Annotated in this window: 99 protein-coding genes, 1 rRNA gene and 1 other annotated feature; of the genes, 91 read left to right on the top strand and 9 right to left on the bottom strand. The window is 49.5% G+C overall.

Annotation, left to right across the window (positions count from 1 at the left end):
* A 5S ribosomal RNA gene (gene rrf, locus AC1DF0_RS28785) occupies positions 1–77 on the top strand; the annotation flags it as partial.
* An 866-nt stretch (positions 78–943) separates the two neighbouring features.
* Here the strand turns inward: rrf and AC1DF0_RS28780 are convergent.
* Complete coding sequence (locus tag AC1DF0_RS28780; protein ID WP_442050248.1) at positions 944–1,564, bottom strand: GbsR/MarR family transcriptional regulator; 621 nt, start codon at positions 1,562–1,564, stop codon at positions 944–946.
* A 208-nt stretch (positions 1,565–1,772) separates the two neighbouring features.
* On the opposite strand from AC1DF0_RS28780, the gene AC1DF0_RS28775 reads away from it, so the two are divergent.
* The 6 genes from AC1DF0_RS28775 (at position 1,773) to AC1DF0_RS28750 (ending at position 7,079) form a co-directional block, all read left to right on the top strand.
* A complete protein-coding gene (locus tag AC1DF0_RS28775; protein ID WP_442050249.1) occupies positions 1,773–2,651 on the top strand; it encodes a carbohydrate ABC transporter permease in 879 nt (292 codons plus the stop codon).
* Between the two features lie 71 nt (positions 2,652–2,722).
* Positions 2,723–3,532 (top strand): carbohydrate ABC transporter permease, encoded by an 810-nt coding sequence (locus tag AC1DF0_RS28770; protein WP_442050305.1) that lies wholly within the window; start codon positions 2,723–2,725, stop codon positions 3,530–3,532.
* A 45-nt stretch (positions 3,533–3,577) separates the two neighbouring features.
* Positions 3,578–4,939 carry an ABC transporter substrate-binding protein gene (locus AC1DF0_RS28765; RefSeq protein WP_442050250.1) on the top strand — a complete coding sequence of 454 codons (1,362 nt, stop codon included), beginning with the start codon at positions 3,578–3,580 and terminating at the stop codon, positions 4,937–4,939.
* A gap of 97 nt (positions 4,940–5,036) precedes the next feature.
* Positions 5,037–5,801 (top strand): HAD family hydrolase, encoded by a 765-nt coding sequence (locus AC1DF0_RS28760; protein ID WP_442050251.1) that lies wholly within the window; start codon positions 5,037–5,039, stop codon positions 5,799–5,801.
* Between the two features lie 38 nt (positions 5,802–5,839).
* Positions 5,840–6,157: a DMT family transporter gene (locus AC1DF0_RS28755; RefSeq protein WP_442050306.1), complete on the top strand. Its 318-nt coding sequence runs from the start codon at positions 5,840–5,842 to the stop codon at positions 6,155–6,157.
* Between the two features lie 58 nt (positions 6,158–6,215).
* The gene (locus AC1DF0_RS28750) at positions 6,216–7,079 is read left to right on the top strand and encodes a metallophosphoesterase family protein (RefSeq protein ID WP_477576817.1); all 864 of its coding nucleotides are present in this window, start codon (positions 6,216–6,218) and stop codon (positions 7,077–7,079) included.
* An 84-nt stretch (positions 7,080–7,163) separates the two neighbouring features.
* Here AC1DF0_RS28750 and AC1DF0_RS28745 read toward each other — a convergent pair whose 3' ends face one another.
* The 3 genes from AC1DF0_RS28745 to AC1DF0_RS28735 all read right to left on the bottom strand — a co-directional run bounded on the left by AC1DF0_RS28745 (position 7,164) and on the right by AC1DF0_RS28735 (position 13,226).
* Positions 7,164–8,897: an S-layer homology domain-containing protein gene (locus tag AC1DF0_RS28745; protein WP_477576815.1), complete on the bottom strand. Its 1,734-nt coding sequence runs from the start codon at positions 8,895–8,897 to the stop codon at positions 7,164–7,166.
* A 319-nt stretch (positions 8,898–9,216) separates the two neighbouring features.
* Positions 9,217–12,624, bottom strand: a complete 3,408-nt coding sequence (locus AC1DF0_RS28740) for an NEAT domain-containing protein (protein WP_477576813.1) — start codon at positions 12,622–12,624, stop codon at positions 9,217–9,219.
* A gap of 182 nt (positions 12,625–12,806) precedes the next feature.
* The gene (locus AC1DF0_RS28735) at positions 12,807–13,226 is read right to left on the bottom strand and encodes a hypothetical protein (RefSeq protein ID WP_477576811.1); all 420 of its coding nucleotides are present in this window, start codon (positions 13,224–13,226) and stop codon (positions 12,807–12,809) included.
* Between the two features lie 538 nt (positions 13,227–13,764).
* Between AC1DF0_RS28735 and AC1DF0_RS28730 the strand changes: the two genes are divergently transcribed.
* From AC1DF0_RS28730 to clpC, 12 genes are all read left to right on the top strand, one after another.
* On the top strand, positions 13,765–14,697 hold the full coding sequence (locus AC1DF0_RS28730; protein ID WP_442050256.1) for an ABC transporter substrate-binding protein: 933 nt from the start codon (positions 13,765–13,767) through the stop codon (positions 14,695–14,697).
* The gene (locus AC1DF0_RS28725) at positions 14,694–15,692 is read left to right on the top strand and encodes a FecCD family ABC transporter permease (RefSeq protein WP_442050257.1); all 999 of its coding nucleotides are present in this window, start codon (positions 14,694–14,696) and stop codon (positions 15,690–15,692) included. Before AC1DF0_RS28730 ends, AC1DF0_RS28725 begins: the two co-directional genes overlap by 4 nt.
* The gene (gene isdG, locus AC1DF0_RS28720) at positions 15,693–16,823 is read left to right on the top strand and encodes a heme oxygenase (protein ID WP_477576808.1); all 1,131 of its coding nucleotides are present in this window, start codon (positions 15,693–15,695) and stop codon (positions 16,821–16,823) included.
* A gap of 219 nt (positions 16,824–17,042) precedes the next feature.
* Positions 17,043–18,095: a heme uptake protein IsdC gene (isdC, locus tag AC1DF0_RS28715; protein WP_477576806.1), complete on the top strand. Its 1,053-nt coding sequence runs from the start codon at positions 17,043–17,045 to the stop codon at positions 18,093–18,095.
* A gap of 52 nt (positions 18,096–18,147) precedes the next feature.
* Complete coding sequence (gene isdE, locus AC1DF0_RS28710; protein WP_442050307.1) at positions 18,148–19,095, top strand: heme ABC transporter substrate-binding protein IsdE; 948 nt, start codon at positions 18,148–18,150, stop codon at positions 19,093–19,095.
* A 13-nt stretch (positions 19,096–19,108) separates the two neighbouring features.
* Positions 19,109–20,149 carry a FecCD family ABC transporter permease gene (locus AC1DF0_RS28705; RefSeq protein ID WP_477576804.1) on the top strand — a complete coding sequence of 347 codons (1,041 nt, stop codon included), beginning with the start codon at positions 19,109–19,111 and terminating at the stop codon, positions 20,147–20,149.
* A 45-nt stretch (positions 20,150–20,194) separates the two neighbouring features.
* Positions 20,195–20,869, top strand: coding sequence for a response regulator transcription factor (locus tag AC1DF0_RS28700; protein ID WP_442050261.1), 675 nt, complete (start codon positions 20,195–20,197; stop codon positions 20,867–20,869).
* Positions 20,869–22,248, top strand: a complete 1,380-nt coding sequence (locus tag AC1DF0_RS28695) for a sensor histidine kinase (protein ID WP_442050262.1) — start codon at positions 20,869–20,871, stop codon at positions 22,246–22,248. Before AC1DF0_RS28700 ends, AC1DF0_RS28695 begins: the two co-directional genes overlap by 1 nt.
* Before the next feature lie 268 nt (positions 22,249–22,516).
* Complete coding sequence (locus AC1DF0_RS28690; RefSeq protein WP_442050263.1) at positions 22,517–22,978, top strand: CtsR family transcriptional regulator; 462 nt, start codon at positions 22,517–22,519, stop codon at positions 22,976–22,978.
* A 25-nt stretch (positions 22,979–23,003) separates the two neighbouring features.
* Positions 23,004–23,522 carry a UvrB/UvrC motif-containing protein gene (locus AC1DF0_RS28685; RefSeq protein ID WP_442050264.1) on the top strand — a complete coding sequence of 173 codons (519 nt, stop codon included), beginning with the start codon at positions 23,004–23,006 and terminating at the stop codon, positions 23,520–23,522.
* 46 nt (positions 23,523–23,568) lie between these two features.
* A complete protein-coding gene (locus AC1DF0_RS28680; protein ID WP_477576800.1) occupies positions 23,569–24,654 on the top strand; it encodes a protein arginine kinase in 1,086 nt (361 codons plus the stop codon).
* The gene (clpC, locus tag AC1DF0_RS28675) at positions 24,651–27,110 is read left to right on the top strand and encodes an ATP-dependent protease ATP-binding subunit ClpC (protein ID WP_442050266.1); all 2,460 of its coding nucleotides are present in this window, start codon (positions 24,651–24,653) and stop codon (positions 27,108–27,110) included. The genes AC1DF0_RS28680 and clpC overlap by 4 nt, the downstream gene beginning before the upstream one ends.
* A gap of 197 nt (positions 27,111–27,307) precedes the next feature.
* Here clpC and AC1DF0_RS28670 read toward each other — a convergent pair whose 3' ends face one another.
* Entirely contained in the window at positions 27,308–28,669 is a 1,362-nt protein-coding gene (locus AC1DF0_RS28670) for a DUF4179 domain-containing protein (protein ID WP_477576797.1), read from the bottom strand.
* Positions 28,662–29,183 (bottom strand): sigma-70 family RNA polymerase sigma factor, encoded by a 522-nt coding sequence (locus tag AC1DF0_RS28665; RefSeq protein ID WP_477576795.1) that lies wholly within the window; start codon positions 29,181–29,183, stop codon positions 28,662–28,664. Before AC1DF0_RS28665 ends, AC1DF0_RS28670 begins: the two co-directional genes overlap by 8 nt.
* Positions 29,184–29,449: 266 nt before the next feature.
* Between AC1DF0_RS28665 and AC1DF0_RS28660 the strand changes: the two genes are divergently transcribed.
* The 4 genes from AC1DF0_RS28660 to pssA all read left to right on the top strand — a co-directional run bounded on the left by AC1DF0_RS28660 (position 29,450) and on the right by pssA (position 33,621).
* A complete protein-coding gene (locus AC1DF0_RS28660; RefSeq protein ID WP_477576793.1) occupies positions 29,450–29,803 on the top strand; it encodes an antibiotic biosynthesis monooxygenase in 354 nt (117 codons plus the stop codon).
* Between the two features lie 531 nt (positions 29,804–30,334).
* A complete protein-coding gene (gene radA, locus AC1DF0_RS28655; protein WP_337103217.1) occupies positions 30,335–31,702 on the top strand; it encodes a DNA repair protein RadA in 1,368 nt (455 codons plus the stop codon).
* A gap of 10 nt (positions 31,703–31,712) precedes the next feature.
* Entirely contained in the window at positions 31,713–32,789 is a 1,077-nt protein-coding gene (gene disA, locus AC1DF0_RS28650) for a DNA integrity scanning diadenylate cyclase DisA (RefSeq protein WP_477576790.1), read from the top strand.
* An 88-nt stretch (positions 32,790–32,877) separates the two neighbouring features.
* On the top strand, positions 32,878–33,621 hold the full coding sequence (pssA, locus tag AC1DF0_RS28645) for a CDP-diacylglycerol--serine O-phosphatidyltransferase (protein ID WP_477576788.1): 744 nt from the start codon (positions 32,878–32,880) through the stop codon (positions 33,619–33,621).
* Positions 33,622–33,724: 103 nt separating this feature from the next.
* Here pssA and AC1DF0_RS28640 read toward each other — a convergent pair whose 3' ends face one another.
* Positions 33,725–34,120 (bottom strand): nucleoside triphosphate pyrophosphohydrolase family protein, encoded by a 396-nt coding sequence (locus tag AC1DF0_RS28640; protein WP_337103220.1) that lies wholly within the window; start codon positions 34,118–34,120, stop codon positions 33,725–33,727.
* A 583-nt stretch (positions 34,121–34,703) separates the two neighbouring features.
* Here AC1DF0_RS28640 and AC1DF0_RS28635 point away from each other — a divergent pair.
* The 65 genes from AC1DF0_RS28635 (at position 34,704) to AC1DF0_RS28315 (ending at position 84,892) form a co-directional block, all read left to right on the top strand.
* Complete coding sequence (locus tag AC1DF0_RS28635; protein ID WP_442050272.1) at positions 34,704–35,801, top strand: PIN/TRAM domain-containing protein; 1,098 nt, start codon at positions 34,704–34,706, stop codon at positions 35,799–35,801.
* Positions 35,802–35,845: 44 nt separating this feature from the next.
* Positions 35,846–36,562, top strand: a complete 717-nt coding sequence (gene ispD / locus AC1DF0_RS28630; RefSeq protein ID WP_442050273.1) for a 2-C-methyl-D-erythritol 4-phosphate cytidylyltransferase — start codon at positions 35,846–35,848, stop codon at positions 36,560–36,562.
* Positions 36,562–37,041: a 2-C-methyl-D-erythritol 2,4-cyclodiphosphate synthase gene (ispF, locus tag AC1DF0_RS28625; protein WP_477576785.1), complete on the top strand. Its 480-nt coding sequence runs from the start codon at positions 36,562–36,564 to the stop codon at positions 37,039–37,041. Before ispD ends, ispF begins: the two co-directional genes overlap by 1 nt.
* A gap of 33 nt (positions 37,042–37,074) precedes the next feature.
* The gene (gene gltX / locus AC1DF0_RS28620; RefSeq protein WP_477576783.1) at positions 37,075–38,535 is read left to right on the top strand and encodes a glutamate--tRNA ligase; all 1,461 of its coding nucleotides are present in this window, start codon (positions 37,075–37,077) and stop codon (positions 38,533–38,535) included.
* Positions 38,536–38,678: 143 nt separating this feature from the next.
* Positions 38,679–38,834, top strand: coding sequence for a hypothetical protein (locus AC1DF0_RS28615; RefSeq protein ID WP_477576781.1), 156 nt, complete (start codon positions 38,679–38,681; stop codon positions 38,832–38,834).
* A gap of 324 nt (positions 38,835–39,158) precedes the next feature.
* Positions 39,159–39,839 carry a serine O-acetyltransferase gene (gene cysE, locus AC1DF0_RS28610; RefSeq protein ID WP_442050277.1) on the top strand — a complete coding sequence of 227 codons (681 nt, stop codon included), beginning with the start codon at positions 39,159–39,161 and terminating at the stop codon, positions 39,837–39,839.
* Positions 39,820–41,229, top strand: coding sequence for a cysteine--tRNA ligase (gene cysS, locus AC1DF0_RS28605; protein ID WP_477576779.1), 1,410 nt, complete (start codon positions 39,820–39,822; stop codon positions 41,227–41,229). The genes cysE and cysS overlap by 20 nt, the downstream gene beginning before the upstream one ends.
* On the top strand, positions 41,226–41,645 hold the full coding sequence (locus tag AC1DF0_RS28600) for a Mini-ribonuclease 3 (protein WP_477576777.1): 420 nt from the start codon (positions 41,226–41,228) through the stop codon (positions 41,643–41,645). Before cysS ends, AC1DF0_RS28600 begins: the two co-directional genes overlap by 4 nt.
* Positions 41,646–41,661: 16 nt before the next feature.
* The gene (gene rlmB, locus AC1DF0_RS28595; RefSeq protein WP_477576774.1) at positions 41,662–42,423 is read left to right on the top strand and encodes a 23S rRNA (guanosine(2251)-2'-O)-methyltransferase RlmB; all 762 of its coding nucleotides are present in this window, start codon (positions 41,662–41,664) and stop codon (positions 42,421–42,423) included.
* A gap of 3 nt (positions 42,424–42,426) precedes the next feature.
* On the top strand, positions 42,427–42,951 hold the full coding sequence (locus AC1DF0_RS28590; protein WP_442050280.1) for an NYN domain-containing protein: 525 nt from the start codon (positions 42,427–42,429) through the stop codon (positions 42,949–42,951).
* A gap of 197 nt (positions 42,952–43,148) precedes the next feature.
* Positions 43,149–43,799 (top strand): RNA polymerase sporulation sigma factor SigH, encoded by a 651-nt coding sequence (sigH, locus tag AC1DF0_RS28585; protein ID WP_477576772.1) that lies wholly within the window; start codon positions 43,149–43,151, stop codon positions 43,797–43,799.
* A gap of 339 nt (positions 43,800–44,138) precedes the next feature.
* On the top strand, positions 44,139–44,288 hold the full coding sequence (gene rpmG, locus AC1DF0_RS28580; RefSeq protein ID WP_015847242.1) for a 50S ribosomal protein L33: 150 nt from the start codon (positions 44,139–44,141) through the stop codon (positions 44,286–44,288).
* 18 nt (positions 44,289–44,306) lie between these two features.
* Positions 44,307–44,516 carry a preprotein translocase subunit SecE gene (gene secE / locus AC1DF0_RS28575; protein WP_337103230.1) on the top strand — a complete coding sequence of 70 codons (210 nt, stop codon included), beginning with the start codon at positions 44,307–44,309 and terminating at the stop codon, positions 44,514–44,516.
* Positions 44,517–44,540: 24 nt separating this feature from the next.
* Positions 44,541–45,074: a transcription termination/antitermination protein NusG gene (nusG, locus tag AC1DF0_RS28570; RefSeq protein WP_307208468.1), complete on the top strand. Its 534-nt coding sequence runs from the start codon at positions 44,541–44,543 to the stop codon at positions 45,072–45,074.
* Positions 45,075–45,169: 95 nt separating this feature from the next.
* Complete coding sequence (rplK, locus tag AC1DF0_RS28565; protein WP_337103231.1) at positions 45,170–45,595, top strand: 50S ribosomal protein L11; 426 nt, start codon at positions 45,170–45,172, stop codon at positions 45,593–45,595.
* A 128-nt stretch (positions 45,596–45,723) separates the two neighbouring features.
* Positions 45,724–46,416, top strand: coding sequence for a 50S ribosomal protein L1 (gene rplA / locus AC1DF0_RS28560; protein ID WP_442050282.1), 693 nt, complete (start codon positions 45,724–45,726; stop codon positions 46,414–46,416).
* 11 nt (positions 46,417–46,427) lie between these two features.
* Positions 46,428–46,591 (top strand) — a sequence feature (ribosomal protein L10 leader region).
* A gap of 55 nt (positions 46,592–46,646) precedes the next feature.
* A complete protein-coding gene (rplJ, locus tag AC1DF0_RS28555; protein WP_442050283.1) occupies positions 46,647–47,150 on the top strand; it encodes a 50S ribosomal protein L10 in 504 nt (167 codons plus the stop codon).
* A 104-nt stretch (positions 47,151–47,254) separates the two neighbouring features.
* Entirely contained in the window at positions 47,255–47,614 is a 360-nt protein-coding gene (rplL, locus tag AC1DF0_RS28550; RefSeq protein WP_137186567.1) for a 50S ribosomal protein L7/L12, read from the top strand.
* 139 nt (positions 47,615–47,753) lie between these two features.
* A complete protein-coding gene (locus AC1DF0_RS28545; RefSeq protein ID WP_442050308.1) occupies positions 47,754–48,359 on the top strand; it encodes a class I SAM-dependent methyltransferase in 606 nt (201 codons plus the stop codon).
* Positions 48,360–48,713: 354 nt separating this feature from the next.
* Positions 48,714–52,277 (top strand): DNA-directed RNA polymerase subunit beta, encoded by a 3,564-nt coding sequence (gene rpoB / locus AC1DF0_RS28540; protein ID WP_442050284.1) that lies wholly within the window; start codon positions 48,714–48,716, stop codon positions 52,275–52,277.
* Between the two features lie 97 nt (positions 52,278–52,374).
* Positions 52,375–56,001: a DNA-directed RNA polymerase subunit beta' gene (gene rpoC, locus AC1DF0_RS28535; protein ID WP_442050285.1), complete on the top strand. Its 3,627-nt coding sequence runs from the start codon at positions 52,375–52,377 to the stop codon at positions 55,999–56,001.
* Between the two features lie 338 nt (positions 56,002–56,339).
* Positions 56,340–56,762 carry a 30S ribosomal protein S12 gene (gene rpsL / locus AC1DF0_RS28530; protein ID WP_054025332.1) on the top strand — a complete coding sequence of 141 codons (423 nt, stop codon included), beginning with the start codon at positions 56,340–56,342 and terminating at the stop codon, positions 56,760–56,762.
* 65 nt (positions 56,763–56,827) lie between these two features.
* A complete protein-coding gene (gene rpsG, locus AC1DF0_RS28525; RefSeq protein WP_337103236.1) occupies positions 56,828–57,298 on the top strand; it encodes a 30S ribosomal protein S7 in 471 nt (156 codons plus the stop codon).
* A gap of 29 nt (positions 57,299–57,327) precedes the next feature.
* Positions 57,328–59,406, top strand: a complete 2,079-nt coding sequence (fusA, locus tag AC1DF0_RS28520) for an elongation factor G (protein WP_442050286.1) — start codon at positions 57,328–57,330, stop codon at positions 59,404–59,406.
* Positions 59,407–59,519: 113 nt separating this feature from the next.
* Complete coding sequence (gene tuf, locus AC1DF0_RS28515; RefSeq protein WP_442050287.1) at positions 59,520–60,710, top strand: elongation factor Tu; 1,191 nt, start codon at positions 59,520–59,522, stop codon at positions 60,708–60,710.
* Positions 60,711–60,998: 288 nt separating this feature from the next.
* Complete coding sequence (locus tag AC1DF0_RS28510; protein ID WP_477576765.1) at positions 60,999–62,048, top strand: ABC transporter substrate-binding protein; 1,050 nt, start codon at positions 60,999–61,001, stop codon at positions 62,046–62,048.
* Between the two features lie 96 nt (positions 62,049–62,144).
* On the top strand, positions 62,145–63,062 hold the full coding sequence (locus tag AC1DF0_RS28505; protein WP_442050289.1) for an ABC transporter permease: 918 nt from the start codon (positions 62,145–62,147) through the stop codon (positions 63,060–63,062).
* Entirely contained in the window at positions 63,062–63,856 is a 795-nt protein-coding gene (locus AC1DF0_RS28500) for an ABC transporter ATP-binding protein (RefSeq protein ID WP_442050290.1), read from the top strand. The genes AC1DF0_RS28505 and AC1DF0_RS28500 overlap by 1 nt, the downstream gene beginning before the upstream one ends.
* Before the next feature lie 1,033 nt (positions 63,857–64,889).
* Positions 64,890–65,198: a 30S ribosomal protein S10 gene (gene rpsJ / locus AC1DF0_RS28495; RefSeq protein WP_017692074.1), complete on the top strand. Its 309-nt coding sequence runs from the start codon at positions 64,890–64,892 to the stop codon at positions 65,196–65,198.
* Positions 65,199–65,242: 44 nt separating this feature from the next.
* On the top strand, positions 65,243–65,866 hold the full coding sequence (gene rplC, locus AC1DF0_RS28490; protein ID WP_337103242.1) for a 50S ribosomal protein L3: 624 nt from the start codon (positions 65,243–65,245) through the stop codon (positions 65,864–65,866).
* Between the two features lie 28 nt (positions 65,867–65,894).
* Positions 65,895–66,518 carry a 50S ribosomal protein L4 gene (gene rplD, locus AC1DF0_RS28485; protein WP_337103243.1) on the top strand — a complete coding sequence of 208 codons (624 nt, stop codon included), beginning with the start codon at positions 65,895–65,897 and terminating at the stop codon, positions 66,516–66,518.
* Entirely contained in the window at positions 66,518–66,811 is a 294-nt protein-coding gene (gene rplW / locus AC1DF0_RS28480; protein ID WP_477576761.1) for a 50S ribosomal protein L23, read from the top strand. Before rplD ends, rplW begins: the two co-directional genes overlap by 1 nt.
* Positions 66,812–66,828: 17 nt before the next feature.
* Positions 66,829–67,659 (top strand): 50S ribosomal protein L2, encoded by an 831-nt coding sequence (gene rplB / locus AC1DF0_RS28475; RefSeq protein ID WP_442050291.1) that lies wholly within the window; start codon positions 66,829–66,831, stop codon positions 67,657–67,659.
* A 55-nt stretch (positions 67,660–67,714) separates the two neighbouring features.
* The gene (gene rpsS / locus AC1DF0_RS28470) at positions 67,715–67,996 is read left to right on the top strand and encodes a 30S ribosomal protein S19 (RefSeq protein ID WP_056635975.1); all 282 of its coding nucleotides are present in this window, start codon (positions 67,715–67,717) and stop codon (positions 67,994–67,996) included.
* 42 nt (positions 67,997–68,038) lie between these two features.
* The gene (rplV, locus tag AC1DF0_RS28465) at positions 68,039–68,374 is read left to right on the top strand and encodes a 50S ribosomal protein L22 (RefSeq protein WP_307208489.1); all 336 of its coding nucleotides are present in this window, start codon (positions 68,039–68,041) and stop codon (positions 68,372–68,374) included.
* A 13-nt stretch (positions 68,375–68,387) separates the two neighbouring features.
* Positions 68,388–69,050 (top strand): 30S ribosomal protein S3, encoded by a 663-nt coding sequence (gene rpsC / locus AC1DF0_RS28460; protein ID WP_337103246.1) that lies wholly within the window; start codon positions 68,388–68,390, stop codon positions 69,048–69,050.
* Between the two features lie 2 nt (positions 69,051–69,052).
* Positions 69,053–69,487, top strand: coding sequence for a 50S ribosomal protein L16 (gene rplP, locus AC1DF0_RS28455; protein WP_337103247.1), 435 nt, complete (start codon positions 69,053–69,055; stop codon positions 69,485–69,487).
* The gene (gene rpmC, locus AC1DF0_RS28450) at positions 69,477–69,677 is read left to right on the top strand and encodes a 50S ribosomal protein L29 (RefSeq protein WP_307208493.1); all 201 of its coding nucleotides are present in this window, start codon (positions 69,477–69,479) and stop codon (positions 69,675–69,677) included. The genes rplP and rpmC overlap by 11 nt, the downstream gene beginning before the upstream one ends.
* A gap of 52 nt (positions 69,678–69,729) precedes the next feature.
* Positions 69,730–69,993, top strand: coding sequence for a 30S ribosomal protein S17 (gene rpsQ, locus AC1DF0_RS28445; RefSeq protein WP_337103248.1), 264 nt, complete (start codon positions 69,730–69,732; stop codon positions 69,991–69,993).
* 47 nt (positions 69,994–70,040) lie between these two features.
* Entirely contained in the window at positions 70,041–70,409 is a 369-nt protein-coding gene (rplN, locus tag AC1DF0_RS28440) for a 50S ribosomal protein L14 (protein WP_053373907.1), read from the top strand.
* Positions 70,410–70,459: 50 nt separating this feature from the next.
* Positions 70,460–70,813, top strand: a complete 354-nt coding sequence (gene rplX, locus AC1DF0_RS28435; protein ID WP_307208495.1) for a 50S ribosomal protein L24 — start codon at positions 70,460–70,462, stop codon at positions 70,811–70,813.
* 30 nt (positions 70,814–70,843) lie between these two features.
* Complete coding sequence (gene rplE, locus AC1DF0_RS28430) at positions 70,844–71,386, top strand: 50S ribosomal protein L5 (RefSeq protein ID WP_307208496.1); 543 nt, start codon at positions 70,844–70,846, stop codon at positions 71,384–71,386.
* A gap of 26 nt (positions 71,387–71,412) precedes the next feature.
* On the top strand, positions 71,413–71,598 hold the full coding sequence (locus tag AC1DF0_RS28425; protein ID WP_219874746.1) for a type Z 30S ribosomal protein S14: 186 nt from the start codon (positions 71,413–71,415) through the stop codon (positions 71,596–71,598).
* Positions 71,599–71,628: 30 nt separating this feature from the next.
* Positions 71,629–72,027 carry a 30S ribosomal protein S8 gene (gene rpsH / locus AC1DF0_RS28420; RefSeq protein WP_307208498.1) on the top strand — a complete coding sequence of 133 codons (399 nt, stop codon included), beginning with the start codon at positions 71,629–71,631 and terminating at the stop codon, positions 72,025–72,027.
* Positions 72,028–72,058: 31 nt separating this feature from the next.
* Positions 72,059–72,601 (top strand): 50S ribosomal protein L6, encoded by a 543-nt coding sequence (gene rplF / locus AC1DF0_RS28415; RefSeq protein ID WP_337103249.1) that lies wholly within the window; start codon positions 72,059–72,061, stop codon positions 72,599–72,601.
* Between the two features lie 60 nt (positions 72,602–72,661).
* Entirely contained in the window at positions 72,662–73,030 is a 369-nt protein-coding gene (gene rplR, locus AC1DF0_RS28410; RefSeq protein WP_337103250.1) for a 50S ribosomal protein L18, read from the top strand.
* A gap of 30 nt (positions 73,031–73,060) precedes the next feature.
* Complete coding sequence (gene rpsE, locus AC1DF0_RS28405) at positions 73,061–73,558, top strand: 30S ribosomal protein S5 (RefSeq protein ID WP_337103251.1); 498 nt, start codon at positions 73,061–73,063, stop codon at positions 73,556–73,558.
* Between the two features lie 13 nt (positions 73,559–73,571).
* Positions 73,572–73,751, top strand: a complete 180-nt coding sequence (gene rpmD, locus AC1DF0_RS28400; RefSeq protein ID WP_337103252.1) for a 50S ribosomal protein L30 — start codon at positions 73,572–73,574, stop codon at positions 73,749–73,751.
* A 38-nt stretch (positions 73,752–73,789) separates the two neighbouring features.
* Positions 73,790–74,230 (top strand): 50S ribosomal protein L15, encoded by a 441-nt coding sequence (rplO, locus tag AC1DF0_RS28395; protein ID WP_307208504.1) that lies wholly within the window; start codon positions 73,790–73,792, stop codon positions 74,228–74,230.
* Positions 74,231–75,532, top strand: a complete 1,302-nt coding sequence (gene secY, locus AC1DF0_RS28390) for a preprotein translocase subunit SecY (RefSeq protein ID WP_442050292.1) — start codon at positions 74,231–74,233, stop codon at positions 75,530–75,532.
* A gap of 92 nt (positions 75,533–75,624) precedes the next feature.
* Positions 75,625–76,275, top strand: coding sequence for an adenylate kinase (locus tag AC1DF0_RS28385; protein WP_307208506.1), 651 nt, complete (start codon positions 75,625–75,627; stop codon positions 76,273–76,275).
* On the top strand, positions 76,275–77,033 hold the full coding sequence (gene map / locus AC1DF0_RS28380) for a type I methionyl aminopeptidase (RefSeq protein WP_442050293.1): 759 nt from the start codon (positions 76,275–76,277) through the stop codon (positions 77,031–77,033). Before AC1DF0_RS28385 ends, map begins: the two co-directional genes overlap by 1 nt.
* Before the next feature lie 3 nt (positions 77,034–77,036).
* Positions 77,037–77,324, top strand: a complete 288-nt coding sequence (locus AC1DF0_RS28375) for a hypothetical protein (protein WP_477576751.1) — start codon at positions 77,037–77,039, stop codon at positions 77,322–77,324.
* A gap of 2 nt (positions 77,325–77,326) precedes the next feature.
* A complete protein-coding gene (gene infA, locus AC1DF0_RS28370) occupies positions 77,327–77,542 on the top strand; it encodes a translation initiation factor IF-1 (protein WP_015847200.1) in 216 nt (71 codons plus the stop codon).
* A gap of 42 nt (positions 77,543–77,584) precedes the next feature.
* Positions 77,585–77,698, top strand: a complete 114-nt coding sequence (gene rpmJ, locus AC1DF0_RS28365) for a 50S ribosomal protein L36 (protein ID WP_003333770.1) — start codon at positions 77,585–77,587, stop codon at positions 77,696–77,698.
* 19 nt (positions 77,699–77,717) lie between these two features.
* Positions 77,718–78,086, top strand: a complete 369-nt coding sequence (rpsM, locus tag AC1DF0_RS28360; RefSeq protein WP_337103256.1) for a 30S ribosomal protein S13 — start codon at positions 77,718–77,720, stop codon at positions 78,084–78,086.
* Positions 78,087–78,105: 19 nt separating this feature from the next.
* On the top strand, positions 78,106–78,501 hold the full coding sequence (gene rpsK, locus AC1DF0_RS28355) for a 30S ribosomal protein S11 (protein WP_090986296.1): 396 nt from the start codon (positions 78,106–78,108) through the stop codon (positions 78,499–78,501).
* Between the two features lie 125 nt (positions 78,502–78,626).
* On the top strand, positions 78,627–79,571 hold the full coding sequence (locus AC1DF0_RS28350; protein ID WP_442050295.1) for a DNA-directed RNA polymerase subunit alpha: 945 nt from the start codon (positions 78,627–78,629) through the stop codon (positions 79,569–79,571).
* A gap of 45 nt (positions 79,572–79,616) precedes the next feature.
* Positions 79,617–79,982, top strand: coding sequence for a 50S ribosomal protein L17 (gene rplQ, locus AC1DF0_RS28345; RefSeq protein WP_224726618.1), 366 nt, complete (start codon positions 79,617–79,619; stop codon positions 79,980–79,982).
* 163 nt (positions 79,983–80,145) lie between these two features.
* On the top strand, positions 80,146–80,898 hold the full coding sequence (gene truA, locus AC1DF0_RS28340; protein WP_442050296.1) for a tRNA pseudouridine(38-40) synthase TruA: 753 nt from the start codon (positions 80,146–80,148) through the stop codon (positions 80,896–80,898).
* A gap of 183 nt (positions 80,899–81,081) precedes the next feature.
* The gene (gene rplM / locus AC1DF0_RS28335; protein ID WP_442050297.1) at positions 81,082–81,519 is read left to right on the top strand and encodes a 50S ribosomal protein L13; all 438 of its coding nucleotides are present in this window, start codon (positions 81,082–81,084) and stop codon (positions 81,517–81,519) included.
* Between the two features lie 20 nt (positions 81,520–81,539).
* Positions 81,540–81,932, top strand: coding sequence for a 30S ribosomal protein S9 (rpsI, locus tag AC1DF0_RS28330; RefSeq protein ID WP_028609625.1), 393 nt, complete (start codon positions 81,540–81,542; stop codon positions 81,930–81,932).
* A gap of 153 nt (positions 81,933–82,085) precedes the next feature.
* Positions 82,086–82,781, top strand: coding sequence for a phosphoadenylyl-sulfate reductase (locus tag AC1DF0_RS28325; RefSeq protein ID WP_477576746.1), 696 nt, complete (start codon positions 82,086–82,088; stop codon positions 82,779–82,781).
* A 133-nt stretch (positions 82,782–82,914) separates the two neighbouring features.
* On the top strand, positions 82,915–83,682 hold the full coding sequence (gene cwlD, locus AC1DF0_RS28320; RefSeq protein WP_442050299.1) for an N-acetylmuramoyl-L-alanine amidase CwlD: 768 nt from the start codon (positions 82,915–82,917) through the stop codon (positions 83,680–83,682).
* Positions 83,683–83,806: 124 nt separating this feature from the next.
* On the top strand, positions 83,807–84,892 hold the full coding sequence (locus tag AC1DF0_RS28315; protein ID WP_477576744.1) for an Mrp/NBP35 family ATP-binding protein: 1,086 nt from the start codon (positions 83,807–83,809) through the stop codon (positions 84,890–84,892).
* A gap of 77 nt (positions 84,893–84,969) precedes the next feature.
* Here the strand turns inward: AC1DF0_RS28315 and gerD are convergent, their stop codons facing one another.
* Complete coding sequence (gerD, locus tag AC1DF0_RS28310) at positions 84,970–85,662, bottom strand: spore germination lipoprotein GerD (RefSeq protein ID WP_442050301.1); 693 nt, start codon at positions 85,660–85,662, stop codon at positions 84,970–84,972.
* Between the two features lie 271 nt (positions 85,663–85,933).
* Between gerD and AC1DF0_RS28305 the strand changes: the two genes are divergently transcribed.
* Positions 85,934–86,557 (top strand): KinB-signaling pathway activation protein, encoded by a 624-nt coding sequence (locus AC1DF0_RS28305; protein WP_477576741.1) that lies wholly within the window; start codon positions 85,934–85,936, stop codon positions 86,555–86,557.
* A gap of 62 nt (positions 86,558–86,619) precedes the next feature.
* Here the strand turns inward: AC1DF0_RS28305 and pdaB are convergent, their stop codons facing one another.
* On the bottom strand, positions 86,620–87,432 hold the full coding sequence (gene pdaB, locus AC1DF0_RS28300) for a polysaccharide deacetylase family sporulation protein PdaB (protein WP_475824645.1): 813 nt from the start codon (positions 87,430–87,432) through the stop codon (positions 86,620–86,622).
* Positions 87,433–87,546: 114 nt separating this feature from the next.
* On the opposite strand from pdaB, the gene AC1DF0_RS28295 reads away from it, so the two are divergent.
* Positions 87,547–88,173: a stage II sporulation protein M gene (locus tag AC1DF0_RS28295; protein WP_477576738.1), complete on the top strand. Its 627-nt coding sequence runs from the start codon at positions 87,547–87,549 to the stop codon at positions 88,171–88,173.
* Between the two features lie 128 nt (positions 88,174–88,301).
* Positions 88,302–88,523, top strand: a complete 222-nt coding sequence (locus AC1DF0_RS28290; RefSeq protein ID WP_307208526.1) for a hypothetical protein — start codon at positions 88,302–88,304, stop codon at positions 88,521–88,523.
* Positions 88,524–88,889 lie beyond the last annotated feature (366 nt).

Here is an 88,889-nt window from a genome sequence, read left to right as displayed (position 1 = left end):
CGAACACGACCGTTAAGCCCTCCAGCGCCAATGGTACTTGGACCGCAGGGTCCTGGGAGAGTAGGACGTCGCCAAGCACGAGGAACCAACCGCATGTAGATGCGGTTGGTTTTTTGTTGTGCGCAGAAGCGGCGACTTACCTCTCCCAGCCTGGGAGAGTAACTGAACCTTTGATCGATGAAAAGGCGAGGAAGCATGCCCGGCTATAGATGAAGGTTCAGATGCCGACCTCGAAGTAAGCACAAGTAGTCTATTCAGGCGGTGCGGAATGCCCGTCGCCAAGCACGAGGAACCAACCGCATCTACATGCGATTGGTTTTTTGTTGTGCGCAGAAGCGGTGACTTACCTCTCCCAGCCTGGGAGAGTAACTGAACCTTCGATCGATGAAAGGGCGAGGAAGCATGCCCGGCTATAGATGAAGGTTCAGATGCCGACCTCGAAGTAAGCACAAGTAGTCTATTCAGCCGGTGCGGAATGGACGTCGCCAAGCACGAGGAACCAACCGCATCTACATGCGGTTGGTTTTTTGTTGTGCGCAGAAATGGCGACTTACCTCTCCCAGCCTGGGAGAGTAACTGAACCTTCGATCGATGAAAGGGCGAAGAAGCAGGCCCGGCCATAGAGAAAGCTACAGATGCCGACCTTGAAGTATTCTCAAGGAGTCTGTTCAACCGGTGCGGAATAGCCGTCGCGGGGCACGAGAGTTACATTCTTATAAACGCTCCTCTTAACGAATCCTCAGCACTCAATTGTCTGATTCATGAGCCTAGAGCAACGTGTACGAATCTGAATCACGCTAATCGCTCCAAACCTACCGAAAAACAATCCATTTTAGCGAAATAAGCCTATCTGGATTCGTTAGTTGCATGGATTGTGTAATATCGGCCGATTAGCGTTTCCTAAATTCTTAAGCAGAGAACAATGCATTAGTTGGACGGAAGGTTATTCCTTCCTGATTTGCGGGAGGTTGAAAAAAGATCCGTTTTCCAGCTGCTGTACGAATTGCTGCAGCCATTTATAATACTCAAGCGCTTGCTTGAGCTTGTGCAGATCCTGGAGACAGATTTTCCGTTCGTCATCAGGGGTATCAATAGAAAGAATAATGTCGGAAAGGTCGGGAATAACGTCTTCAATGGCGTGACTCATTACGTCGATTTCCCTTTGCAGCTTCATCGTAAAAAAATTGCGGAAAGCGAGGAAAAAGTCCGTTTCGGCTACGTACAAATCTTTACGCTCCTGCTTCTCCTCCAGTTTGGTCACCATTTTCGATTCCATCAATGATCTTACCGCATAGCTCATGTTGCTTTTGCTCATATTCATATGGGTTTTCATATCTTCAAGCGTCATCGGTTTGTCCTCGAAATACATAACGCCATATAACTGTCCAAAGGAATAAGTTGCCCCGTATAAATCCATCGTATCAGCGATCGCGTTAATAACCGTTCTACGCAGCTCGCTCCGTCGCTCGGCCGAACCACTCTCGATACCGTTTTCATTGCCGCTTTCACCATTGCCCTGACTGTTGCCCTCTATCATGCCTTCACCCGCCATTTTCGTATGCATGCTTTCTTCAATTATACTAAAAGCTTTTACTAACCTAAAGCACACATATAGAGCATCACATTTACATTTTATTTAGTTAATGTTTACGCTGTGATAACCATTCTGCTCACTTCTGATTGTACAATATTTTTTGTACGATACAATCGTTTGAACAATAATTTCAATATTTTCCTTAATGTTAAAAATATTTTGAACGGAGGTAAAGGTTATGAATAGGTTGAGATTAGGTCGGGAGCTGCAAGCTTTGCTGTTCACGTTGCCCGCTATGGTGCCCCTCGCCGTGTTCTGGTTGTTCCCGATCGGCTATGTATTCTATTTAAGCTTGACGAGCTGGGACTTCATGAGCGAGGACAAGCCGTTTGTCGGACTGGACAATTATGTGGCGTTGCTGCAAAACCTTGCATTTTACGAGTCTCTCAAAGTGACGCTGCTTTTTGTTCTAGGCAATGTGCTGCCGACGCTGGCTGGCGGACTAGCTCTAGCCGTGCTGCTGAACCGAACGATGCGGCTGGGCGGCGTATATCGGGCGCTTCTGTTCTCTCCCTGGGTTACGCCAACCGTTGCGGTATCGATCGTATGGTCGTGGATTTTCGAGCCGGAGGCGGGACTTGCGAATGCCTTGCTAAGATGGTTCGGAGCGGAAGGCGTAGGCTGGTTAAGAGATCCGGAGTGGGCATTGGTCGGTATTTTGCTCGTCACCGTCTGGAAGGGAATCGGCTGGGCGATGGTCTTTTACTTGGTGGCCCTTCGAAATGTTCCGGGTGACATCCTTGAAGCAGCCAGCATCGATGGGGCGGGAGCAACGCGTAAGTTCTGGCAAATTACGCTTCCGCTGATCTCTCCTACGACGTTCTTCCTGACGGTCGTGCTCGTTATTTCTTCGTTGCAGGCATACGATCAGATCAACATTATGACGCAAGGTGGACCAGCCGGATCGACGCGCACATTGCTGTATTTGTATTACCAGTCAGCGTTCGAAGCGTTCAACATCGGYGAAGCCTCGGCTGTTGCGGTGACGCTGGTTGCAGGGTGCGCGCTGCTGTCGCTTGTTTCATTCACCTTGAGCCGCAAGTCGGTTCATTATTAAAGACGGCCAGGCGGTCTGAATAGGAAGGAATGCGATGAATGACCAAGAGCAACGGAATCAGGCGAGTATTGATGCATGTCATGCTTATTGTTTTGTGCGCGATTATGGCTTTCCCGTTTTACTGGATGGTAACCAGCGGGCTGAAAACCAACGATGAAATTTGGCAGACGCCGCCTGCGCTGTGGCCGGCCGTACCGTTATGGAGCAATTTTGTCGACGCTTGGCAGAGCGCGAATTTCGCCAGGTATATCCTGAACAGCGTGACGGTAGCTTGCGCCATAGCGCTGATCCAAGTCGTCAATTCGGGCATGATGGCGTACGCGCTGACTCATATGCCGTTTCGTTTGAAGGGCTCGTTGACAGCGATCATACTGGTCAGCTATATGGTGCCGACGACTGCCGTGTATTTGCCGGGTTATGTCGTCTTGTCCAAGCTCCATCTGCTGGACAGCTATGCGGGACTTATTTTATCCAACTCGGTTAGCGTGTTTTCGATATTCCTTATTCGGCAAGCTTTCATGCAGGTTTCGCATGAGCTTGTGGAGGCGGGGCGGATCGATGGTGCTTCCCATCTGCGAATTCTATGGACGATAATCGTTCCGCTGACGAGAGCTTCGTTCGCCGTGCTGGTGCTTATTACGTTCATTGAACAATACAACAACTACTTCTGGCCGATGCTCATTACGAAAAATCCGGATTTGCAGCTTGTATCGGCCGGTCTGCGCAGCTTTTTTGTGGAGGGAGGTGCATACGGGCTGAAGTGGCCGCTTATTATGGCTGCCAGCGCCTTCACGATAGCTCCGCTGCTGCTGTTGTTTCTTTTTACGCAAAAAACGATTATGCAAAGCGTCAACTTCACGGCTGGTGTCAACAAAGGGTAGGAGAGAAAAGAGAAATCATATTATAGTTAATGGAGGCCTATTAAAATGAATACGTTAAAAAAAGGGTTGGCTTTTACGCTTATTTCCAGCTTTGCTTTACTTACGGCTTGCGGTTCCAATACGGGAGCGAACTCGCAGGAAGGATCCAATGCGGCGACTAACTCCGCAACAAACGCCGCTCCCGAGCAGACGGCGGTAACCGAACCGGTGAAGATCGAGTTCTGGTATGGTCTCGGCGGTAATCTCGGCGACAATATGAAGAAAATAATCGACAAATTCAACGCATCGCAATCGGAAGTCATCGTTCAAGGCATCGTCCAGGCAGACTATTCCGAAACGGAGCAAAAGCTGCAAGCCGCGATTGCCGCGGACAAAGTTCCGGCAGCCGTACTGTCGTCCAATAACGACTGGGCACGCAAAGGCTATTACGCAGAGCTGGACGAATTAATGGCGACGGCAAAGGATTTGAAACCGGATGACTTTGTGCCTACTTTTATCGAACAAGGACAAGTTGATGGCAAGCAGTATTTCCTTCCGATGTACGGAACGACCCAAGTGATGTATTACCGCAAGGATGCGCTGGAAAAGCAAGGTCTGAAAGCCGAAAACCTGACGACTTGGGAAGCGCTGGCTGATGCCGCGTCCAAAATGACCGTGAAAGAAAACGGAAAAACGACGTTTTACGGCTGGGAGCCGATGTGGGGACGCGACAATATGATGGACGCCGTATTCAGCAAAGGCGGCTCGGTGCTTAGCGAAGACGGCAAAACCGTTCTGATCGATTCGCCGGAATGGGTGGAAACGTGGGAGCTATTCCGCAAATGGATTCATGAGGATCAAATTATGCGCATTCACTCCGGAGGCCAAGGCTGGGAGTATTGGTACAAAACGATCGACGATGTGATGAAAGGCAATGCGGCGGGTTACACCGGTTCCAGCGGCGACCAAGGCGACCTCGATTTCACGCAGCTTGCAGCTATGGAGCAGCCGGGTTGGGATGGCGTTGGCGACGGCAAAGGCAAGCCGGTAGCAAGCGGAATTATGGCGGGCATTCCGGCCAAAGCAAGCAAGGAGCAGCAAGAAGCGGCATTTAAATGGCTGACGTACTTCAGCAACACAGAGAATACGGCGTTCTGGTCGATGAACACGGGTTATATTGCGGTACGTCAATCCGCGCTTGACGACCCGGAGTTCAAAGCTTACAGCGAAGCGAATCCGCAAAGCCGTATCCCGCTCATGCAAGCTTCCCATGCGAGCAAGCCGTTCATTGATCCGACAGGCGGCAAAATTACGGATGCGCTGACGATTGCGGCGGATAAAGTACAGATTAGCAACAAGCCGGCGGCAGAAGCGCTTAAGGAAGCGAAGGAAGTGGCGCAGAAGGCGCTCGATGCGGTATTGAAATAGGCAGAAGCATGCCAGGGCAGCAACAGCAACGGGGAAGAACGGTTAGTTCCTCCCCCGTATGCCGCCAATAGTTACAGTTACAAGAGAGGTGGAAGCAATGGCTACGTTGACCATAGGCGGCGACGTTTATGAAGTGGATGCGATTTTGATGGATAAGGACGGCACGCTGCTCGATTTTGTATCCATGTGGGGCTATTGGAGCGAACAAGTCATGTCTGCGTTTAGTGAAGAGCTGACTAGACGGGGGCTGAAAACTCTTGATGCGGCAGTGATTCCCCTGCTTTGGGGAACGCAGCACGATGACGGCGGGCATATAGTCGAGTACGATCGCAACGGACCGCTGGCGATGGGAACGATGGCCGATTTATACGCCGTGCTTGCTTGGCAAGGTTATATGGCCGGCATGTCCTGGGCGGAAGCAAGAGCGATGGCAATCCGCTGCGGCGAGCACGCGAACGTTGCTTTGTTGAAGGAACGCCCTGCACGACTGTTGCCGGGTGTGCAATCGTTTCTTGACGCCTGCATGCAGCAGGGGTTCAAGTTGGCCGTCGTAACGGCGGATGAAACGGATGCGGCGCTCCGCCATCTGGAGTGGCTTGGCATTCGTCCCTATTTTGAGGCGGTAATCGGAACGGATCAGGTGGAGCGAGGCAAGCCGTTCGGCGATATGGCGGAGCTCGCTTGCTTAAGGCTGGGCGTTACCCCGGCAAGAACGGCCGTTATCGGCGACACGAATGGAGATATGCTGATGGGGCGTTCGGTTGGCGCTAATCTGCGAATTGCGCTTACGGGCGGCCAAGCAGCCTACCCCGATGCTAGTCATATCATTCTAGGCTACCAGGAATTGCAGTTGGGAGGCTAGCGCAATTGAAAGGATTGAACGGGAGCGAGCTGGGCTGGATGTTTCTTGGGCTGGCCATCTTGCTGGAATTAAGCGGCACCTTGTCCTTGAAGATGTCGGAAGGCTTCTCGCGGCTGTGGCCGTCGATACTGATGTTTTTATTTTACGGAATCAGCTTTACCTGCTTGAACTTCGCGCTGCGTTACATGGATATGAGCGTTGCTTACGCTACATGGTCGGGTATCGGCATTGTACTCATTTCGGCGGCTGGCGTATGGTTTTTCCATGAGCGGTTGTCTATAACGTCGATGTTATGGATGTTTGTCATAGTCGTGGGGGTGGTGGGGCTGAACATGAGCTCCAAAGCGCATTCCTGAAGGAGTGCCATGAAGGAGGGCGAGCATAGTCTTGCCTACTAACGGAAGGGGAATTTTTATGAAAAACAGAGCCGATGAGACCGAGAAGCCGGAGATGCTTGCATGCTTTCAGATTCTATCGGATACGCATATCAGATCCGACGACAATCATTTATATAACCGTCATCTTAGGCTGGCGCTGGAGGATATCGCTTCAAGCGAATATGCATCCGAGAGCTGCGGGATCATGCACGCAGGGGATATTACCGATCATGGCTTAATTGAAGAATATGAGGCGCTGCAGCGTATTTTGCGGGATTATGAGAACCGTCTGCCGGCCATCGCATATACGGTTGGCAATCACGATGTCGCGCTGGGCGATTGGGAGTACCGGATGGAAGGTTACGAGACGGTCAGCGGCAGGAGAGATACCTACCACGATCACTGGATCGGCGGTTATCACTTTGTGTTTCTCGGGACGGAGCGAGGGCTGGAGCGGTTTGCGACCTTGTCGGAAACACAGCTTGGCTGGTTGGACGAGAAGCTGGGGGAAGACGCGGCGACGGGCAAGCCGGTATTCGTATTCCTCCATCAGCCTTTGAAGAACACGGTAGCCGGTTCGCTGGAGCATCAAGCCTGGTTCGGCGTGGAAGAGGATGAAGAGCTGCGTTCGGTGCTGCATAAGCATCCGCAAGCGCTGCTGTTCACCGGGCATACCCACTGGCATCTGGAGTCCCCTCATACGATGCATCGCGCCGGCGATCGGGGGCCAGTCATGTTCAATACCGCATCGGTCGCTTACTTGTGGAATGACGACGACGCCTATGTACAGGGAAGCCAAGGCTATTATGTCGAAATCTACGCGGACAAGGTGCGCGTGCGCGGCCGGAACTTCGTGGATGGCAGTTGGCTGGCAGCCGCCGATTTTGAAGTGGAATGCTGATAAATAACGAGAGAAGGAGAACCCCGCAAACGGAGTTCTCCTTCTCTAATGATGCAGCAAGTGCTGTTATGGCTTATTAATGGCTTATTGAGCGTTCTGTTGTCGAGACGCCAAATAATCGACGGCGCGCAGCGCGACGGTGACGGCCTCTGCACGGGTAGCTGGCTGGGCGGACCCGAAGCGGTTATTTTCCAATCCGAAGATTAGACCGTGTTTGACTGCGGTTGCGATATAAGCTTTGGCGTAGTCTGGAATTAGACCCGCATCAGCGAATGTCAACGTACCGGCATCCTCTAGCGGCAGCTTGAGCGCTCTAACGATCATAACCGCCATCTCCGCTCGGGAGATCTCTTTATTCGGACGGAAGCTGCCGTCCTCGTAACCGCTTATGATACCAGCCGACAGAGCTTGCTCGATAAATGGTTTGGCCCAAGCCGGAATGTTGTCCGCATCGGCGAAGTCGATTGTTTTGCCCGAGTTCTCCAGCTTTAATGCACGGCTAAGAATAGTCGTCCATTCCGAGCGTTTGAGGGAGGCGTTCGGTTTAAAATCGCCATTCGGATAACCGGATACAATGTTGAGCTGCACGGCGCGTTCAATCGCTTTGCTCGCCCAGTGTGAGGCCGTATCGTTGAACACGATTGCAGGAGTGGATGGGTTAGGCTCGGAAGTACCGTTCTCGCCGGTCTCCCCGGTTCCGTTGCCAGGTTCTTCCGTTGTTTCTTCTCCTGTCGATGGGTCATTCGGATTCGGACGGTCAGGAATCGACCCGAAGTTGTCGGAACCCCAATTTTGAACGGGTGTAGCGGAGCGAATCTCGATATCGACATCGTATTCCTCTACATAGTTGATTGCCGGCCAGTTGATGCTTACAGAGCCGCTCAATTTGGACGGAATTTCATCAATTTCAAATTGTACTCTTCGCGTATTGGCGCTAGCATTGCTATCGATGGTAGAGGTTTCGCTTCCTCCGACCATAAACGATGTAATTTCATTGCTTTGCTTTAAATAAATTTGCATGTATTTAATGCCGTTTTGAACCAACAACCGGCCTGGATGCGCGACATAGTCGTTCATAACCGATGTTTGAGAAGTGCCTGCTTTTAGAATAACGAAGTTCAAGCTGTATTTTCCGTCGGCCAGACTATTAGGATTCGTTCCCGGATTTGTTCCAGGATTCGTGGCCGGATCCGTGCCAGGGTTCGTTTCCGGATCCGTACCAGGATCTGTACCAGGATCTGTACCAGGGTCTGTACCTTCTCCTGTGCCGTTATCGACCAACGTCATGTTTTCCAGATCCAAGCTTAAGTAGACGTTATGCCATGCGGAATAAACAGGTGACGTCATTTCAATGTTAACCAGTACCGTTTGAGTGGTGTAAATATCGTCGATGTTTACAGTAACCGTGCTGGAATGGGTAGTCGAATCTTCAATAGGAGCAGTTGTTGCTGCTACATAGCGAACAAGATCGTCTGTATTGATTGTTGTATTAGCGCCGTTTCTTGTAATGGTCGCCTTCGTCTCGCCGGGCTTTAAAATACCGATATACGTAAACAGCTCGGAGCTTTTCATTTCATGGGAAAAAGTCGCTTTACCGTTGGAGATCGTTAATTTACCTGTGTTTGCAACGGCATAGTTATTAATCGAGGAGGTCGAGCCCGAGCCGTCATCCTTTAAGTATTGATAGGGAATTTCGTATACGCCGTCTGCCGGCAGAGCCGGAGCGGATTGTTGAGCCGAGGCAGCCGCCGGTAAAATCGTAAGCAGCAGAGCCAGCGCCAAAAAAAGTGCTGTGAACGAGCGAAGCTTATTGCGCATTTGGTGTAACACTCCTTAGGATGATTTTTTAAGAAAGCAATGAAATAAAGGTGATGCATGTATCGGCCAATGCTATCTACTTGGCAACAAAACCGATTAACGTGATAAATGGTTCCCTCCCGCTACGAAGTTGTATTTCAAAAGGCCGCAAGGAGACGGCACTGTGCAGATGAACGACTACCAAAGATAATGAGAATCATTATCGTCCGAACAGCAAGTTTGATTCTACTACTGGAGTATGAACGGAGCATGAATTTTAAATTACAAATTGAAGCAGCCCAATACGTTTAAACGTCTTGGGCTGCTTCTTACTTGCGTATTAGTCTAAGTAATCAAGCAGGCGGATAATAAGCGCTAGAGCTTCCGCGCGGGTTGCTGCGGCATTCGGATCGAATCGGTTGCCGTCTTTGCCTTTAATTAATCCCGCTCCAACTGCAGCGGATACTTCTTGTTGTGCCCAAGCTGGAACGTCATCACCGTCAACGAAGGATAGAGTGGCGCTCGGATCCAGTTTAAGCCCCGCAGCGCGAGAAATAATGACTGCAAGCTGTGCTCGCGTCAAATGACCTTTTGCACGGAACGTCGAATCCTCGAAACCGGCGATTAAACCTGCAGTTATGACACGCGCTACATGGGTTTTAGCCCAGTTCGGAATGCTGTCGAGGTCTTTCAGTGCGCCTTCTTCACCCTCGCCTTCGAGGCCTAACGCTTTGCTGATCATAACGGCGAACTCGCCGCGCGTCACGATGTTGTTCGGACGGAAGCTGCCATCCGAGAAGCCGCTGACGATGCCTAGCTTGACTGCACGTTCGATAACGTCTTTCGCCCAGTGATTTGCGGTATCGGAGAATTGAATGTTCGGACCTTCATTGCTTTCTGGGTTTGTTTCTTCTTGCCCGTTCTCGCCATTCGGGTTAGTGACTTCGCCTTCTTCACCCTCTTGGCCTTCCGTTTCTTCGTCCGGGTTAGGCAGGGCTGGCGGGCCGACCGAGCCGCCTCCAATGACACCGGAGTTGCCGGCATATGTGGCCTGGGCTTCATCGAATTTGAAATGAATATCGTATTCATGGTGGTAGTTCAAAGCGCTCCAATCGATTTTCACCCACGCGCTTAGTTTGGAAGCCAAGTTTGACAAGTTGAAGGTTACCACGCGTGTGTTGTTCGCGGCGTCTCTCGACGTTACGGAGCCGCTGCTGCCACCTATCTTAAGTCCGGTAATTTCGGCGCTCTGTACGACAGTAAAGGATACGGTCTTGTTTCCTCCAGTCACTTTAACAAGAGCGGGGCTGACAAAATAATCGTTAGCTACCGATAGTGATTCCGTTCCATACTTCAGGACGGTAAAAGGAATGTAATAGTTTCCGTTCGCAGGATATTGCGGATCCGTGCCGTTACCCGGAGTGCCCGGTCCAGGATCAGTTCCCGGCTCCGTACCGGTCAAATTAACAGAAGCTTCAAAAGCGGCAATCGCCATACGTAACACAATTAACGCGGCATCTGTTTGGATCTGGGTTCCATTGAGCTGTGTGGCAGCTCCACCCGCCGTATCAATGGCGGTTTTGAATGTGGAAATCGCCGAGGCAGGATATTCACCGATTGCAGTTCCCGCTTTGGCTCCGCGCCATGTCGACATGGCTTCAAGGAACTCCGAGGATAACAAGGAGTTGTTCACCCCGTTAAAGTTCAAGCGAACTTCATGCGTTCGATCATAATTGGCTACCGGAATGGAAACATGCAGCTTGACGTTCTGCAGCTGGCTTATATCGATGCCATGGAGCAGCACAATACGATAATCTTCCGCAGCGTTTTCGTACAGAACGTCGGCATCGACATACTCGCCTTCGCTTTGCTTGAACTGGAACTCCGTTACTTGCGAGCTGTTCAAAATTTTAATCGTCGCATCATAAGCAGTACCGCTAATTTGGGTAACGCGGGCAGGTTTCTCGAAGTAGCTATCCGCGCTGGAGAAGGCCGCATCCGTCGCATGAGCGATCGTGTAGTTCAAGGTTGATCGTTCCAAGGACAGGAACGTAGTCACGACTTCAGACAGCGCAGCCGAAGCAGCGCTAATGTCCAACCGTGTAGCGGACAATTGAGAGCCCGTAACAATGGCGGTATCGATAGTGGCTTGCAGCGTCGCCAAAGCGTCAATGTCGTACTGACCGCTTAATTCGCCGTTCAAGGCGCGATCATGCAGCTCCTGCGCATCCGCGATTTCGCCGTTTAGATTATCAAGCAATGTGCCGTTCAGGCTTAGATAGACGGATTCAGTGACACTAGGCTCATCGGCAGTTGAATAGTTCATTAAGACGATGCCGCTTATGGATTGATTATTAAAAGTCGTATGTCTTTGCTGTAATTGGGCGGAGTATTGACCAGTTCCCGCATCTAAGCCAGTAGACGCCACTGTAACAGGCAGATCCATCACAAATGTGGGAGTGCCGTCCGTGCTCGGCCTGTAGTAGGTGATAGACGTAATTGGAATATTGTCATTGATGATAATATTGGCATGCTCGCGAGGCGTGCTGCGTTTTAGAATAGTCGCGGTTGAACCAAAGAGAGAACTTTTCGTGGATACAACAGCATCCGAATCAAGGGAGTCAAGTACGATGAGACGGGCATCTGTCGCTATTATTCTGGCGTTATTAATGGCGGTCGTCGCCGTACTAAGCGAAGTTACGCTTGCATTGACTTGATCTTGTGTGGCCAGAGCATTGTCATATACAGCCTTCGCATTCGTAATCGGTGTACCCATAGTTGTAGACGTCAGCCCGGCAATCGAGCCCTCGACATATACCCCGGCATTTGTAACGTATGACAGATTGGCAGCGAAAGCCTCTGCTTCTTGAATCGCGGTCAGCAACAATGATTTGTTAACCGTAACACGTTGTTGCCTGAACACATTCAACGCCTGGACTAGCGCATTGTAAGCCGTAACGATTTCTTCGTCGGTCGCCGCCATGTCGCTCTCGACCTCGATAGCATCGCTGATAGCATAATTCAAGGAAGTCCTTGCTCCCGGTTTATATGCCCCATGCCATGCGCCGTCTTGGGTACTGTTATATAAGGATTGGGCTAAAGTGATTTGCCAGGAAAGATCATCAAGGCTTACGTCTGGCTCTTCGGTCACTGGAGGCTCTTCGACGGATACAAACGGAAGATTGCTTGTATCAATTACGACTTGAGCCAAATACCAATGATCGTAGACAAAAGGTTGACCTTGAACATAAAGATCTTTCACCACAATGTGCATCAGCACATCTTGCTTGACTTGCACATCGTCAATTGGAAATTCTACTGTGCCATAATAGCCTTCAACTAACGTATTCTCGTTTAGCGGTCCGCGAGGGACAGTGCCTTCCGAGACATCAACCTCTGCTGCCTGATTGAATTGGGATACGGCATCCGCGTTCGCAGAGGGCGTACCGCCTGGCTTCAAGCTGCCCCAATACTCGTACCAGTCGTAGTTAATAAAATCAATTTGCAGTTTGTAGACGCCGTCCTCAGCAATCAGTTTACCTTTTGTTGATTTGAGATGTCCTTCGGCATACGATTCCTTGTCGCTATTGTTCTGTAAAATACGGAAATCGACCTCGTATTCGCCGTCCCGTACCTTAGTAGCTGGAGCAGGTTCGGCTGCTGCCGCCGAAATAGGAAAGGCAGACAAGAGAAGCATGCTCGCAATCAGAATAGACAAGTAACGTTTCAATGACTTCTTATAAAACATGATGATTACTCTCTCCTTTGCAAAATAAATATAGAAAGCCGCATACCGCCTTCGTTACACAAGCGACAGGCAGATCAGCGGTTGAGCCGACCTGCCTGTTGCTTGTGCAGCGAAAGCAAAAAAAAGCAGGCTGCGCCACATGATGACGGCGCAAGCCGTTTCAATCTTGTTTCAACTGTTGCTTACAGCCATTCAATCTCGATATCGTGTGTAGCGTTATACAGTCCGAATACCGAAACTGAGATTTTTGCTTTGGCATTCACGCTGAAATCATCAATAGGGAACGTGTAGTAGATAACGCCGCCCGATGTCGAACCAGTGAAAGGAGTATAGCTGGAACCTCCGTCATAGGAGATGCTTAGTCCGTTGATGCTGTACAACAACGAAGTTGTGAATCCGAGTGTTACCGTTTCGCCGTCGCTGGCGATCGAAGCAGGTTTAACGGCATAACCGTCGGCTGTTGAAGTTTCAGTCGGATTAGCGGCTTTGACGAGTCGGAAGTTTTGATCGGTCGCAGCGGAAGCAGAACCAACAATCAGGACAAGGGACATTACAAGAGCTAGAAGCAGAGTAGGCAAGCCTTTTTTCAAAGTGAATTTCATTGATATCAGTCTCCTTTGATTTGAAATAAGTATTTTACTAAAACAATGATGCGTTAACGGCAACGATAGTTTGGTACTGCCCACTCATTGATGGGCTTGAATTCCCCCTCGACAAGCAGAATCATGCAGATGGCGAAGCTATAGAGATACTAAGATGCCAAGATAATGATAATCATTATCGCTAGTGATGCAAAAAAAATTCTGTTCCCTAAGTACGGACGCACCGGTATACGTGCCGTTCTTCTCTCTCAGAAAGCGTCCGGCGTGTACATCGCCTTAGACAAACTAAATTTTACAGCCCGTTTATGAACGGAGCGTGAACATTAAATTACAATTTCCACCACGACAGGAGGGAGGTTACAGGGAACATCTTACAGTTGGTAAAACTGTAATCTGGAATTCATGCTCCGTTCACAATGCGCAAGTAAAATCCTCGTGAAGCCATTAATGATAATCTCTCTCAATGTCGGGGGAAATCGGAGGGTCATGCATTTTGAAGTCGGCAACAACAGAAAAGAATACAATACTAAGGCATGCGATGAAATGGAAGTTGCTGATGATCGGAGCAGCGGCTGCGCTAACCATTCTGTCGGGCTGCAGCGCAGGTGCAAAGAACGGGAGCGATTCGATAGGCAAGATCATGCTGACGGACTTCGCAGATAGGAAAGTATCATTCACGGAAGCTCCTAGCCGAATCGTCTCACTTGGCAATGGGGAAGTCGATATTGTATATGCGCTCGGCGGCGTTGTAGTGGGCAGACCTGAGGATAACGATGGTCTCCTGAATGAGCAGGTCAAGGATGTGCCGATTGTCGGATCCGTCCATACGGTCGATCTGGAGAAGATCGCATCGCTGGGGCCCGATGTCGTATTAGGCAATTATCCTATTAATAACAACGATGTTCCTCTAATAGAGGGAATGGGATCTAAGATCGTTCTGACGGAAGCGAATTCGATTGAGGATATTAAGAAGCAAATCGAGCTGTTCGGTAAACTGCTAGAACGCGAAACGAAGGCGAAGGAGCTTCTAGCTAAGCTGGAGGATGAACTCGGAAGTCTGAAGAGCGTGCAGCACGAAGACGGCAGACGCGTGCTGATGGTATACGGAGCGCCTGGCACTTACCTCGCAGCGCTGCCGAGTTCGCTCGCTGGTAACTTGCTGGAGACAGCAGGCGGTAAGAATATGGCGGCTGAGTTCCCTCGTCTGCAAAACTATCCGCATTATGCGCAGTTGAATACGGAACGCGTAGTTGAAGCGAATCCAGACGTCATCATGATCATGACGCATGGCAATTCGGAGGAAGTTCAGGAAGGGTTTGTCCGCGAGATGGAAGGCAATCCGGCTTGGAACTCGCTGTCCGCCGTTCGCGAGGGTCGCATTCATGTGCTCCCGGCAGAGCTGTTCGGCACGAATCCGGGTACCCGCGTAGCGGAAGCGGTTAAGCTGCTGACGGAGTTGTTGGAGCCATGAGCATGAAGGAGCGAAGAAATCGAAGACGGTGGCTTGGCATCGCGTCCGGACCGCTGCTCATCGTCTCGGCCATATATGGAATAGGCAACGGTTCGGTGTCGATCTCGATAGCGGACATATGGCAAACGCTGTTCGGCGCAGGCGACACTGCGCACGAAGCGATTATTTGGAACCTGCGTTTGCCGCGGGTGCTAATCGGGCTGCTGGTAGGCGCATGCTTAGCCGCCTCGGGAGCGTTGCTTCAAGGAGTTATGCGCAATCCGCTTGCAGATCCCGGCATCGTCGGCGTGTCCGCAGGCGGCGGCGTGGCGGCAGTGATCGCACTGGTGCTTTTCCCGCAATTCGCTTACCTGCTGCCAGGGTTTGCCTTCGCAGGAGCGCTGCTCTCGTCCTTAATCATTTATTTGCTGGCGTGGGACGGCAGCAGCTCTCCGGTGAAGATCGTACTGGCGGGCATTGCTGTGAACGCGTTGCTAGGCGGTGTAATGAACGGCATCATGGTGCTGAACAGTGACCGGATTCAGAGTGTAATTCCATGGCTGGCAGGAGGCTTGAGCGGCAGAAGCTGGCCTCATCTGCAATTCATGCTGCCGTATGCCGCAATCGGGCTGCTTCTTGTTCCATTCGCAGCGAAGACGACGAACTTGCTCATGCTGGGCGATCAGTCCGCTTCGTCACTCGGACAGCATGTAGAGCGTCAGCGCTTCCTAATTGTCGTGCTTGCTTCGTTATTAGCAGGTGCGGCAGTCAGCGTTGCAGGGCTGGTCGGATTTGTTGGGTTAATCGTACCTCATGCCGTACGCCTTCTGATCGGAGACGACTATCGATATTTGTTACCGTATTCGATCGTCGGCGGAGCCTCTCTTATGGTCATAGCCGATACAGCGGCGAGAAGCTGGTTTGATCCGATTGAACTGCCGGCAGGCATCTTGCTCGCATGCATTGGAGCACCATTTTTCCTAATGCTGCTGAAGAAGAGGAGGCTGATCCGCTAGATGTCGCTAGAGATAAGGGATTTAATCTACAAGCAAGAAAGATTCGAGCTTCATTCGATTACCGAGACGATACCGAAAGGGAAAATAACGGCGATCGTGGGGCGCAACGGCTCCGGCAAGTCGACACTGCTTCGTCTTCTCGCTAGAACGATCAAGCCTAACGGGGGAGACATTCAGTACGACGGGCGTCAAGGCGACGAATATTCTAGGAAAGCATTCGCTAGAATGGTTGCCGTGCTCGCGCAGGAGAAAAGCCACTTGCCGGACATGACGGTACGAGAGCTTGTCGCTATGGGCCGCGCCCCGCGCCAGTCGGCTTTTCGCAGCCGCTTGACGCAGGAAGACGAGAATGTAGTAACCTGGGCGCTCACGACTGTCGGTATCAGCCACAACGAGGACCGAATGTTCCATACGCTATCCGGCGGCGAGCAGCAGAAAGCTAGAATCGCGATGGCTCTTGCCCAAGAGGCGGACATCCTGCTGCTTGACGAGCCGACGACGTATTTGGATATGTCGCATCAGCTTGAGCTGATGGAGATGCTGCGGGCTTTGAACCGCAAGCTGGGGCTGACGATCGTGATGGTGCTGCATGATTTGCAGCAAGCGGCGGCTTACGGCGATTATTTGATCGCGATGGAGGACGGCAGCGTAGCGGCAAGCGGGCCGCCAAAGTCAGTGATTGATGCTCGTTTTATGTTAAGTGTGTTCGGAATAAGAGCCAAGGTGGACCTGCAAGGCACTTATCCTATTATTATGCCAATACCACAATCCGGGGAGGAAACGACAATGGTTATTGTAACGAATGTTTCGCAAATTACGAAGGGTAATGGAGTCAAGCTGATCGAGCGGTTTAACCGCATAGGCAAGGTAGAAGGGATGAAAGGATTTTTGGGTCTCGAAGTCATGCTGACTGAGAACACGAAAGAATACGACGAAGTAACGGTCAGCACGCGATGGGAGAGCAAAGCAGACTTCCAAGCGTGGACGCGGAGCGAAGCTTTCCGCGAATCGCATTCCCACCGCGAGACGCCGGAATATATCATCAACAACAAAATTGCTTTCTACGATGTAAAAATCGTTCGAAATCCGCTTCCGGAGGCAGAAGCAGAGGCGGAAGTTCAAAGCGTATAACAGGACTGTGAACGGGCTTACAGGAGTCAGTCGATTGCGGCTCCTGAGGCCCTTTTATATGGAATACAGTTAGCAATAAAGGTTCAGCCACCTTTCAAGCAGGACTGATTTACAAATTAGTATTGACACAGAAAAGAAAATCTTGGTAGGATATTAATTGATAATAATTATCATTATCATGGAATTGAGCTGTATGAACAGGAAAGGACGGGGAATGAAATGCATGCAAGAACGAAGATAAGCGGCCTACTCGCCGCATTATGGATAGTGTTGCTCTTATTGCCGGCGAACCTATATGCGGCAGGGGAGATCGCAGATGGAACCTATACAGCAGATTATCTCATTTTACAGGCGGAGAATGATTCGGTGTCCATGGCGAATGACTATTGGGAGAAGCCTGCAAAGGTGACGATCAAGGATGGCAAAGCGACGGTTCGCGTGACGATCAATCACAGCTTCTGGGTGACTGAATTCAAAGTACCGGGAAGCGGCGGAGGATATGTGGATACGAAGCTGATCAGCTCGAACAAAAAAGCGAATACGCGGTTGGTTGAGTTCACCGCCGATATTACAAAGCCGATTGTGTCCAAAATTCACGTGACAGTTGAAGATATCGATTACGACCATGATTATACGATTCGTTTCGTGTTCGATCAGGAGAGCTTTAAGCTTGTCAAAGGCGCTGAACCTGCTGCAACGCCGAAACCAACAGCGAAACCAACAGCGAAACCAACAGCGAAACCAACAGCGAAACCGACGACGGCACCGGCTAGCACATCGACGGAGAAGCCTGCGGTGACCGGAGAGTCGGCAGCAGAGAAGCCGGAGCAAACCAGCAAGCCTGAGAGTACAACTAAAGCTTCTGACCAATCAACAACGATGCCGTCGGAGGCTGCCAAACCAAGCAAGACAGAAGGAACAGCGCCGTCCGAGGCGGCTGAGACAACTGCTAATGAGGCGGCTGTCGAGGCAGAGACTTCTCCTGCCGAGGAGCAAGTCCAAGCGGATAAAGGCGAAGGCGGAGCTGGCATTGAGGTCGAGAATACGACTGACGAAGCGGGAGAAACAGAGTCGTCCGATGACGGTGAAGCACAGTTGACCAATGCATCCGCAGAAGAAGGCGAAGCGGTGCAAGCGCTTGCCGCCGGCGACGCGGCCGATGCGCCTGAAGCCGATAGCGGCAGCAAGAGCTTCAAATGGTGGACGCCGCTTGGAGCAGTACTTATTTTGATTGTAGGTGCGATTTATATTTGGAGAAGAAAGGTTCATTGAATTAGCAATCGGGAAATGGCCAAAGAGGCTCAGGAGGATTGGATCAATGGTAATACGAGTAGGTAAGCTGGCGGCTCTAATCGCCCTCTGCTTGCTGGCATTGACGGGATGCGGTGTTACGCCCGCTCCCGCGAACGGGAATTCGGCTCCATCGCCTGCCGTAACGGAGAACGTAACCGACGATGGAGGGAAGGAGCCGAAGGAGACGGCAGTATCGGAAGAGCATCGGATTGTCTCCACGACAGTCGCAATCACGCAAATCATGGATTTGCTTGAGATCGATCTCGTCGGCGTTCCCAAGAGCGTGAAGACGTTGCCGGAACGATATGATGAAGTGACTAAGGTTGGCAATCCCATGAGTCCGGACATGGAGATAGTGAAGTCGTTGAAGCCGACCGAGGTGTTGTCGGTGACGACGCTGCAATACGATCTGGAGCCGGTGTTCGAGAATGCGAATATCGATGCGACTTTCCTAGACTTGACCAGTCTGGAACGCATGCAGGCAGAGATATTGAAGCTGGGCGAGAAATACGGCAAGCAGGAGAAAGCAGCAGCCGTTGTGAGCGATTATAATTCGACGCTGGAGCAGATTCGTAAGGCAACGGAAGGGAAAGAAAAGCCGTCGGTGCTAATCTTGCTAGGGGTACCAGGAAGTTATTTGGTTGCGACGGAGCATTCCTATATCGGGGATTTGGTTCAATTACTAGGCGGAGTCAATATCGCACAAGGCGAGAAGGTCGAATTTCTAGCATCGAATACGGAGCACCTGCAACAGGCGAATCCGGACGTTATTTTGCGCGCGGCTCACGGAATGCCGGAGGAAGTCGTTAAGATGTTCGATGAGGAATTCAAGAAAAACGATATTTGGCATCACTTCAAGGCGGTTCAGACGGGACGCGTCTACGATCTGGAGGAACGACTGTTCGGAACGACGGGCAACCTGGCAGTAGGGGAAGCATTGGAAGCGCTGCTCCCGATGCTTTACCCTGATCAGCCGTAAAGGAATGTGAACGATGACGATAACGAACATAGAAGCGAAAAAAAACGCGATCGACCAAGGCAGGAGAAGAGCAAAAGCGAAACCGTACGGTACGCTCATCATCGTCGCCTTCTTGCTCATAGGTCTGGCCTTGTATTCTGCGATGACTGGCAGCATCAAGGTGTCGTTCGGCGAATTGATCAGCGGTTTGATCGATGGCATGAACGAGCACGTTGAGATTATTAAGGATTTGCGCTTTCCTCGCATTCTTGTCTCCATGCTGTCCGGTGCGGCTCTTGCTGTATCCGGAGCGCTGTTGCAGGCTGTGATGAAAAACGCGCTCGCCGAACCCGGTATTATCGGTATTTCATCCGGAGCGGGACTCGTATCGATTACGGTCGTGACGGTGTTCCCGATGCTCTACTTCTGGTCGCCGCTGTTTTCCGTTCTGGGCGGCGCGCTGGCCTGCTATCTGGTTTATTCGCTCTCTTGGCGTACCGGTTTGAATCCGCTCCGGCTTATTCTGGTGGGCATCGCTATCAATGCGACATTCACCGGGCTCGGGCAATCTTTTAATTATCGAGGGAGTTATGCGGTAACAAGCGTCAACCAAGCGATATCTTCTATTTTTACGATGAAAACATGGGAGGATGTCCACATTCTCGGTCTATTCGGCGGGATCGGATTGCTCCTCGCTTTGACGCTGGGAGGCTGGTGCAACGTGCTGACCTTCAACGACGAGACGGCGCGCAATCTGGGCCTTCGCGTCGTGCGCGTCAGACTGCTCATCTCGGCGGTCGCTGTATTGCTGGCTTCTGTTGCAACCGCGATTGGCGGGCTGATTATGTTCGTTGGTTTGCTGGTTCCGCATATCGGCCGAGTGCTGGTCGGTTCGAACTATAAGCTGCTCATTCCGTTTTCGGCGCTTGGTGGAGCTCTGCTTGTCCTTGCAGCGGATACGATCGGAAGGACGGTGCTGGCTCCTGCGGAAATACCAGCTTCTATTATAATGGCGGTGATCGGAGGTCCGTTTCTCATCATTATGCTGAAGAGAAGCGACAAGCTCTACAAATAGGCAGTCGGCTATGGCAGTCCTGCAAAAAGGAGGTTTGGAACACGCATGAAGCAATTGCTTATTACCGACGATGACTACAATAGCCGTGCTTTGCTTGGCCACTACATGACCAAAGAAGGCTTCCGGGTGCTAGAAGCGCAGAATGGCCGAGAAGCGATGCACGTGCTCGAGAATCAGACGGTAGACCTTGTCATTATGGATATTATGATGCCTGAAGTGGACGGTCTCACGCTCTGTGAATATACGAGAAAAAACTTTGATATTCCTATTATCATTTTATCCGCCCGGGACCAGCTTAGCGACAAGGAACTAGGCTACTTAAGCGGAACGGATGACTATGTGACGAAGCCATTCGAGCTTCCGGAGCTGTTGTTCCGGGTCAAAGCATTGTTTCGACGCTATTCCTTCGCCTCCAGCGACAAAATCAGACTGCACAGGCTCGTCATCGATCGCAAAAACTATGAGGTCATTGACGGCGACGAGGTGCTGCTGCTCCCGCTGAAGGAGTTCGAGCTGCTGGCGCAGTTGGCGGAATATCCTGGCCGGGTCTTCTCGCGGGATGAGCTGATCCATCTCATTTGGGGCTCCGATTACGGTGGCGATGAACGGACGGTCGACGTACATATCAAGCGGCTGCGCAAACGGTTCTCGGAGGGCGGAAGCAGCTTTAACATTCATACGATTAGGGGCGTKGGCTATAAGCTTGAGGTGCTGGCGTAATGCGCTCGCTTTATTTTCGCGTTTTCCTCATCACGCTCTATACGATTCTGATCAGCAGCTTCCTCGGCTTCTTTATCGCTAACGTGTATTATCATTGGTCTCTCAAGCCCTATCAGGATGAGAAGCTGTTCGGCACGGTCAGTCAATTGAAGGCTCTTATCGAGCAGCATCCAGAGGCTATGGGCGATGCGCTAAGCATGTCTGCCGCGTTAGGATACCAGCTCTATGTCTATGATGAAGCGGGAAACGATCTGTTTTACGGGAGACATTTCTCGAGAAAGGATCTTCCGAATGACGTCAAGATGCGCGTACTGGACGGAGCGGAGTTCCACGGTATCGCTAACTTTCCGAACAAGGCGTTCGCTTCGGGTTACTTTGACAATCGACTCAGCAATACGGTGGGCGTACACGTATCGGCGGGAGCTGAGAGATACGCTCTTTTCCTGCGCCACGACAGCAACGTACAATTTGACGAGCTTCGCACGTTCTTTCTCTTTATGTTCGTGCTGACAGTCGTGTTCAGCGTGCCCTACTTCATGGTTAGCACACGTTACCTGGTGCAGCCGATCGTACAGCTCAAGGAAGCGACGAAACGGCTCGCGCAAGGGCAATATAAGCTCCGCTTGCCAACCAAGCGGAAGGACGAGATCGGGGAATTGGCGAACCATTTTCAAATCATGAGTCTGGAGCTGGAACGCGCCGACCTTCGCACGAAGGAGTTTGTCGCGAACGTCTCGCATGAAATCCATTCGCCGCTCGCTTCCATTCAAGGTTATGCCGATTCATTGCTCAGCGAAGAGATGGAGCCTGCCAGCGTTCGGGGGCATGCCGCTATTATCGGACAAGAGACGCGGCATCTTGCAACATTAAGCAGGCAGCTCCTGCTGCTCTCAACGCTGGACCATTCCGAGCAGACAACGGAGAAGGGAAGGTTCCCGCTAAAGCCTCAGCTGCGGCAGACGCTTCAATTGCTGGAGTGGCAGTTGGCGGAGAAGGAAATCGCGGTGCGGCTGCTGGTGTCCTCTGGCCTGTACGTATACGGAGACGAAGTGCTGCTTATGCAAGTATGGTCGAACCTGCTCTCCAATGCGGTCAAATATATTCCGGCGGGTCGCTCCATTCAAATTCAGGCTTTTGTCGAGGATGGCGGTTGCGTCATCCATATAGCCGATACGGGCGACGGCATACCGGAGGAGCAATTGCCGTATATTTATGACCGTTTCTACCGGGGAGACAAAGCGAGGGAGCGGAAGTCGGGCAGTACTGGACTAGGCCTATCCATTGTGCAGCGCATTGTGATTCTGCATGGCGGAACGATCGCTGTGGAGAGCAGCGCGGGGGAAGGAACGGCATTTACGGTGAGATTGCCAGTTGAATAAGCTTTGATTGTGGGTCGGGTCGCCCTGAATAGGTATAAATAATGCCGGAGCGCACCAAGCTAGATACTAGCGGTGCGCTTCGGTTTTTCGTTGAAATATAGGACCGAATCTAAGGTGAAATCGAATCGTCAGAAAATTTAAACTTTGTGACTTGACCCGAGGAATATTTTGAGTATAATGAAGTTAAAGTCAAAGAAAGTCAAAGTCAATAAGCCGTTACGGCGGCTCTGACAAGCTCCTTTGGCCATGCGTTAGGGAGGTTGGTATTTTGAGAAATATTTCCGATCTCATCGAACAGTATTTGAAGCATATGCTGGACGATAGCGCCGGCGGCGCTGTCGAGATTCAACGAAATGACCTCGCTGACAAGTTTTCTTGCGTACCGTCGCAGATCAACTATGTGATTAGTACCCGGTTCACGCTGGAGAAAGGATACATGGTTGAAAGCAAGCGCGGAGGCGGAGGCTATATCCGAATCCAACGGGTTGATCTTCCGGCACTTAATTCGATTCAGCTCCATTTCGAACAAACGATTGGCGACTGTGTCGATCAGAGTGCGGCAGAAGGCATTATTTATCAGCTTGAGGAAGCAAGACTGGTGACGAGGCGCGAAGCTAATATACTCCGGGCAGCGGTGCAAAGGGAAACCATCGCACTCAAACTGCCGCAGAGGGATGAAATCCGGGCAAGGCTGCTGAAGTCGATGCTCATTTCATTATTAGTCAAGTAGCGCGTACCGGGAGGAGGGATCAGGCTTGATTTGCCAGGAATGCGGTAAGAGGCCGGCTACACTTCATTTTACAAAAATCATCAATGGCGAGAAGACGGAGTTTCACATTTGTGAAAGCTGTGCGAGAGAGAAGGGCGAAGGCATACCGGGCTCACCGAATAGCTTCTCGATTCATAGCCTGCTGTCAGGCCTTCTTGACTTCGAATCGACTGGCGGTCACAACTTCGCAAATCAGCAGCATGCGATTCGATGTGAGGAATGCGGTCTTACGTATACGCAGTTCAGTAAGATCGGAAGATTCGGCTGCAGCGCCTGCTACCAGCAGTTCGCCGATAAGCTTGATCCATTGCTGAAGCGGGTTCATGGCAGTACGGTTCATATGGGGAAAATTCCGAAGCGTTCAGGTGGTCAAATTCAGTGCAAGCGGGAGATCGAACAGCTTCGGCGCGATCTGCAAGCGCAGATTGAGCAAGAGGAGTTCGAAAGCGCAGCGAAGCTGCGTGACCGGATCCGCGAGCTGGAACGCAAGATAGCGGATCTATAGACGCTGTACGTACGCTGTAAGCTGGCATGGAAGGAGGAAAGCTCTCTTGACGAAGCATCGATTCACACAAGATGCATTAAGCGATTGGATGAAGAGCGGAGGACCCGAAACCGAGGTCGTCATCAGCAGCAGAGTCCGAGTCGCTCGCAACTTGCGACATCATCCGTTCCCGATGCTGGCCACGAACCAGCAATCGAAGGAAGTGATGGAGCAGCTCACCGAGGTAGGCGAATCCGGCAAGTTAAGCGATATCGGGCAATTCGAGACGGTATTGTTATCCGATCTTAGCGAGCTCGATAAGCGGGTACTTGTGGAGAAGCATCTCATTAGCCCGAATTTGGCCAATGAGTCGCGAGGCGGGGCTGTTTTGCTCAATCATGATGAATCAGTCAGCATAATGATTAACGAAGAAGATCATTTGCGCATTCAATGTTTATATCCAGGTTTCCAAATTCAGGAGGCATGGGCATTGGCCAGCGGAATTGACGATATTTTTGAAGCGGAGGCGGATTACGCCTTCGATGAGAAACGCGGTTACTTAACGTCTTGTCCGACGAATGTCGGAACGGGCATACGGGCGTCGGTCATGATGCATTTGCCGGCGCTGGTGCTGACTCAGCAGATTAACCGTATTTTATCAGCGGTAACGCAGGTCGGCTTGGCCGTTAGAGGATTGTACGGCGAGGGCAGTGAAGCGCTCGGTAATTTGTTTCAAATCTCGAACCAAATTACGCTCGGACAATCAGAGAGCGAGATTATTGATAACTTGCATGGCGTAGCCAAGCAGATCATCGAGCATGAGAAGGCGGCGCGCAGGCGGCTTCTCGAGGAATCAAAACTTCGCATCCAGGATCGAGTAAGCCGTTCTTACGGCATCTTGTCCCACGCTGCGATTATKGATTCCAAGGAAGCGGCGCAGCGGCTGTCGGATGTGAGGCTTGGCGCGGATCTCGGATTATTGCCGAGCGTTACGCCGCAAGTATTGAATGAATTATTGGTTATGACTCAGCCTGGATTCCTTCAACAGACTTTCAATGAGAAGATGAATCCGGAGCAGAGGGACTATAGGAGAGCAGAACTCATACGCAAGCAATTGCGTGGGGAAACCGAGCATGGGGGTGCGTGGATATGATGTTTGGACGGTTTACGGAACGAGCGCAGAAGGTGCTCGCATTGGCGCAAGAGGAAGCAGTGCGGCTTGGACATAACAATATCGGCACGGAGCATATTTTACTCGGTCTTATCCGCGAAGGGGAAGGCATTGCGGCTAAGGCGCTGATCGGGCTGGGACTTGGACTTGAGAAAATTCAAGACGAAGTAGAAGCATTGATCGGACGCGGCCAAGAGCAGCCTAATAATATTGCTTATACGCCGCGTGCTAAGAAAGTGATCGAATTGTCGATGGACGAAGCGAGAAAGCTTGGCCACACGTACGTGGGTACGGAGCATATCCTGCTCGGTCTCATTCGTGAAGGGGAAGGCGTAGCGGCTCGCGTGCTTAATAATCTGGGCATTAGCCTGAACAAAGCGCGTCAACAAGTGCTGCAGTTGCTTGGCAGCAGCGAAGCGGTATCGAGCAACCACGGCTCGCCTGCTAACGTAAGCACGCCGACGCTTGACGGTCTTGCTAGAGACCTTACGGCCTATGCGAAGGAAGGCAACCTTGATCCGGTTATCGGACGAAGCAAAGAAATCGAGCGCGTCATTCAAGTGTTAAGCCGCCGTACGAAAAATAATCCGGTCCTCATCGGTGAGCCGGGTGTTGGTAAGACGGCGATTGCCGAAGGGCTTGCTCAGAAGATCATCGCGAATGAAATTCCGGAAACGCTGCGCGACAAGCGCGTTATGACGCTTGATATGGGCTCCGTTGTTGCTGGAACGAAATATCGCGGCGAGTTCGAGGATCGCTTGAAAAAGATCATGGACGAAATTCGCCAAGCCGGAAATATCATCCTGTTCATCGATGAGCTGCACACGCTGATCGGCGCAGGCGGCGCGGAAGGCGCGATTGACGCCTCCAACATCCTGAAGCCGGCGCTTGCGCGCGGCGAGCTGCAGTGCATCGGGGCTACGACGCTGGATGAGTATCGCAAGTACATCGAGAAGGATGCAGCGCTAGAACGCCGCTTCCAACCGATTACAGTCGATCAACCGTCGCCGGAAGAGGCGATTCAAATTCTTCACGGACTGCGTGATCGTTACGAAGCGCATCACCGCGTGAAAATTACGGACGATGCGATCGTTCAGGCGGTTAAGTTGTCGGACCGCTATATTACGGACCGGTTCCTGCCGGACAAAGCCATTGACCTTATTGACGAAGCAAGCTCCAAAGTAAGGCTGAACTCTTATACGGTACCGCCGAATTTGAAGCAGCTTGAGAACCGTCTTGAAGATATCCGCAAGGAGAAGGATGCAGCCGTTCAAAGCCAAGAGTTCGAGAAAGCGGCAGCGCTTCGCGATACGGAACAGAAGATTCGCGAAGAGCTCGACGTAACGAAGAACCAATGGAAAGAAAAACAAGGCCGCACCGATTCCGAGGTAACGCCGGAAGATATCGCTCAGATCGTAGCAAGCTGGACCGGCATTCCGGTCAACAAGCTGGCTGAAGAAGAGACCGAGCGTCTGCTGAAAATGGAATCGATCCTTCATGACCGTGTTATCGGTCAAGAGGAAGCCGTTAAGTCGGTATCCCGCGCGATCCGTCGTGCTCGCGCAGGTCTGAAGGATCCGAAACGTCCGATCGGCTCGTTCATCTTCCTAGGACCTACTGGGGTAGGTAAGACGGAGCTGGCGCGCGCGCTTGCAGAAGCGATGTTCGGCGACGAGAATGCGGTTATCCGCATCGATATGTCGGAATACATGGAGAAGCATTCGACTTCAAGACTCGTCGGAGCGCCTCCAGGATATGTCGGCTACGAAGAGGGCGGTCAGCTCACAGAGAAGGTTCGCCGCAAGCCGTATTCGGTTGTCTTGCTTGACGAGATCGAGAAAGCACATCCGGAAGTATTCAACATCCTGCTTCAAGTGCTTGAGGATGGTCGTCTGACCGACTCCAAGGGCCGCGTCGTTGACTTCCGCAATACGCTCATTATTATGACGTCCAATGTCGGCGCTGACCAAATCAAACGCAATTCCTCGCTTGGCTTCACGGCCGTGCAGGATGCGGGCAGAGACTTCTCGCTGATGAAAGACAAAGTAATGGCTGAGCTTAAGAAAAGCTTCCGTCCGGAGTTCTTGAACCGGATCGACGAGAGCATCGTGTTCCACTCGCTGGGCGAGGAGCATATCGCTCAGATCGTAACGCTCATGTCCGACGAGCTTCGCAAGCGTCTGCGCGAGCAAGAGGTCGACTTCGTCTTGACCGACGCCGCGAAAGCATTCCTTGCGAAGGAAGGCTATGATCCGCAATACGGTGCGCGTCCGCTGCGCCGTGCGATTCAGAAGCATATCGAGGACCGTCTCTCCGAGGATCTGCTCATGGGCAATATTCAAAAGGGCGATTCGTTCACGATCGACGAGAAGGACGGCGCGCTGACTGTAACGAAAGCAGCCGCAGCTCCTGCTCCCGAAGAGCCGGCTACGAAATAAAGCGCGAAGAGGTTGAGGGCCTAGGCCCTCAACCTCTTTTTATTTTGTAATTCATGCGGGATTTCGGCATCCTATCTCCAGCTTCATCCTCTTTTTTATATCCACATTCCTAGCAAACCTTCATCCACATGTGGATATCTCGCAGTGAGAAAACCGAATCGAACTTATACACAATCGGGAATGCTGTGGATGAAGCGTTATTTTAACGGAATCTTAATAGCTAGATCTTCACGAATGTCGGGGAGGGGCAGTTTCCAACCAGCGAGATAAAGTGATTTGCCGTTCATATCGTCCAGCGACAGCGGCGCATACTCTTGCGTAAACGAATAGGTGCTGCGGTCTGCGAGCCTTGTCCCTCCAAGCTGGGTTATCGGTTGATTGTTCGCGTCTTCCAGCCAGAAGCTGTTTGCTTGAGAGAACGGATCTGATCCTTCTACCGTGTAGTGCAAGATCGTTTTGTCAGGCAAAAACTCGGCATCCGTAACGGAAATCGAGCCGATCTCCCCTTGCGAGAGGGTAATAGGCAGTTGTTGCCGCGGATCGAATGCGATTTCACTGCGTTCCAACGATTTTCCGGAAGTATCCAGATTATAAGGCTGAATAATGAAATAGTCCGGTATCGCTTCGATGGGGGCAAAGCGGATCCGATACTCCGACTTGTATCGATCTTGTTCATCGGAGTGGAGGTTATCACCTCTGTAGCCGAAAGATTGAAGCTGCTGCCCTTTATCGTCGTAGATGAAGAAGCCTAGTTCCTCTACGGTACGTTTCTCATCCAACTCCACGTTAATTGCCGTAACGGCAGGCGTCATTGTCACTTTTTTGACCGATAACGTGGTCTCTCCCGATGTCGCACTCGGAGGCGATTCTTCAAATGAGCGTACCGATATGCCCTCAGTAAGCTTGCTGACAGGGAGACGGAATTTCCAAGAGCCCTTCGTCGTCTGCCAACCTGTTTCGTTCGAATAATGCTGGATGCTATTCAGCTTCAACGTAAGCTCGAATTGATCGGGAAGAGTGCCGTCCGCTTCATAATCCATGTATCCTGTGTATTGATTATCTCCTATTTGTGAAGAGCCGCCGCTGCCGAGCAGCGTTTCTATCGGTTCGCCGTTAATGAGCATATCCGCATCGAGAGACGATACAAAATGGTCTGCCTCAACCGTGTACCCGATCGCTAACCGAATGCCGTCGTATAACACCTCGGTAACCGTCATACGAATCCCTTGATCTTCTGCTGCTTGATTCAGCTTTGTCGCTAAACCTTTCTGTCCGGATAGCTGTAACCCGGCATCGCCGATCATCTCAAAAACCGACCCTATGAGCGGCGTATTCGTTAATGCTTTGGCGATAGTCGGAGAGACGAAGGAAGAACCGACAAGCAGCGCTAAGGAGGCAGCGGCTGCCGTAACGCCAATGGCTGTTTTTCGGGGAACGCGCTTCCGTTTTTTCAACGATAATAAAGTTTGATCCACACGCGAGCTAACAACTTCCGGAACTGCTTGAGTAGACTCTTTCAATAATCGATTTAATTCAAAATCAAGCTCATGATCATTCATTGGTCATGCTCCTCTCTTGTCTTAAGTAACGAGAAAGCTTCTCCCGAGCGCGAAATAAACGGGATTTGATGGTGCCTTCTGGCAAATCGAGCAATGATGCTATTTCTTTAAGCGGCAGATCCTCCAAATAAAATAGAGTAACGACAATTCGGAGCTCTTCCTCCAGTGCTTGTACGGCTTCGTTAAGCCCGTTATGTTGAGGGTCGTGACTGTAAGAGCCGCGGTCGGACATGTCGGCAATCGGTATGACTTGACTGCGATGCTTCAGCATTCGATTGCATTCATTAATCAAGATACGCAGCAGCCAGGTTTTAAAATATTGGGGCTCGCGCAGAGTGTTAATGGACTGAAAAGCTTTCAAAATCGTTTCTTGCAACGCATCCGCTATTTCCGAATCGCTCTTCAGATACGATTTGGCCAGACGGTACATCGACGGCTCGCACGCTTTAATAATGCGGACAAAGGCGTCGTGATGGCCTCGCGCAGCGCGAAGGATATCATCCTGCAGAATCATAGTTGGCTTACTCCTTTCGTTTAAATTCTATTGATTAGATAAATGGAGGCGCCAAAAGGTTCACGCATGGAAAAATTGGAATCGGATATGGTTAAGTTACCCTAATCCGCAGTTCATTCGTAAGTTGAAGCAGTCGGAGAATGAATTTCGCAATTTGTTGACAATGAGAATCATTATCGTATAATAGATGGATAAGGTTACTTGCAGATAACGAAGCGGATTTACGCTGCCATATAATGAAACAACAAACTAGAGGAGGCACGGACATGATCGTCGTTACGAATACGATAAAGGTGAAAAAAGGGCACGGAGAATCGGTTGCGCAGCGGTTTCATCAATCGATAGGCATCGATCTGTCACCGGGCTTCGTCCGGATGGAAGTGCTGATGGCCGAGCATATCGAGGGGCATGACGAATTGAAGGTAAGCACGACCTGGGAGCAGAAGGAGCACTTCGACGCTTGGGTGAACAGCGATTCCTTCCGCCTCGCCCACGCCCACAAGCGCAAGCCTGAACAAGCAGCAGGAGCTGCCGCCGACGGATCTCCGAGAATATTTGAAAATATAATGCTCGGTTCGCAACTATCGACGCATAGAGTCCTCTTGTCGCGCCATTCTTAAATGCTTCGTCTCGTGTGTCCCAAAGCTCTTATCCACCATTGGATAAGAGCTTTTTTGTTGTTTTTTCTTCGATTTTCACAACGTTATCCACAAAATACTGTGCACAAGCTGTTCATAATAATGTGGATAAGTCCGATATATAGGATATATACTCCAGTTATCATTCCGCCTCATCCTCATTGAAAAAAGTAATCGATGCGGCCTACGGGGTGCCCGTCTAAGTTGAATGTGGATAATTCGCATATTTCATGAACCTTGCTTCATTATTCAGAGCCTATCATGTGCATATGTGGATGTTGCCATCGCTTTAGAATTATTCACATGTGGATTATTCGGCAGGTTCTCATCTAATCAGGTGTGGATTGTTGCCAAGTTGAAAATAATAACACTAAAGCTGCGCGAGCGGAATAACTTTTCGCATCCTGTGCACAATTTTTTTCGTATAGTATGTGGGTTTATAGTGGCGGGATAAAATGGTAAACTTTATATGTTGGCGCATAAGCGCTTAACTAACAGCTTAAGGAGTACAGAATGGCTAAAATAAAAACAAAGTTCGTCTGTACCGAATGCGGTACAGAATCCGCCAAATGGCTCGGCAAATGCCCAGGCTGTCACGCATGGAATTCCATGGTGGAGGAGAAAGAAACGGTTGTTAAGACGCAAGGTGTCGGATTGTCGTCGCTTCATACGAAAGAAAAGCCGCAATCGATCATACATATAGAAAATGGGCAGGAGCCTCGTATTGAAACAAAGATGCTGGAGCTTAACCGTGTGCTTGGAGGCGGCGTCGTTCCAGGGTCGCTCATACTGGTCGGCGGCGATCCCGGCATCGGGAAATCGACGCTGCTGCTGCAGACCTCTCATGCTTTGGCTGTCAAAGGGCTGAAGGTGCTCTATATCTCAGGCGAGGAATCGGTACGCCAAACACGGCTGCGGGCGGATCGGCTCGGCGCTTTGACGGAAACGCTTTATGTATTGTGCGAGACCAATATGGAGCACATTAACGATGCGATTGATTCACTGCAGCCGGACTTTTTAGTCATCGATTCGATTCAGACGGTATACGATCCGGGCGTTCAATCGGCGCCGGGAAGCGTAGCGCAAGTACGCGAATGTACGGCGCATTTCATGAGAGTTGCGAAGGTTAGAGGTATCGCGACGGTGTTGGTCGGCCATGTAACGAAAGAAGGCGCGATCGCAGGACCGCGGCTGCTGGAGCATATGGTTGACTGCGTCTTGTACTTCGAAGGCGAACGCCATCATACATACCGATTGCTCCGCGCGGTGAAGAATCGCTTCGGATCAACGAACGAGATTGGCATTTTCGAAATGGGAGAAGAGGGACTGCGGGAAGTATCCAATCCTTCCGAGCTATTCCTCTCCGAACGGCCGCTCGGTGTATCGGGCTCAACGGTAGTAGCCAGCATGGAAGGAACACGGCCTGTTCTCGTCGAGCTCCAGGCGCTCGTCGCAACGACGAACTTCCCGTCGCCAAGGCGGATGTCGACCGGCATCGATCATCATCGGATGGCGCTTATCATTGCTGTATTGGAGAAGCGCAACGGGATGTTTCTCCAGACGCAGGATGCGTACTTGAATGTAGCGGGAGGCGTGAAGCTGGATGAACCCGCAGTCGATCTTGCAGCGGCAGTAAGTCTTGCATCCAGCTTCCGCGATGCGCCGACCAAACCGTATGATGTTATATTCGGCGAGGTCGGCCTAACCGGCGAGGTGCGTGCGGTATCGAGGGCGGAGCAGCGGGTGAAGGAAGCAGAGAAGCTTGGTTTCAAACGAGTCATTATGCCGGAGAAGAGCCTCAAGGGTTGGAAAGCGCCCGAGGGCATAGAAATTATCGGCGTCAGCACGGTGGCGGAAGCACTTAAGGCAGCGCTTGGATAGGGGGCAAACGATGAAAGAACCTACACAGCTCGAAGTTATGAATCAATTGTTGCAGTTAGTCGCGCCAGGCACCCCATTTCGTGAAGGGCTCGAGAATGTGCTTCGCGCCAAGACAGGAGCATTGATTGTTGTTGGCTACAGTCCGGAAGTGATGGAGGTTGTAGACGGGGGGTTCTCGATTAATTGCGACTTCTCGTCGAATTACTTATATGAACTGGCGAAGATGGACGGCGCCATTATCATGAGCGAGGATATGCGTCGCATCCTGTATGCGAACACCCAGCTCATCCCGAACAGCTCTATTCCGTCCATTGAAACGGGCATCCGTCATCGTACTGCGGAGCGGGTTGCGAAGCAGACCGGAAAGTTGGTCGTATCCATCTCGCAAAGGCGTAACGTCATTACCTTGTATCAGGGCAATCTTCGTTATTCGCTTAAGGACATGGGCGTCATCCTGACGAAGGCTAACCAAGCTATTCAAACGCTGGAGAAATATAAGGCCGTATTAAGTCAATCGTTCACGAACTTGTCGGCGCTTGAATTCGAGGAGCTGGTTACGCTCCAAGAGGTTGCTCACGTTATTCAGCGAGTGGAGATGGTATTGCGCGTTAAGATGGAAATTAAGCGATACGTCAATGAGCTTGGCACAGAGGGTCGATTAATCAGCATGCAAATGGATGAATTGATCGGCGGCGTTGAAGAGGACGCATGGTACTTGCTGAAGGATTACGCCAAAGACAATTCCGATGAGAAGATACGCGAAATAAGAGCAGGTCTTAAGAAACTCAGCTCGGACGAATTGCTGGATGCTCCGCCTATCGTTCGCTTGATCGGCTACTCGCATACGAACAACATGTCCGACGAGGCGGTATCGCCGCGCGGTTACCGGCTGCTGAACAAGATTCCGAGGCTGCCGATCATTATAATGAACAATTTGGTCGAGCGTTTCGGCCGATTGCCTCATATTTTGATGGCGACGATCGAAGAATTGGATGAGGTGGACGGCATCGGCGAAGTGCGCGCCCGCGCCATTAAAGACGGGCTTAAGCGGATCCAAGAGCAGATGTTCATTGACAGACAAATTTAAATCTCATACAATTGATGGAATGTGGTCCTGTCGCGTAGATATACATTAGTAACAGGTTTTGGGGCATAGTAGAGAAGAGGTGGAAAAGATGATCACAAAGTCGATACCGAGCCTTCTCACGGTGGGGAACTTATTCTTAGGAGTAATCGCCATCATCCTTGTGTTCAACGAAAAACCGGATACGGCAGCAATGATGGTGTTAATCGCCATGCTGCTCGACGGCGTAGACGGACGTGTCGCTCGGGCGCTCAATGCTCAAAGCGAGTTCGGCAAGGAGCTTGATTCGTTATCCGACGTTATTTCGTTTGGCGTAGCGCCTGCTTTTATTATGTACGTGGTCGCATTCCAAGATTTGAGTCCAGCATTGGCCTGGATCGTTACGGCTCTGTTCCCGATTTGCGGAGCACTCAGACTCGCACGATTTAACGTAATTGCAAGCTCGCCGGGTTACTTCATCGGACTTCCGATCCCAGCGGCCGGAGGCGTTCTGGCAACGCTTGCGTTATTTAAGGATGATATAGCGGTATCGATCTTACTGGCAAGCACATTAGCGCTTGCGCTATTAATGGTCAGCACCATTAAATATCCGAATTTCAAAAAAGTAGGCATCCCTAGAAGCGCAATTTGGGTCGTTCCGATTATCGTTGCGGTATCGGTCGTATTAGGCCTTTTATTTAAACATCAATTGTCCAAAATCTTGTTCGTCCCGCTGTTGCTGTACGCTCTGTACGGCCTAAAAAAAAACGTTAGCCGACGGCCCAAAAAACGCAGAAAGCGCGGAAACAGACAGGATCAATCGGATGATTCAGTGAAATCCGAACATACAGCATAATGTAAGAATAGAAAAAACCGCCTCTGCATCGGAAGCAGATCAGGCGGTTTTTTTCGTATTGCAACGATAAGGTTGGCGTCGTCTTAATGGCATGCATAATCGACTACGTTAAATTAAATAAGCCAAGCGTCGAGCATTTGTCGTATTCGTCTGCGATTACCTCGTCTAGTTCAATGTTTAGCAGATTGCATAAAGCGGTCATGTAAAACAAATTGCGTCCGAGCTCGGACTTCAGTACGTCCCGGCAATGCTCGCAAACCTCTCCGGAGAGATGGCTTTGCAGCGTTGTTTTCGCATTTTCGAGATCAAGCTCATCCGAGTATTGCTGTTTTTTGGCGTTCAATTCAATGCAGCCGCAATCCGTTACGGCTTTGGATACAGCACGATTCACGGAAGCGCCCGATTGTCCGAACTTTGACATAACGTCTAGCAGGCTCCGGTGTCTAAGCAGTAGTTCAGATACCTGCTGCTGGAACTGATTCAGTGTTGGAGCGCTCATCGATTCCACCTCTATCACCAACCTCTTCGAAAGTAATCTCAATTCCCATTATAAGCCTCAGGGGGGCTGTTTTCAAAATGTGAATTATGAGAAAATTCTGATCGAAGTAATTCAGTGGTGAGCGACCGCGGATAGTGGAAGTTTTTATCGCCAATCAGAATGCGCATCTATACGGTTTGACTCTGTATAGAGGTGAACATTCTGATGCGGGGAGAAAATTCTGATCGAAGTAATTCAGTGGTGAGCGACTAGTGGAGGGGTTCACTAATTAGTGAGGAGAATCTCACAGAAGTACTCTGATTTGTTTAAGTCAGGCCAATATAGTGAGGCAAACCTCACTTGTCGGGAACCCAGCTTCATGAGGAGTGAGGATTGCCTCACTAATTGTGCGAAGCAGGCTTTTGCAGCTCATTTAAGTGAGGTTCACCTCACTCGGGATGAGATAAAGCTCACTAAAGCACGAATAGCAACCTCCTATTTACCCGAGGCGGTAGAAGGAGAAAGAACTATTTTACAAATTCACGCGCTGCCAACGATTAACCTGCCTATTATTGGAACATAATTGTAATGGAGGTGAACCGTAATGGTTAGACGTATAATTCAAATAATGGGTATGTTGTTTGGCGGTATGGCCGGCGGCGAAGTATATGGTTGGATGAATGGAGCGGCACTGTGGTCGAGCTCATCATTCGGTATGCTGCAGCGATCGGGCACTTATTACATGAATGTAGCAGTTGGCGCGGTATTTGGAGTCATTGCAGCAACAATGTTAGCAGGGCAGGTCATTCGGTATATGCAGAAGGGCGCGGAGCAGACAGCTGCGCTGCCGATGAAGGATTTGATAGCGGGCGCGGGCGGTTTGCTGGCTGGCTTGCTGCTTGCTGTGCTTCTTTATCCGGCCGTCTCGGATTTCAGCGGTATGGGACGACTCATTCCTGCTGCGATGATGTTGACATTCGGGTATTTGGGCCTCAGCATCGGCTTGCATAAGAAGGAAGAGCTGGCGACTGGCTTCGAGAGCTTGCTGGAGAAGCGGCGAACAGCGCCAGAGCCCGAGGAAACGAGCGGTTACGAGGAGCATAAGATCCTCGATACGAGCGTTATTATCGACGGTCGGATTGCGGATATATGCAAAACCGGCTTTATCGAAGGCACGCTGGTCATTCCGGAATTCGTGCTGGAGGAGCTGCAGCATATTGCCGATTCCTCGGATTTGCTGAAGCGTAACAGAGGCCGTCGCGGCCTTGATATTTTGAACAAAATTCAGAAGGAGCTTGATGTTCGCGTTCTGATCTACGAAGGAGACTTCGAGGAGATCGGCGAGGTGGACAGCAAGCTGGTGAAGCTCGCGAAGGCGCTTCACGGCAAAGTCGTAACGAATGACTTCAATCTGAATAAAGTATGCGAGCTGCAAGGCGTATCGGTGCTTAACATTAATGATCTAGCTAACGCCGTGAAGCCGGTTGTTCTGCCGGGAGAAGAAATTATCGTTCAAGTGATTAAAGACGGCAAGGAACACGGCCAAGGTGTAGCGTATCTGGATGACGGCACGATGATCGTCGTTGAGGGCGGCCGCGACTACATAGGCACGACGATGGAGGTGCTCGTTACGAGTGTCCTGCAGACGTCGGCGGGCCGGATGATATTCGCGAAACCGAAGCTGTTGGAAAAAGCGCTCTAACAAGGTATGATAGTACTATCATAGAGTGTTAGGCAGGTTGGGTCATGTTAGCAGATTGGGGAGTCGTCATCGTCGCGGCCGGACGCGGGACGCGGATGGGGACGAAAGAGAGCAAACAATATTTGCAGTTAGCGGACAAGCCTATTCTTGTGCATACACTGGAGCTGTTCGAGCGAATGGACACCGTGAAGGAAACGGTGCTTGTTGTCGGCGCGGACGATGTGCCTAGGTGCCAGGAATGGGTTGCCCGCTACGGCTTTGCGAAGGTGAAGGCTGTTCTTGCCGGAGGCAAGGAGCGCCAGCATTCCGTACACATCGGTCTTCAAGCGATTACGGCCGAATGGGTCATGGTGCATGACGGCGTTCGGCCGCTCGTGTCGGCGGAAGCCGTGCAGCGATGCTGCGAGACCGCCGAGCGCAACGAAGCCGCGGTGCTTGCCGTTCCTGTGAAGGACACGATCAAGCAAGTAGATGAAGCGGGCGTCATCATTGCTACGCCGGACCGTCGAAGCTTGTGGGCGATACAAACGCCGCAAGCTTTTCGTCATGCATTGCTGCTTGAAGCGCATGAGCAGGCGGAAGCAGCCGGCTTCATCGGCACGGATGACGCGATGGTTGTGGAACGGACGGGAGCAACCGTTACCGTTGCAGAGGGCGAATATACGAATATAAAGATAACGACGCCTGACGATTTGCCATGGGCGGAATTTCTGCTAGCAAATCGCCGTGTCGATCTGGTTGAGGGAAAGGATGATAAATAGTGATACGTGTAGGACAAGGCTTTGATGTGCATCAATTGGTTGAGGGGCGTCCTTGCATTATCGGCGGCGTAACGATCCCTTATGAGAAGGGGCTGCTCGGGCATTCCGACGCGGATGTGCTGCTGCATGCCATTACAGATGCCATTCTAGGCGCTCTCGGAATGGGAGATATCGGTAAACATTTTCCTGATACGGACGCTGAATATAAGGATGCGGACAGCTTAAAGCTGTTGGAACATGTATGGAAGCTTATTCGGGAGAAGGGCTATAAGCTCGGCAATATTGATTCGACGATTATTGCTCAACGCCCTAAGATGCTGCCCTATATTCCGCAAATGACGGAGATTATTGCGAAGGCGCTTGAAGCGGATGTATCGCAAGTGAATGTGAAGGCGACAACGACGGAGCAGCTTGGCTTCGCAGGACGCGGTGAAGGGATTGCGGCGCAATCGGTTGTTTGTTTAGTTAAAGCGGACTAATTAAACCTACTTAAATAATGGAGGAGTATATTTATGACACAGGAAGTACGTGTACGTTATGCGCCGTCGCCGACGGGTCACCTGCATATCGGCAACGCTAGAACGGCCTTATTCAATTATTTGTTTGCACGCAATCTTGGCGGCAAATTCATCGTTCGTATTGAAGATACGGATGTGAAAAGAAACGTAGCGGGCGGCGAAGAAAGCCAGCTAACATACATGAAGTGGCTCGGAATCGATTGGGATGAGAGCGTGGATATCGGCGGCGGATACGGTCCATACCGTCAAACCGAGCGGCTCGATATTTATCGCGTGTATTGGCAGGAACTGCTTGACCGCGGCCTAGCTTACCGCTGCTACTGCAATGAAGAGGAGTTAGAGCAAGAGCGGAATGAGCAGCTTGAGCGCGGCGAAACGCCTCGTTATTCCGGACGTCACCGCGATCTGACCGATGAACAACGTTCTGCGTTCGAGGCGGAGGGCCGTGTGCCTAGCATTCGCTTCCGTGTTCCGGAAGGCCGCACGTATCAGTTCGACGACATGGTGAAGGGCTCCATCAGCTTCGATACGGCTGAGATGGGCGACTTCGTTATCGTGAAGAAGGATGGCATTCCGACCTATAACTTCGCTGTTGTACTGGACGATTATTTGATGAAAATCAGCCATGTGCTGCGCGGAGAGGATCATATCTCCAATACGCCTCGCCAGCTTATGATCTATGAAGCTTTCGGTTGGGAGCCGCCGCTGTTTGCCCATATGACGCTGATCGTGAATGAGCAGCGCAAGAAGCTAAGCAAGCGCGACGAGTCGATCATTCAATTCATCTCGCAGTACGATGACCTCGGCTACTTGCCGGAGGCGTTGTTCAACTTCATCGCTTTGCTTGGCTGGTCGCCGGAAGGCGAGCAAGAGATGTTCACGCGCGAGCAACTGATCGAGGTATTCAATGCGGAGCGTCTGAGCAAGAGCCCGGCCGTATTCGATACGCAGAAGCTGAGCTGGATGAACAACGAGTACATGAAGAAGGCGGAGCTTCCGCGCGTCGTTGATATGTGCATTCCTCACTTGCAGAAGGCTGGCCGTATCGCGGATGAGCTGGATGCGGATGGCCGCGCTTGGGTAAGCGATCTCGTAGCGCTGCATCAGGATAAGCTTCGTTATGCGGCTGATATTGTGCCGATTACGGCGTTGTTCTTCGCTGAGGAGCCGGCGGACGAGGATGATGCAGTTAGCGTGCTTGCCGAAGAGCAGGTTCCGGCAGTACTGAGCGCGTTCCTTGCGCTCGTGGAAGCGGGCGATTCTGCATTTACGGTTGACGGCATTAAGGATATGATCAAGGCCGTTCAGAAGGATACCGGCTTCAAAGGGAAGCAGCTGTTCATGCCTATTCGCGCTGCGCTGACAGGTCAAACCCATGGCTCCGACTTGAACCAGTCGATCGCGCTGCTAGGCAAAGACAAGGTCGTGTCGCGTCTTCGCGCGCGTCTAGGCTAACGATGTAGCTGTCGATCGTTTGCCGGTACGGCAGGCGCTGTGAAGAGAGGCTTTGCAGATAGTCCTTGTCACCTATTTGGCTATTGAGTATACTATGGATAATATCTACATGAATATATCGGCTATGAACAGGATTAGTACGTTTGCATGCGGATTCGCAGAGAGGACAACCGTCATTCGAATCGGCGCTGCTTGAGGGTATTGGGGCAGCGGCAAGAGTGGGGCTGAAAGTTGTTTGGTTCGCGCTAACGGAAATTTGCACCTGGGAGCTTTGTTCCGAGCTGGTTATCGGGCTTTAGTCATCGGTAAGCAGGGTAGGCGACAACGTAAGTCTGCGTTAAAGACATGAAGGTGAACAGCCGGATTCTTTAAAAATATAAGAAAGTATAAAATTTCATGTTTATACTGTGCTTATATTTCTTCGCGAAATGATTGCTTCACGCCGCCTTAAAGGACGGCGGTAGCCATTTACGCTTGGAGTGCCGTGTATTGTTCAAGCAGAGTGGGACCGCGCGATAAACACGCCTCTGCAGCACTTGATGCTGCAGAGGCTTTTTTTATTGGAAAGAAAAGCAACTCATAGCGTAGAGCCAAGCAATTTTGAAAGCAGAGGAGCAAAACGTATGTTTCGCCATTTTCGATCGGACGTTCAAGCAGTATTCGAAAATGATCCGGCGGCCCGAAGCCGTTTCGAGGTCATCTTCACTTATTCGGGCCTGCATGCTATTTGGGCGCATCGCATTGCGCATCCCTTATACCGTAGAGGCTGGTTTACGCTTGCGAGAATCATCTCGCAGGTAGGACGCTTCATGACGGGTATTGAGATCCACCCCGGTGCGACAATTGGCAATCGGCTGTTCATCGATCATGGTATGGGCGTCGTTATCGGAGAAACATGCGAAATCGGAGACGACGTCGTTATCTATCAAGGCGTTACGCTGGGCGGCACAGGCAAGGAAAAGGGCAAGCGCCATCCGACGATCGGCAATAATGTCGTCATCGGATCGGGGGCGAAGGTTCTCGGTTCCTTCCAAGTTGGAGATAATTCTAATATAGGATCCAATGCGGTCGTCCTGCGCGAGGTGCCTGATAACAGCACCGTGGTCGGGAATCCAGGCCGCGTGGTGAAGCGGAACGGGGAGAGGGTAGGCGATCGGCTCGACCATAAACAGCTGCCGGATCCGGTCATTGAAATGTTCCGCGCGATGAAAAAGGAAATTGATAGTTTGAAGGCTGAATTAGGCAAGGAAGTTCAAGAGCCCGAAGCAGGAGGAATTTTTGACAATGGCAATTACGATATATAATACGCTCACGAGAGCGAAGGATTCGTTCGTCCCTCAGACACCGGGCAAGGTTAACATGTACGTATGCGGGCCGACGGTATATGACTATATTCATATCGGCAATGCGCGTCCGGTTATATTCTTCGACGTTGTGCGCCGCTACTTGGAAGCAGCAGGCAACGAGGTCCGTTATGTGGTCAACTTCACGGACGTAGACGACAAGCTCATTAAGAAGGCGGAACAGCTCGGCACGACTGTGCCGGAAGTTGCGGAGAAGTTTATCACGGCGTTCTACGGAGATATCGATTCGCTTGGCGTGCGCAAGGCAACGCTTAATCCGCGCGTAACGGACAATATTCCGGAGATTATCGCGTTTATTGCAGAGCTCGTAGACAAAGGCTATGCGTATGAGAGCGAAGGCGACGTATATTTCCGTACGTCCAAATTCGATGAATATGGCAAGCTTTCGGGCCAAAACCTAGGCGAGCTGCAATTTGGCATACGCGTAGAGATTGGCGACCGCAAAGAAAATCAGCAGGACTTCGTGCTGTGGAAGGGCGCGAAGCCAGGCGAGATCAAGTGGGAGAGCCCATGGGGAGACGGCCGTCCGGGTTGGCATATCGAGTGCTCGGCAATGGCACGCAAGTATCTCGGCGAAACGCTCGATATTCACGGCGGTGGACATGATCTTCAATTCCCGCATCATGAATGCGAAATCGCGCAGTCGGAAAGCCTTAGCGGCAAGCCTCTGGCGAACTACTGGATGCATAACGGTTACATTCATATCAATAATGAAAAAATGTCCAAATCGCTCGGAAACGGCATTACGGTTAATGAGCTCGTGAAGCGGATTAAGCCGCACGCGATCCGTTACTTCATGTTATCGACGCATTACCGCAGCCCGCTTAACTTCAGCGACGAGACGATTGCGCAAGCGGTAAATAGCGTTGAGCGGATTGCCAACTGCGCGGCGAACCTGAAGCATAGGCTGAGCAGCGAAGGACTAAGCGATGCCGCGGTAGATCCAGCGCTTCAAGCGAAGCTTGATGAGATTGCGAGCCAGTTCCATGCGAAGATGAGCGACGACTTCAATACGCCGGATGCTATTACGGCAGTATTCGAGCTTGTGACTGAAGCGAATCAATATATGAATCGCAGCGACGCTTCTGCTGAAGGATTGCAGGCACTATTGGCTCTGCTTGAGCAGCTGGATAATGTGCTTGGTCTCCTGCCGGCTCAAGAAGCGGCCGACGAATTGCTTGATGCGGATATCGATCAATTGATCGTAGAGCGTACGGAAGCGCGCAAATCGAAAAACTGGGCAAGAGCGGACGAAATCCGCGATCTGCTGGCTGAGAAAAATATTGTGCTTGAGGATACGCCGCAAGGCATTCGTTGGAGACGCAAATGAGCGAACATATAGACGCAGGCTCGCTCATGTTCTATCCGCCCGCCAAGAAACCGCAACTGATTAATCCGGTTGTGCTGGCATATGTGGGCGATGCCGTATTTGAACTGCTCGTGCGACAGTACTTGGTGTCGCTGCCCAATAACAAGTCGCATCATATGCATCGCGAAGCGACAAGCATCGTGTCGGCGAAGGGCCAGCGGCAATTGCTTGAGCGATTGCAGCCGCATCTGACGGAGGAGGAGGCGGACATCGTCCGCCGAGGCCGCAACGCCAAGTCGGGGGCTCCGCCTAAGAACGCGGATCCGGCTGATTACCGCCTTGCGACGGCGCTCGAGAGCCTCGTCGGTTATTTGTATTACGAAGGGCGCAATGAGCGGCTCGGTGAACTGTTCGCGATCGGACTTGAAGGAAAATAGAAATAGAGGAGGGAACATGATGTCTGTTGAGAACCAAAACCAGGAGGAAATGATTGCTGGCAAGCATCCCGTGCTTGAAGCACTTCGTTCCGGACGGGAAATTAATAAAATATGGATTGCTGACGGAGCGCAGAAGACGTTGACGCAGCCGATCGTTGCCGAGGCGAAGAAGCTTGGCATCGTGGTTCAATTCGTTGACAAGCGTAAGCTTGATAGCATGGTCGAAGGCGTTGCCCATCAGGGTGTCGTCGCGCAGGCGGCTGCCTTTGATTATGTGGAAGTAGAAGAGCTGCTCGAGATCGCATCGAAGAGCGGGGAGACGCCGTTCATTCTTGTCCTTGACGAGATTGAGGATCCGCATAACCTCGGCTCGATTCTAAGAACGGCAGAATGTACGGGCGTGCACGGTGTCATTATTCCGAAGCGCCGCTCGGCATCGCTGACGGCTACTGTGCTTAAGACCTCGGCTGGAGCTGCAGAACATGTGCCTGTCGCGAGAGTGACGAACCTGGCTCAAACCATCGATAAGCTGAAGGAAGCGGGCGTATGGGTCGTCGGTACGGACGTAAGCGCATCGCAGGATGTGTACAAGATGAAGTTCGATATGCCGCTCGCCGTCGTAATCGGCAACGAGAGCAAGGGCATGGGCCGGCTTATTAAAGAAAAATGCGATTTTCTCGTTAAACTTCCGATGCTCGGCCGCTTGAATTCACTGAATGCCTCGGTTGCAGCAGGCGTGCTTATGTATGAAGTCGTGCGGCAACGCCGGGGCGTCTAGGGCATGAATCGGCGCGACGACATTTTGTTGGTCGATGGATACAATATGATCGGCGCGTGGCCAATGCTCGAGAAGCTCAAGGAGCATGACCTGGAAGATGCGCGGGATAAGCTGCTGGACATGCTTGCGGATTATCAAGGCTTCACGGGCATGAAGGTGTATGTGGTATTTGACGCTTATTTTGTCCCAGGCATAGGTGCGACTTACCGGCAGCATAAGCTCACGGTCATCTATACGAAGGAGAAAGAAACGGCTGACGAGTGCATTGAACGCTTGTGCGCGGAGCTGAGCTCGAGGCGTAGGAACATCTACGTGGCGACCTCCGATATGATTGAGCAGCATGTTGCTTTTGGCCAAGGCGCCCTTCGCGTATCCGCGCGCGAGCTGCTCATCGACATTGGGCAGAACCGCAAAGATATCGAGCAAACGCTTCGGGAAGAGAAGCCGATCAAGCGCAATTCGGTTGACTCGAGAGTGAATCTGGAGACGTGGAGTAAGCTGGAACGAATGAGACGCGGCGAAAAGTAAGGGAATCGAGTCGGCGAAATAAGTGAAGATCGTATTTGATCGACGCTTGTTTCAATGTTCCACAAAGTTACAATTTTACTAGATAATCGATAGTTTTCGAGGCTGAATTGGTTGACGGTGTAAGGTTTTATCATGTATACTGGCTCTATATTTTCAGAATCTAGCGGTGTACGCCTTGCAGGCCGGAGGGATAGTTCGTGGGCATCGACCTCAAAGAATGGAGTACGCTCGAATACGACAGCAGTACGGACGAGGACATCGTCGAGGCGGTCCGCAACGGCGACAGCATGGCGCTGGAATATTTGATTAATAAGTATAAGAACTTCGTGCGAGCAAAGGCGCGTTCTTATTTTCTTATCGGCGCGGATCGTGAAGATATCGTGCAGGAAGGGATGATCGGCTTATATAAGTCAATTCGCGATTTCAAAGGGGACAAGCTAGCAAGCTTCAAAGCCTTTGCCGAATTGTGCATTACAAGGCAGATCATTACCGCCATCAAAACAGCCACGCGTCAGAAGCACATCCCACTCAATTCGTATGTATCGCTTGACAAGCCAATTTATGATGAAGATTCAGACCGCACGCTGCTGGACGTTATATGCGGCACTCGCGTATCCGATCCGGAAGAACTTATTATTAATCAAGAAKAATTCGTTGGCTTGGAAGATAAGATGTCCGAAATATTAAGCGATCTGGAGCGCAAAGTGCTCATGCTTTATTTGGACGGAAGATCATACCAGGAAATTGCCGTCGATTTGGACCGCCACGTGAAGTCAATTGATAATGCTTTGCAACGGGTGAAGCGGAAACTTGAACGTTACTTGGAAATCAGGGACATTAGCGGGTAAGTGTCGTTCAGCAACGAGCAGCAAGCTGCATAATAACCAAGGCTGTCTATTCCGTCTGGTAAGACCAGGCGGACCGGGACGGTTTTTTTATTGATAGGGTTGAAAAATCGTGAAGCAGACGATAATGGTAGATACGAGTCCCGAGTCCAAGCAGGCTGTCTTGGCAATAATTCGCATGCCGCGCGTCTATCTTTTACATTGACATGAAAAATGCCATATGCTAAAGTGTTTAGGTAGGCCTGAAATCGAGGTTTTTTTTTGTATTTGCGATGGAATCAATGATGTTTCATATAGAGCTTCATGATTCGTATTTTGTAGCAGTTCGGGAGGTGTAATTCAATGCGGGTTATTATCACGTTGGCATGCACAAACTGCAAACAGAGAAACTATGCGAGCAGCAAGAACAAACGCAATCACCCCGACCGCATCGAGTTGAAGAAGTTTTGCAAGTTTTGTAACGAGCAGACTCCTCATCGCGAGACGAGATAGTCAATTGGAGGTGTGACCGTGGCATTTTTGGCTAAACTAAAGCAAAGCTTTGGTAATACGTTTAGTTTTTTTGCCGACAGCTGGGCAGAACTTAAGAAAGTTCGCTGGCCAAATCGTAAAGAGTTGACAAGCTACTCGATCGTCGTTCTTTTAACGATCACGTTTGTAACGATTTACTTCTGGCTTCTTGACATCGGGATCTCGACTCTGGTTGAACTCATTGTTTAAGAAGGGTCCAAAGGTGGATTAGTGATGGAAAAAAGATGGTACGTCGTGCACACTTACTCCGGGTATGAGAACAAGGTGAAAGTCAACCTGGAACGCCGTGTTGAATCAATGGGCATGGAAGACAAGATCTTCCGCGTGCTCGTTCCTATGGAAGATGAAGTGGTAGAGAAGGACGGTAAGAAAAAGACCGTTCAACGCAAAGTCTACCCTGGCTATGTTCTTGTGGAAATGGTTCAAACCGACGATTCATGGTACGTTGTTCGTAATACGCCAGGCGTAACTGGATTCGTAGGTTCAACTGGGTCCGGTTCGAAGCCGACTCCTCTATTGCCCGATGAAGTGGAGCAAATCCTCAAGCATATGGGTATGGAAGAGCCGAAGCCAAAGATCGAATTCGAACTGAAAGAAACGGTTCGCGTCAAAGTAGGTCCTTTCGCAGACTTTGTCGGTTCAGTAGAAGAAATTTTGCTCGACAAAGCGAAGTTGAAAGTTCATGTCAACATGTTTGGCAGGGAAACCCCTCTTGAGCTCGACTATACTCAAGTGGAAAAGATTTAATATCCGGTTTCCAAGTCCGCTTGGAATACTTTACTTTAGTGTATTTCATCGGATCGTGTAATGCTTTAGGATTACAAGGTAAGGAGGTATGAGTCATGGCAAAAAAGGTCATCAAGATGGTCAAACTGCAAGTTCCTGCAGGCAAAGCTAACCCAGCGCCACCAATCGGTCCGGCACTAGGTCAAGCAGGCGTTAACATCATGGCTTTCTGTAAAGAGTTCAACGCTCGTACTGCGGATCAAGCTGGTCTGATTATTCCAGTCGTGATCACTGTATTCGAAGACCGTTCCTTTACTTTCGAGACTAAAACGCCGCCGGCTGCTGTATTGCTCCGCGTTGCTGCTGGTATCGAAAAAGGTTCAGGTGAGCCGAACAAGAAAAAAGTTGCTACTGTGAAACGCGATAAAGTTCGTGAAATCGCAGAGCAAAAAATGCAAGATCTAAACGCAGCTTCTGTTGAAGCAGCTATGCGTATGGTTGAAGGTACAGCGCGCAGTATGGGCGTAACAATCGTTGACTAATTCCGTATAGGCTATTACAGCTTTAGCGGGATTAGGACGATCTGTCTTGCGAAGCCAATCGGCTTTCGCAGGTGGGAGGATCATCCCTAAGAGGGTGTTCCGCTATACCACATAAGGAGGAGAACAAAATGGCTAAACACGGTAAAAAATATGTTGAAGCTGCTAAGCTGATCAACAGCGAAGCAACTTACGAGCCGGCTGAAGCGATTGAACTCGTTAAGAAGGCTGCGACAGCTAAATTCGACGAATCCGTTGAAGTAGCAGTTCGTCTGGGCGTTGACCCACGTAAACAAGACCAAGCAGTGCGCGGCGTCGTAGTACTTCCGCACGGTACTGGTAAAACTAAACGCGTTCTCGTTTTCGCAAAAGGCGAAAAAGCGAAAGAAGCGGAAGCTGCAGGCGCTGACTTTGTTGGCGACGCAGACATGATCAACAAAATCCAACAAGGCTGGTTCGAATTCGACGTTTGCGTAGCAACGCCGGACATGATGGCTGAAGTTGGTAAACTTGGACGTATCCTCGGCGGTAAGGGCTTGATGCCTAACCCGAAAGCTGGTACAGTAACATTTGATGTTACGAAAGCCGTTCAAGAAATCAAAGCCGGTAAGATTGAATACCGTCTTGATAAAGCAGGTCAAATCCACGCTCCAATCGGTAAAGTATCGTTCGATGCTGAGAAGCTGAACGAGAACCTTAAAGCATTGGTTGATGCTTTGGTTCGCGCTAAACCGGCTGCTGCTAAAGGTATTTACCTGAAAAACATCGCCGTTTCCTCGACTATGGGCCCTGGCGCTCGTGTATCGACTGCGAACTATCGCTAAGAAACGGAACTTAATTTCGAACACGCATACCGAAGACAGTAGGTGCCATTAGGCTTAATTTCCTACCGAGGTGTTATGATAAAACGTTTGTAAGCGAGCCAAGGCCAATCGGCCTTGCCGCGATAACGACATCATGGCCTTCGCAACGTCTGCGAAGGCCTTTCTCATGCATCGAGGCGAGGAAAGCCCGTCGTATATCGGAATGTACAATATTACGGGAGGTGTACAGTTTGGCTAACGCAAAGATCATCCAAGAGAAACAAGAAGCAGTATCAGTAATCGCGGCTAAGATCTCTGAGAGCTCGAGCACGGTTGTTGCTGACTATCGCGGATTGAACGTTGCGCAAGTTACTGAACTTCGGAAACAACTCCGCGAAGCGGGCATTGAATTCCAAGTTTTGAAAAACTCGCTCGTTCGCCGTGCAACTGAAGGAACGGATTTCGCAGCTTTGAACGATATCCTGACTGGTCCTACAGCAATCGCATTCGGCAAAGAAGACGCCGTTGCTCCAGCTAAAATCTTGAACGATTTTGCTAAGAAAAACGACGCTTTGAAACTTAAAGGCGGTATCGTTGAAGGTAAAGTCGTTGATATGGATCAAATCAAAGCTCTTGCAGAGCTTCCGTCCCGCGACGGTTTGCTTTCCATGCTCCTCAGCGTATTGCAAGCTCCTATGCGCAACTTCGCGCTTGCAGTTAAAGCAGTCGGCGAGAAGCAAGAAGCACAAGCTTAAGAAACAACGCAACATTGCTAATGATGTAACTGTTATCCGGCTTATGCCGGTCGCATAATGCGAGAAAACCAAAAAAACTAAACCAAATTTCCGGAGGTATAACCATGTCTAAAGAGCAAATCTTGGAAGCCATCAAAGTTATGACCGTTCTTGAACTGAACGACCTTGTTAAAGCAATCGAAGAAGAATTCGGCGTAACTGCTGCAGCTCCAGTAGCTGCTGGCGGCGCAGCAGTAGCTGTTGAAGCTGAGCAATCCGAATTCGACGTTATCCTTAACAACGCTGGCGCATCGAAAATCAACGTAATCAAAGTTGTTCGCGAAATCACAGGTCTTGGCCTGAAAGAAGCGAAAGACTTGGTTGACAGCGCTCCTAAAGCAATCAAAGAAAAAGTTGCTAAAGAAGAAGCTGAAGCTGTTGCAGCTAAACTTACTGAAGCTGGCGCTTCCGTAGAAGTTAAGTAATATCGCTTAAATTGCATACAGCAGGGACATAAGCATACGCTGTGGCCTCGCTGACGAGCMCCTTGGAACCGCATGGTTTCAAGGGGTTCGTTGCATGTTATAAGCTAATAGCTAAAGGATGACGGAAGGGAAGCCGAACATGTCGAATCATTATTATTCTGAAAGCCCGGAAGTAAAACATAACCGGCAGCAGCATACCTTTGATCTGCGCGGCTATGCCTTTCGTTTTATGACGGATGCCGGCGTATTCTCCAAGACGGGTGTCGATTACGGCAGCCGAGTGTTGATTGATGTCATGGAGATTGCGGGCGATGCGAAGGTGCTTGATGTCGGTTGCGGCTACGGCCCGATCGGGCTGACGGCTGCGAAGCTGGCGCAGCAAGGTCATGTGACGATGATTGATATTAATGAACGAGCGGTAGAGTTGTCTCGCGAGAATGCTCGACTTAACGGCATATCGAATGTAACGGTAGTGCAGAGTGATATCTATGCTGCGGTGAAAGAGCAACGATTCAATACCATTGTAACGAATCCGCCTATTCGCGCGGGAAAAGCAGTCGTTCATCGTATCTTCGAGGAGGGCTATGAGCTGCTTGAGCCAGGCGGAACGATGTGGGTTGTGATTCAGAAGAAGCAAGGAGCGCCGTCAGCGGAGGCGAAGCTTAAGGACTTGTTCGGAGAGCATGAGGTCGAGGAAGTTACGAAGGATAAAGGCTATCGGATCTTCAAAGCTACTCGAACATAAGCAGTGAAAAAGTTTTCAAAGAATGTTTTGCAAAATAGTTTGACTTGACTTTTTGGATATGGTAATATTATAAAATGTCAGCATTAAATTGGGCTCAATCTCTTTAGTCAACTAAAATGTCAAGTATGATTTTTTGGGCGCGGATTGCATAAGATATGCAAGTTTGACGTATAATGTTTACATTTTGGGCAAAATTACTTGATATGTGACCATCGCGCCGCGCTGCGAATGGTTGGCTGCCGGAAACACGCTCTTTTTTCGAACTATTCGATAAGGGCTTTTCTTTATTTAACTATATAGGCGGCTGGTGCCGGCTATGAGTGACGCAGTAAGTATCGATGCTGTGAGACAGACATGAGGGGTGAGGTTAAGTTGGCAGGACAACTTGTTCAGTATGGTCGGCGAGCGCGCAGAAGCTACGCCCGAATCAACGAGGTGCTGGAAGTCCCGAACCTGATTGAAATCCAACAAAAATCGTATGAGAAGTTCTTGGACAACGATTTAATTGAATTGTTTCAGGATATTTCTCCGATTTCGGACTTTACGGGCAATCTATCGCTTGAGTTTATCGACTATGGCTTAGGCGAACCGAAATATTCGGTCGATGAATCAAAAGAGCGCGACGTGACGTATGCAGCTCCTTTACGCGTTAAGGTACGACTTTTCAATAAGGAGACCGGCGAGGTAAAGGAACAAGAAGTGTTCATGGGTGATTTCCCGCTTATGACTGAGACAGGCACGTTTATTATTAACGGGGCCGAGCGGGTTATAGTCAGCCAATTGGTGCGCTCCCCGAGTGTGTACTTCAGCACGAAGGTTGATAAGAACGGGAAGAAGAACTACACGGCAACGGTTATTCCGAACCGTGGTGCTTGGCTGGAGCTTGAAACGGATGCCAAGGATATTGTTTACGTTCGTATTGACCGGACCCGGAAAATTCCGGTAACGGTGCTTTTGCGTGCACTTGGTTTTGGCACAGACGCTGAGATTCTCGAGCTGCTAGGCCATGATGAGTACATTCGCAATACGCTAGACAAGGACAATACGGATTCCACGGAGAAAGCGCTGATCGAGATTTACGAGCGTCTTCGTCCAGGTGAGCCGCCGACTTTGGATAATGCGAAGAGCTTGCTTGTAGCTCGTTTCTTTGATCCAAAACGATATGACCTGGCCAATGTCGGCCGTTACAAAATAAACAAGAAGCTTCATATCAAAAATCGTTTGTTCAACCAGAAGCTCGCTGAGAACTTGGTTGATCCGACTACAGGCGAGATTATCGCTGAGGCGGGACAAATGATCGACCGTCGCTTGCTTGACGAGATTCTCGAGAAGCTGGAGACGGATGTGGGCTTCAAGACTTATCACGTCGCTAACGGTGTTCTTGATGCTGATAGTATTCCGCTGCAAACGATCAGCGTATTCTCGCCGCTTGACGAGAACAAAGTCATTAAAGTTATCGCAAATGGCGTTATTGATAAATCCGTTAAGCACATTACGCCTGCGGACATCATTTCCTCCATTAACTATTTCATTAACTTGCTCCACGGCGTTGGAAGCACGGACGATATTGACCATCTCGGCAACCGTCGTCTGCGTTCCGTAGGCGAATTGCTGCAGAACCAATTCCGTATCGGTCTTTCCCGTATGGAACGCGTTGTGCGCGAGAGAATGTCGATTCAGGATGCGAATGCGATTACGCCACAGGCGCTAATCAATATCCGTCCCGTTATCGCGTCGATCAAAGAGTTCTTCGGTTCCTCGCAGCTTTCCCAGTTCATGGACCAAACGAATCCGCTTGCTGAATTGACGCATAAGCGTCGTCTATCGGCACTCGGACCAGGCGGTTTGACAAGGGAACGCGCAGGCTTCGAAGTACGTGACGTCCATCACTCTCACTATGGCCGTATGTGTCCAATCGAGACGCCAGAGGGACCGAACATCGGTTTGATCAACTCCTTGTCCTCGTTCGCCCGTATTAACGAGTACGGCTTCATTGAAGCTCCGTATCGTTGGGTTGATCCGAAGACGGGAACTGTTACGGAACAAATCTCTTACATGACTGCCGATGAGGAAGACAACTATATCATCGCGCAAGCGAATGCGAAGCTGACTCCTGAAGGTCAATTTGCTGAAACGAACACAATCGTTCGTTACAACAAACAGGCGGATAACATCTTGACGATGCCTAGCGAACGCGTTGACTACATGGACGTATCGCCTAAGCAGGTTGTGTCGGTTGCGACAGCGCTCATTCCGTTCCTAGAGAACGATGACTCCAACCGCGCTCTAATGGGATCGAACATGCAACGTCAAGCCGTGCCTCTTCTTATCCCGAAAGCGCCGTTCGTCGGTACGGGTATGGAGCATAAGGCTGCAAAAGATTCTGGTGTATGTATTGTTGCCAAATATGACGGAATTATCGAGCGTTCGTCAGCTAACGAAATTTGGCTGCGCCGCGTTGAGATCATTGACGGCAAACCGGTAACAGGCGACTTGGTTAAGCACAAGCTTCATAAGTTTATGCGTTCCAACCAAGGTACGTGCATTAACCAACGTCCGCTTGTACGCAAAGGCGACGTAATCAAGAAAGGCGATATTCTCGCAGACGGCCCTTCCACGGAACAAGGCGAATTGGCGCTTGGACGCAACGTTGTTGTCGCGTTCATGACGTGGGAAGGTTACAACTACGAGGATGCCATCTTGCTAAGCGAAAAGCTTGTGAAGGAAGACGTGTACACGTCCATTCACATTGAAGAATATGAGTCCGAAGCTCGTGATACGAAGCTTGGACCGGAAGAAATTACACGCGACATTCCGAACGTCGGCGAAGATGCGCTCCGCAACCTCGACGAACGCGGCATTATCCGTGTCGGTGCTGAGATTAACGCAGGAGACATCCTCGTCGGTAAAGTAACGCCTAAGGGCGTAACAGAGCTGACGGCCGAGGAAAGATTGCTCCACGCAATCTTCGGCGAGAAAGCTCGCGAAGTTCGTGATACATCGCTCCGCGTACCGCATGGTACGGACGGCATCGTTGTAGACGTGAAGGTGTTCACTCGTGAGAACGGCGACGAATTGCCGCCAGGCGTTAACCAGTTGGTTCGTGCTTACATCGCTCAGAAGCGTAAAATTTCTGAAGGCGATAAAATGGCCGGACGTCATGGTAACAAAGGGGTTATCGCCCGCATCATGCCAGAAGAGGATATGCCGTTCCTACCGGACGGTACACCAGTAGAAGTCGTTCTGAATCCGCTCGGCGTACCTTCGCGGATGAACATCGGTCAAGCGCTTGAAGTTCACCTTGGTATGGCTTGTAAGCATCTCGGCATTCACGCCGCAACGCCTGTATTCGACGGCGCGCGCGAGAATGACGTATTCGATACGATGGAAGAAGCCGGCATGCAGCGTAATGGTAAGACTGTCCTTTATGACGGTCGTACCGGCGAGAACTTCGAACGTGAAGTTACAGTTGGCGTCATGTACATGATCAAACTGGCGCACATGGTTGACGATAAAATCCATGCTCGTTCGACGGGCCCTTACTCGCTCGTTACGCAACAGCCTCTCGGCGGTAAAGCGCAATTCGGCGGACAACGTTTCGGGGAGATGGAAGTATGGGCGCTTGAGGCATATGGTGCAGCGTACACACTCCAAGAAATTCTTACCGTCAAATCCGATGACGTGGTCGGCCGTGTGAAAACATACGAATCGATCGTCAAAGGCGAGAATGTTCCTGAACCGGGTGTTCCAGAATCGTTCAAAGTATTGATCAAAGAGCTTCAAAGCTTGGGCATGGACGTTAAGATCCTGACTGAGAATGAAGAAGAGATCGAGATGAAGGAAATGGACGACGAGGAAGAGAACACTGGCGATAAACTTAATCTTAATCTAGAAGGCACTGAAGTCGGCGCTGAATAAAGCATTCGCCTGAATTCCGAGTAGCGTCACGCGCTCCTCGGAATTCGGCAGTTTACGCATAAAGACATAGTTATAGATGACGAAGGAGGGTTGCTCCTTGTTGGACGTGAACAACTTCGAGTATATGAAAATCGGTCTGGCTTCGCCTGACAAAATTCGCTCGTGGTCCCGCGGAGAAGTTAAGAAACCGGAGACAATCAACTATAGGACGTTAAAACCGGAGAAGGAAGGTCTCTTCTGCGAGAAAATCTTTGGACCTACTAAGGACTGGGAATGTCATTGCGGCAAATACAAACGCGTTCGTTACAAAGGCGTAGTCTGTGACCGCTGTGGCGTCGAAGTTACTCGCGCGAAAGTTCGCCGCGAGCGTATGGGACATATCGAGCTTGCAGCTCCTGTCTCCCATATCTGGTACTTCAAAGGTATTCCAAGCCGCATGGGCCTTGCGCTTGATATGTCCCCTCGTTCGCTTGAGGAGATCATTTATTTCGCATCTTACGTTGTTACCGATCCAGGTGAAACTCCGCTTGAGAAGAAACAACTATTGTCTGAGAAAGAATACCGCAGCTATCGTGAGAAGTACGGTTTCGGCTTCCATGCAGGCATGGGTGCTGAGGCAGTTAAGAAGCTTCTTCAAGATATCGACATCGAAAAAGAGCTTGAGCAACTGAAGGAAGAGCTGCGTACGGCTCAAGGCCAACGCCGTAACCGTGCGATCAAGCGTCTTGAAGTCGTCGAAGCATTCCGTAATTCCGGCAACGAGCCGGAGTGGATGATTTTGGACGTGCTTCCGGTCATTCCTCCTGAGCTTCGTCCAATGGTACAACTCGACGGCGGCCGTTTCGCAACATCCGACCTTAACGATTTGTATCGCCGTGTAATTAACCGGAACAACCGTCTGAAGCGACTGCTTGATCTGGGTGCACCAGACATTATCGTACAGAATGAGAAGCGCATGCTTCAAGAAGCAGTTGACGCATTGATCGATAATGGTCGTCGCGGCCGTCCTGTTACGGGACCGGGCAACCGTCCATTGAAATCTCTCAGCCATATGCTCAAAGGTAAGCAAGGACGTTTCCGTCAGAACTTGCTCGGTAAACGGGTTGACTATTCCGGTCGTTCCGTTATCGTCGTAGGTCCTAACCTGAAGATGTTCCAGTGCGGCCTTCCGAAGGAAATGGCACTTGAGCTGTTCAAGCCGTTCGTCATGAAGGAACTCGTCAACAAAGGCCTTGCGCATAACATTAAGAGCGCGAAGCGTAAAGTTGAACGTGTAAGCCCTGAAGTGTGGGACGTTCTTGAAGAAGTGATCAAGGAGCATCCGGTATTGCTCAACCGTGCCCCGACGCTTCACAGACTCGGTATCCAAGCGTTCGAGCCTATCTTGGTTGAAGGTAAAGCGATCAAGCTTCACCCGCTCGTATGTACAGCTTACAACGCTGACTTCGACGGTGACCAAATGGCCGTTCACGTACCGTTGTCCGCAGAAGCGCAAGCGGAAGCTCGTCTTCTTATGCTTGCATCGGGCAATATCTTGAACCCGAAAGACGGTAAGCCAGTCGTTACGCCATCGCAGGATATGGTTCTCGGCAGCTACTATCTGACGATGGACAACAAAGAGTCCAAAGGCAGCGGTTCGGTATTCGGTACGGTCAACGAAGCAATCTCCGCTTATCAACGCGGTATTGTATCGTTGCACGCGCGTATCTTCGTTCCGGTTCGCGTATTGAAAAAAGTTAATTTCACCGAACAGCAGCAAAACTCGTTGCTCGTTACTACGGTTGGTAAAGTCATCTTCAACGAGATTTTCCCTGAAGATTTCCCTTATATCAACGAAGCAACGAAGACGAATCTGCTTCACGGTACGCCAGATAAATATTTCGTATACGAAAAAGGTGCAGACCTTGTTAAGTTTGCGGATGAATTGAACACCCCTGGCGCGGTAGGCAAAGACTACCTTGCGCTTGTAATCGCGGAATGTTTCCGTCAATACCACACAACGCTTACGGCAGTCATTCTTGACCGCATTAAGCAGCTTGGTTTCACTTATTCCACAAAGGCTGGTATTACGATCGGCGTATCCGACGTTATCATCCCGGTAGAAAAAGCAGAAATCATGAAACGTTCCGACGATAAGGTCGCTACCGTTATGAATCAATACCGTCGTGGTTTGATTACGAACGAAGAGCGTTATGACCGTATCATCACGATTTGGAGCGCGTGTAAAGACGAAATTACCGAAGTCCTCATGAAATCGATGGATCGTTACAACAACATCATGCTCATGGTGGATTCGAAAGCACGGGGAAACAAATCGCAAATTACGCAGCTCGGCGGTATGCGTGGTCTGATGGCCAATCCATCCGGCCGTATCATCGAGTTGCCAATCAAATCGAACTTCCGTGAAGGTCTTACCGTCCTCGAGTACTTTATCTCGACGCATGGTGCGCGTAAAGGTTTGGCCGATACAGCACTTCGTACAGCCGATTCGGGTTACTTGACTCGTCGTTTGGTTGACGTTGCGCAGGACGTTATCGTTCGTGAAGAAGATTGCGGAACAGATAAAGGCTTCACGGTTAGCAAGATTCAAGACGGTAAAGAAGTTATCGAGGATCTGTACGACCGTATTGAAGGACGTTACTCCTTCGAGACTGTTCGTCATCCGAAGACTGGCGAAATTATCGTTAACCGCAGTGAACTGATCGATTCGAACAAAGCGGATGCGATCATCGATGCAGGTGTTGAGAAGCTGCAGATTCGTTCTGTGCTTAGCTGCCGCGCTCGTCATGGCGTATGTAAAGTGTGCTACGGCCGTAACTTAGCTACTGGCAAGCACGTTGAGATTGGTGAAGCGGTAGGTATTATCGCGGCTCAATCGATCGGCGAACCAGGAACACAGCTCACGATGCGTACGTTCCATACGGGCGGCGTTGCCGGTGACGACATCACGCAAGGTTTGCCGCGTATTCAGGAGTTGTTCGAGGCGCGTAATCCGAAAGGCCAAGCGATCATTTCCGAGCTTGACGGCGTCATCAAGGAAATTCGTGAAGCGAAGGACCGTCGTGAGATCGAAGTTCAAGGCGAAGCAGAATCGAAAGTATATGCAGTTACTTACGGTTCGCGTATCCGCGTAACGGAAGGCCAGCATATCGAAGCAGGCGACGAGCTGACAGACGGCTCGATCGATCCGAAAGACATGCTGCGCATCAAAGGTATCCGCGGCGTACAGAACTACATTTTGCAAGAAGTACAGCGCGTTTACCGGAACCAGGGCGTAGAAATCAATGACAAGCACGTTGAAGTCATGATTAAACAAATGCTCCGTAAAATCCGTATCGTAGACGCTGGCGGTACAACTCTTCTTCCAGGTGCGTTCGTCGACATTCATGAATATGAGTCGCAGAACCGCGAGGCAATCTTCTCTGATAAAGAGCCAGCTGTCGCTAAGCCGGTATTGCTCGGTATTACGAAGGCGTCGCTTGAAACGGATTCGTTCTTGTCGGCGGCATCGTTCCAAGAAACGACGCGCGTATTGACCGATGCTGCTATCAAAGGCAAAGTCGACCAATTGCTTGGCTTGAAAGAGAACGTAATTATCGGTAAGCTGATTCCAGCAGGTACCGGTATGCAGCGTTATCGCAATATCCACTTCGTGGGTATGGAAGATGAAGAAGGTAATCCAATTGTCCAAGAAGAAGCTACGGAAGCAGTAGCTATCGAATAGATAGCAGTCAATGGCTGACTCAGATAGGTAATGAATGAAGAATGAAGTGATACATGCACCCGTTCGTTCGATGCGAACGGGCTGCGTGGATCGCTTTTTCTTTTGAGATAATGGAGTAAATCATGTACCGCATTAATCATTAATTCAGTAGAAATATGAATTTTAGAGGATTACACTTGACATGTACACAGTATAGATGCTAATATGTCGAAGTGTGCCTGATGACTAGGAATTAGAAATTCGTATGTTCATTTATGAACCGCCTGGTTCTGTGGGCTTAAATGGGGTAAAATGTCTACCGTATTAAAGACATTGATATAGGGGAAGGGGGTGGCAACATGCCAACAATTAACCAGCTGGTCCGCAAAGGACGTCAAGCGAAAGTCGTTAAATCGAAATCGCCAGCATTGCAAAAAGGTTTCAACGCTCTGAAACGTGAAGCTACTAACATCAGCGCTCCTCAAAAACGCGGTGTGTGCACTCGTGTAGGTACAATGACTCCAAGGAAACCGAACTCCGCGCTTCGTAAATATGCTCGTGTTCGTCTGACGAACCGTTTAGAGGTTACGGCTTACATTCCGGGTATCGGACACAACTTGCAAGAGCATAGCGTTGTTTTGATCCGCGGCGGTAAAGTAAAAGACTTAGCAGGAGTACGTTATCATATCGTTCGCGGCGCGCTTGATACTGCAGGTGTTAACAACCGTATGCAAGCTCGTTCGAAATATGGTACAAAACGTCCTAAAGTTAAAAAATCGTAAGAATAACTCTATTGAGTTATTAACAAGCTAGAACAAGCGACTATAAGAAGAAAGGGGGACTTTACATGCCACGCAAAGGTCCTGTAACGAAGCGCGATGTGCTTCCAGATCCGATGTATAACAGCAAGCTGGTAACGCGCCTAATCAACCGCATTATGCTTGACGGTAAAAGAGGCGTAGCAGCAACACTGCTATACGATGCTTTCAAATTGATTCAAGAGCGCTCGGGTAAAGATCCGATGGAGGTTTTTGAAACAGCTTTGAAAAACATTATGCCGGTTCTTGAGGTTAAAGCTCGCCGTGTAGGCGGCGCTAACTATCAAGTGCCTATCGAAGTTAAACCAGAGCGCCGTACGGCACTTGGTCTCCGTTGGCTCGTGAACTACTCACGTAACCGCGGCGAGAAAACGATGGAAGAGCGTCTAGCTGCTGAAATCCTGGATGCTTCGAACAACACTGGCGCTTCTGTTAAGAAACGCGAAGATACGCACAAAATGGCTGAAGCAAACAAAGCGTTTGCTCACTACCGCTGGTAGAATCTTAACAATCGAGAGGAGACCATTTTATGTCAAGAGAGTTCTCCTTGAATAATACGCGCAATATCGGGATCATGGCGCATATTGATGCTGGTAAAACGACTACGACTGAACGGATCTTGTTCTTCACGGGCCGTACTCATAAAATCGGTGAGGTGCACGAAGGTGCAGCTACGATGGACTGGATGGAACAAGAACAAGAACGCGGTATTACGATTACGTCTGCCGCTACAACCGCTCAATGGAACGGTCACCGCATCAATATTATCGACACCCCGGGACACGTTGACTTCACAGTTGAAGTTGAACGTTCCCTGCGCGTATTGGACGGGGCTGTTGGGGTTTTCAGTGCGAAAGAAGGCGTTGAGCCACAGTCTGAGACGGTATGGCGTCAAGCTGACCGTTACAACGTACCACGTATCGCTTACGTCAATAAGATGGACATCATTGGCGCAGACTTCCTGAATGTTATTAAAGACATGCGCGAGCGTCTGCAAGCTAATGCTGTTGCGATTCAAATACCGATCGGCGCCGAGAGTGATTTTGTTGGCGTTATCGATATCGTTGAACGCATAGCATACAAGTACAAAGATGATACAGGTAAAGATCCAATTCAGGTTGAGATTCCTGCTGAGTACGCCGACCAAGTCGAAGAACTTCGTACGGAATTGATTGAAAAGGTTGCAGAACTGGATGAAGAATTAACGATGAAATATTTGGAAGGTGAAGAACTCACTATTCCAGAAATTAAAGCAGCACTCCGTAAAGGCGTATGCGAAGTTAAAATCTTCCCAGTAATCGTTGGATCCTCGTACCGCAATAAAGGTGTTCAATTGATGTTGGATGCGGTTGTTGACTACCTTCCATCCCCACTCGATGTACCGGCAATCAAAGGTACGCTCGAGGATGGAGAAGAAGGCGCACGACCATCGTCTGATACAGAGCCGTTCTCGGCTTTGGCATTCAAAATCATGACGGACCCTTATGTTGGTCGTTTGACGTTCTTCCGTGTGTATTCGGGTATACTGAAATCCGGTTCGTATGTTCTTAACTCAACTAAGGGCAAACGTGAACGTATTGGACGTATTCTTCAAATGCATGCGAACTCGCGTCAAGAAATCTCTGAAGTGTATTCCGGCGACATCGCTGCAGCTGTTGGTCTTAAAGACACAACAACTGGTGATACACTTTGCGATGAGAAAGCGATCATCATCCTTGAGTCGATGAACTTCCCAGAACCGGTTATCTCGGTTGCTATCGAACCAAAAACGAAAGCTGACCAAGACAAACTCGGTATTGCGATTTCTAAACTCGCTGAAGAAGATCCTACCTTCCGTGCACATACGGACGAAGAAACAAACCAAACGATTATTTCTGGTATGGGTGAGCTTCACCTTGAAATTCTCGTTGACCGTATGTTCCGTGAATTCAAAGTTGAGACAAACGTTGGTAAACCACAAGTTGCTTACCGTGAAACGTTCCGTCAAGCTGCGAAAGTTGAAGGTAAGTTCGTTCGTCAATCCGGTGGTAAAGGTCAATTCGGACATTGTTGGGTTGAATTCTCACCACTTGAGCCAGGTTCAGGCTTCATATTCGAAAACAAAACAGTCGGCGGTTCGATTCCACGTGAATTTATCGCTCCTATCCAGGCTGGTATTGAAGAGTCGATGAAGAACGGCGTAGTTGCCGGCTTCCCGCTCGTTGATGTCAAAGCTGTTGTTGTAGACGGATCTTATCATGATGTCGACTCCTCCGAGATGGCGTTCAAAATTGCAGGTTCGATGGCGCTTAAAGCTGCCAAAGAAAAATGTAAGCCAGTATTGCTCGAGCCAATCATGAAAGTTGAAGTTACTGTTCCTGAAGAGTACATGGGCGATGTTATGGGTATGCTTAACTCCCGTCGTGGTCGTATCGAAGGTATGGATTCGCGCGCAGGCGCTCAAATCATCCGTGCTAAGGTGCCTCTCTCCGAGATGTTTGGTTACTCCACAACACTTCGTTCCGGTACACAAGGACGCGGCGTATTCTCGATGGAGCTTTCTCACTATGAAGAAGTTCCTAAGTCGATCGCTGAAGAAATTATTTCCAAGCACAAAGGCACTGAGTAATCACTGCGTTTGGCTAACTAAAGTTTGTTTTAGGCCGTCATCAGGTTTGCTTGCACTCTAGGTGTCGGCCCACACATAAAAAATATGATGGTATATGAGGAGGATTAAGTTCAATGGCTAAGGCAAAATTTGAACGTAATAAACCGCACGTTAACATTGGTACTATCGGTCACGTCGATCACGGTAAAACAACATTGACGGCTGCTATTACAACTGTTCTTTCCAAAAAATACGGCGGTGCAGCAGTAGCATTCGACCAAATCGATAAAGCTCCAGAAGAGCGCGAGCGCGGTATCACAATCTCGACAGCTCACGTTGAGTATGAGACGCCAGCTCGTCACTACGCACACGTTGACTGCCCAGGTCACGCCGACTACGTTAAAAACATGATCACTGGTGCTGCTCAAATGGACGGAGCTATTCTTGTAGTATCCGCTACTGACGGCCCAATGCCACAAACTCGTGAGCACATCTTGCTTTCGAAACAAGTAGGCGTGCCTTACATCGTTGTATTCCTGAACAAATGCGACATGGTTGAAGACGAAGAGCTTCTTGAGCTTGTTGAGATGGAAGTTCGCGACCTTCTTTCCGAGTATGAGTTCCCAGGCGACGACACTCCAATCATCCGCGGCGCAGCTCGTGAAGCACTTGCTAACCCTGACGGTCCTTGGGCTGACAAAATCGTTGAATTGTTCGAACAAGTTGACACTTATATCCCAACTCCAGAACGCGACACGGCTAAGCCTTTCCTTATGCCTGTCGAGGACGTATTCACAATCACAGGCCGTGGTACAGTTGCTACAGGTCGCGTAGAGCGTGGCGTTATCAAAGTTGGCGACGAGATCGAAATCATCGGTCTTGCTGAAGAGTCCCGTAAATCCGTAGTAACAGGCGTTGAAATGTTCCGCAAATTGCTTGACTCCGCTCAAGCTGGCGACAACGTTGGCGCATTGCTTCGTGGTGTAGACCGCAGCAACATCGAGCGTGGTCAAGTATTGGCTAAACCGGGTTCGGTTAAGCCACACACGAACTTCACTGCTCAAATTTACGTTCTTACTAAAGAAGAGGGTGGCCGTCACAAGCCTTTCTTCACAGGCTACCGTCCACAGTTCTACTTCCGTACAACTGACGTAACGGGTATCATCAACCTGCCAGAAGGCACTGAGATGGTTATGCCTGGCGACAACATCACTGTAACGGTTGAGCTTATCGCTCCAATCGCTGTTGAAGAGGGAACTCGTTTCTCGATTCGTGAAGGCGGCCGTACAGTAGGCGCTGGCGCAGTAGCAACTATCCAAAAATAATAAACGCGGCCTTAGGCCGACGTTTGTAACGAGAAGCTCCCACATCTGTGGGAGCTTCTTTATATTACAAGTATATTTGGATATTTTTCATGTAACTAATGATTGACGGTATGTGGTTTCGACCTTTAATATTAAATGTAATGCAAAGGTTGTCCACGTTCAGAAGGTATTCAGACAGTATAGGCAGACATATTTCTTCCGGGAAAAGGTATAGCCTTATTTGTATTGCATGGATTTCCTTCTATGAGAATAACGTTGACGGTACACATTATGAGAGGGGTATATCAAATGAAAAAAAAGTTTTGGTTAGGCGTTACGCTTGCGGCAGTTATGGCTGTAACGGCGGCATGCGGTGCGAACGGTTCCGACAATACGAATACAGGATCGAACAACAACACAGGCAATACTGGCGGGGATGCAGAAAAAACGTATACGATTGCGATTTCGCAATTGGTTGAGCATCCGTCGCTCGATGCGACAAAAGAAGGTTTTCTTGCAGCATTGAAGGATGCGGGCATCGAAGAAGGCAAGAACCTAAAGATCGATATGAACAACGCACAAGCGGATACGGCAAACAGCAAAACGATTTCTCAGAAAATCGCTTCGGGCAAAGCGGACCTTGCACTTGGGATCGCAACAATGACGGCTCAGAACTTGGCTGAGGACGTAACGAACATCCCAGTCTTGTTCGCAGCAGTAACAGATCCGATCGATGCAGGCATCGTTAAGCAACTTCAAGCCCCAGGCGGCAACGTGACGGGCGCTTCCGATACAAACCCGGATGCGGTTAAGCAAACAATGGATTTCATCGCTGCCGAGCTTCCAGAAGTGAAGAAAGTAGGCCTGGTTATCAACGAGGGAGAACCAAATGCTGTAGTTATGGCTAAATATGCCGAAGAAGCACTTTTAGCACATGGCATCGAACTTGTTAAAGCTCCTATCGTTAATATTTCCGATGTACAACAAGCTGCCGAGTCTTTGGTTGGTCGTGTAGATGCTATTTACATTACGCTTGACAACAACGTTGTAAGCGGCGTGGATTCTATTATTGAAGTGGCTAACAAAAACGACATTCCGTTCTTCTCCGCCGACCGTGATACGGTTGAAAAAGGAGCCTTCTTAACGGTTGGTTTCAAATACTTCGACCACGGTTATGAAGTTGGACAAATGGCTGTTGAAATTTTGAAAAACGGTAAAAAGCCAKGCGAGATGGACATTACGGTTCCACAAAAGCTGGATTTCATCATGAACCTGAAGGCAGCAGCAGAGCAAGGCATCACGGTTACGGATAAAATGAAAAGCTACGTAAAAGATCCTGAGAATAACATCATCGAGTAAGTCCGGTATCATTGGAATAGAATAAGAATATGAAAACATGCGGGGTGAGCGGTAATTCTGTTCACCCCCTTGTTGTGACAAAGGAGTGGCATAACGATGCTCACATCATTACAGGGTGCTATAGAAAGCGGCCTGTTGTATGCGTTGATGGCGCTTGGCGTCTATATTACGTTTCGCATACTCGACTTTCCGGATTTAACGGTTGACGGAAGCTTCACGACGGGAGCCGCAATAGGCGCTGTCATGACCGTGAATGGTACACCGCCATGGATTGCGGTCATTTGCGCTTTTATCGGCGGTGCGGTTGCAGGTACTTGCACCGGCTTGCTGCATACGAAGGGCAAGATCAATGGCTTGTTGTCCGGTATCATTATGATGATTGCTTTATATTCGATCAACTTGCGTATTCTAGGCAAGCCAAACGTTTCATTGCGTAATATGGACAATGTATTCGACGGTGTTTCGGTGCTGGTGCTTGCCGCAATATTGGCTATTGTGGTTAAGGTATTGTTGGATTTGTTCTTCAAAACCGATGTGGGCTTGAGCTTGCGCGCAACTGGGGATAACTCGCGAATGATTCGGAGCTTCGGTGCAAACACTGACATTACAACGATTTTCGGAATTGCGTTATCCAATGCACTGGTTGCAACATCCGGAGCCCTTATAGCTCAGCAGCAAAAGTTTGCCGACAACAGCATGGGGATCGGGATGATCGTTATCGGACTAGCTTCCGTTATTATTGGCGAGGCGATCTTCGGCTCGCGTTCGATCTTCCGTGCAACGCTGGCTGTCATACTGGGAGCTATTATTTATCGGATTATCTTTGCTCTGGCACTCCGCGTGGAGTGGCTGGAAGCGTCTGATATGAAGCTTATTACGGCGATTATTATTATTTTCGCTCTCGTTGTGCCTTCGGCAAGACGAGCAGTGAAAATGAAGAGCGTCGCCCGTAAACGCACGGCCGAAATGCTGGCCAAGCTTGGCAATGCCTCTCAAGCGGGAGGTGAGCGCTAATGTTGGAGATCGCTAACGTATCGAAGCTCTTCAATCCAGGCACGGTGGATGAGAAGACGGCGCTCGTAGGCGCTAACTTGATCATGAAGCCAGGCGACTTCGTAACCGTAATCGGCAGCAACGGAGCAGGTAAGTCGACGCTAATGAACATTATTTCTGGCGTAATGAAACCGGATGCCGGTGATGTCAAAATTGACGGGAAGGTCATCTCGCCATTGTCCGAGCACCAGCGCAGCCGCTGGATCGGCCGCGTCTTCCAAGATCCGATGGCCGGCACAGCGCCGCGCATGACGATCGAGGAGAATATGGCGATGGCTTATACGCGAGGCAAGTCGCGTGGATTCTCCTTTGGCGTGAACAAAGCGAAACGAGCGATATTCCGTGAAGAGCTGTCTCGCCTAGGCATTGGCCTTGAGAATCGTCTTAATGCCAAGGTTGGTCTGCTGTCAGGCGGCGAGCGTCAAGCACTCAGCTTGCTGATGGCGACGTTCACACGTCCGCAAATCCTTTTGCTGGACGAGCATACGGCGGCGCTGGATCCGGCTCGTGCGGAGCTTATCACGACGCTCACGGAATCGATTGTCCGCGAGATGAATCTTACGACGCTTATGGTTACGCACAATATGGAGCAGGCGATTCGTCTGGGCAACCGCCTGATCATGATGGATAAGGGTCGGATTATCCTTAACGTCAATGAAGACCGCAAGCAGAACTTGACCGTAGAGCAGCTGCTTGGCGAATTCGAACAGATCAGCGGCAAGAAGCTGGCCGACGATCGCATCGTGCTGGGGTAGGTTTGATTGCGGACTGCACTGGGCGATAGCAAAGAGGGAAGCTTAGGGCTATGTGAGGGAGCTGCACTGCGAAGAAGTCGGGGGCTTGCGTCTGCGTTGAAACCGTATTGTCTTGATTAGATTAGTACGCTGTTACAATACTGATTTCAAAAGCAAATCGTAAACTCTCCAGCTCCCCGCCTTCCTCTTCGTTCCGACCTCATCAAACCATATATATAATAGAAGAAACGCGTGCGATCTTTAGTCGCACGCGTTATTTTTGTTGTGACTGAATCGATAGTTCGATTTCGTATAACTAATTTTGACTAACGAACTTCAATATACTCAATAGCGGCATTTCGTCGAACTAATTCGCGAATAATCGCTCAAGACACCAAAAGTGCCGGATTAGCTGCCCGAAATCGAACTAAATGAGCGGTTTTTGGTGTAGAGGACAAATTAGTTTCCCGAAATTCCGCTAATGCGCAGCGGCGATCGGTTGCAGGCTGCATTGATCAACGTTTGTGTATATTCCCTTCTTATTACTAATGAAACGAAGCGAGCGGCGTTATATAATGTGTTTCGGGTCAATAATGAGTGAGGCAACTCATAACGGAACGATGGCATTAGCTACATATGTTCGTTCACATGAAATCGAACGAGCATGCTTTTCTGCTTCGAGCGAGCAGATGAGCAAGTAATGCAGGGAATTGGAATGGAGCAAAGCTGGGCTCGAGCCGGAGAGTTTACGTTCCGCATTTGATACTGTGATGCATCCTTAAACCCTAATCATGGGATCACAGTTTCAATGGCGGACGGAGGCCGAGTGCAGCGTCGCGAAGCGAATAATTCCCCATAATCATTGCCATTCTGCGAGCGAGATTATTATGTTGCAATTGCCTATTAAATTCGGTATAATATTGACTGTTGGTCTGACGTTGCGTTGATGCGAGAGGTTGCCGACACACCCCGCTCCTTTGCCATGGAGCGCGTGAAGGGTTTTTCTCGCGGAGTATGTCCGATAATAAATTGGGCGATAGAAGGAGGGACTTATATGGCAAAGCAAAAGATTCGTATTCGCTTGAAAGCATACGATCACAGAATTCTTGACCAATCCGCAGAGAAGATCGTTGAAACTGCAAAACGTTCCGGTGCAGGTGTATCCGGGCCGATTCCGTTACCAACGGAAAAGCAAATCATCACTATTCTCCGTGCGGTACACAAGTACAAGGATTCCCGGGAGCAGTTCGAACAACGTACACATAAACGTTTGATCGATATTGTTAACCCAACGCCGCAAACGGTTGATGCGTTGATGCGCCTGGATCTACCATCCGGTGTAGATATCGAAATCAAACTGTAATAACAAAAGTAAATGCGATCATAGAAAGGAAATGAGGTGTCAACATGAAAGGTATCTTAGGGAAAAAACTTGGAATGACTCAAGTGTTCACTCCTGAAGGAAACGTAGTTCCAGTAACGGTTATCGAAGCTGGTCCTTGCGTCGTGCTTCAGAAGAAAGACCAAGAGAACGATGGCTACGAAGCCGTTCAATTCGGTTTCTCCGATAAGAAAGAAAGCAGAACGAATAAGCCAGAGATCGGCCACGCTAAGAAAGCTGGCGCGACTCCTAAGCGCTACGTTCGTGAGATTCGCGGTATTAACCTTGGTGATTACGAAGTTGGCCAGGAAGTGAAAGCTGACTTGTTCGCAGAGGGCGAATTCGTTGACGTAACAGGTATTTCGAAAGGTAAAGGCTTTGCCGGCGTTATCAAACGTTGGGGACAAAGCACTGGACCAATGGCACACGGTTCGCGTTACCACCGTGGTCCAGGTTCGATGGGTTCGATCCAAGCTAACCGCGTACCGAAAGGCAAACGCCTTCCAGGTCACATGGGTAACGAAACGATCACAATCCAAAAGCTTGAAATTATCCGTGTAGATGCAGAACGTAACGTTCTTCTTGTAAAAGGTTCGATCCCGGGCCCTAAAAACGGATTCGTTAAAGTGAAACAAACCGTTAAGAAATAATTGCTCTTGAAGAAAGGAGGAACAAGAAATGCCTACAGTTAAAGTATTGAACGTGAGTGGCGCTTCCGTTGGCGAGCTTGAGCTTGCTGAGAACGTATTTGGTATTACACCAAACGCAACGGTTATGCACAGCGCTGTTGTCCTTCAACAAGCTGCTGAACGTCAAGGTACTCACAAAACTAAAGGACGCTCCGAAGTACGCGGCGGCGGTCGTAAACCTTGGAAACAAAAAGGTACTGGCCGTGCTCGTCAAGGTAGCATTCGCTCCCCGCAGTGGGTTGGCGGCGGTACTGTATTCGGACCGACTCCACGCACATACGGATTCAAGCTTCCTAGAAAAGTTCGTCGTCTTGCGATCAAATCCGCATTGTCTTCGAAAGTTATCGCTAACGAAATTATCGTTCTTGATCAACTGACATTCGCGGCTCCTAAGACGAAAGAATTCGCAAACATCTTGAACAACCTTAAGGTTGACCGTAAAGCGCTTGTTGTAACGGCTAACTATGAGGATAACGTAGCATTGTCCGCTCGTAACATTCCGGGCGTGAAATTCGTCGCAGCTGACGGCATCAATGTTCGTGACGTACTTGTGTATGATAAGCTGATCATCACTAAAGAAGCAGTAGAGAAAGTACAGGAGGTGCTTGCGTAATGAAAAATCCACGCGATATTATCAAGCGCCCGGTTATTACGGAACGTACGAGCGATTACATGGCTACAAAACGTTATGTGTTTGAAGTTGATMTTCGTTCGAACAAAACCGAAATCAAACAAGCTATTGAACAAATCTTCAAAGTAAAAGTAACCGGCGTTAACACGATGCGTGTAGCGGGTAAACCAAAACGTTATGGTAAACATAGCGGATACAGACCTGATTGGAAAAAAGCGATCGTTCAACTGAGCGCTGACAGCAAAGAACTTGAGTTCTTTGAAACGTCTGTTTAGAAAAGGAGGGAATACAAGTGCCAATTAAAAAGTACAAACCGACATCGCCAGCTCGTCGTGGTATGTCCGTGTCGACTTTCGAAGAAATTACGACAAGCACACCGGAGAAATCGTTGCTTGCACCGCTTTTCAAAAAAGCTGGTCGTAATAACCAAGGTAAAATTACGGTTCGTCACCATGGCGGCGGACACAAACGTAAATACCGTATTATCGATTTCAAACGTACTAAGGACGGTATCGTAGGTAACGTTGCGACGATCGAATACGATCCGAACCGTACTTCCAATATCGCTTTGATCCATTACGTGGATGGTGCGAAAGCTTACATCATCGCTCCTAAAGGATTGAAAGTCGGCGATCAAGTTATGTCCGGTCCTACGGCTGATATCAAGATCGGCAACGCTTTGCCGCTTGTGAATATCCCGGTCGGTACAGTTATCCACAACATCGAATTGAAACCAGGCAAAGGTGGACAACTTGTTCGCGCTGCTGGTACGGAAGCTCAACTTCTTGGTAAAGAAGAAAACTACGTATCGATTCGTTTGACTTCCGGCGAAGTTCGTCGCATTCTGAACACTTGCCGTGCTACAATCGGTTCTGTTGGTAACGAAGATCACGAACTCGTGAAAATCGGTAAAGCCGGCCGTTCCCGTTGGTTGGGCAAACGTCCAGAAGTCCGCGGCGTAGTAATGAACCCGAACGATCACCCACACGGTGGTGGTGAAGGCCGTGCTCCAATCGGACGTAAATCCCCAATGTCTCCATGGGGCAAACCGACGCTTGGTTACAAAACTCGCAAGAAGAAAAAAGCATCGAGCCAATATATTATTCGTCGTCGCACGAAGTAATAGTCGCTTGATACAAATTGCTTAACACGAACGTTATGTGAAGGGAGGAACACAAATGGGTCGCAGTTTGAAGAAAGGTCCGTTTATTGACGGGTACCTGCTTAAAAAAGTCGAGGTCTTGAACGAAACCGAGAAAAAAGTCGTTATCAAAACCTGGTCCCGCCGCTCGACCATTTTCCCACAATTCATTGGTCACACGTTTGCAGTTTATGATGGTCGTAAGCATGTGCCGGTTTATGTAACGGAAGATATGGTTGGACACAAGCTTGGTGAATTCGCACCAACTCGTACGTACAAAGGCCATGCCGGCGAAGACAAAAAAACGGGCAGACGTTAATTTGCCCTTTATCACCTTTAATGAACGAGAGGAGGTTCCTACATGCAAGAAGCTAAAGCGCACGTTAAATTCGTTCGTATTGCTCCGCGCAAAGCGATGCTCGTTGCTGATTTGATCCGTGGCAAGCAAGTTGGCGAAGCGATTGCCATTCTGCGTCACACGCCGAGATCCGCTTCCCCAATTCTGGAGAAGTTGCTGAACTCTGCTATAGCGAATGCTGAGCACAACTACCAGCTAGACGTTAACAAATTGGTTATATCGCAAGCTTTCGTTAACCAAGGGCCAACGATGAAACGTTTCCGTCCTCGTGCTATGGGACGTGCAAGCCGGATCAATAAAAGAACCAGCCACATCACCTTAGTGGTATCTGAAAAATAAGGAGGGATTACGTGTGGGTCAAAAGGTAAATCCAGTTGGCTTCCGTGTCGGAGTTATCCGCGATTGGGAGTCGAAATGGTTCGCAGGCAAAGATTTTGGCGATCTTCTGATGGAAGACGTTAAAATTCGTGAATATTTGAAAAACAAGCTGAAAGATGCAGCTGTTTCCCATATCGAGATCGAACGTGCAGCTAACCGCGTAAACGTAACGATCCAAACTGCTAAACCGGGCATGGTTATCGGTAAAGGCGGTTCCGAGGTGGAAAACCTACGTACGGAGCTTGGCAAGATCACTAAAGGCAAAAAAGTTCACATCAACATCTCTGAAATCAAACATGCTGATCTTGACGCTATTCTTGTAGCTGAAAGCATCGCACAACAACTTGAGCGTCGTGTATCTTTCCGCCGCGCATTGAAGCAAGCAATTCAACGCTCCATGCGTTCGGGTGCTAAAGGGATCAAAACCGCAGTTAGCGGTCGTCTCGGTGGCGCGGAAATCGCACGTTCGGAAGGCTACAGCGAAGGTACAGTACCTCTTCATACACTGCGCGCAGATATTGATTATGGTACAGCAGAAGCACATACAACTTACGGCCGTATCGGCGTAAAAGTGTGGATCTATCGCGGCGAAGTCCTTCCGACTAAGAAGAAAGCTCCCCAGGAAGGAGGCAACTAATCATGTTGGTACCTAAACGTGTCAAACACCGCAAACAACAACGCGGTCATATGAAAGGTCGCGCTAAAGGCGGYACAACAGTAGCATTCGGCGAATTTGGTCTTCAAGCTCTTGAACCGACATGGATCACGAACCGTCAGATCGAGGCAGCTCGTATCGCGATGACTCGTTACATCAAACGTGGCGGTAAAGTATGGATCAAAATCTTCCCGGATAAGCCGATAACTCAAAAGCCTCTAGAGGTTCGTATGGGTAGCGGTAAAGGTAACGTTGAGAAGTGGGTTGCAGTCGTTAAACCAGGTAAGATCATGTTTGAACTTGCTGGTGTATCCGAAGAAATTGCTCGTGAAGCAATGCGCCTTGCTGCTCACAAACTGCCGATCAAAACGAAGTTCGTGAAACGCGAAGAAGTGGGTGGTGAAGCAAATGAAAGCTAATGAATTTCGCAACCTAACCTCTGCTGAGCTTGAACAACAGATCACTGGTTTTAAAGAAGAGCTTTTCAACCTTCGTTTCCAATTGGCTACTGGCCAACTGGATAACCCGACACGGATTCGTGACGTGCGTAAAGGAATTGCTCGCGCTAAAACGATCTTGCGTGAAAGAGAACTCGGCATCAGCAGCTAATAATATTTTCTTGCAGTTATGAACCATCACGGCTGTAGGAAGGAGGAAGAACATGAGCGAACGCAATGCCCGCAAAGTGCTAATTGGCAAAGTCGTAAGCGACAAAATGGATAAAACAATTGTTGTTGCTATTGAGACTTACAAAAAACACGAATTGTACCATAAACGTATTAAGGTTACGAAAAAGTTCAAAGCGCACGATGAAAACAACCAAGCGAAAATTGGCGATATCGTGAAAATCATGGAGACTCGTCCGCTTTCCAAAGACAAGCGCTTCAGACTTGTAGAAGTTGTAGAAGTAGCGGTTGTTATTTAACGAGCGATAGCAGTACCTGAGCATTTTTCCGAAAGGAGGACGTTGAAATGATTCAACCATTTTCGCGCTTAGCAGTTGCTGACAACTCCGGCGCTAAAGAATTGATGTGTATCCGTGTACTAGGCGGTACAGGACGCCGCGTTGGTCACATTGGCGACTTGATCGTTTGCTCCGTCAAACAAGCAACACCAGGCGGCGTTGTCAAAAAGGGTGACGTTGTAAAAGCCGTTATCGTTCGCACGAAGCGTTCGGTTCGTCGTAAAGACGGTTCCTACATCGCATTCGATGAGAATGCGGCAGTAATCGTTAAAGAAGATAAGAGCCCGCGCGGCACACGTATCTTCGGACCTGTTGCTCGTGAGCTTCGCGATAAAGATTTCATGAAGATCGTATCGCTGGCACCAGAAGTAATCTAATCAAAACCCTATATAAGCTTGAAAGCACAAGCGTGCAGGAGGTGTAACTCATGCCAAGGTTGAAAAAAATTCTTGAATCGCATAACAATAAATTGCACGTCAAAAAAGACGATACAGTTATCGTTATTACCGGTAAAGACAAAGGTAAAAAGGGCCGTGTAATCGCTGCGTACCCGCGTGAAAATCGCGTACTTGTAGAGGGCGTTAACATGGTGAAAAAGCATACTCGTCCATCGCAAGCAAACCCGCAGGGCGGTATCATTGAACAAGAAGCGCCAGTACACGTATCGAACGTTATGCACATCGATCCGAAGAGCGGTAAAGTAACACGTATCGGATATAAAGTGCTCGACAACGGTAAGAAAGTACGAATCGCTAAACGTTCCGGAGAAGTAATCGACTAATCGTTACAGTAGGAAAGGAGGTCCATGAAAATGGCAGCAAGAATGAAAGATCGTTTTCTCAATGACATCACACCTGCTCTTATGCAGAAGTTCAACTATACGTCTGTAATGCAAGTGCCGAAAATTGAGAAGGTTGTTATCAACATGGGGGTAGGCGAAGCGGTTTCCAATTCGAAAATCCTTGATGTAGCTGTTGAAGAACTACGCATCATTTCCGGTCAAAAACCAGTCGTAACTCGCGCGAAGAAGTCGATTGCCGGCTTCAAACTTCGTGAGAACATGCCAATCGGGGTTAAAGTGACATTGCGCGGCGAGCGCATGTACCACTTCCTTGACAAGCTGTTCAATATTTCGCTTCCACGCGTACGTGACTTCCGTGGTGTTTCGAATAAAGCATTTGATGGTCGTGGAAACTACACGCTTGGCTTGAAAGAGCAGCTGATTTTCCCAGAGATCGAATACGATAAAGTCGATAAAGTTCGTGGTATGGACATCGTCATCGTCACTACGGCAAAAACGGACGAAGAATCTCGTGAATTGCTGACCCAATTGGGCATGCCGTTCACGAAGTAATCCACTTTTAGGAGGTGTAATACCCAGTGGCAAAAACTTCGATGAAAGTGAAGCAACAACGCACACCGAAATTCCAAGTGCGTGCTTATACGCGCTGTGAGCGTTGCGGCCGTCCGCATTCTGTTTTGCAAAAGTTTAAAATTTGCCGGATTTGTTTCCGCGAGTTAGCACATAAGGGCCAGATTCCTGGCGTTAAAAAAGCAAGCTGGTAAAATGCCTAGTTCGGGAAGGAGGTTAACACAATGGTTATGTCTGATCCGGTTGCAGATATGTTGACACGTATTCGTAACGCGAATGTCGTTCGTCATGAGACCGTGGAAATGCCCGCTTCGAAAATGAAGAAGCAAATTGCTGAAATTTTGAAGCGTGAGGGTTTCATCCGCGATGCTGAATATATCGAAGACAACAAACAAGGTATGATCCGTATTTTCCTGAAATACGGCCCTAACCAAGAGCGCGTAATTACAGGCCTGAAACGTATTTCGAAACCTGGCCTTCGCGTTTACACACAATCAACTGAAATCCCACGCGTTTTGGGCGGTCTTGGAATTGCTATTATTTCCACGTCCAAAGGGGTTATGACTGATAAAGAAGCTCGCCAAGTTAAATCCGGCGGCGAAGTAGTCTGCTACGTTTGGTAAGTAACAAGTCACAAAGACAGGAGGTGTAACAATGTCCCGTATTGGTCGTAAACCAATTCAAGTGCCTAACGGCGTTACTATTAACTTGGATAACACAGTTATTACTGTAAAAGGACCGAAAGGATCGCTTTCCCGTGAAGTTCACAAAGATATGAAAGTGAACGTATCGGAGACTGAAATCCTGATCGAACGTCCTTCCGACAATAAATTGCATCGTTCTTTGCACGGAACGACTCGCAGTATCATCGCTAACATGGTGAGCGGCGTTACTGAAGGCTTCTCGAGAAATCTGGAGCTGGTAGGTGTAGGTTACCGTGCGAACAAAGCTGGCGATAAGATCGTTCTTAACGTTGGTTACTCTCACCCGGTGGAGATTACACCAGAGGCTGGTATTGAGTTTGACGTTCCTGCGAACACGAAAATCACTGTTCGCGGTATCGACAAAGAGCGCGTAGGCGCTGTTGCTGCTCAAATCCGCTCCGTTCGTGAACCAGAGCCGTATAAAGGCAAAGGTATCAAGTACGAAGGTGAACGCATCATCCGCAAAGAAGGTAAAGCTGGTAAGAAGAAATAAGCAAACGGCTCGTTTGCTTAAGATAGCGTCCTAAGGCAATGAGAAAGGAGTGAACCTTGCATGATTACGAAAGGCGATAAAAACAAGGCTCGTCTGAAAAGACACCTGCGTGTTCGCAAAAAAATCAACGGTACAGCTGCACGTCCACGTCTGTCTGTATTCCGTTCCTCCAAGCATATGTATGCACAATTGATCGATGACGTTGCAGGTGTAACGATCGCATCCGCGTCCACAATGGACAAAGAGTTGACAGAAGCTGTCGGCAATGGCGGTAACATCGAAGCAGCTACGAAAGTAGGCCAATTGATTGCACAACGCGCTCAAGCGAAAGGGGTAACCCAAATCGTATTCGACCGCGGCGGTTACTTGTATCACGGCAGAATTTCAGCACTTGCGACAGCAGCTCGCGAAGCTGGTCTGGAATTCTAATCGACTTTACTTATAAGGAGGTTAAATGACTTGCGTGTAGATCCGAATACGTTAGAACTGACTGAAAAAGTTGTTAATATCAATCGCGTAGCGAAAGTTGTAAAAGGCGGACGCCGTTTCAGCTTTAGTGCGCTTGTAGTAGTCGGCGACGGCAAAGGCTGGGTTGGCGCAGGGATCGGTAAAGCAGGCGAAGTACCTGATGCGATTCGCAAAGGTATCGAAGATGCTAAGAAAAACCTGATCCATGTACCACTCGTTGGAACAACGATCCCTCACCTTGTCCTCGGACATTTCGGCGCTGGAGAAGTTCTTCTGAAGCCGGCTTCCGAAGGTACTGGCGTTATCGCTGGCGGCCCTGTACGTGCAGTACTTGAGCTTGCTGGTGTAGGCGACATTTTGACGAAATCGCTCGGTTCTTCGAACTCCATGAACATGGTAAACGCGACGCTAGAAGGTCTTTCCCGTTTGAAACGTGCGGAAGAAGTTGCGAAGCTTCGTGGTAAAACTGTCGAAGAGCTGTTAGGTTAAGGAGGGAAATACGATGGCAAAATTGCAAATCACCCTCGTTCGCAGTTTGATCGGCCGCAACGAGAAACAACGTGCTACTGTTGAAGCGCTTGGCCTTCGCAAAATTCGCCAAGCTGTTGTTTTGAACGATAGTGAAGCTATCCGCGGCATGGTTAACGCTGTTAGCCACTTGGTTAAAGTTGAAGAAGTATAAGATAGCTTTCTAGAAATCAATAAGGAGGTGCACGAACGATGAAATTGCATGAGCTAGCACCAGCACCGGGTTCGACTCAAGCGCCTAAGCGCAAAGGCCGCGGTATCGGTTCCGGAAACGGTAAAACAGCCGGTAAAGGTCATAAAGGTCAAAACGCTCGTTCCGGCGGCGGCGTTCGTCCTGGTTTCGAGGGTGGACAAAACCCGTTGTATCGTCGAGTGCCGAAGCGTGGATTCAACAACCGTTTCCGTACCGAGTATGCGATTGTTAACATTGAAGAACTAAACAGCTTTGCAGCAGGTACAGAAGTCACTCCAGAAGTTCTTCTTGAGCAAGGGATTGTCAAAAATCCGCTTGCAGGAATCAAAATTTTGGGTAACGGTGAAATTAGCGTTTCGCTGACTGTAAAAGCAAGCAAGTTCTCTCAATCTGCGGTAGAGAAAATCCAGGCTGCCGGCGGTAAAACCGAGGTGATCTAATTGTTCAAGACCGTGTCCAACATTTGGAAAGTGGCGGATCTTCGTACAAGGATCCTGTTCACTCTCATGATTCTTCTTGTATACCGCATCGGGGCATTCATTCCGGTGCCTGACGTCGACAAGAGCGTGTTCGATCAAGTCAATGAAGCCGGAACGGATTTGTTCGGCTTGCTTAACACGTTTTCCGGCGGTGCTTTGTTCCAATTCTCTATCTTCGCAATCGGCATTACACCGTACATTACGGCATCGATCATCGTACAACTATTGTCGATGGACGTAATTCCTAAGTTTGCGGAGTGGGCTAAGGAAGGCGAGAACGGTAAACGTAAACTTGCTCAGATCACTCGTTACGGTACGGTTGTGCTCGGTCTTGTTCAAGGCTTTGCAACAGCAATCGGCTTTAACCGTCAGTATGGTCAACAAATGATTCCGAACGCTACCTTCGTTGACTACTTAGTCATCGCTATCATCTTGACTGCAGGTACTGCTTTCTTGATGTGGCTTGGCGAGCAGATCACGGAGAAGGGCATCGGGAACGGTATTTCCATCCTGATCTTCGCTGCTATCGCAGCAGGTATCCCTGGTCATATCCGTACGATCTACCAAGATCAATTCATCGGTGTACAAGACCAATTGTTCTTGAACATCATTAAGGTAATTCTGATCGTCGTTGCGATTATCGCAATCATTGTCGGTGTTATCTTCGTTCAGCAAGGTATTCGCAAAATTCCGGTTCAATACGCTAAACGCGTCGTTGGACGGAAAATGTACGGTGGACAATCGACACATATCCCGATGAAAGTGAATGGCGCTGGCGTTATTCCTGTCATCTTCGCGGTATCGCTGATTATGTTCCCAATTACGATTGCTGGGTTCTGGGCCGACAAAGGTTGGGCGCAATGGATTATGGATAATATGTACTATGACAAGCCGCTTGGCATGGTATTGTACGTATTGCTCATCATCGGATTTACTTTCTTCTATACATTCGTACAAATCAATCCTGTGCAAATGGCGGATCAAATGAAGAAGAACGGCGGCTACATCCCGGGCATTCGCCCAGGCAAGCCAACTTCCTCTTACTTGACTCGTGTAATGTCACGGATTACACTGACGGGTGCAATCTTCCTGGCGGTTATCTCCTTATTGCCGGTCGTGTTCGGTAAGATTGCTGGATTGCCAACGTCCGTTCAGCTTGGCGGTACCTCGCTTCTAATCGTTATCGGGGTTGCGCTAGACACGATGAAGCAAATCGAGAGCCAGTTGATCAAACGCCATTACAAAGGGTTTATCAATAAATAACAATAGGTTCTGACCGGGCTTTGCGCGATCGACAACGATATTGTGCGGGAAGCCCGCCCGAGCCTATTGTGCTTAAAGCGAGGAACTCGGCAATGAACATTTTATTCATGGGCCCTCCGGGGGCAGGCAAAGGAACGCAAGCTGAACGTATTGTAGAAGAATTCAGCGTACCGCATATTTCCACAGGCGATGCATTCCGTCTTGCTATGAAGCAAGGAACTGCTATCGGTCTTAAAGCGAAAGAGTATATCGATCAAGGTTTGCTCGTTCCTGATGAGATCACAAATGGAATCGTGAAAGAGCGTCTTGCTCTTGATGATTGCAAAAACGGTTTTCTGCTCGACGGTTTCCCTCGCACGCTCCAACAAGCCGAAGCGCTTGACGGAATGCTTGCTGAGCTTAACCGCGGCATCGACCATGTTGTTAACTTGAAGGTTGATCGCGGACTGCTGCTTGCCCGTCTTACTGGCAGACGCATCTGCAAATCTTGCGGTTCGACTTACCACGTGATGTTCAACCCGCCAAAGGTTGAAGGCATCTGTGACAAGGACGGCGGAGAGTTGTATCAACGTTCAGATGATACAGAGGAAAAGGTAGGCACGCGCCTGGATGAGTATACATCCAAGACAGCCCCTCTACTCGATTACTACAGCACTAAAGGTCTCCTGCGCGAAGTCGACGGCGAGAAGGACATCGAAGTCGTAACATCCGAAATCGTATCCTGCTTGCGAGGTTCATTGTAATGATTATATGCAAATCCGAATCGGAGCTGCGCTATATGAGGGAAGCAGGACGCATCGTTGCGGAAACGCATCGGCTAATGGCTTCAGCGGTTAAGCCGGGCATCACCACTGGTGAGCTTGACGAGATCGCCGAGAAGTTCATTAAAAGTCAAGGTGCGATACCTTCTTTCAAAGGTTACAATGGTTTTCCTTCCAGCGTTTGCGCTTCTGTGAATGACGAGCTTGTACACGGCTTCCCTGGGTCACGCAAGTTGAACGAGGGCGATATTGTCAGTATTGATATCGGAGCGCAGTACGAAGGCTATCATGGCGATTCGGCTTGGACCTACGCGGTTGGAGCTGTATCCGATGAAGTTCAAAGGCTGCTAGATGTAACGGAAGCATCGCTTTATGCGGGGCTTGCGCTCATCAAACCAGATGTTCGTTTATACACGATATCGCATGCCATTCAAAAGGTAATTGAGAATGCTGGATTCTCCGTTGTGCGTGAATACGTAGGGCACGGAATCGGCGCGGACCTTCATGAAGAGCCGCAAATACCGAACTATGGTATACCGGACCGCGGACCACGGCTCAAGCCCGGAATGGTACTTGCAATCGAGCCAATGGTTAATATCGGTGAACGATATGTCCATACGCTCGAAGACAATTGGACGGTCGTAACAGATGACGGTTCATGGTGCGCTCACTTTGAGCACACGGTAGCCGTAACAGAGGACGGCTTTGAAATATTGACCATTTTGCCGCAGCAGTCATAGTCTATGGCCATGGATGTGCGTCCCCAGATTGGTCAGTTCGTCAAAGTGCTTCGCGGTAAAGACGAGGCAAGCTTGGCAGTCATCGTAGCGATTATCGACGACAGGTTCGTCATGATAGCCGACGGCGACAAGCGAAAGTTCGATCTGCCGAAGAAAAAAAACGTTCTGCATCTTGAACTACAGCCTGAAATAAGCCAAGAGGTAACAAGCAGCATGCTTGAAGCCGGCAGGGTAACCAACGCCAAGTTACGTTATGTGATTCAGAAGTTTATGCAAGCGAAAGGAGAATGACGGTGGCTAAGGAAGACGTCATTGAGGTCGAAGGCACGGTAATTGAGCCGTTGCCAAATGCGATGTTCAAGGTGGAGCTGGAGAACGGTCATCAGATTCTCGCACACGTTTCCGGAAAGCTCAGAATGCACTTTATTCGCATCCTGACAGGAGACAAAGTGGTTATACAGTTATCGCCTTATGATTTATCAAGAGGGCGCATCACCTATCGTAAGTAGGCTTAATAAGCCTGCTGACGAAAGATTCGGGAGGTAATCACAATGAAGGTTAGACCTTCGGTAAAGCCGATCTGCGAAAAATGCAAAGTCATTCGTCGCAAAGGCAACGTTATGGTGATTTGTGAAAATCCGAAACACAAACAAAAACAAGGATAGAAGGAGGAATATATAGCCTATGGCACGTATAGCTGGTGTAGACTTGCCGCGTGACAAACGCGTCGAAATCGCCTTGACGTACATCTTCGGTATTGGCAAGAAGACTTCACAAACTTTGTTGACTGCTGCTGATGTTAACTATGACACTCGCGTTCGCGATCTGACTGAAGACGAATTGGCTCGTTTGCGTGAAGCAATCGACAAATCCGTTAAAGTAGAAGGCGACTTGCGTCGTGAAATTTCGCTTAACATTAAACGCCTGACTGAAATCGGCTGCTACCGTGGTCTTCGTCACCGTCGCGGTTTGCCTGTTCGTGGTCAACGTACAAAAACAAACGCTCGTACTCGCAAAGGTCCTCGTCGGACTGTAGCTAACAAGAAGAAATAAGAAGGGAGGATAATGGACAATGGCTAAACCAAAAAAAGTCGTACGTACCAAACGTCGCGACCGGAAAAATATTGACACTGGCGTTGCGCACATCCGCTCGACGTTCAACAATACGATCGTCACGATTACGGATCCGCACGGTAATGCAATCTCCTGGGCAAGCTCCGGTAACCTTGGTTTCAAGGGCTCCCGTAAGAGCACGCCGTTCGCAGCTCAAATGGCTGCTGAATCCGCTGCGAAAGCTGCAATGGAGCATGGCATGAAAACTGTCGAAGTGATGGTTAAAGGTCCAGGCGCAGGCCGCGAAGCAGCGATTCGTTCGCTTCAAGCTGCAGGATTGGAAGTTAACCTCATTAAAGACGTTACCCCAGTTCCGCATAACGGATGCCGTCCTCCGAAACGTCGTCGCGTATAGTTGGATCAACGGTGGTATCAAATAACAACAACTTGTGAATAATGGTTGTGAAGGTTTGGCATACTACGAGATTTGACTTAAAATAACGTAAGTAACGGAGCGACGTTTGAAGGAGGGTACTATTAGTGATTGAGATCGAAAAGCCGAAAATCGAAACCGTTGACCTGAATGACGAGGGAACTTACGGACGGTTCGTCGTTGAGCCGCTGGAACGCGGATACGGAACGACGTTAGGAAATTCGCTTCGCCGAATTTTGTTGTCGTCGTTGCCCGGAGCAGCAGTAACCTCGGTTCAGATCGACGGAGTGCTTCACGAGTTCTCCACGGTTCCCGGAGTGATTGAGGATGTTACCGAAATCATTCTGAACCTGAAGGGCCTCTCGTTAAAAATCCACTCCGATGAAGAAAAGGTGTTGGAAATCGACGCGGAAGGCGAAGGGAACATTACGGCGGGCGACATTCGAGCTGACAGTGATGTCGAGATTTTAAGCCCTGATCTTCACATCGCAACCTTGGCCTCCGGCGCGCGGCTCCATATGCGGATTTTTGCCAATCGGGGACGCGGCTACGTGCAAGCGGACCGCAACAAGAAGGACGATCAACCGATTGGAGTTATTCCAGTCGATTCGATCTACACGCCAATTACACGTGTCAACTACAGCGTTGAAAATACTCGCGTCGGTCAAGTCACTAACTATGACAAACTTACGCTAGAAGTATGGACGGACGGAAGTATTCGTCCGGAAGAGGCAGTAAGCCTCGGCGCGAAGATTTTGACCGAGCATTTGGACTTGTTCGTTGGATTAACCGATGAAGCCAAAGACGCGGAGATTATGGTCGAGAAGGAAGAAGACAAGAAAGAGAAAGTTCTGGAGATGACAATCGAGGAACTGGATCTTTCCGTACGTTCTTACAACTGCTTGAAACGCGCAGGAATCAATACCGTTCAAGAGCTGATTACGAAATCCGAAGAGGACATGATGAAGGTTCGTAACTTGGGCCGCAAATCCCTCGAGGAAGTTCAAGAGAAGCTTGAAGAGCTGGGCCTTGGCCTGCGTATGGAAGAGTAGAGACCAACTTAGTGTAGACAACAGAGCAAGGGAGGGGAAAACAAGATGGCATATCAAAAACTAGGACGTGACGCTAGTGCACGGAAAGCATTGTTCCGTGACCTCGTTACTGATTTGTTCCTTTATGAGCGTATCCAAACGACTGAAGCTAAAGCGAAAGAAGTTCGTTCTATCGCTGAGAAGCTGATCACTAAAGCGAAGCAAGGTGATCTTCATGCTCGTCGTCAAGTAGCAGCTTATGTTCGTCGCGAATCCGTTAACGGTGAGCAAGACGCAATCCAAAAGCTGTTCTCCGAACTGGCCACCCGTTACTCGGAACGTGCGGGCGGATACACGCGTATCCTTAAGCTAGGACCTCGTCGCGGCGATGCTGCGCCTATGGTTTACCTAGAACTGGTTGACCGCGCGTAATTGACCGGACCTACCGCAAGAGCTGCAATCGTCCTTCTTGAAGGACGATGCCGCATTTGCGTAGTATATAAGCCTTGAGGCGTATATACAGAGAAAGGGTGGACCCTTGCGGCCACCTTTTTTTATTGGGGAATGTGATCGCAGTGGCTAGGAGGTGTCAGCGATGAGGAATATTTGCGTGAAAGTAAGCTATGATGGAGCCGGGTTCAACGGATTTCAGACGCAGCCTTATGGCCGAACGGTTCAGGGGGAAATAGAGAAGGCGATCAAGCTTTTGACCGGCGAGACGATTATAATAATCGGTTCGGGACGCACCGATGCTGGCGTGCATGCGCAAGGTCAGGTATTCAACTTCTACACGGAGTCGACTATACCGACAGAACGGTGGGCTATTGCGCTCAATACGCGCTTGCCGAAGGATATCGTCATTATAGAAGCCATTGATGTGCCGGAACATTTTCATGCCAGGCGTTCAGCCAAACGCAAGACGTACCGCTACACGATCGACACCGGGAAGTTTCCCGATGTATTCGGGCGGCAGTACCGCTTCCATCATCCGGCTCCTCTGAACGTGGAGGCGATGCGAGAGGGACTCATGCACCTAGTCGGGAAGCATGATTTCACCTCCTTTACGTCGATCCACTCTACTAAACCGCATCATGTGCGTACGGTATATGAAGCTGACTTTGTGCAGGAGGGACCTATCGTTCATATGTACATTACCGGCAACGGTTTTTTGTACAATATGGTGCGGGTTATTATGGGAACCTTATTGTGGGTAGGCCAAGGAAAGCTTGTTCCGGACGACATGAAACGGATCCTGGAAGGCTGCAATCGTTCACTTGCAGGACCAACGGCAATGGCCCACGGTCTTATGCTTCTGGACGTTGAATATTCCAGCGAAACGCCATTATAATTAACTATAAATCACTTGCTTATACCTAGTCTTTATAGTAGAATATAACTTGTGCTTTCGAAGTGGCTATCCCACAGCCCCGACTGAGAAAGTTACAAACTTGGCGATCTACAATGAATATCAAACCAACGGAAACGTTGTTATAAAAAACGATTAATGTATGAGAATTAAGGAGGATCATCCATGCGTACCACCTATATGGCTAAGCCAAATGAAGTTGAGCGTAAATGGTTCGTCATCGATGCGGAAGGCAAAACGCTTGGTCGTTTGGCTAGTGAAGCTGCAGCGCTTATCCGCGGCAAGCACAAACCGCAATTTACGCCACATGTTGATACAGGAGATTTCGTCGTTGTAATTAACGCAGAGAAGATCGTATTGACAGGCAAGAAAATGTCGGACAAAATGTACTACCGTCACTCGATGTACCCAGGCGGTCTGAAAGCTACACCGGCACAAGAAATGATCAAAAACAAGCCAGAACGCGTTATCGAATTCGCAGTTCACGGCATGTTGCCTAAGAACCGTCTTGGCGACAAGATGAAGCTTAAACTTAAAGTATACGCAGGTGCGGAACATCCACATCAAGCACAAAACCCTGAAGTTTACGAACTTCGCGGGTAATAAAGAGGAGGACAAGTTTCATGGCTCAAGTGCAATACTATGGAACCGGTCGTCGTAAACACTCTGTTGCACGTGTACGTCTTGTGCCGGGTGAAGGACGAATCATTGTTAATAAACGCGATTTGAATGAATATTTCGGTTTGGAAACACTCAAGCTGATCGTAAAACAACCGCTTAACCTAACTGATACGCTTTCGAAATATGACGTATTGGTTATCGCTAACGGCGGTGGCATGTCCGGTCAAGCTGGCGCTATCCGTCACGGCATTTCCCGCGCTTTGCTCAAAGCTGACCCTGAATTCCGTCCAGCTTTGAAACGCGCAGGCTTCCTGACTCGTGATCCGCGTATGAAAGAACGTAAAAAATACGGTCTTAAAGCGGCACGTCGCGCTCCACAATTCTCGAAACGTTAATATGTTCACGACGATACCTTCTCTGTACTCCAGGGAAGGTATTTTTGTTTTTAACGTATATTGGTTCAAACAATGGATTGAACAATGACTACGAAAGATTTATAATTTTTATACAGACCAATTTACTAGGTATTAAAATCGGAGGGCAACGCTATGAATCTTTTTGAGAAAGAAGCGCTTATCGCGAAACAAGCTGTTGAGCTTGAGAATGCGACGCCAGAGGAAATCATCGCTTTTGCGGTTAAGACATTCCCTAATATTACTTTCGCCTGCAGCTTTGGTGCGGAAGATGTTGTTTTGGTAGATATGCTTCAAAAAGTTAGTCCTAAGACCGATATTTTCTATCTGGATACGGATTATCATTTCAAAGAAACCTATGAGACGCGCGACCGCATGGTGGAGCGTTACCCTGGTATTCCGTTCGTAGAAGTGAAACCAGAGCTTACGCCTGAAGAGCAAGCGGCGGAGTTCGGCGAAGAGCTGTGGAAATCGGACGCGAACGCTTGCTGCAACATTCGTAAAGTTAAGCCGCTTACGAAGATCCTTGCTAAATACGAAGCTTGGATTACTGGTATTCGCCGTGATCAAGCACCTACTCGCGCGAATTCGAAGAAAATCGAATACGATACAAAATTCGGTTTGGTGAAATTTAACCCCATCGCCGGTTGGACAAGTGAAGATGTATGGAACTACATTCGCGAGAATGACGTCATCTATAACCCGCTGCATGACCAGAACTACCCAAGTATCGGCTGCGAGCAATGCACGCGCAAAGTTATGCCGGGCGAAGATCCACGCGCAGGACGCTGGTCGGGACAAGAGAAAACGGAATGCGGTTTGCACAAATGATTTAAACCTCCAATCGAATTCATTCGAGAGGAGCGACTATGAAGACAAGACTCACATAATACACCATCTCGTCCCATATAAATGATAGTGTGCTGTTGCCGCATTATTATATGAAGGACGGGGTGGTTTTTTTATGCGCCGATTAGGTCGGCATTTCGTCGTATGGATTAATTATAGGGGAGCGATACGAATCGCCATTGGCTTACTCGTCATCGCCTTAACAGCCGTACTGCTCGGACAAGGAATGCCAGCAGCCCGAACGTGGTCGTATTGGACGATGCCGTTGTCGGGCAAGACTATTGCCATTGACGCCGGACACGGAGGCGTGGATGGGGGAGCGATGAGCAAGGAGGGTGTTATCGAGAAGGACTTGAACCTTGCGATAGCTCTTTATTTGCGCGATTATTTGCAGCAGGCAGGTGCTGTTGTCTTAATGACGCGCGAAGGGGATTATGATCTCGCCACAGGAGACTCACGCGCCTACAGCAAGCGCAAGACCGAAGATCTGAAGAAACGTGTTGCGCTCATCAAAGAGAATCATCCAGCTGCCGTCATCAGCATCCATATGAACAGTATCCCATCGGATAAGTGGTCGGGTGCACAGACGTTTTTCCACCCGGACAAACATCCGGACAACCGATCGCTTGCGACGCTCATCCAGGATGAGATTAAGCGCAATCTTGAGAACACAAGCCGGATGCCAGCGTCCAAAAAAGACGTTTATGTGCTGAAGGAACTCGCGGACATGCCGACTGCGCTCGTAGAGGTTGGTTTTCTATCCAATCCAGGTGAAGCGGCGCGTCTGGCGGATACGGAATACCAGCGGCAGGTTGCCGCATCGATCTATCAGGGCATACTAAGGTATAGCTCGGGCGAGAAGGTTGCCGATGTGCAGGAATAACGCGTGCAACTGGCTAAAGAGTCATATTTCGCTAGTTGGCTGATGGACATACTGTGCTATAATTAAGTGATTAAATCTAAGATCATTTATCGAAATGTGATTACATAAAGGTGGGACATAACCGATGTTAACGCGTGAACAAGTGATTGATCTTGTCGGTTCGGTGACGAGTACGTATAGCGCGGATGGAATTACAATCCGCGACGTTATGGTAAAGGACCGTCAAGTATCATTGACGGTCCTTGGGGCTGGCGCGGACATACAGCCCGCGCTGGAAGCCTCGCTTCGCGAGGCGCTGGCGCGGGAGGGCGTCGAAACCGTGCGTTGCCGGTTTCGAAGCGAGCCCGCGCCTGACGCTGGCAGCAGCAAGGCAGAGCCTGCTGCGAAGCCAGCGTCAGCTGGGGCGGCGCCGGTGCAGGGACACGGCACCGGCCTCGCCAGCGCGTTGCTGGATCCTGCCAGCAACGTGAAGTTCATCGCCGTCGCCAGCGGCAAGGGCGGCGTCGGCAAGTCGACGGTGACCGTCAATCTGGCGGTCGCCCTAGCCCGCAGGGGCAAGCGCGTCGGCATTATCGACGCCGACATCTACGGCTTCAGCGTGCCCGATATGATGGGCATCGAGGAACGCCCGAACGTTGTGAACGAGCGCGTCATTCCGATCGAGAAGTTCGGCGTCAAAGTGATGTCGATGGGCTTCTTCGTTGAGGACAATAGCCCGATCGTATGGCGCGGACCGATGCTCGGCAAGATGCTGCGCAACTTCTTCCAGGAAATCGAGTGGGGGGAGCTCGACTATTTGCTGCTCGACTTGCCGCCAGGCACGGGCGACGTCGCGCTTGACGTCCATCAGATCATCCCGCAAAGCAAAGAAATTATCGTTACGACGCCTCATGCGACAGCTGCATTCGTAGCGGCGCGGGCAGGGGCAATGGCGATTAAGACCGAACATGAGATTATCGGCATTGTTGAGAACATGTCGTATTACGTCTCAACCTCCACAGGGGAGAAGGAATACGTGTTCGGTCGCGGCGGTGGCGCACGTTTGGCCGAATCGCTTAACGCGGACTTGCTCGCGCAAATTCCGCTCGGCGCTCCGGACAACCATATATCCGAACCGGATTTCGCACCGTCGGTTTACAAAGCCGATTCGGAGACAGGCGGACTGTACTTGGAACTGGCCGATAGCGTGCTTAATAAGCTTGAAGGGTAAGAGCCGGATAATAGCCAACACATAAAAGAAGCCAGAACAGCAATTTCGCTGCTCTGGCTTCTTTTTTATAACCGCTGCTACATACCGGAATCGTCGCCGCCCGAATCGTCGGATGATTGATCATCTCCCGAAGACTGATCTTCTTTCGAGGCGTCTTCCTCTGACTTTTTCTTCTCAACCTTCTCTTCAGGGTTAGGCTTAAGCTCTTCCTGCACCGCTTTCTTCATAAGGTCAAGCACTTCAAGCCGGAAAAGCGGATTTTGCATCGATTCCTGCATGAGCGACATGACTTCTTTGCGGTATTGCGTGCTTTGAAGCACCTCGAGAATCATTTTGTCCATTTCCGGTGTTTTGAGCACTTTAACAAGATCGGCTTGATACGTCGGATCCTTAATCAATTCCTTATGAATGTCCTTGTTCTGCTTGTTGACGGCTTTGGCGAATTCACCCGCGAACCTTGTATCCACCATCAGCTTCTTAATGACTTTGTCGTAGTCAGGGGAGATGAGCACGTCTTTTACAGCGAGGCGCACTTCCTCTTGATCCTGAACGGATAGAAGCTTCGACGTATTGCCGTTATAGCCGGACATCTGCTGCGAAGATTCTTGAAGCGCCTTTTGGGCATCCTCGGTCTTCAAAATGTCGATGACCATTGACTTCATATCCTTATAACTCACCTGTTGGTTTCCGCCTGACGGTTCTGAGCCGCAGCTAGTCAATACCATCGCCAAAGCAGGGATAACCAACAATAAAGCCCATCGATTGCGCATATGGCCTTGCTCCCTTCTATGTCAGCACTTGTGTAATCTTCGCAAGAAGCAGGGGGTGTTCTGAAATTGTTTATTGAGCAGATTGATGACCTTATTATGCGCAATGTTCACCGTATTATCATGAGTGACAGTTAGCTTTTTGCCCCGAACGTGGTAAAATAAAGGGTGTTTGCATAAGGCTTGTTTATTGACCTTACGAATGATTACAATCCGGCTGATGCATAGCTGAATATGCGTTGGCGTTGAACCCATTTTACAGGAGGAATTGGAATTGAATTTACGCAAATGGTTCTTTTTATTTTGGAGCTGCATGGCAGTCGGTGCGCTTGCTTGCGTTGTTAGCGGCTCGATCATGTCATGGACGGATCAGGACTTCGGCTTTATGGGTCTCGAAGCAACGGGCTTCAACGCTTTGATGATGGCTATTGTCGGCTTGATGATCGGTGCGTTCAGCCAGATGGGCTTCTTCGCATATTTGACACTGAATTACATCGCGCTGAGCGTATTCCGCAAGAAATATTTGTGGAATGCCTTGCAAGGCTATACGACTGCATTCGCAGCGTTCGGACTAGGATACGTCTTATTCGAGCAGCGGACGAACAATTGGTTTTTCTGGGTGTTGCCGCTAATCCTGCTCGTCCTGTCGATTGCCGTCTCTTGGTACAAAGCAAAGCAGACGAACAAAACCGCATTTGTACCGACAATGTTCCTTATGTTCGTCATTACGTTTATTGAAGCTTGGCCCGCGCTGCAAGGAGAGACGAACGTATMTGCTATCGTCTTTATGATGATTCCGTTATTCGTCTGCAATGCGTACCAAATTATGATGATGCATCGTTTGGTCAGCAATAAAGCGGCCGACCCCGCAGCAAGCACTGCGAAGCCGGTCGTCTAATACAACGAGCGGCTCCGATTGCGAGCCGCTCATTGTTTATCCTATTCAATTATTGATGATACTTACGGCTGTTCATCGGCACTCCATTGCGTGTAAGCGGCGATCGATGCTGATTTCTCCTGTACAGGCTTGCCTTCGATATCCGTCTGGGAGATCAGCTCCGATACGTTAACGAAATCATAGCCGTTGCCGCGCAATTGATCAATAATAGCTGGGAGAGCTTCCGCGGTTTGCTTGGCGGAGTCGCTTGCATGCAGTAAAATAATATCGCCGGGATGTGTTCTGCTCACGACCCGATTCACAATCTTGTCCGTTCCGGGGCTCATCCAGTCAAGCGAATCCGTATCCCATTGAATCACTTTGTAGTTGAGCTCCTCAGCGATACGAAGGACGCGTTTGTCGAAGTCTCCATTAGGGAGTCGGATCAGGCTAGGCTGTTTGCCTGTTACATCGGTTAAGATCGTATGTGCGGTCGTAATTTGTTTGCGGATCTCTTCATCGCTGAATTTGCTGTAATTATCATGCTTATGGCCATGGCTTCCAATCTCATAGCCGGCATCAATAATTTTTTTCACAATCTCAGGATGGGACTGACTCCATGGCGAAGACAGGAAGAACGTAGCTTGCTTGACGTTTTTTTCTTTCAACACATTAAGAATCGGTTCTGTCTTTTTTTCGCCCCAGCTAATGTCGAACGTAAGAGCGACGATCTTCTTCTCCGTTGGTATGCTGTAGATGGCTGCCGGCTGCTGCGGAGCGAAGACGGTAATATTGTCGCGTTCCGCATAGATGATGCCGATAGAGAAGGCGACAGCAATAGCAATTAAGAAGTACCTTTTCAATTTCTGACCGTTGAGCACATAAAAAACATTCATAACCATGCTCTCCTCTCTAATTTGCGCTTGTAGTACAATCTATGCTCGTACACCCAGTTTATTCATGCTTGTTCGATTACACCGAAAGTTCAACTGATTAGGGAGGTTTTATTCATGTTTAAAAAGAAGTCGATCATGGATCATCTGAAGCAGATGAATCCGTATATTGCTTTTGGGTTTGTATTGTTTTTTGCCGGCATGGTCATTGGAGGGACGAATCCCGTCTTTCATGCGTTTCTGAATAATCAACTAGCTGGACTAAGCGGCTTAGCCGACGTTGCCGAGAATTCGGACAATCCGACATTGACGCTTTCCATCATCATCTTCCTTAATAACGCGATTAAAGCTGTATTCGTCATGTATTTGGGTGCCTTCTTCGGTATTATCCCTTTATTGTTTATCGTGGTGAATGGGATGCTGATCGGATATCTATTGCAAAATATCGCTGCCCAAGAGGGAGCAGGTTATATGGCATCGGTTGTCCTTAAAGGCATTTTGCCGCACGGTATTATTGAGATTCCAGCTATCATTATCGCTTGCGCCTATGGCATGAAGTTCGGAACGCTTGGTTTGCGTGGCTTTGGGAGCCTATTGTTCAGCAGATCGAAGCTTCCGGCGATCGGCAAAGAGTATGAGATCTTCGTTTCACGTACCGTGCCAATGATCGTAATTCTTCCTATTGCAATGCTTGTGGCTTCCATTATCGAAAGTACACTTTCAGTTTGGTTGTTGTCGTTGTAATATTATTTCCAATATTTGAGCATAACAGTAAAGCAGTGTCCTAAGCATTATCGACGGCACTGCTTTTCTGTCACATGGGGGACGGTCCAATTGCGCTTTGTATTTGATAAAGGAGGCCGCTTACGGTTATGCTCGGAATACTGTTCAACGATAAAGAATGCAAAGAACTCGATTACGTATTGCGCAAAGAATTGGACGAAATGCTGTTGGACCTGAATGATTCGAGATTGGATGGAGATATTAAGCAAGCGATCGCGCGGAGATACAAAATCATCTTCCGTATGTATGCACGCATTGCATCTCCCAAAGAGTTATCGCGCTATGCGCTTAATGCCCGCACTTACCGGTAAAAGGCATACATACAGTGAAACGGCTGGCGTCTAACGGAGGCGATCAGCCTGCACTGGATCAGTTGTTATACAGCTGCCTGAGTAGGCGTAATAATGGCATTAATAATGTTTTTTAAAAAAAATGAAAAAAGGGGTTGCAATAAAATGGGCCCCTGTGATATATTATAAAAGTCGCCGCTGAGACAAAGCGCCGACACGCAAGAAACGAAAGACAAATGATTGTTCTTTGAAAACTGAACAACGAGCGAAACTGCCAGTTAAGAAGCTTCGGCTTCTGACTAAAGCAATAAAAAAGTTTTTGAGCAAGTCAAACACCTTTATGGAGAGTTTGATCCTGGCTCAGGACGAACGCTGGCGGCGTGCCTA

Source organism: Paenibacillus sp. 05T425, assembly GCF_056396205.1.
Note: the sequence above shows the minus strand (reverse complement) of the source record. Positions and strands in the feature narration are given on the sequence as shown.

Coding starts and splice junctions, on each gene's coding strand:
- map (WP_442050293.1), top strand. CDS start 76,275: ATGATTATATGCAAATCCGAATCGGAGCTGCGCTATATGAGGGAAGCA.
- cysS (WP_477576779.1), top strand. CDS start 39,820: ATGGCAATTACGATATATAATACGCTCACGAGAGCGAAGGATTCGTTC.
- AC1DF0_RS28590 (WP_442050280.1), top strand. CDS start 42,427: ATGAATCGGCGCGACGACATTTTGTTGGTCGATGGATACAATATGATC.
- rlmB (WP_477576774.1), top strand. CDS start 41,662: ATGATGTCTGTTGAGAACCAAAACCAGGAGGAAATGATTGCTGGCAAG.
- rpsI (WP_028609625.1), top strand. CDS start 81,540: ATGGCTCAAGTGCAATACTATGGAACCGGTCGTCGTAAACACTCTGTT.
- AC1DF0_RS28760 (WP_442050251.1), top strand. CDS start 5,037: ATGGCTACGTTGACCATAGGCGGCGACGTTTATGAAGTGGATGCGATT.
- pdaB (WP_475824645.1), bottom strand. CDS start 87,432: ATGAATGTTTTTTATGTGCTCAACGGTCAGAAATTGAAAAGGTACTTC.
- rpsL (WP_054025332.1), top strand. CDS start 56,340: ATGCCAACAATTAACCAGCTGGTCCGCAAAGGACGTCAAGCGAAAGTC.
- rpsJ (WP_017692074.1), top strand. CDS start 64,890: ATGGCAAAGCAAAAGATTCGTATTCGCTTGAAAGCATACGATCACAGA.
- AC1DF0_RS28375 (WP_477576751.1), top strand. CDS start 77,037: ATGGCCATGGATGTGCGTCCCCAGATTGGTCAGTTCGTCAAAGTGCTT.
- rpsM (WP_337103256.1), top strand. CDS start 77,718: ATGGCACGTATAGCTGGTGTAGACTTGCCGCGTGACAAACGCGTCGAA.
- rpsK (WP_090986296.1), top strand. CDS start 78,106: ATGGCTAAACCAAAAAAAGTCGTACGTACCAAACGTCGCGACCGGAAA.
- fusA (WP_442050286.1), top strand. CDS start 57,328: ATGTCAAGAGAGTTCTCCTTGAATAATACGCGCAATATCGGGATCATG.
- AC1DF0_RS28325 (WP_477576746.1), top strand. CDS start 82,086: ATGAATCTTTTTGAGAAAGAAGCGCTTATCGCGAAACAAGCTGTTGAG.
- rplN (WP_053373907.1), top strand. CDS start 70,041: ATGATTCAACCATTTTCGCGCTTAGCAGTTGCTGACAACTCCGGCGCT.
- AC1DF0_RS28740 (WP_477576813.1), bottom strand. CDS start 12,624: ATGTTTTATAAGAAGTCATTGAAACGTTACTTGTCTATTCTGATTGCG.
- AC1DF0_RS28290 (WP_307208526.1), top strand. CDS start 88,302: ATGCTCGGAATACTGTTCAACGATAAAGAATGCAAAGAACTCGATTAC.
- rplC (WP_337103242.1), top strand. CDS start 65,243: ATGAAAGGTATCTTAGGGAAAAAACTTGGAATGACTCAAGTGTTCACT.
- rplO (WP_307208504.1), top strand. CDS start 73,790: ATGAAATTGCATGAGCTAGCACCAGCACCGGGTTCGACTCAAGCGCCT.
- AC1DF0_RS28755 (WP_442050306.1), top strand. CDS start 5,840: ATGTTTCTTGGGCTGGCCATCTTGCTGGAATTAAGCGGCACCTTGTCC.
- rplX (WP_307208495.1), top strand. CDS start 70,460: ATGCCAAGGTTGAAAAAAATTCTTGAATCGCATAACAATAAATTGCAC.
- AC1DF0_RS28500 (WP_442050290.1), top strand. CDS start 63,062: ATGTTGGAGATCGCTAACGTATCGAAGCTCTTCAATCCAGGCACGGTG.
- rplA (WP_442050282.1), top strand. CDS start 45,724: ATGGCTAAACACGGTAAAAAATATGTTGAAGCTGCTAAGCTGATCAAC.
- rpsS (WP_056635975.1), top strand. CDS start 67,715: ATGGGTCGCAGTTTGAAGAAAGGTCCGTTTATTGACGGGTACCTGCTT.
- nusG (WP_307208468.1), top strand. CDS start 44,541: ATGGAAAAAAGATGGTACGTCGTGCACACTTACTCCGGGTATGAGAAC.
- rplL (WP_137186567.1), top strand. CDS start 47,255: ATGTCTAAAGAGCAAATCTTGGAAGCCATCAAAGTTATGACCGTTCTT.
- tuf (WP_442050287.1), top strand. CDS start 59,520: ATGGCTAAGGCAAAATTTGAACGTAATAAACCGCACGTTAACATTGGT.
- AC1DF0_RS28385 (WP_307208506.1), top strand. CDS start 75,625: ATGAACATTTTATTCATGGGCCCTCCGGGGGCAGGCAAAGGAACGCAA.
- disA (WP_477576790.1), top strand. CDS start 31,713: ATGAAAGAACCTACACAGCTCGAAGTTATGAATCAATTGTTGCAGTTA.
- AC1DF0_RS28695 (WP_442050262.1), top strand. CDS start 20,869: ATGCGCTCGCTTTATTTTCGCGTTTTCCTCATCACGCTCTATACGATT.
- rplQ (WP_224726618.1), top strand. CDS start 79,617: ATGGCATATCAAAAACTAGGACGTGACGCTAGTGCACGGAAAGCATTG.
- rplF (WP_337103249.1), top strand. CDS start 72,059: ATGTCCCGTATTGGTCGTAAACCAATTCAAGTGCCTAACGGCGTTACT.
- AC1DF0_RS28295 (WP_477576738.1), top strand. CDS start 87,547: ATGTTTAAAAAGAAGTCGATCATGGATCATCTGAAGCAGATGAATCCG.
- truA (WP_442050296.1), top strand. CDS start 80,146: ATGAGGAATATTTGCGTGAAAGTAAGCTATGATGGAGCCGGGTTCAAC.
- rpmD (WP_337103252.1), top strand. CDS start 73,572: ATGGCAAAATTGCAAATCACCCTCGTTCGCAGTTTGATCGGCCGCAAC.
- rpsQ (WP_337103248.1), top strand. CDS start 69,730: ATGAGCGAACGCAATGCCCGCAAAGTGCTAATTGGCAAAGTCGTAAGC.
- ispD (WP_442050273.1), top strand. CDS start 35,846: ATGTTAGCAGATTGGGGAGTCGTCATCGTCGCGGCCGGACGCGGGACG.
- AC1DF0_RS28770 (WP_442050305.1), top strand. CDS start 2,723: ATGCATGTCATGCTTATTGTTTTGTGCGCGATTATGGCTTTCCCGTTT.
- cwlD (WP_442050299.1), top strand. CDS start 82,915: ATGCGCCGATTAGGTCGGCATTTCGTCGTATGGATTAATTATAGGGGA.
- rplV (WP_307208489.1), top strand. CDS start 68,039: ATGCAAGAAGCTAAAGCGCACGTTAAATTCGTTCGTATTGCTCCGCGC.
- AC1DF0_RS28780 (WP_442050248.1), bottom strand. CDS start 1,564: ATGCATACGAAAATGGCGGGTGAAGGCATGATAGAGGGCAACAGTCAG.
- rplR (WP_337103250.1), top strand. CDS start 72,662: ATGATTACGAAAGGCGATAAAAACAAGGCTCGTCTGAAAAGACACCTG.
- AC1DF0_RS28705 (WP_477576804.1), top strand. CDS start 19,109: ATGACGATAACGAACATAGAAGCGAAAAAAAACGCGATCGACCAAGGC.
- AC1DF0_RS28670 (WP_477576797.1), bottom strand. CDS start 28,669: ATGAATGATCATGAGCTTGATTTTGAATTAAATCGATTATTGAAAGAG.
- clpC (WP_442050266.1), top strand. CDS start 24,651: ATGATGTTTGGACGGTTTACGGAACGAGCGCAGAAGGTGCTCGCATTG.
- rpsG (WP_337103236.1), top strand. CDS start 56,828: ATGCCACGCAAAGGTCCTGTAACGAAGCGCGATGTGCTTCCAGATCCG.
- rpmG (WP_015847242.1), top strand. CDS start 44,139: ATGCGGGTTATTATCACGTTGGCATGCACAAACTGCAAACAGAGAAAC.
- rplD (WP_337103243.1), top strand. CDS start 65,895: ATGCCTACAGTTAAAGTATTGAACGTGAGTGGCGCTTCCGTTGGCGAG.
- rplE (WP_307208496.1), top strand. CDS start 70,844: ATGGCAGCAAGAATGAAAGATCGTTTTCTCAATGACATCACACCTGCT.
- AC1DF0_RS28635 (WP_442050272.1), top strand. CDS start 34,704: ATGGTTAGACGTATAATTCAAATAATGGGTATGTTGTTTGGCGGTATG.
- radA (WP_337103217.1), top strand. CDS start 30,335: ATGGCTAAAATAAAAACAAAGTTCGTCTGTACCGAATGCGGTACAGAA.
- pssA (WP_477576788.1), top strand. CDS start 32,878: ATGATCACAAAGTCGATACCGAGCCTTCTCACGGTGGGGAACTTATTC.
- AC1DF0_RS28765 (WP_442050250.1), top strand. CDS start 3,578: ATGAATACGTTAAAAAAAGGGTTGGCTTTTACGCTTATTTCCAGCTTT.
- rplM (WP_442050297.1), top strand. CDS start 81,082: ATGCGTACCACCTATATGGCTAAGCCAAATGAAGTTGAGCGTAAATGG.
- AC1DF0_RS28505 (WP_442050289.1), top strand. CDS start 62,145: ATGCTCACATCATTACAGGGTGCTATAGAAAGCGGCCTGTTGTATGCG.
- cysE (WP_442050277.1), top strand. CDS start 39,159: ATGTTTCGCCATTTTCGATCGGACGTTCAAGCAGTATTCGAAAATGAT.
- isdG (WP_477576808.1), top strand. CDS start 15,693: ATGTCGCTAGAGATAAGGGATTTAATCTACAAGCAAGAAAGATTCGAG.
- AC1DF0_RS28745 (WP_477576815.1), bottom strand. CDS start 8,897: ATGCGCAATAAGCTTCGCTCGTTCACAGCACTTTTTTTGGCGCTGGCT.
- gltX (WP_477576783.1), top strand. CDS start 37,075: ATGACACAGGAAGTACGTGTACGTTATGCGCCGTCGCCGACGGGTCAC.
- AC1DF0_RS28665 (WP_477576795.1), bottom strand. CDS start 29,183: ATGATTCTGCAGGATGATATCCTTCGCGCTGCGCGAGGCCATCACGAC.
- AC1DF0_RS28730 (WP_442050256.1), top strand. CDS start 13,765: ATGAAATGGAAGTTGCTGATGATCGGAGCAGCGGCTGCGCTAACCATT.
- rpmC (WP_307208493.1), top strand. CDS start 69,477: ATGAAAGCTAATGAATTTCGCAACCTAACCTCTGCTGAGCTTGAACAA.
- AC1DF0_RS28735 (WP_477576811.1), bottom strand. CDS start 13,226: ATGAAATTCACTTTGAAAAAAGGCTTGCCTACTCTGCTTCTAGCTCTT.
- AC1DF0_RS28725 (WP_442050257.1), top strand. CDS start 14,694: ATGAGCATGAAGGAGCGAAGAAATCGAAGACGGTGGCTTGGCATCGCG.
- rpoB (WP_442050284.1), top strand. CDS start 48,714: ATGAGGGGTGAGGTTAAGTTGGCAGGACAACTTGTTCAGTATGGTCGG.
- AC1DF0_RS28660 (WP_477576793.1), top strand. CDS start 29,450: ATGATCGTCGTTACGAATACGATAAAGGTGAAAAAAGGGCACGGAGAA.
- gerD (WP_442050301.1), bottom strand. CDS start 85,662: ATGCGCAATCGATGGGCTTTATTGTTGGTTATCCCTGCTTTGGCGATG.
- rpsH (WP_307208498.1), top strand. CDS start 71,629: ATGGTTATGTCTGATCCGGTTGCAGATATGTTGACACGTATTCGTAAC.
- AC1DF0_RS28750 (WP_477576817.1), top strand. CDS start 6,216: ATGAAAAACAGAGCCGATGAGACCGAGAAGCCGGAGATGCTTGCATGC.
- AC1DF0_RS28545 (WP_442050308.1), top strand. CDS start 47,754: ATGTCGAATCATTATTATTCTGAAAGCCCGGAAGTAAAACATAACCGG.
- rplK (WP_337103231.1), top strand. CDS start 45,170: ATGGCAAAAAAGGTCATCAAGATGGTCAAACTGCAAGTTCCTGCAGGC.
- rpmJ (WP_003333770.1), top strand. CDS start 77,585: ATGAAGGTTAGACCTTCGGTAAAGCCGATCTGCGAAAAATGCAAAGTC.
- isdC (WP_477576806.1), top strand. CDS start 17,043: ATGCATGCAAGAACGAAGATAAGCGGCCTACTCGCCGCATTATGGATA.
- AC1DF0_RS28640 (WP_337103220.1), bottom strand. CDS start 34,120: ATGAGCGCTCCAACACTGAATCAGTTCCAGCAGCAGGTATCTGAACTA.
- AC1DF0_RS28315 (WP_477576744.1), top strand. CDS start 83,807: ATGTTAACGCGTGAACAAGTGATTGATCTTGTCGGTTCGGTGACGAGT.
- AC1DF0_RS28600 (WP_477576777.1), top strand. CDS start 41,226: ATGAGCGAACATATAGACGCAGGCTCGCTCATGTTCTATCCGCCCGCC.